Origin of the sequence: Prevotella melaninogenica, from assembly GCF_003609775.1 — a bacterium.
Classification (GTDB): Bacteria; Bacteroidota; Bacteroidia; order Bacteroidales; family Bacteroidaceae; genus Prevotella; species Prevotella melaninogenica_A.
Window position 1 is genome coordinate 403700 of record NZ_AP018049.1, and the last position, 115343, is coordinate 519042.

The window sequence follows — 115343 nt, forward strand, 5'->3', positions numbered from 1 at the left end:
CCAAATCAACTTGATGATAGATAAGGTGAGCGAAGCCGGATATCTGACAGATGCGGAGAAGACTAACTACCTTGCTGGTGCTTATGGTATGCGTGCCTTCTTATATTTCCAGTTGCTTCGTACCTATGGTGATGTAATTGTTTACTTACAGCATACAGAAGGTAAGACTATCAATTTGGATAAGGTTGCCCGTAAGCAGGATGCTGCTGCTGACGTAATGAAACAGATAAAGGCAGATATTTTGGCTTCTGAGACGGCTTATAACAATAACTATAAGTTCACCAACGGACGTACCTATTGGTCGCTTGCTGCAACGAAGATGCTCAAGGGTGAAGTCTATCTGTGGAGTGGAAAGCAGATGGGTGGTGGTACTGCAGACTATCAGACAGCTCTTACTGCTTATCAGGATGTGCAGAACAATGCTGATGTAAGTCTACTTGATAATTTTGAGGACGTCTTCGCTTATGATAATAAGGAGAATAAAGAGATTATCTATGCTCTCCATAATCGTGAGAACGAAACTTCTTTGTGGGGAGGTCTTTATACCTCACTCGTAATGAATAAGCAGAATGTGGGTGCTTATCGTCTACATAACGATGCAGGTCAGGCGATTCAGTTCAGTGAGTCACCGAATCTAAACTTGCGTTTAGGTAGTGGTGTAATGCGTTTCCCACTTGACAAACGTTTGTGGACGAAGCTCTATACAAATGATAATGACAAGCGTAAGAAGGCTTCTTTGGCGGATGTTTATCAGGCTTCAGATGGTTCATACGTTGGTAATATCTGTAATAAGTTCCGCGGAACATTGATAGCTGGTAGCGCAGCTACATCATGGTATGATGACCAGCCTATCTATCGTTTTGCAGAGTGTTTGCTTGGTATTGCTGAGGCTAAGGCTTTCTTAGGTCAGGACCCATCAACAGAAATCAATCAAGTTCGTCGTCGTGCATACGGTGCAACCTACTTCAATGCTCATACAGAGGTGCAATATCCAAATGATGTAAGTACTGGAGGAAGTACCGCACTGACCAACTTCTATACCGATAACCCATTTGTTGGTGGTGATGAGGACCCAATAGAAGCTATCCTTAAAGAGCGTATGCGTGAGTTCTTGTTTGAAGGAAAGCGTTGGCATGATATCCGTTTGGTTGATAAGGCTACAAAGTATTCAACTGCAAGTGCCGACCGCTTGTTATGGCCTATTGATGAAACAACGAAGTCAACCAATGCAGAGTTGAAACAGACTCCAGGCTACGAAGATTAATTCAAAAGACCATTAAGTTTTATTTTCATAGGGGAAAGTACGGGAAAGTGTTCTCGTCTTTCCCCCTTTCTTTTGCAGGTAATTAACAAGACGCTCTGTTTTCGATTTGTAAAATGTGATATTTATCTCTCATACAAGTTATGTGTTTGTGCCTTACTATCCGTTATAATGACTCTTATATGTCATCTTTAAGAGACGTGCTGATGCTTAGCACATGTGGTGCTCATGCTTAACACCAATGGTGCTGAGTACTAAATAATCTGTACACTTGCCTCATTCTTCTAATAGTAGACTTGCTTATTGTCAGTTGGTTTACTAATTTTTAGGTATTGTACCACGCTCTATTATTTTCTACCTTTGTATCGATAATTGAATACATGTTTTTTACTTAAGACTCTATTCGTAATAACACGGAGTCTTTAAACTACAAGTTAGATGAAAAATAACAGAAAAACATTTATCTGCAAAGGGGTGTATAATACTTATTCGTCATATAGAAAGGCGATTTGTCTAACACTTTTTTCATGTTTTCTCATGCTTAGAGGAAACGCACAAGAGATGAATAAGCGTGATACAACTGTTGAGATGAAAGAAGTTATGGTGACAGCACGTAGCGAGATTAGGAAACTGAAGGAATCGGCTATGCCAATATCTGTTATAGGACAGCGTCAGTTACAAGGTACGGCGACAAATATTAATGACGTACTTGCGCGTACAGTTGGAGTTACCGTGCGAAATACAGGAGGTTTAGGTAGTGCCTCTCGCATTTCACTTCGTGGCTTAGAAGGTAAGCGTATGGGAATGTATGTGGATGAAGTTCCGATGTCACAGTTGAGTAACTTTGTTGCCTTAAACGATATTCCAACGAATATGATAGAGCGTATTGAGGTTTATAAAGGTATTGTTCCTTATAAGTTTGGTGGTTCAGCCTTAGGAGGAGCAGTTAATGTAGTAACAAAGGAATACCCACCTGTTTATTTTGACTTCTCATACGAACTGGGTTCGTTTAACACACATCAAGTATCAACGGTGTTTAAACGTACCAATCATAAAACTGGTCTACAATTTGGTATTGGCGGAGCCTTCTCGTTTTCAAAGAACAATTACAAAATGACATTGGCTAATTTGGACAATAGAATTGTGGAAAGAGATCATGATAAGTTCAATAAAGTCATGGCTGGAATGTCTGTAAAGGCTACGAAATGGTGGTTTGATGAAATGAAGTGGGAACTTATTTTCCTTAGGACACGTCAGGAAATACAAGGAATCGACCTCGATGTGCGTGAGGCTTATAACCATTCTGTTAGTGGATTGACGGCATTAACACTAAAGCGTAAGAATTTCTTTTTGGATGGTCTCGATTTTGATTTTGATATAGGGTATATCATTGGTAGGTATGGTTTAAATGATAAGGCATCAAATCGTTATGATTGGGATGGGAACAAGTTGCCTGCGGTCTCTCCATACGGAGGAGAGCAGAATAACTTCCCTTCAGATGGAAGAAACCGGTCGAACGAGTTGACGTCGAAGCTTAATTTGGGATATACCATAGATAAGCATCATGGGATTAATCTGAATGTTTACTTTGATAGAAACTCACTTCATCCAAATGATTCCTTAATGGATAAGGCTTTGGGCTTTCAATCAAATTTCCCCAGTAAGATGAAAACCTTAACAACGGGCTTGTCATACGATTTGACTCTCTTTGATGGTCGTTTTCAGAATGCTTTTACTTTAAAGAACTTTATTTTCTCATCTCATTCCCGTAGCATAGATGTTTATTCGGTACGTTCGCCAGAGCCCGTAAAAGTGTCTAAATCTTATTTTGGTTTTAGTGATGCTTTTCGTTATAAGTTTACAGACGACTTGATGCTAAAGGCCTCTTTTAATTCAGAGGTGCGAATACCTACAAGTGAGGAGTTAATAGGTAATGGATATTCTATCCTCGCATCCCCAGCTTTGAAGCCTGAACGTACATCTGGTGTCAATCTTGGTATGCTTTATCGTCACTTAAAACAAGATGGTGGACTTGTTGAGATAGAGTTGAATGGTTTTTATAATCAGTTGAAAGACATGATAAGGTTTACGCCTGATATGATTCCTACGATGGCTCGCTATCGTAACTTTGGTAGTGTACGTACGAGAGGTATTGAACTTGATGTTAAGGGAGATGTCTGTCCAGTACTTTATCTTTATGCGAATGGTACTTATCAAGACCTTCGTGATGTGAGAAAACTAACTCCAGGTACTACTGTCGAAAATCCTACCTATATGAAACGTATCCCAAACGTACCTTATCTATTAGCAAACTTTGGTGCAGAGTTCCATAAAGAAAACCTCTTTGGAGGAAAGGAACAGAACACACGTTTCCTCTTTGATGCTTCATACGTGCATACATATTACTATGATTTTGAAGTAAGTCGGTATCAAGATAAGAAGATTCCTTCTGCTTTGACGATGGATGCAGCAGTAGAACATAGTTTCAAGAATGACCAATGGGTTTTAACGTTTAAGGTAAAGAATCTTATGGATCGCCATGTTGTATCAGAGTTTAATCGTCCTCTGCCAGGAAGATATATAGGAGTAAAAGTTAGATATCTTCTGAAGTAAGAGGCAATAAGACTTTATTTGCAATATGAAAGAATAAAGTATGATTCATAAAGAAAGGGCATCTTGTGTGTCTATAGTGATAATATTAATATTAAATAAAGAGAACAATGAAAAAGCTTAAATCAATTCTTTCAGCCATTGTTGTGATGGCTATGTTTACCGCTTGTGGAAACAATGGTGACGACCCAACACCGGGTCCTAATCCTACTCCTGGTAATAAGGACTTTCATGGAGTTGTCTTTGCAACGGGAATTACCAATCCAGAGGGTAATAGTGGTAATGTATATTTGCAAGCATTGCCAAGTTTCTTACCAGGAACATACGACAATAAGAACGGTATTCCTTGCGGTTTTGGTTCTACGCCAATTGTAACAGAGTCGGGCAATGTCTACTCATTCCCTGATTATATGGGTAACACGAAGGCGGAGATAAATCGCTATAGAATTATGAACGATGGTACATGGAAGAAAGAAGGTGCATTGTCTATTCCTGCTGGTGCTGCAGCATGTAACATCGTAGAAGCAAGTAGTGAGAAGGCATACGTCAGTTTACAAGGTATTGGTTTTGTGATGGTATTCAACCCAACAACTATGACAAAGATTGCAGATATTGACCTTAATAATCTGAAACAGTCAGATACGAGGGTTGCACCAGCTGCAATGATTATTCGTGATGGTAAACTCTTTGTTGGACTGAACCAAATGAATGCTCAGTATATGCCAACACGTAATAACATTGAACTGGCTATGATTGATGTGAAGACTGATAAGGTTGAAAAGCATATCGTTAACACTACCTTGGGACTGTGCTTTGCCACACGCCCGATAGACCCGGGTTCCATTTTCATGGATGAGAACAAAGACATATATATCAACTGTATCGGTTCATTCGGTTTCATCCCAGGGCTCAATGGTGGTATTGTACGCATAAAGAACGGTTCGACAGACATCGATCCTGACTACTATATCCGGCTTGACAAAACAGAGGTTGTAGGTCTGATGACTAAGTATGCCAACTTCCTGTCAACGATATTCTACGCCGACAACGGGAAGGCTTACGCATATGCTAACTCATTTGGTCTTGATCCTAACGGACTGAAGAATCCTTATGTCAGCCTTACCAATATTCCAGTTGTTATCGACCTAAAGCAGAAGACGGTGGCTGTCATAAAGGGAATGGAAATTTCCAACCCGCAAGGAATAGCCATCGGCAGGCATAAAAACCTGATTGTCTTTGGAAGTGCCAATAAGAAAGCGAATGGATTTTACACATATAACCCTGACACGAAAGAAGTGGCTGGTCCAGTCGTACAGGTGAAAGGAAATCCAAGCTTCTTCCATAGTTTTGCGAAGTAATTTATCTTTGTACAATAGAAAAGAGGGTGTGTCAAAATTGATACATCCTCTTTTTATTTTGCTTTGTAATCAGATAACGGGACAGTAGATATTTAGTGTGGATACACATTTAGTTTGTGGAGCTACTTGGACATTTGTCGAAATTCAATTTGCTGTCACTGCTGTCATTTGTTGTATATGCTTAACTTGTTAGTTTACAGAGGAATAAACAAAGTGTTAAAAGTGACAGGAAATTGAAACAAAAATATTCTTGTAAGATATGTGTATGTACGATGAAGTTAAGAATAGCACTATAATAAAATCTTTCCTGTCCGTTAAACTCCAATCGGTCATTAGACCACAATATGTATCATTCTTATTACTCTGGTATTAGATCCTAAACATAGATAACTTGTTAATTCGTCAACTAACTTAGCCTTGTACAATAAAAAGGCAACCAACAAAAAGTTGATTGCCTTTATATTTTGCTTTGTAATCAGATAACTCGTCAACTTGTCAACTTGTTAACTCGTCAACTATCTTACAAATTCGCGTTGTCGTTCTTCCATTCAGCAACAGCTGGGATGATGTCGAGACCAATGATCTCGTCACGCATCTTGCAGAGGTGCTCGTAAGAAGCCTGAAGAGAAGCCATCTCCTCTGGAGTACCTGTTGGCTCAGTGTAGTGAACACCAGTCGCGTCGATAGTAGTAGGCATAGCCATCATAACGTTCTTGAAACCGAGCTTCTCGTCGTTAACGTAGCAACCTGCTGGCAAGGTGAACTTCTCACCGCCCATAGCAGCCTCAATCATCTTAACAGCATTGTAAGCTGGACTCTGGAAGGAGCTACGGCCACGAAGCTTGATAATGTTTGAACCACCCTGTACTGTGTGGTGCTTAATCTCTTCCCAACGCTCTGCAGAAAGACCCATCTCAGACAATGGCTTGCCATCAATCTTAACCTTAGAAGCGAATACAGCCATCTGCTCACCATGACCACCGTAGGTGTGTGCACCAGTAACCTTATCCTGCTGTACGCCAAACTCGTGAGCCAATGCCTGCTGCAAACGAGTAGAGTCAAGAGCAGCGAGTGATGTGAGCTGGTTAGCCTTCAAACCAGAGTGGATGAGAGCTGTCAATGCTGTAACGTCAGCTGGGTTGAAGATAACAACAACGTGCTTAACGTCTGGGCAGTACTTCTTGATGTTCTCACCGAAGTCAGCTGCAATCTGGCAGTTACCCTTCAACAAGTCCTCACGTGTCATACCTTCCTTACGTGGAGCACCACCAGAAGAGATGATGTACTTAGCACCAGTGAATGCCTCTGCTGCGTCAACGGTGTAAGAGAGGTTAGCACCTGGGAAAGCACACTGCTCCATTTCGTCGAATACACCATGTACACCTGGCTCATAGATATCGTACAGACAGATGTTAGGAGTAAGACCGAGTGTGAGAACGGTCTGAACCATGTTAGAACCAATCATACCGCCTGCACCGACGATAACGAGCTTTTCGTTTGTTAAATAATTCATAATAGATATATAATTAAAAGTTAAATTCCCTTTTTTATCGATACGGCAAAGATACAAAAAAAATGACCATGCGAGAAAGATATTTTAGAATAAATGTGTTATTTATTATAAAAAGTAGAGGCTTTGCAAAGTCTGTCTATCAAATCGATTAATTCTTAGTCGGCTTGTCTTGGCGGTTCTGATTTATTTGTTTAACTTAGCAGCGAAAACGAAGGAACTTTTACAAAGGATAGGAGGTTTTGTAGAAGATAGTCGTAATGTAGATAAACTTTCTTATCATTGAACCTTAAAAACAACGATATGATACATACAATTAATGAGCGTGTTGCAAAATTACGCTCGTGGATGAAAGAGAATGGGTTTACTGCTTTTGTTTTCCCAAGTAGTGATCCCCATAATAGTGAATATGTAGCTGATTATTGGAAGAGTCGTGAATGGATTTCAGGCTTCAGTGGTTCTGCGGGAACAGCAGTTGTTACGTTAGAGCATGCTGCGCTATGGACAGATTCACGTTATTTTATTGCAGCTGAGAAGGAGTTGAACGGTACTGGCTTTCAGCTAATGAAGCTTCGTGTGGAGGGAACTCCGTCTGTGTCAGAATGGCTTGCAAGTGAACTGTCTACTTATGAAAAGGCTGTGGTTGGACTGGATGGGAATGTAAACTCTTTTGCAGAGGTTGCTGCGATGGAACAAGAGTTGGCGACAAAAGGGAACATTACTGTGCGAACAGATGCCGACCCTATGGCTGAACTTTGGACGGACAGACCTGTAATCCCTGATAATGAGGTACAGCTTCATCCGTTAGAATATTCTGGAGAGTTAACGTCAAGTAAGATAAGTAGGGTTCGTAAGTACCTTTCAGAATATGGTGCTGATGGATTATTGGTAACTGCACTCGATGAAATAGCATGGGTTTTAAACTTGCGTGGAAGTGATGTACATTGTAATCCTGTTTTTGTATCTTACCTCTTGATTTCTCCTGAGAAAGTTACCTTATATATAAATAATGTAAAACTTTCGGCAGAGGTTAATGCTTACCTTGCTTCAGAAAAGATAGATGTTGAGGCATACGAAGCAGTCGTGGAGGGACTTCGTTCTTATACGGGTAAATCGCTGTTAGTAGATATGACTTCTACAAACTATTCATTGGCTACAGCGGTACCTTTCGAGAAAGTATGCTCAGGGGTTTCACCAATTGTTAGTATGAAGGCTGTAAAGAATAAAGTAGAACAAGACGGCTTTCGTGCTGCAATGTTGCGTGATGGTGTAGCAGTGGTAAAATTCCTTGCTTGGCTGAAATCTGCTGTTGAGGCTGGGGGACAGACGGAAATCTCACTTGATGAGCGTTTGACGGCTCTACGTGCTGAACAACCAAAGTTTAAGGGTATTTCTTTTGATACAATAGTGGGCTATGAAGCACATGGAGCTATTGTTCATTATGAAGCTACGCCAGAGACGGATATTCCTGTTGAACCTCATGGTTTAGTTCTCATAGATAGTGGTGCGCAATATTTAGACGGTACAACAGATATTACACGAACCATTGCTTTAGGCGAACTGACAGAGGAACAGCGTCGAGTTTATACTTTGGTGTTGAAGGGACATATTCAACTTGATATATGCCGTTTCCCTGCAGGTGCGTGTGGCTCACAGATTGACGCTCTTGCACGTGCACCGATGTGGCGTGAAGGTTATAATTATATGCATGGAACAGGACATGGAGTAGGGAGCTATCTAAATGTACATGAAGGTCCTCATCAGATTCGTATGGAATGGCGTTCTGCGCCACTTCAAGCAGGAATGACAGTTACTAATGAGCCGGGTATTTATTTGGAAGGAAAGTTTGGAGTGCGTATAGAAAATACATTGTTGATAGTTCCTGCTGAAACAACAGCCTTTGGTGATTTTCTCAAGTTTGAAACACTTACGCTTGCTCCGATAGATACAACTCCGATTGTATTTGAAATGTTGAGTGCTGAGGAGCGTGAATGGCTCAATAGATACCATCAACGTGTTTATGAAAGCCTATCGCCTCATTTGACAGAGGGTGAAAAAGAGTGGCTAAGAGTGGAAACGTTACCAATTTAACGCTTGTGTAATATCGCTTAGGGCATGATGTTAAGCAACCTTTGAAAAGAAGCGTGAAGGCTCTAAACAGCATGTTCTGAGCTGTAATAATGTCTTTTCTAAAAGCCTTTTTAATCGATAAGAAAGTAGGAAAAAACCACAAATGTTTGGAAGTTAGGAGAATAAAGTGTAACTTTGCAGGCGCAAAAGTGGTGTCATGCCCTTTCGCATACGTTTAATTAATAAATAATTTAAAACAAAAAGCATGATTATTGTACCAGTAAAGGACGGTGAGAACATCGAGCGCGCGCTCAAGAAGTTCAAGAGAAAGTTTGAGAAGACAGGTGTTGTTAAGGAGCTCCGTGCTCGTCAGCAGTTTGATAAGCCATCTGTTAAGAAGCGCCTGAAGATGGAACGTGCCGTTTACGTACAGCAGCTTCGCGACGCAGAAGAGTAAAATCTTCTTTAAAAATTTGGCGGTTTGGATTAATTTCCGTAAATTCGTTGCCATATAAATGATTTGACAATGTGCCGATGATAGAGAAGTTCTTAGATTACATAAAGTTTGAAAGGAATTATTCCCCGATGACGGTAATCAACTATCGAAAGGACTTGATAGAGTTCGAACGGTTTTATAAAGAACTTGATTGTCAGCTCTCTTGGGAGTCTGTAGACTCTGATGTTGTCAGAAACTGGATGGAGTACATGATGGACAGAGGTAACTCTGCTTCATCAGTCAATAGAAGACTCAGTGCGCTGAGATCTTTTTATAGATTTGCACTCCGCCGTAAACTTATTGAGAAAGACCCTGCTCATGGTCTTCAAGGTCCTAAAAAGCAAAAGCCGCTTCCTCAATTCCTTAAGGAGTCGGAGATGGAAAGTTTGCTGGATTCGAAGATGTGGGGAGATAGTTATAAGGATGTGCTTGAACGTACAATAATTATAACGTTCTACGTAACGGGTATTCGTTTGTCAGAATTGATAGGTCTTGATGATAAAGATATTGACAATATCACTTGTGAAATTAAAGTAACAGGTAAGAGAAATAAGCAACGAATTATTCCCTTTGGTAAGGAACTCGCTAATGTGTTTGCTCAGTACCTGCAGGTACGTAACACAACAGTAAAAGGTGATTCCACACCCTTCTTTCAAACAAAGAAAGGCAAAAGGATGACAACTACACAGGTAAGAAATTTGGTAAAGAAGAATCTGTCAAAAGTGTCAACGTTAAAAAAACGTTCACCGCACGTTCTTCGCCATACGTTTGCCACGGCAATGCTCAATCATGAGGCAGGACTGGAAAGTGTAAAAAAACTGCTTGGTCATGAGAGTCTGTCAACGACAGAGATTTATACTCATACGACCTTTGAACAGTTGAAGAAAGTCTATAAAAATGCCCATCCAAGGGCTTAACCTTTTAAAAACGGAGGTACCTATGGAAATTAAGATCCAGTCGATACATTTCGACACAACCGAGAAGTTACAGGCCTTTATTACCAAGAAGGCTGAAAAATTAGAAAAGTCTTACGAAGACATTCAGAAAGTAGAGGTGCAATTGAAGGTTGAGAAGCCTGCTACAGCATTAAATAAAACCACAAGTTTATCAGTAGTAGTTCCTGGTAATACTTTGTATGTGGAAAAAACATGCGATACTTTTGAAGAAGGTATTGATCAGTGTTTAGATGCAATGAAGGTTCAGCTCACCAAGTTTAAGGAAAAACAAAGAAAGCATTAAAAAATCTCTGAAATATTTTGGAGATTAAAATAAAAGTCTTACCTTTGCAGCCGTTTTACGACAAGTAGCCTTCGGCTGCAAAGTAATGCCTCTTTAGCTCAGTTGGCCAGAGCACGTGATTTGTAATCTCGGGGTCGTTGGTTCGAATCCGACAAGAGGCTCTCCTTGAAAGGGGGATACATTTGCTGACGGGTAGTTTCCAGAGTGGCCAAATGGGGCAGACTGTAAATCTGCTGCTTCTAGCTTCGGTGGTTCGAATCCATCACTACCCACTTCAGAAAATGTAATTTGCGGAAATAGCTCAGTTGATAGAGCACTAGCCTTCCAAGCTGGGGGTCGCGGGTTTGAGCCCCGTTTTCCGCTCTCTATGGTTTTGCTGTAATAGCTCAGTGGTAGAGCACTTCCTTGGTAAGGAAGAGGTCCTGAGTTCAACTCTCAGTTACAGCTCTGCTATTATTGTTATTAATTAGTGTAACTAAAAGCACAGATTATTCATTTAATATTAAATAAGAAAAAGCTATGGCTAAAGAAGAATTCGTGCGCACCAAACCGCATGTAAACATTGGTACTATCGGTCACGTTGACCACGGTAAGACCACTCTTACTGCAGCAATCTCAAAGGTTCTTCATGAGAAGGGCTTCGGTTCAGAGGAAGTTAAGTCTTTCGATCAGATTGATAATGCTCCTGAGGAGAAAGAGCGTGGTATTACCATTAACTCTGCACACATCGAGTACGAAACAGCTAACCGTCACTACGCACACGTAGACTGTCCTGGTCACGCCGACTATGTAAAGAACATGGTAACTGGTGCTGCTCAGATGGATGGTGCTATCTTGGTTGTAGCTGCTACTGATGGTCCTATGCCTCAGACTCGTGAGCACGTTTTGCTCGCTCGTCAGGTAAACGTACCACGCTTGGTTGTATTCTTGAACAAGTGTGATATGGTTGATGATGCTGAGATGCTTGATCTCGTTGAGATGGAGGTTCGTGAGATCCTCGAGCAGTACGGTTATGAGGAGGATACTCCTATCATTCGTGGTTCTGCACTCGGTGCTTTGAACGGTGTTGAGAAGTGGGTAGACTCTGTAATGGAACTCATGGATACTGTTGATACTTGGATTGAAGAGCCAGAGCGTGAGATTGACAAGCCATTCTTGATGCCTGTTGAGGACGTATTCTCTATTACAGGTCGTGGTACTGTAGCTACTGGTCGTATCGAGACTGGTATCTGTAAGGTAGGTGATGAGGTTCAGTTGCTCGGTCTCGGTGAGGACAAGAAGTCTGTTATCACTGGTGTTGAGATGTTCCGTAAGAACCTTCCAACAGGTCAGGCTGGTGACAATGTAGGTCTCCTCCTCCGTGGTATCGATAAGGCTGAGGTTAAGCGTGGTATGGTAGTTGTGCACCCAGGTGCTATTACTCCTCACGATCACTTCAAGGCATCTATCTATGTATTGAAGAAGGAAGAGGGTGGTCGTCATACTCCATTCGGTAACAAGTATCGTCCACAGTTCTACCTCCGTACAATGGACTGTACAGGTGAAATTCACCTCCCAGAGGGCGTTGAGATGGTTATGCCAGGTGACAACGTTGAGATTGAGGTTGAGTTGATTTACAAGGTTGCTCTGAACGAGGGTCTTCGTTTCGCTATCCGTGAGGGTGGTCGTACAGTAGGTTCTGGTCAGATCACAGAGATCCTTGAGGACGTTAAGTAATCGATAATTAAGATTACACTATATTAGTTCCCGATTCTTTCGGGAGTCGGGAACTAACTTACGGGTTTAGCTCAGTTGGTAGAGCACTGGTCTCCAAAACCAGGTGTCGAGGGTTCGAGCCCTTCAACCCGTGCAAAAAGAGAAGATTTTATGTTTAATAAGATAGTTAATTATTGCAAGGCTTGCTACGATGAACTTGCGCATAAAACTACATGGCCATCACGTGCCCAGCTAACACATAGTGCAATGGTAGTTATTTCTGCTTCCGTTATCATTGCGTTGGTAGTGTTTGCTATGGACTCTTTGTTCCAGCGCGTAATGGAATTTGTATATCCAAGATAATTCATTAGGAAATGGCAGATACAGAAAAGAAATGGTATGTTCTTCGTGCTGTCAGCGGTAAAGAGGCAAAGGTAAAAGAATATATCGATGCTCAATTACGTCTGAACGAAAAACTTGCTGAGCGTGTTTTTGAGGTTTTATTACCTATGGAAAAACACGCAACTGTGCGTAAAGATGGGAAGCGTATTGTTAAGGAGAAATTAAGTCTTCCTGGTTATGTGCTTGTCCAGGCCAATATGACGGCTGACGTAGCTTCTACGTTGCGCTTCATGCCTAATGTTTTAGGATTCCTCGGAGGTATGTCTGACCCTTCACCTGTCCGTCAAGCAGATATTAATCGTCTGTTAGGTAATGTGGAAGATACTGAACTTGAAGAAGTTCAGAATATACCATATATGGTTGGTGAAACAGTTCAGGTTACTGATGGTCCTTTCAGCGGTTTCCATGGTATTATCGAAGAGGTGAATGCCGAGAAGCATAAGTTGAAGGTGATGGTAATGATCTTTGGTCGCCAGAATCCATTGGAGCTAAGTTTTATGCAAGTCGCAAAAGAAGAATAGTGTTGTTACGGATACTATTCTACTATAGTTTAATTTTTAATATTAACAAAAGAAATGGCTAAAGAAGTAGCTGGATTAATCAAATTACAGATTAAAGGTGGCGCTGCAAATCCTTCCCCTCCAGTAGGCCCTGCATTGGGTTCTAAGGGTATTAATATTATGGGATTTTGCAAGGAGTTCAACGCCCGTACCCAGGACAAGGCTGGTAAAGTTCTTCCAGTCGTAATTACCTACTACAACGATAAGTCTTTCAGCTTCATCATTAAGACTCCTCCTGCAGCTGTACAGCTCATGGAAGTGGCTAAGGTGAAAGGCGGATCTGGAGAGCCAAACCGCAAGAAGGTTGCATCCGTAACTTGGGAGCAGGTAAGGGCTATCGCAGAAGACAAAATGCCAGACCTCAACTGTTTCACAGTAGAGAGTGCAATGAAGCTTATTGCTGGTACTGCTCGTAGTATAGGTATCACTGTAAAAGGGGACTTCCCTGGTAAATAATTTTAAACTTCAAAAGTAAAAATGAGTAAACTGACAAAAAATCAGAAATCAGTAGCTGAGAAGGTTGAAGCAGGGAAGGCATATACACTGGAAGAGGCAGCACAGTTGGTAAAGGAAATTACCACTACCAAGTTTGATGCTTCTGTAGATGTTGATGTGCGTCTCGGTGTTGACCCACGTAAGGCTAACCAGATGGTTCGTGGCGTTGTGTCACTTCCACATGGTACTGGTAAAGTCACACGTGTGCTCTGTCTCTGTACACCTGATCAGGAGGCTGCCGCTAAGGAAGCTGGTGCTGATTACGTTGGTCTCGACGAATACGTTGAAAAGATCAAGGGCGGATGGACTGATATTGATGTTATCATCACTATGCCATCATGCATGGGTAAGTTAGGTCCTTTGGGTCGTGTACTCGGTCCTCGTGGCTTGATGCCAAACCCAAAGAGCGGTACTGTGACTATGGATGTTGCTAAGGCAGTAAAGGACGTTAAGCAGGGTAAGATTGACTTTAAGGTTGATAAGGCTGGTATTATCCACACTTCAATCGGTAAGGTTAGTATGTCTGCTGAGCAGATTTGTGGTAACGCTAAGGAGTTTATCTCTACTGTTATCAAGCTGAAGCCTGCTGCTGCTAAAGGTACATATATCAAGAGTATCTTTATTTCTAGCACAATGAGTAAGGGTGTCAAGATTGATCCTAAATCAGCTGAATAACTCTAAAAGTTTTGTACAATGAAGAAAGAAGTAAAAGATACAATTATCGCTGAACTCGGTGAGAAGTTAAAGAACTATCCTCATTTCTATTTGGTTGACGTAACTGGATTGAACGCAGAGGCTACAAGTTCTCTTCGCCGTAAGTGTTTCAAGAGCGAAATCAATATGGTTGTTGTGAAGAATAACCTTCTTCATAAGGCTTTTGAAGCTTCAGATGTAGATTTTGAACCACTGTATGGTTCTTTGAAGGGTAATACAGCAGTTATGTTCACTCAGACTGCTAATGTACCAGCAAAGTTGTTGAAGGAGTATAAGAAGGAAGGTATTCCTGCTCTTAAGGCAGCTTATGTAGAGGAATCTCTATTTGTTGGTGCTGACAAACTCGAAGAACTTGCGGCTCTCAAGAGCAAGAACGAACTCATCGCAGATGTTGTGGCATTGCTGCAGTCTCCTGCAAAGAACGTTGTTTCTGCTCTCCAGTCAGGCGCTGGCACTATCCACGGTGTGCTTAAGACTTTAGGCGAGCGTCCTGAGTAAAAAATCTAATAAAGTCAAAAAGGTATATTATTTTTAGAACAAAAAATTAAAAATTTAGAATAAAATGGCAGACGTAAAAGCTATTGCAGAAGAGTTAGTAAATCTTACTGTTAAGGAAGTAAATGAGTTGGCAACTGTCCTCAAGGACGAGTATGGTATTGAGCCTGCAGCTGCAGCTGTTGCTGTTGCTGGTCCTGCTGCAGCTGCTGCAGGTGGCGCAGCTGAGGAGAAGTCAGATTTCGACGTAGTTCTCGTTGACGCTGGTGCTAACAAGCTCAAGGTTGTTAAGGCTGTTAAGGAGGCTTGTGGTCTCGGTTTGAAGGAAGCTAAGGACCTCGTAGACGGTGCACCTTCTACTTTGAAGGAGGGTATGGCTAAGGCTGAGGCTGAGAACCTGAAGGCTGCTATCGAGGCTGAGGGTGCTAAGGTAGAGTTGAAGTAATTTTACTTCTTCCTTACATAAATAAAAAAACATGGTTAGGATTTACCAAGTAGGTGAGTCCTAACCTTTTTGTGTCTTTTGACATATATGGGGAATTTCTCCCTTTTTAGTCCGCCGCTGGACTTTAAACATTTGAATATTTAATTTCAGTTATGGCATTAGAAAATAAACCCAGAGTAAATTTCGCCAGCGTTAAGAATCCGTATCCATATCCGGATTTCCTCGATGTGCAGTTGAAGTCTTTCCGTGACTTCCTACAGCTGGATACTCCGCCTGAGGAACGCAAGAATGACGGTTTGTATAAGGTGTTCGCAGAGAACTTCCCTATCACCGATACGCGTAATAATTTTGTCCTTGAGTTCCTGGATTACTATGTTGACCCACCAAGATATTCTATTGACGAGTGCTTGGAGCGTGGTTTGACATATAGTGTACCTTTGAAGGCTAAAATGAAGCTGTATTGTACTGACCCAGATCATGAGGATTTCGGTACATTTATTCAGGATGTATTCTTGGGAACTATTCCTTACATGACAAGTAATGGTACTTTTGTTATCAATGGTGCTGAGCGTGTTGTAGTTTCTCAGTTGCATCGCTCTCCGGGTGTGTTCTTTGGCCAGGGTGTCCATGCAAATGGTACTGTTCTTTATAGTGCACGTATCATTCCATTCAAGGGTTCATGGATTGAGTTTGCTACTGACATTAACAATGTCATGTATGCTTATATTGACCGTAAGAAGAAGTTGCCTGTAACTACAATGCTTCGTGCTATTGGTTACGAGTCTGATCGTGATATTCTTCAGATCTTTGATCTCTGTGAGGAGGTTAAGGTAAATAAGAAGAATATGAAGGCAGCTATTGGTCGTAAGATTGCTGGTAACGTAATGAAGTCTTGGGCTGAAGATTTCGTTGATGAGGATACAGGCGAGGTTGTATCTATTGAGCGCAATGAGGTTGTTGTTGAGCGTGAGACTATCATCACAGATGAGATTGTAGATGACATTCTTGACAGTTCTGTATCAACAATCTTGTTACATAAGGATGAGGATGCTGCAAGTAAGTATTCTATCATTTTCAATACACTTGCTAAGGATCCGAGCCACTCGGAGATTGAGGCAGTAAACTATATTTATCGTCAGTTGCGTAATGCTGATGCTGCTGATGATGCAAGTGCACGTGAGGTGTTCCAGAACCTTTTCTTCTCTGACAAGCGTTATGACTTGGGAGAGGTAGGTCGTTACCGTATCAACAAGAAGTTGAATTTGGAAACGGATATGGATGTACGTGTACTGACAAAGGATGATATCATTGAGATTATTAAGTATCTTATTAGCTTGATTAACTCAAACGCTACTGTTGATGATATTGACCACTTGTCAAATCGTCGTGTTCGTACCGTAGGTGAGCAGCTGGCTAACCAGTTCTCTATCGGTCTTGCACGTATGAATCGTACTATCCGTGAGCGCATGAACGTTCGTGACAGCGAAGTGTTCCAGCCAACGGATTTGATTAATGCAAAGACTATCTCAAGTGTCATCAACTCATTCTTTGGTACTAACCCATTGAGTCAGTTTATGGACCAGACCAATCCATTGGCAGAGGTAACTCATAAGCGTCGTCTCTCGGCTCTTGGTCCTGGTGGTCTGTCACGTGAGCGTGCAGGTTTCGAGGTACGTGACGTTCACTATACTCACTATGGTCGTCTTTGTCCTATTGAGTCTCCTGAAGGTCCTAACATCGGTTTGATTTCATCACTCTGTATGTATGCAAAGATTAATGATCTTGGCTTTATCGTTACACCATATCGTCGTGTTGAAGATGCTAAGGTGGATATGGATAATAAGGATGTACTCTTCTTGACTGCAGAGGAAGAGGAAGATCAGATTATTGGACAGGGTAATGCACCATTGAATGCTGATGGTACATTTATTCGTGACTTTGTTAAGTGTCGTCAGGATGCTGACTACCCTGTTGTAGATCCAAATTCTGTTGCTCTTATCGACGTGTCTCCACAGCAAATTGCTTCTGTTTCTGCAGGTCTGATTCCATTCTTGGAGCATGATGACGGTCACCGTGCATTGATGGGATGTAACATGATGCGCCAGGCAGTTCCATTGCTTCATAATGATGCACCTATCGTTGGTACAGGTCTTGAGAAGCAGGTTTGTGAGGATTCACGTACAATGGTTACAGCGGAAGGTGATGGTGTTATTGAGTACGTTGATGCTACAACTATCCGTATCCTCTATGATCGTACAGATGATGAGGAGTTTGTAAGCTTTGAGCCAGCTTTGAAGGAGTATCGTATTCCTAAGTTCCGTCGTACTAACCAGAACATGGTTGTAGACCTTCGTCCTATTTGTGATAAGGGTCAGCGTGTGAAGAAGGGTGATATCCTTACTGAGGGTTATGCTACAGAGAACGGAGAGTTGGCATTGGGTCGTAACCTTGTTGTGGCTTACATGCCTTGGAAGGGTTACAACTATGAGGACGCTATCGTTATTTCTGAACGTATGGTTCGTGAAGACGTATTGACCTCTGTTCATGTTGACGAGTATTCTCTTGAAGTTCGTGAAACTAAGCGTGGTGTAGAGGAATTTACAGCTGATATTCCTAACGTAAGTGAGGAAGCTACTAAGGATCTTGACGATAATGGTATTATCCGTATCGGTGCTCGTGTTGAGCCAGGTGATATCATGATTGGTAAGATTTCTCCTAAGGGTGAAAGTGATCCTTCTCCAGAAGAGAAACTTCTCCGTGCTATCTTTGGTGATAAAGCTGGTGATGTAAAGGATTCTTCATTGAAGGCTAACCCATCATTAAGTGGTGTCGTTATTGATAAAAAACTTTTCAGTCGTGCTATTAAGACACGTGAGAGCAAGCGTCAAGATAAGAATATTCTTGCTAAGATTGACGAGGAGCAGGAGGCAAAGATCAATGATTTGAAGGATCTCTTGGTTGATAAGTTGCTTGAACTGACTGAAGATAAGGTTTCAGAGGGTGTTAAGGACTACTCTGATGCTGAGATTATCACTAAGGGAAGCAAGTTCACTGTTGCTGCATTGAAGAACCTTGATTATGAGGGAATCCAATCAAATGGCTGGACTGATGATGAGCATATCAACCTTCTGATCCAAAAGTTGATTATGAACTTCATCCGTAAGTACAAGCAGATGGATGCTGAGATGAAGCGTAAGAAGTTTGCTATCACTATCGGTGATGAACTTCCTTCTGGTGTTCTTCAGATGGCTAAGGTTTACATCGCTAAGAAGCGTAAGATTCAGGTAGGTGATAAGCTTGCTGGTCGTCACGGTAACAAGGGTATCGTATCTAAGGTTGTACGTACAGAAGATATGCCATTCCTCGAGGATGGTAGTCCTGTAGACTTGGTATTGAACCCAATGGGTGTGCCTTCACGTATGAACCTTGGACAGATTTTCGAAGCTATCCTCGGTGCTGCAGGTCGTAAGTTGGGTGTTAAGTTTGCTACTCCTATCTTCGATGGTGCTAAGCTCTCTGATTTGAAGGAGTGGACAGATAAGGCAGGTTTACCAAATCTCTGTTCAACCTATATCTATGATGGTGAGACTGGTGAGAAGTTCGACCAGCCAGCTACAGTGGGTATCACTTACTTCTTGAAGCTGGGTCACATGGTTGAGGATAAGATGCATGCTCGTAGTATCGGTCCATACTCATTGATTACACAGCAGCCACTTGGTGGTAAGGCACAGTTTGGTGGTCAGCGTTTCGGAGAGATGGAGGTCTGGGCTATTGAGGCCTTTGGTGCATCTCATGTTCTCCAGGAAATCTTGACAATCAAGTCTGATGATGTTGTTGGTCGTTCAAAGGCTTACGAGGCTATCGTTAAGGGTGAACCAATGCCAACTCCAGGTATTCCAGAGTCACTGAACGTGTTGTTGCACGAGCTTCGTGGTCTCGGTCTCAGTGTCAAACTTGATTAATACGTACACCCCATAATAGAAGTAAAACATGGCTTTTAAGAAAGATAATAAAGTAAAGAGTAATTTCAGCAAGATTACTATCGGACTGGCTTCACCTGAGGAGATTCTTGAAAACTCTTTTGGTGAGGTAACCAAGCCAGAGACTATCAACTATCGTACCTATAAACCAGAACGCGATGGTTTGTTCTGCGAGCGTATCTTCGGTCCTACCAAGGATTACGAGTGTGCCTGCGGTAAGTACAAGCGCATCCGTTATAAGGGTATTGTCTGCGATCGTTGTGGTGTTGAGGTAACAGAAAAGAAGGTACGTCGTGAACGTGCTGGACATATTGAATTGGTTGTTCCTGTTGCTCATATCTGGTATTTCCGTAGTCTTCCTAACAAGATTGGTTACCTTCTCGGTATGCCAACTAAGAAACTTGATGCTGTTATTTACTATGAGAAATATGTTGTCATCCAGCCGGGTGTCGTAGAGGGTATGAAGAATGCCGATACTGAAGAGGATTTGAATGGTTCTCATAAGTTCGACCTTCTTTCAGAGGACGAGTATCTCGATATCCTTGATAATAAACTCCCTGAGGGTAATGACCGTTTGGATGATTCTGATCCAAGCAAGTTCATTGCTAAGATGGGTGCAGAGGCTATTTATGACCTTCTCACAGGTATTGACTTGGATCGTTTGGCTGGTGAGTTGCGTGACCGCGCAACAACTGACTCAAGTCAACAGCGTAAGACAGATGCTTTGAAGCGTTTGCAGGTTGTTGAGGGCTTCCGTCAGTCTATCGGTGTGAACAACCCAGAGTGGATGATCATGAAGATTATCCCTGTTACTCCACCAGAACTTCGTCCATTGGTTCCATTGGATGGTGGTCGCTTTGCAACATCTGACCTTAATGACCTCTATCGTCGCGTTATCATCCGTAACAACCGTTTGAAGCGTTTGATGGAGATTAAGGCTCCTGAGGTTATTCTCCGAAATGAGAAACGTATGCTTCAGGAAGCTGTAGACTCACTCTTCGATAACAGTCGTAAGTCATCTGCTGTTAAGAGCGAGAGCAACCGTCCTTTGAAGTCACTCTCTGATTCTTTGAAGGGTAAGCAGGGACGTTTCCGTCAGAACCTCCTCGGTAAGCGTGTTGACTATTCTGCGCGTTCAGTTATTGTTGTAGGTCCAGAGTTGAAGATGGGTGAGTGCGGTCTGCCTAAGTTGATGGCAGCAGAGCTTTATAAGCCATTCATTATCCGCAAACTTATCGAGCGCGGTATCGTGAAGACTGTAAAGAGTGCTAAGAAGATTGTAGACCGCCGTGAGCCAGTTATTTGGGATATCCTTGAGAATGTAATGAAGGGTCACCCAGTATTGTTGAACCGTGCTCCGACACTTCACCGTCTTGGTATTCAGGCTTTCCAGCCTAAGCTTATTGAGGGTAAGGCTATTCAGTTGCACCCATTGGCATGTACAGCGTTCAACGCTGACTTCGATGGTGACCAGATGGCTGTTCACCTTCCATTGAGCAATGAAGCTGTATTGGAGACTCAGGTTTTGATGCTCCAGAGCCATAACATTCTTAATCCTGCTAATGGTGCACCTATCACCGTTCCTTCACAGGATATGGTGCTTGGTCTCTATTATATCACAAAGATTCGTCCAGGTGCTAAGGGCGAAGGTCTTACATTCTACGGCTCAGAGGAAGCTATCATTGCTTACAATGAGAAGAAGTGTGACCTCCACGCACAGGTGAAGGTAATCGTTGATGACCTCGTTGATGGTAAACTTCAGAAGCGTATGGTTGAGACATCAGTTGGTCGTGTAATTGTTAATCAGATTATTCCAACTGAGGTTGGTTTCTTCAATGGTATTATCTCAAAGAAGTCACTTCGTGGTCTTATTGCTGACGTTATTAAGGCTGTCGGTATGGCGCGTGCTTGTGAGTTCCTCGATGGTATCAAGAACCTCGGTTATCGTATGGCTTACGTTGCTGGTCTTTCGTTCAACCTCGATGATATCATCGTGCCAGATGAGAAGACTGATCTCGTAGGCAAGGGACAGAATGAAGTTGACCAGGTGAAAGCTAACTACGAAATGGGTTTCATCACTGATAAGGAGCGTTATAATCAGGTAATTGATGCGTGGACACACGTAAATAACAACCTTAAGCAGGCTGTTATGAAGCACATGACAGAGGCTGACCAAGGTTTCAATGCCGTATATATGATGCTTGATTCTGGTGCCCGTGGTTCTGCTGATCAGATTGCACAGCTTGCTGGTATGCGTGGTCTTATGGCTAAGCCACAGAAGGCTGGTGCTGAAGGTGCTCAGATTATTGAGAACCCAATTATCTCTAACTTTAAGGAGGGTATGTCTGTGTTGGAGTACTTTATTGCTTCTCACGGTGCTCGTAAGGGTCTTGCCGATACGGCTATGAAGACTGCCGATGCTGGATACCTGACACGTCGTCTCGTTGACGTTTCTCATGATGTTATTATCAATGAGGAGGATTGTGGTTCGCTCCGTGGTCTTGAGTGTCGTGCCTTGAAGAATGGTGATGAGACTATTGCAAGCCTTTATGAGCGTATCTTGGGTCGTGTGTCTGTTCATGATGTAATTAATCCTACTACAGGTGATATTATCGTTGCTGCAGGTGAGGAAATCACTGAAACAAAGGCACAGGCTATTGAGAACTCACCAATTGAGATGGTTGAAATTCGTTCTGTACTCACTTGTGAGAGTAAGAAGGGTGTATGTAAGAAGTGTTACGGCCGTAACCTCGCTTCTGCACGTATGGTACAGATGGGTGAGGCTGTTGGTGTCATCGCTGCACAGGCTATTGGTGAGCCAGGTACACAGCTTACTCTTCGTACGTTCCACGCTGGTGGTGTAGCTGGTAATGCTGCAGCTAATGCAACAATTACAGCTAAGAATGATGCTAAGATTGAGTTCGATGAGCTTCGTACAGTACCATTCGTTGACGATGAGGAGAAGGAGTGTCAGATGGTTGTAAGCCGTTTGGCTGAAATCCGTTTCGTTGACCCTAACACAGGTATTGTACTCCTTACAGATAACGTTCCTTATGGTAGTTCTCTTTACTTCAAGTCAGGCGACACTGTTAAGAAGGGCGATCTGATTTGTAAGTGGGACCCATTCAACGCCGTTATTGTTAGTGAGTATGCTGGTATTCTCCGTCTGCACGATGTTATAGAGGGTGTTACCTATAAGGCAGAAACCGATGATGCTACAGGTCTTACAGAGCGTATCATTATCGATTCACGTGATAAGACAAAACTTCCTACGGTTGACATCGTTAAGGTAGGTGCTAAGAAGGGTGAAGATGGTCTTTATGCAGCATCTGATATCCTCGGTACATATAACCTTCCTGTAGGTGGTCACTTGGAGCAGATACTTCTTGATGGGGCTGAAATTAAGACGGGTATGACACTCGTTAAGATTCCTCGTTCTGTTGGCGGTGCTGGTGATATCACTGGTGGTCTTCCACGTGTAACTGAGCTCTTCGAGGCTCGTAACCCATCTAATCCAGCTGTCGTATCTGAAATCGATGGTGAGATTACTATGGGTAAGGTGAAGCGTGGTAACCGCGAGATTATTGTGACTTCTAAGACAGGTGAGCAGCGTAAGTATCTTGTAAGTTTGTCTAAGCAGATTCTTGTACAGGAGCATGATGCTGTTCGTGCTGGTACTCCATTGTCTGATGGTATTATTACTCCAGCTGATATCTTGTCTATCATGGGTCCAACAGCCGTTCAGGAGTATATCGTTAATGAGGTTCAGGATGTATATCGTTTGCAGGGTGTGAAGATTAATGACAAGCACTTTGAGATTATCGTTCGCCAGATGATGCGTAAGGTACGTATCGACGACCCAGGAGATACAATATTCCTCGAGCAGGAACTTATTGATAAGCTCGACTTTGCTGAGGAGAACGATCGTATCTGGGGTAAGAAGGTTGTTACCGATCCGGGTGATTCTGAGAACTGCTATAAGGGTCAGATTCTCTCTGTACGCAAGTTGCGTGATGAGAACTCAAGTCTTAAGCGTCGTGACCTCAAACTCGTTCAGGTACGTGATGCCGTTCAGGCAACTGCTACTCAGATTCTCCAGGGTATCACACGTGCTGCCCTCGGTACGAAGAGCTTCATGAGTGCTGCTTCCTTCCAGGAAACAACTAAGGTGCTCAACGAGGCTGCTCTCCGTGGTAAGAGCGATAACCTTGAAGGCATGAAGGAGAATGTTATCTGTGGTCACCTCATTCCTGCTGGTACTGGTCTTCGCCAGTGGCAGAAGCTCGTTGTTGGTTCACAAGAAGAACACGAGCGCATGGAGGCTAACAAGAAGAATGTTCTCGACTTCGCTAAGCAAGAGGCAGAGGCTACACAGGAGTAATCCTAAGTCTCTCATACATAAGATTAAAAGGGACTTGCAGTATTACTGTAAGTCCCTTTTTGTTTGGGTACTGTCTATAAAAAAAAAGTGTGTAAATCCATATTTTCTTATCTTTGTATTTGTAACATTAAAATAAAGAAACTTACACACTTTTAAGGACTGTACCAATATGACTTTATGATAAAGCTTTATACTAAGCATTGTTGTAGATACAATCTCGATTTACCACCCAAGTTAAGCGTTGCTTGTATTAAAACTTAAATATCTGTTATATATTGTTTTTAAATTTGTTGTAATGAAATTATATTTCTATTTTTGTCATTGTTAAAAGACAACAGATTGTGAATCTTCCTCTTCTTTCCAAGAGCAAGACTGTTTAACAGCCGTACAGAGGGGACTTCAAGAAGTTGTTGAGGTTTTCTCTTTTTTATTTCCCTATAATATTAGGAGATAATAAGGGTGCCTTATTAATCATTTTTTTTCTAACAACTTAAAACTTTTCAATTATGAGTTCATTTAGAGCAACTTTGGAATTAGGTGGTAAGGAGTATGATGTACTCTTTTCTAACTACGAGTTCAGCCGTACAACTGACAAGAAGGGTCAGCCTGCATCAAGCATCTCTGGCGGTCGCATCAGTGTAACTATCGAGTCTACTGATGACACTTCTACCATCGAGGCTATGCTTAACAGCCAGTTCAAGCCTGTTGAGGGTAAGATTATCTACAAGAAGAGCGAAGAAGATGCTAAGATGAAGGAGATTTCTTTCAAGAATGCATACATCGTTCACTACAAGGAGACACTCGACGTTAACAACGAGGCTCCTATGACCATCGCTATGACTTTCTCTGCTGAGAATATCACAGTAGGTAATGCAGAGCTCGACAACCGTTGGCCTCGCACATAAGCTTAGGAAACATAAGGACTATGCAGAGCAAACTATGCTCGGCATAGTCCTTTTCGCTTTCCACAATTAAAGGGGATTTAAGTCAACTTTAATCTCCTTAAACTGGAAATATAATACCCTAACACACGCCTATTAGCTTTATTTTATCTCAAAACAAACAACCATGTCAATTCCTTTCAACCCCATTACTATCAGCGTAGGAAAGAAGTCTCTTTCTTCTTTTATTTCTCTACAAATCGAACAAAATATAGGTAAACATCACCGATTCCAAATGTCGGTTGAACTTGAATCTGGTGGCAATAGATATGTGCACAACATCAGCGAGAACAGTAAAAAGTGGCTGGGTGAAAGCATCGTGGTGAAAGCTGCTGGAACACCGATTTTCGTGGGTGTGGTGACAAACATACAGTTACACAGAGAGGGAAGTGACTTTGGGTGTATCATCGTTTCTGGTTATTCTGCTACTTACAGAATGGAGACTGCACATAGCTGCTTTTCATGGAATGACACAACCATTGGGGATGTGGTTAAGAAGCTATGCGAACAAGCTAAGGTGCAATTAGAGTTAAATCCAGAATTCAAAGAGAACAAGGACTATATCTGTCAATATGAAGAGTCCGACTTCGACTTTGTCCGTCGTCTTGCTCATCAGTATCAAGAGTGGATGTATTACGATGGAACTAAACTAATCTTCGGAAAACCAAAGAAATTGGCTGATCCAATTAGGTTGGAATACGGAACGACGCTATCGTCACTTGATATTGGTTTGCAGACTCTCGCACGTTCAGAGCAGGTGTTCTCTTACCACTCTGGTTCGGACCGTGAGATGGAGAGAATGACACCAGACCAAGCTATTGGACATGATAAACTATCGGGCGATGCCTTTCGTGCATCACTCGGGTTATTCTCCAAGCCAGCAAGACAGCGTGCATTGCCACGTATAAGCGATGAGTCAGAACTCATTGGATACATGGGTCGTAAGCAGGCGGCTGAGACGGCTGAGACACATTATATCACAGCAGAGAGTCAGGTGCCAACCCTACGTGTAGGTTCTGTTGTAAGTCTTTACAGCTCATTCTTAGAGCGTATAGGAAACATATCAAAAGAGAGTTTGGGTAACTTTATCATTATCGAGATAACCCATGAGGTAAGTCAAGGCAGCTACTACAAGAACCGCTTCAAGGCTATCCCTGCAACAATAAAAGCACTGCCAAGTCCAAAGGTGCGTATGCCATTGGCAGAGACACAGATGGCAACCGTGCTTAGCAATGCTGACCCACAGGGCAAGGGTCGTGTTCGTGTGCGTATGAATTGGCAGACGAATGGTATGCAGACAGGTTGGGTGCGTGTGATGACACCAGATGGTGGTAGCAGTGACGATGTAAAGAGCAACCGCGGTTTTGTATTCATCCCAGAGGTAGGCGACCAAGTCCTCCTCGGTTTCCGCCATGGAGATCCAGCAAGACCATACGTTTTGGGTAGCCTCTTTAATGGAACAACTGGTGGTGGTGGTGGCCAGGGCAATAACTGCAAGAGCCTCACCACACGAAGCGGTAGCTCCCTTAAGCTTGATGACTCTGCAGGTAGCGTAACACTGCACGACAAAGGCGGTGTAAGCATGAACTTTGATGGTGGAGGTAATGCGACGACGAATGCGAAATCATCTAATTTTGTCAATGCAGGAACTAATAACGTTATCAATGTTGGTAATGGCAGTTCCGTTATATCTTCAGACTCAGATGGTAATATAACGTTAAAAGGAAACACTGCAATTACTTTGGTTGTAGGAGAAAATCAAATAAAGGTTTGCACGAGCGGTATCTTTATTAATGGTAAACAGCAGATTACCATCGGAACGGATGAAATGATGTCGTTACAAGCCAAGCAGGATATGACGATGTCAAGCCAAACCAATCTAAATATGTCTGGTAAAACAACTGCCACTCTTGGTAGCAAAGATATTTCAATTACAGGTGGAAGTAAGGTTGTTGTAGATGGTCCAGATGTCAATGTTAACAGCTAAAGGATAACAGATTTTTATGGAAATCAACGAAGAAGAGTATTTCAGAAGATATAAAGAAGGAGAGACATTTGTCTATGACCTTACCGCAGAAGGACATTCCAAGGCTATGGTTATAGACAGTGATTTCAAGATGGTGAGCCGCCATGAACTTACGTTTCTTGAAGTAGACAAGGAACAGCAATGTTGGCGTTTCCGCCTGCGTGAGTTATCAAATAAATTAGTAAAATATGATGACGCTACAGTTGCTCAGATTATTGAAGCAACTAATGAGATTAGTGCCATATATGACGAATTGGACTTCTGGGTCAGCGACCACGGAATTCTCCGCAAGATTAATAATAGGGAGCAAGTATATTCCAAATGGGAGAAAGTTCGTGAGTATCTTACCTACAAGTACCCCATGAGTTCGTATGAGATTATCCTTGCAAAGGAGAAGGAACTTGCCAATGAGTCACTGTTTGTGAACAATATTCGCTATATGCACTTCATGTATGCTTATTTCCTTCAGTTTGGAAAATATATGCGTGAAGAACGCTTTAAGTATCGTGACATTGACCGCTTCGGTTCATGCGTTCCTATAGAACTTGCTTGTACGTACAAAACAAGTAAAGGTGTCATGTTTGATGGCAAGACCGATCGACATTTTAAGGGCGACATGATCTACGATGGAGAGTCTGTTGATAAGATTCTTAAGAACGTTGATGCAAAAGGCTCGAATATGGAGTATCAGATGCGTGCAGACTTTCATAATGACGGCGAGATATTGGAAGAAGCTAATCTCAGCCTGAGTGAGACAGTCGGCAAGGATTATTCGTTGTACACCCACCTACATCTAAAACTTCACGAAGATGGCGAATGAACAATATCTTACAGAAGCTCATTATCTGACTTGCTCCAAGGGGGCAAAGCCTGTACGTGTGAGTGTAGACAGCCAGAAGAGTATTAAGTTCAGCGGCTCCCTGGCAGCAACAAGTAAGGATCTTCAGACGAAGTCTAACTTTATCTGTGCTGGTAGCGTAGCTTTTGCAGCTGGTGCCATTGCAGGTGTTGCAACCTTTGCCGTTGGAGCCTGTATGTGTGTTCCTGGTCCCGGGTGGCTTATGGCGGCCATCATTGCAGCCGTTGTCGTAGCAGCCTTAGTTTTTGCAGGTTGTAAATGTGCCAGTGCAGCAGCAACACGTTCATGGCTTCCTGCCACGACATCACAGCATTCCAAACTGAATGGGGCACCATTGCTGACACTTTCTTCACAGATGACCTGCCCAGCAGAAGGTGGAATCATCACGGCACAAGAAACATTCTGGGAGGCATGGGGTACACAGGCTCTGACTAACCTCGGTCATATTGCAAACTTTGCCTTTGGTTTCCTTGTCGGTCGAGGTGGAGCCTCAATGGTGGCAGAAGCTGGTACTGCTGCAGCAGGTGCTTCATCAGCAGGACAGGCTGCAACAACGTTTGCTCGCACGTTTGGTAAGACTTTCCTTAATACAGCCAAGGAGAACTTCGTTCAGCAGTTCACTGGATGGAATCAGGGAGGACTTTTCTGCCGATTTATGAAAGGCTTCGGTCTTTATGGTCAAGCCAAAGAACACTATGACATCTGGACAGATGATGAAAAGAGCACTTGGGAGAAAATCAAGGCAAGTGGTATGTCACTCATCCTTGACGTCTTTGCAGCTAAAGGTGCTACAACAGTCTGTTTCCCTGCAGGCACGAAGGTGCATACGCAGTGGGGACTGGCGGATATAGAGAAGCTGGAAGTCGGCGTACCTATTTTAACTTACAATGAGGAAACAGGTGAGCAAGAGTACAAGAAGGTAAAGAAGGTTATGCGTCGTATGACACGCCGTATGTGCGCCTTGGAGCTTTCCAATGGTACGACAATTGAAGTAACACCCGAACACCGCTTCTTCAGCAATGGCGAATGGACACCAATAGAGGAACTAAATGTTAATGACACTCTTCAACTGAAAGATAATTCTATCGTTGTCATTGACAATAAGATAATTTTCCCTACCTTTGTAGAGGTCTATAATCTGGAGATTGAGGACAATGAAAACTATTATGTCACAGAAGAGGGTGTGCTGGTGCATAATGGGTATATAAGTGATAGGAAAGGAAAAACCATCAATAGGGACGAATTAAACAAGCCAACTAAAAGAGGTAATGCGCCAACCTTTAAAAGTGATGGAACGTCCGTAGAAATCCATCATCGAGGACAAAACCCAGAAGGACCATTTGATGAAATGCATTGGAAGGAGCATAGGGGTGCAGGAAATGATGCTATAAACCATCCAAACAAGGGTAGTGCTAGCAAGATAGATAGAAAAGCTTTTAAAGCTCAAAAGCTAGAATATTGGAAAGAAGTCTTCGATGATTGGGATTAATTAACAATTAAATATTATAGTTATGACTGTTAAAGAGTTGATAAAAAGGATTCAAACATTTAAAGAAGAGTATGTAAGTTATTTTAAACCTCTAGAAGAAGCTGATATCCATCTTTATAAAAATCAATTGCCATTTAGATTGCCAGAAGATTATTTAAGTTTTTTAAAATTTTCTAATGGTATAATAATATCAGGAGATGAATTGTTTGGAATAAGCAATAAACAATTTGATATTATTAAGGCATATGATATAGAACATAATGAGGTGAAATACCCAATGCCTAAGTTTATTGTTCCTTTCGCACCAGATGGAGGGGGAAGTTACTATTGCTTTGATACTTCTGATAACAATAAAATAGTTTTTTGGACTTCTAATTATAAATACTCAGACACTGATAGGCCAGAAATAGTAAACCAAGACTTTTGTGAATGGTTTAATGAAGTTATGTTGGACTGGAGCATAGATATTATTGGCGACAGTATTTTCAAACCTTAAAATTGCAGATATACTTGTATTTTATTCTTAATGGGGTAGATATAAAATTTATGATTTAGAAGGAAATATCTGAGGAAAGGCTAAATGGGGCATATTGTGCTATAGAAAGGTTATAAAGATATTGATATATATTCTTTATAATGACTTGTCTTGCATTGGAACAGGAACATTATTACCAAGTCCACATTTTGGTCTTTTTATGACACATATACCCTGACGAATCTTGGTCATGTATCGAACTTTGCTTTTGGATTCCTTGTTGGTAAAGGCTGTGCAAATATGGCTATCGGAGCTGGTAGTGCTGCAGCAGGTGCATCAACAGCAGGAGAGGCTGTGACGACATTTGGAAAGACTTTTGCCAAGGACTTCGCTATGACAGCCAAGGATAACTTCCTTCAGCAGTTTACTAGCTGGAATCAGGGAGGACTTTTCTGCCGTTTCATGAAAGACTTCGGTCTTTATGGTCAAGCCAAAGAACACTATGACATTTGGACAGATGATGAAAAGAGCACTTGGGAGAAAATCAAGGCAAGTGGTATGTCACTCATCCTTGACGTCTTTGCAGCTAAAGGTGCTACAACAGTCTGTTTTCCTGCAGGCACAAAAGTTCACACGCAGTGGGGACTGGCAGATATAGAGAAACTGGAAGTTGGCGTGCCTGTGCTCACATACAATGAGGAAACGGGTGAACAGGAGTACAAGAAGGTAAAGAAGGTCATGCGTCGTATGACACGCCGTATGTGTGTTTTGGAACTTTCTAATGGTTCAACAATTGAAGTAACACCAGAGCACCGTTTCTTCAGCAATGGCGAATGGACACCGATTGAGGAACTAAATGTTAATGACACCCTACAACTGAAAGATAATTCTATCGTTGTCATTGAGAATAAGATTATTTTCCCTACCTTTGTCGAGGTCTATAATCTGGAGATTGAGGACAATGAGAACTATTATGTCACAGAAGAAGGAGTGCTGGTGCATAATGGGTATGCTGATGCAAATGAATTAAAGAAAATAGAGGAAAGAGGCTTTCATGACGTTAAAGCTACGAAAAATGGAGGACTTGATTATGCCGATAGTGATGCTTTATATCCTATAAAGGAAGGACAAAAAAATATTATATCAATAGAGTACTCTGGGGTATATAGTACAGATTTTGAAAATGCAAGTCTATCAGCACTTGGCCAGAAAAGTACACCTAAGGGATATGTATGGCATCATTTGGATGATTATGATCCTAAAACAAATAGAGGAACTATGCAGTTAGTCAAACAAGAAGCACATTCTGGCATTTCTCATATTGGTGGTTGCAGCCAATACAAACAAGCAACAGGAAAATCTTATATTTTTAAAACTTGGTAATATGGAATTTGAACAATCAGAACAACAGTTGATAATCACAGAGTTAATTACTTTTGAAAAGTCTTTTAGTAGAAATATCCCGATAGATTTCAAAGAGCATTATCTTAAATATAACGGAGGATATCCTCCATACGAAAATGTGAAAGGGTTACAGAATATTTTCACAATAAACGGATTCTATCCTATTAAATATGGTCGTCTTCCCATTGAGAAAATAATTAAAGATTATAAAAACAGTGGTATTGATTTTATCGATAAGATACCCTTTGCTTATGACAATGGTGGGAATATCTACCTTATATCAATAGAAACAAATACATACGGATATATATACATTTTAGAGGTGGACTTCTTAGAAGAAAAGAATTACATATTAGTGTCAAAGTCTTTTTCGGATTTTCTTAATTCATTTTATTAATTTTCCATATCAGAGTTTACATTCGATTAGATATTTATTTTTATATCTATTATAATATATTACTGTTTGGTAAAACATAATTCACATAGAAATCCTTGTGGGATTGCCTTTATATAGGTAATCCTACATTGTTTTTAAACCATGCTTTCTGAGCAAATATGACAAAAAACTCTTACCATCAAATAACAAAGATTATCAGAGGGACAACCATTCAAAAACAATTTGATCGAATGCAATTTTACAACTGAAAGATAATTCTATTGTTGTCATTGAGAATAAGATTATTTTTCCTACCTTTGTCGAAGTCTATAATTTGGAGATTGAGGACAATGAGAACTATTATGTCACGGAAGAGGGAGTGCTGGTGCATAATGGGTACAAAAAGGGAAGTACTCCTATAAAAGAGAATGAGGTTACTACGTATCAAGATTTTTTTGACCGTTCTGTTGTCGGTGATGGATTGGAGGGTCATGAAGTATTACAAAATTCTTGGTTAAAAAAACATGGAGTTATTTCAGGTCCAAGATTGGCTGAAGAAGCTTCTAAGAAAAATCCAGTTATTGCCTTACCACATGATGTTCATGTCTCTGTAAACCAGGCACAACGTAGTTTAGACGTCACAAGTCAAACCGCCCTAGAAAATGTCAATAGTAATATAAAAATATTAAAGGAACAAGGAATTCCACAAGGTACATTAGACACCTTAAAAGAGCAAGCTATAAAACATATACAAGATTTAGGAATATAAAAACAAATACCAATGGACAAAATTTTAGAATTAAAAAAAGAATTAGAGCTTATTGAAACTGTCGATGACTCTAATTGTATTCGTTTAGATTCGTTATGCGAAGATATAATTAAAATAAATAAGGAAGGTTTAGATACATCTATACTTATAGAATCATTATTTAGAATTCTCGAAAACAATTCGGAATATGATTTTGGTATGCCTGGTGAAATAGTACATGCACTAGAAACATATTATAAAAAAGGGCTTGAACAAGAATTATTAAAGTCTCTTGATAGAAAGCCTACATTTTATACTGTATGGATGTTAAATAGGATACTAAATGGAACTTCTGAACTTAAAGAACAAGAACACTATTTGGAAACACTAAGAAAAATTCATAATATGGAAATTCCTGTTTATCTTAAAAAACAGGTACAGCATTTAATAGAGTTACATTCTTAATTTTATAGTTGTAGCTTTAATAACTTATTATTACTACAAGATGATCTTTTTTATATAATATAATAAGAGAAAGGTTAAAATCTTCGCATGGATTTTAGTTTTTTGATTGAGGCTGAAGAGGCTAAATAAACTTCATCCGTGCTGTTAGTGTGGCTTTTGCCGCTAGAGCCGCAGCAGGAGTAGCCACAGCCGTGTGTGCATTCATTCCTGGTCCAGGCTGGATAGTAGCGGCAATCATCGCAGCTGCAGTAATAGCGGGGCTGATAATAGCGGGAGGGAAGTGCGCAGCTGCTGCAGCCACTCGCTATTGGGATAGCAGTACGGTCTCTCAGCGTTCCAAGCTGAATGGAGCCCATCTACTGACACTTTCCTCACGGATGATCTGTCCTGCTTAGGGAGGAGTGATTACTGCCGAGCCTACATTCTGGTCTGCTTGGGGTACACAGACCCTGACGAATCTGGGGCATGTATCGAACTTTGCTTTTGGATTCCTGGTTGGTAAAGGCTGTGCAAATATGGCTATCGGAGCTGGTAGTGCTGCAGCAGGTGCATCAACTGCAGGAGAGGCTGTGACAACATTTGGAAAGACTTTTGCCAAGGACTTTGCTATGACAGCCAAGGATAACTTCCTTCAGCAGTTTACTGGCTGGAATCAGGGAGGACTTTTCTGCCGTTTCATGAAAGGCTTCGGTCTTTATGGTCAAGCCAAAGAACACTATGACATTTGGACAGATGATGAAAAGAGCACTTGGGAGAAAATCAAGGCAAGTGGTATGTCGCTTATCCTTGATGTCTTTGCAGCCAAGGGTGCGACAACAGTCTGTTTCCCTACTGGCACGAAGGTGCATACGCAGTGGGGACTGGCAGATATAGAAAAACTGGAGATTGGTGTACCTGTGCTCACATACAATGAGGAAACAGGTGAGCAGGAGTACAAGAAGGTAAAGAAGGTCATGCGCCGTATGACACGCCGTATGTGCGCCTTGGAACTTTCTAATGGTTCAACAATTGAAGTAACACCCGAACACCGCTTCTTCAGCAACGGCGAATGGACTCCAATTGAGGAACTAAATGTTAATGACACTCTTCAACTGAAAGATAATTCTATCGTTGTCATTGAGAATAAGATAATTTTCCCTACCTTTGTCGAGGTTTATAATCTGGAGATTGAGGACAATGAGAACTATTATGTCACAGAAGAAGGAGTGCTGGTGCATAATGGGTACAAAGACAAACCAAAAAATTCTCCTGATCCTAAGAAATGGAAGGAAAAAGGTGGAACGATAAAAGTTTCTGATGATGGAAAAGTTTGGGAGTATACTGATTGGGAGGGGAATACTGTAAAGTACAAAGATGGCTACCCTGACTTCAGTCCATATGAGAGACAACGCGTAGACATCGATATGAAAGGAAATCGTACATCTGATTTCACAGAAGCTAATAATAAGGCTCCAAAAGGCAAAAAACTTCCAGAGAATACTTGGCATCACAATGAAAATGGAACTACTATGCAAGAGGTTCCGACAGATATACATCGGAGATTTACGCATCGTGGTGGAGTTTCTATTAAAAAAAAATAATTAATATATAAATCTATGATTTTTAGTACTTTATCAAAAAATAGAGCTACCTTCAAAGAAATAGAAGGTAATTTTTCTTTCACTTTCCCTGAAGATTACAAGTCATTCTTGACTAAATATAATGGGGTCAATATGGAAGATTATTATGTCAAAGTGAAGGATTTAGACGAAGAAGTTCTTATAAACAACCTCTTTAGTACTGATAACGAGTTGAATAGATCACTGACACTTACGTTTTGGAATCATGAGTATGAAGAAGATATACCAGAGCGTTCTTTGCTTATAGGAGACTTTCAAGATGGAGCTTTCTTACTCTTAATTTCTGAAGGAGAAAATAAAGGAGTATATTATTATGACCATGCGTATTCCTTTGAACAGTCCGATGATGATTGTAATACATATTTCTTGGCAGAAACATTCAGCGACTTCTTGGACTGTATAAAACAGAATGTGTAGTCATCATCTATAGGCATTTCGTCCTCGATTTATAATTATATATTTACTATACTTACCAGAAGTTTAGGTACATAGATTCAAGTTTATTAGGTAAGATATATGTGTAAAATTATTTTGCAACTAAGAGGATGCGGTCAATAGATTAAGAAGTTATGTGAAAATAAGGTGTTTGATTGAACCTAAGTAAGATTTTATTTGTGCTTCAATTAAGCACCTTTTTCCCGTTTATGTAAATGGTAATTAACGTAATCAGACAGCTGAGACACATTATATCACAGCAGAGAGTCAGGTGCCAACCCTACGTGTCGGTTCTGTGGTAAGCCTTTACAGTTCTTTCTTGGAGCGTGTAGGAAACATATCTAAGGAGAGTTTGGGTAACTTCATCATTACCGAAATAACCCACGAGGTGAGCCAAGGAAGCTACTACAAGAACCGCTTCAAGGCTATCCCTGCAACGATAAAGGCACTGCCAAGTCCAAAGGTGCGTATGCCGCTTGCAGAGACACAGATGGCAACAGTGCTCAGTAATGCTGACCCACAGGGTAAGGGCCGTGTGCGTGTGCGTATGAACTGGCAAACGAATGGTATGCAGACAGGTTGGGTGCGTGTGATGACACCAGATGGCGGTAGCAGTGACGATGTAAAGAGCAACCGTGGTTTTGTATTCATCCCAGAGGTAGGCGACCAAGTCCTCCTCGGCTTCCGCCATGGAGATCCAGCAAGACCATACGTTTTGGGTAGCCTCTTTAATGGAACAACAGGTGGTGGCGGTGGCCAGGGCAACAACTGCAAGAGCCTCACCACACGAAGCGGCAGCTCCTTGAAACTTGATGACTCTGCAGGTAGCGTAACACTACACGATAAAGGTGGCGTAAAAATGAATTTTGATGGTGCAGGAAATCAAACTTTAGCCACCAAAGCATCTGCAACAACAACTGTTGGTAAAGATGCAAGTCTTTTACAAATGGACAAGGATGGTAACATAGAATTGAAAGCTAACACGAAAATAACATTAACAATAGAGGGTAGTAAGATAATTATAACCAAGGATAAGATTACTCTTGAAAGTCCAGAGATAGAGGTGAATGGTACTACATCTGCAACAGTAAATAGTTCCGCTATAAATATGCAAGGTGGGACAACAAATATTACAACTACGACAATTAATTTAAAGCCTAAACCAGCAGAAATCCCAAATGATGGTGGAACATATTTAGTAGCAACAAGATCCGTAAATATTGAAAGCCAAAATGTAGATATAGTTGGTGGTACTGTAGAGATTAACTAATAATAATTTAGTAAGAAAATGACTGGTTTACATAATAAATGGGAGGTCAAAGATCATCATTCCACTTTGGAGAAGAAGAATGCATTGGATCTTTTATCTGAGAATCATATAGAGTCCTTGGATAGTTCTGCACACTATCGTTTTAAACAGATTAATGTTATCCGTTATGAAGATATTCCTATAAGTAATTCTACAATACGCGCTCAATATCTTTTTGAACGTGCAAATCATAATGTCCATACAAAATGTGAAGAAAGTTATTATACTTTTACACCACAGCAGAACAAAATTGGTGATTTTCTGAGCCTTTCTGATCAAATTAGAAAAGAGGTATATTGGCGTATAGATAAAAATGGAGAACCTCTACGTATTTTGAATGAGGGAGAGTTGAAGGAAAGTTGGGAAAATGCTAAGAGAGAAACTCTTCCTAACAATGAGTTTATGAACTCTTTGGATAAAGAACAGTATCAAAAGATTATTCAAGCTGGAGATACGGAGTTCCAAGATATGAGTTTATTTATACGTAATTATAGAACAAATCTTTTTTTTAGAGAGCTATTTGGACAATACTTAATGAAATCACCAGAGAATTTTGAATTTGAGAAATTACAAACAATGTCTAACTTTTTCAAAGATATTGTTATAGAAGCAAATTTCACATATTCAAAGTTGAAAGAGGACGAGAAATTTATATTTATAGTGAAAGAAAGCGAACTTGACCGTAATAAGCTTGATGAGATAGAGATGGTAAAACAATACAATAAATTATATAAACCAAAAATTAAATATGACTTTACAGAATATGATTATAAATATAGGGCAACTATGAAGTTAAACAAAGAGGACGGATTGATTGAAAATCTAACTCTAAGTCTTACAGAAAAAATTAAAAATAATCTAATTTGTGATATCAGTTTTGATTTAAAGCGTATAGAGTCATGAAAGGTTATATAGAAGAGGGAGGCTGGGTTTCTTGCACAATGGATAGTTTCGGAACTCCCAGACAGTTAGTAGCACGGCGTGATGCTCAGGTTAAACGGCATAATGGTAAAATCTTATTAACAAAAATAGATACAGCAATTGATAAACAATTTGTTTGTAACTCCCCTGTTAAATTCTGGACGGGTTTGGCTGCACTTGCTGTAGGTATAGCAATTGCTTTATCTGGTCCTGTAGGCTGGATAGCTTTGGGAGCGTGTGCTGTGGCTGCTGTTGCGATTACTATCCAATCTGTAACGTCTCATGCTTGTAATGGGTGTTTAGAAGGGGCTGAATGGGATAACTCTCATAAAAGGGTTTCTTGGGGTGCCCAGAATGCCATATTATACAATTATTCTCAGTTAGAATGCAGTAATGGAGGACTTCTTATTGCGAGTGAGACATTCGATGAAGCAAATAGTATTTCTAATCAGATGGCTCTAAATAACTGGAAAGCAAATGCAATAAATATTGGACAACATCTTGCGAATGGAATTATTGATGGTCTTATGGGCTTTTCTTTCACAGCAGTAGATGTTACATTTGAGTTGGCTGGAGAGTACCTTGGAGAAAATAATATCGTAAGTGGAGAAACATGGTTTGGAGTTGGATTAGGCAAAGATGCAACTACTACGATATTAAAAGCTGCACCTGCTGAGCGAGCTCTATCAAAAGAGATAGTAAGTAGCATATTTACTGCAGAATTTTGGGCTGTCTTAAAAAAAAAGCCCAAGACTAACCCTTCAATTAATTAGCCCTACTTCGCTTATTAAAGATGTAGGCAAGGGACTACTAAAAGGTTCAGCCGTCGGCATTCCACAATTAATAGTAAACAATATGATAGATGCGGAAGAAGAAAAATTGAAGGATAAAAATGAAACAGCTATTATGCATCAAATAAATTCAAATAGTGATATTATAGCTAAGAAAATATAGTTAAATAAAAATGAGTATTTTATAAGAACGTCAAAAAGCTTAACTTTGTTGTAAGTTTGTTATTAATATAACGCTTTTTAAATATTTTTGCTTAGATAATAATATAACAACCATTAAATAATAAAAGATGAAGAGTTTCAAAATTAATGCACAAGGAATAGGTGCAGCTATAGGCTTATTGTTGGTAAACGGGATAGTCTATCTGATTTTTCATCGTACACCAGCAAGCGAGGAAGAGATTAACGCATATATTCAGAACTCGGAAGTTGTAGAACTAACCGATTTCACTTTTTTTGATGTGGAAAGAATGGTAAGGTATGCAAGACAGCCTTTGAGACGCAACCATAGTACACTGTATAAGAATATAGCAAAAGTTTATTCGCCAGATAGTAAGAAAAATTTTGTTTTAGAGACTTACGATGTCCCTGGCAGAATATCAGTAAATGCAGAACTTTTGCGAAGGAGTCCCAAAATCTATCTTGTTGTTAATAAGGATGATTTGCATAATCCAAAATTAGGAAGTAAGGAAAAGCCTGTTCCTGCATTATTGTGGTACACAAGTCCAGATAGTAAGTTTAATCAACTTCCTGAAGACGATTACAAAAATAATGTAAAGGAATACCTTACCTATTGCCGAACTGAATAAAGAAAGAGTATAATAATTGGTTAATGGGAAAACTGAAAGGTTAGATAATATAGAAAAGCAAAGATAGATTTAAGCAAAAGAGTTCTATCAAAAATATGAAGAGTTTCAAAATTAATGCACAAGGAATAGGGTCAGCCATAGGCTTATTGTTGGTAAATGGGATAGTCTATCTCATTTTCCATCGTACACCAGCAAGCGAAGAAGAAATTAACGCATTTATTCAGAACTCGGAAGTTGTGGAACTGACAGATTTTACTTTTTTCGATGTGGAAGACATGGTAGTATATGCAAGACAACCTTTGAGACGCAACCATAGTACACTGTATAAAGATATAGCAAAAGTTTATTCGCCAGACAGTAAGAAAAATTTTGTTTTAGAGACTTATGGTGTCCCCGGTAGAATATCAGTAAATGCAGAACTTCTGCGAAGGAGCCCCAAAATCTATCTTGTTGTTAATAAGGATGATTTACATAATCCAAAATTAGGAAGTAAGGAAAAGCCTGTTCCTGCATTATTATGGTATACGGACCCAAATTATAAAAATTATGAAGTTTCTGAAAGAAATTATATACATAGTGTAAAGGAATACCTTACCTATTGCCGAACTGAATAAAGAAAGAGTATAATAATTGGTTAATGGGAAAACTGAAAGGTTAGATAATATAGAAAAGCAAAGATATATTAAAGTAAAAGAGTTCTATCAAAAATATGAAGACTTCCAAAATTAATGCACAAGGAATAGGTGCAGCCATAGGCTTATTGTTGGTAAATGGGATAGTCTATCTCATTTACCATCGTACACCAGCAAGCGAAGAAGAAATTAACGCATATATTCAGAACTCGGAAGTTGTGGAACTGACAGATTTTACTTTTGAAAAATGATTACATAATTTCAAATAAAACATCTACAAATAACGGCAAAAACACATATAAAAGATAAGTTTGTAACAAACGGTAAATCAGTCAGTTATAAGTTTGTGTAAGAAAAGATGCTTAATTGGACTTCAAAAGGGCGTTAGTAAGACCTCTAAAGGGCATCTTTTGTAAGTCAATTAGGCGTCTTTTAGAAACCAAAAGAGCATGTGTTATTTTTGAGTTGCATGAAAATAGTTTACAAGTATTAGTTGGTATGGGAATAAGTAACTTGTAGAAGACGGAAAGATATTAATAATATGAGATTTCTTGAGAAGATATTTAATGTGATATAACGTTTAGATTTTATTTTTTGGTTACATTTGTTGCCAAATATGAATTACGCAAAGGTAACAAGTGTTACCTAATAAAGAGTTTTCTCTTTCTTTGATTATGTTTACAAACTTATGGCATATCTATTGTTGTTCATTGCAGTAAGAGGAGGGCATGGTATGCCCTAATTTAATATAAGCTCTTAAAATATAAATAAACATTAATCAGAATAAAAAAAAATGACACCAAAGAAATTATGGTTGACTTTGGCAGCGGTCATTATAGGATCGTTTGCCGTTTTATGCTTCTATGGCGTTGAGATTTTCAGAGAGATGCCACCTTTTCCTAACAAGGTGGTAACAGAGAGTGGTGAAACGTTGTTTGAAGGACAAGATATAAAAGATGGACAGAACGTTTGGCAGTCTATTGGAGGTCAGACAGTAGGTAGTGTTTGGGGACATGGCGCATACGTAGCTCCTGATTGGACAGCCGACTATTTGCATCGTGAGTCAGAATTGATGTTAGCCGAATTAGCTAAGAAATATGGTAAGGTATATAACCAGTTGGACGAGGCAGACAAGGCTAAGTATAAGGTATTGTTGCAAAAAGAGCTCCGTAAGAATACATATGACGCACAGACAGGCATTATCACCTTTAGTAAGATGCGTGCTAAAGTGGCAAAGCAATTGCATAATTATTATGCCAAACTATTCTTAAATGACCCATCTATGGCTAAATTGCGCAATGCGTATGCTATGCGCGATAAATCTGTAGAAGCAGTAGACGGACTTTCTGCTGAGAAGCGTTTTGATAAGATGGACGCTTTCTTCGCATGGTCAAGCTGGGTATGTGTGACCAACAGACCTAATAGCGACGTTAGTTATACCAATAACTGGCCACACGACCCTGTCATAGGCAATGTTGCCCCTACTTCGTTACATCTCTGGTCAGGCTTTAGTGTGTTATTGTTACTCTTCTGTGTAGGAATTTTAGTTTACTATTATGCACAGCATAAAGAAGAACATGTATCAAAGGTGCCAGAATCAGATCCGATGAGAGATCTTAAACCTACAGCATCGATGCGTGCCGCGCTGAAATACATTTGGGTAGTAGGTGCATTGATGCTGGTTCAGATGCTTTCTGGTGTGATTACAGCTCATTACGGTGTAGAGGGAGATGCTTTCTTTGGGTTACCCATACAAAACATTTTCCCTTATGCCGTATCGCGTAGTTGGCATGTCCAGTTGGCTATTCTTTGGATTGCAACCTCGTGGTTGGCTACAGGTTTATATATAGCTCCAGCAGTTTCGGGAGTTGAACCAAAATATCAAGCCTTAGGTGTAAACATTCTCTTTGGAGCATTGGTTTTCGTAGTTGCAGGTTCATTAGCTGGTCAATGGTTCGGAGTAATGCAAAAGCTTGGTTTGGTAGAGAACTTCTGGTTTGGTCATCAAGGATATGAGTATGTTGAGCTGGGACGTCTATGGCAGATACTATTGCTTACAGGTTTAGTTCTTTGGCTATTCTTGATGATTCGCGCACTTATTCCTGCACTCAAACGAAAGGACGAAAATCGTCATTTACTTACGCTTTTTGTTATTGCCTCATTAGCTATCGCATTCTTTTATGCAGCAGGTTTGATGTATGGACGCCAAACCCATATGGCTGTTGCTGAATACTGGCGTTGGTGGGTTGTTCACCTTTGGGTTGAAGGCTTCTTCGAGGTATTTGCTACGGTGGTTGCATCGTTCTTATTCTGTCGTTTAGGACTACTTAAGATTAAGAGTGCCACAGTTTCTGTGTTATTCTCTACTATCGTCTTCCTTGCAGGTGGTATTTTAGGAACATTCCATCACTTGTATTTCAGTGCGACTCCAACTGCAGTATTAGCACTTGGAGCTACATTCAGTGCTATGGAACTTGTTCCGCTCGTACTGATAGGAATAGAAGCATATCATAATTATCAACTGAGCCGTTCTGCCGATTGGATAAAATCCTATAAGTGGCCGATATATTGCTTCATTGCAATGTGTTTCTGGAACTTCTTGGGTGCTGGTATCTTTGGTTTCTCAATTAATCCGCCAATCGCCTTGTATTATTTGCAAGGACTGAATACTACTGCCGTTCACGGACATGCAGCTCTTTTCGGAGTCTATGGTATCTTAGGAATAGGCTTAATGCTATTTGTTTTGCGCGGTCTTTATCCAAATAATGAGTGGAACGATAAGCTTATAGGATCTGCTTTCTGGTGTATGAACGTTGGTTTACTGCTAATGACGGTGGTAAGTATTTTACCTATTGGTATCCTACAAGCCAACGAAAGCATCACCAACGCTTACTGGTCGGCAAGGTCGGCTGAATTTATGCAACAAGATTTCATGCAAACATTAAGATGGCTACGTGTACCTGGAGATATATTTGTAGCTTTGGGTGAAGTTCTATTTGTCTTGTTTGTCATCGGTTTACAGTTTGGCTGGTCGAAGAAAGGTAAACGCTAAAAGGCAGATTTATCTGCTTGCGTTATAGATGTTGATTTCGTGTGTTTCAAGGGCTTCAACTGTGTGCTTTAGCCCTTGAAACTATTTTGAAGGATGTATAACCTATTAGCCCCTATCTCAACTGATTCTTTTTTTATAAAATAATACTTCTTCCTTCCATATCTATCTCTTTTGTTATTCTATTGGTTAGAGGTAAAAACTTTTGTAGTTAGATTTGGGCAAATGACTTTAATGTATTATCTTTGCATAAAAGAAATAAAGTATTATCTAAATCATATTAACAAAATGGACAATAACAATCAGAATCAAGAGGGACAGCAGTTGCAGATTGATCTCTCACCAGAAATTGCTAAAGGTGTTTATACAAACTTTCAGATAATCTCTCATTCAAGCTCAGAGTTTGTACTTGATTTTGCTACACTTCTTCCAGGTGTACCAAAGGCAACAGTAACAAGCCGTGTTATTATTGCTCCTGAGCACGCATTACGTCTCCTTGCAGCTTTGCAGGACAATGTAGTTCGCTATGAGAAAGAGTTTGGTAAAATTGATCGCCACGAGCCAGAGCAGGAGCCACGTACGATTGCTCCATTTGGTCCTGGTAAGGTTGATGCATAAGCAGACTTCTTACTGATAAATAATAAAGCCGTTCGAGTAATCGGGCGGCTTTGTTGTTTTTGATAATCTCGGTTGATATAGAATGTGCTGTTCTCGAATTACTTGCGTTTCAAACAATGGTAGGAAATATGTTTGTCGACTATTTGGGCGTAATGGATTTAACCTCGAAAGGCAAATTTATAAATAAAGATGCCAACAAGAGGTGTGAAAACAAGGCTTAGTCCTATAAGTATGAAGCACGATAGCCAGCCCCAATCTCTCCACTTGATGACAAAGGGCATAAGTATAAGTGTAATGATGAATTCTATAAATGTCCACTTAATAAGAATTATTTTGAAAGACAAAGATAAATAAAAGCAATGTAATTACAAAGTGATTATATCTTATTTTTATTCAATCGTGTCTGATAGGCTGTTCTAAAACGGAGAGCACACCTTGTCGGTAATCCCATTATGAAGTTCTGGAAAAGACAACGGACGCACAAATAGTGCGTCCGTTATAGATAATATAGTTAAATGATATGCTTATAGTCCTTGGCTTTGTAACTCTTTCTCAGGCATTGGTAGCCATTTGATTTTACGGCTTGCCCAAGTTGTTGCGGCAGAACCTTGCTCCAGTCCACGACGGATATCCGCTGAACGTTCACCACGGAACGCAAGGAAGATACGGCGCAGTTCGGCTATTTGTGCAAGGGTAGGGGTTGTTGAAAGTTGACTTGCAGCGTCATACTTGCTAATGACCTTATTAACTTCTGTCATTGCATTACCAACCATAATACCTCTCACAATGAGTTCAGCTTTGATAAGATGGATGTCATCATCGTTTGAGAGTATCATTGAACCCTTTCTCGTTAAGGCAGACGCATAAATATTATAGCGGTTAGGGTTCTTCTTGTCTACACCAGCGTGAGCCAGTGGTAAAGCTTTCTTCTCAGCATCTGTTATTCTTGCAGCTTCAAGAGAAGGGCTTACCTGTACGTCACGGCTGTTAGGACCAATAGCACTATATAATGGATTATCAGCACCATCATTGTTGTAGATTACTTCTACACTCTCACCATCTTTCAGTGCTTCTTCAATTAATGCCTTAGCGTCTGCATACTGGCCACGATGCAATGCAAGTTTCAGGTTATAGGTTTTTACCTGTCGGATAGCAGCATCTTGATCAAAACCTTTAAAGGTCTTCAAAGCGTCAGATTGTGCAGCTTTTAGTGCCGCCTCATATTGCTCCTTAGCTTGATTTAGTATGGCTTCGTGTGATACGACAGCTTTGTTGAGAATTACAGAACCTCCTTCTGCTGCTGGAGTTGTTGAGAATGATTCTGCAAGCAATTGAAGAGCATAACCTGCATGAAGATGTCCTACATAATTACCATATTCTTTCGCTATCTTGGTTTGCTCTGCATTCGTCCCTGTTATCTGTCCAGCTATCTCTGTCAGTTCAATACTGCGTGCATAATAGTTGTGGATTTTATTCCAGAGATTATTCTGAGTTCCAGAGGTTGGGGTGAGATTGTCTGTTGCTATCTGACGATAGAGGAGTGCATTAGGAATTGTTCCTTCTGTCAATTCATCAACAGTCGTTCCCAGTGCAAGGAAAGCCGCTGCAGCAGCATCACCTTGAAGTGTTTTTACATAAGCAACCAATGGACCATCACTGATAGTGTTGGACTGAATGTTTGCTATCATCGTAGACTTACTTAATTGGTCTTTTGTAAGAGTATTACTTGGTGTCTCAGCATTTTCTACCCACGAGTCACAACTTGCGAACAGCATAGATAGGGCGAGAATGGCATATATTGATTTTTTCATTGTAGCGTCTTCTTTTATAATGTGAAACTTAATGTTGCTGTATATGTACGTGGATGTGGTGTATTGGTGATGTCACGTGATAGACTTCCAATACCTCTCTGCTTACGGTTTCCGCCGTTACCTTCTACTTGTGGGTCAGCACCAGAGTAGTTGGTAATGACGAATACATTTTGTACTGCAAACGAGAAACGCATACCATTGACAACGTTTCGTGTCCACTTACGTGAGAGTGACGATAAGTCATAACCCAAATAGAGAGTTGAAAGGCGCAAGAAGTTAGCTTTCTCAATGTAGTTAGCTCTGAATCGTGCGCTGTGAGCCAGTTCTTCTGCAATCTGGTTATATTCTGCAGTACCAACAGTTGTATTAGCAAGTGCCTGCAGTTGGTCGTTGCGTTTCTTGAGGTTGTCGCCTAATCCTGCTACGTTATAGAAACTTTGGTTATAGACAGATGCACCCAAAGCATAATTCCACTTCGTACCAAAAGTAAAGTGGCTGAATAACTTTAAGTCGAAACCAAACGAACCATTGACAGATGGGAATGGCTTACCAAGATACTGATAGTCATTACTCTCTATTGCACCTATTTTCTGGTTGTATGTTCCGTCTGCATTGAAGGCTGGCTTCTCAACAGTGTGATAATAGAAGGCATAGACAGGTTGCCCCTCTTTTACAACGTTTGGATAGTTGTTAATATCCTTTCCACCTGTGTCAGTCACTTTATTTGCCTGATAGTTAAGATTGGCATATACATCAAGAGAATGGCGATTTGCCTGCTTCCAAAGATTACCATTATAGCTGATTTCAAGACCATGTCCCTTTACTTTTCCTACGTTACGTGGAACACTTCCAATCCATCCATCACTTGAAAGGAGGTCGTCGTAGATGATGGCATCAGAGGTGTATTGTGCATATAGCGTAAGTGCCAATGTATGTCTGTTATGGATAGTCCAGTCTGTACCCAATTCAATCTCTCGCATACGCTCTGGCTTGATGTCAGGGTTACCTTTGTATTGAGGTTTAACAATTGGACCATAAGCACTGATTCCGTCCATGACGTAAGATGTACGGGCGTCTGTAGGGTAGGGAAGGCGTCCGCTCTCACCGTATGCAATACGGAACTTCTGATTCTTGAGGTTGTATGATGCGCTCAAAGATGGATAATAAATGCTTGCTACATTGCTACCGATGAGATTTGATGCATCACGTCTTAGTCCAGCATTGATGAATAATCGATTGTCATAGTTAAGGAAAGCCTCACCATAGAGACCCCATGTGCGCTGTTCGAAGGTAGACTCCGAAACTGTACGCTCTGTAGCAGCTGAGATATTGTCGATGTCACTTCTAAAGCGAGAAGCTGATATGCTGTTTAGAGTTTCATACTGGCGTGCAATTTGTGAGAGAAGCGTCGCTGTGAGATCCCATTTGTCTGCAAGATGGAACTTACGAGTAGCTTTAATGTCCCAATTGAAGTTAGAGTTTCTACGATTGCTAATATTTTTAGCACCTTCAGTATTGTTTCCTAACTTGTAACCGAAAGGTAGACGATAGGTTCCTTCTGTATGGTTAACGTCTGCACCAATGATAGTTTCAAGCTTTATGTCTGCTGGAAGCATATAGCTAAGACGAAGATTACCGATGAAGCGGTCATTTCCATAGGTCCAACTCTGTGCTCGCCATGTACTCTCGTCAACGTATGGCCAAGGTGTCTGATTAATCATTAGGTTCCAAATTGCGTCATATCTACCCATTGCAGTCTGAGGAAGACTGATGTTGCCATGTATGTATGAAGCAGTAGCACCGAGAGAAAATCGGCCTGAGCGAAGGTCGTAAGCAAGTTTTGTACTATGGCGCTTGTCTTTGTTGCCTGGTACGACACCTGCTATGTCATTCATGTTATAGGAGAAGAAGATATTCTGATTCCCCTTGAATGCTTTTGAAACAGAGGTGTAGAGTGTTTTCTGCCAACCAGTTTGGAAGAAGTTGTTGATAGGATCGTTATTTACAAACTGATCATATTTTCTTGCAAGTGTAGCAGCACCTAACGACATCTTTACTTGTATGTCAGCCTTTCCGTTTTCAGGGTTGTTATTCTTTCCTCTTTTGGTTGTGATAACGATAACACCGTTAGCAGCTTCTGCGCCATAGCTGGCTGCAGCAGAAGGACCCTTTATGACATCGATAGTTGCGATGTCATCAATAGTTAAGTCGTTGAGTGCGCTGAGTGCATCTTGTGAACTATTGATATCAGAGATGTGAGAACTATTGTATTTCACGCCATCAACATAGATAATAGGGTCACGCTCCATGCTCATTGTGGCACCACTACGCATATTAAAACGAATTGGCATACCAACTTTACCATTGCTTTGGTACATTTGAACACCACCAATCTTACCATCAAGCATATCGCTGAGTGAATTGGTATGGGCATTCTTACTTAGGTTGGCAATGTCGATATGATCAACCTTACTTCCAAGTGCTTTCTGACTACGTGCACTGGAAATACTGGCAGTGACCTGCACCTCCTGAAGGTCGATACCAGGAATAAGACTGATAGTAGGTTGTCCTTTTAGTGATTGTGCTTTTATGTTCTGTTCTTTAAAGCCGATATAGCTGATGTGGAGCATTTGGTCGTCATTAGTGTTCAGTGAAAAGAAACCGTCCTCATTGGTTACAGTTTCAACACCTTTGTTACCTCTTACTACAGCACCAATAATAGGTTCTCCTGTATCTTGGTTAATTACACGCGCCTTGTAAGTTGTCTGTGCGCTTAGGTTGACGGCAGAGGCTATCGACAGCATGGCGATACCTCTTTTAATGTTATGTATCATAAAAGTTTTTTTGTTATCCCCTCTAAGGATTATTTTTGCGACTACATTTATACTAAGGTGTAATCTTTATTTTATGGCGCAAAGTTACCTTATTAATAATAATAATACAATACCTAAAAATCGTGATTTTGTGCGACTGGTAGTTTGTTTGTCCTAATGAAAAGAGAATTTTGTTGGGTGAATGATGTGCAAAACCTTTTAAAAGAAGATTCATTTAATGCTAACTTGTATTTTGTCTTTCAGTTTTCTATAGATGTGTTGATGGTTAGCACAAGTGGTGCTGATGGTTAGCACCAATGGTGTTGATGGTTATTTACTTTATTGTATTTTATTAGAGAGGAGGCTCCTTGTTGTTAGGGAAGTGTTGTTCTACTAATATTAAGCGACAAGCTATTAGTAAGAATGTATGCACTTTTGGTTCTGGTGAGTTATCATTGTCTGTAAGAGGTTTAGTATGAGTGATAAAGATATAGTGGGCTTCTTGGAAAGTAATAGTTTTAATAGTGTTATGCATGCAGAAAATTAATCATACCGCAGATAGATTATAATAGCTTTTGGGACAGTTTTCAGAGTGTTTTATCGTTTTTTTTAGTCTTATTTTTTAGAAGGGGCACTTCATTTTTTTATTGTTTTTAGGCTTGAACGGATGCCAAAACAGCTTTTTAAAGTGTTAAATAATAAATAAAAAGTTATTTATTGTTAACATGGGCGGTTTAAAAGATTATTCTTTTTCTTATTATTAGGTCATTTAAGGGAATTTTTGTACCTTTGCAACCCGAAACGACAGAGTGAATTATAGCGTTTTTAGTGTGTATCGCTTGTGTTCGTAATGGATTGAAAATAAACAAAATAAATATATAACAATAAAAAGTAAAATTATGCCTACTATTTCACAATTAGTAAGAAAAGGCAGAAAGGACATCGTAGACAAGAGCAAGTCTCCGGCTTTGGACAACTGTCCACAGCGTCGTGGCGTATGTGTTCGTGTTTACACTACAACTCCTAAGAAGCCTAATTCGGCAATGCGTAAGGTTGCCCGTGTTCGTTTGACCAACCAGAAGGAAGTTAACTCTTACATCCCAGGAGAGGGTCATAACTTGCAGGAGCACAGTATTGTTCTCGTTCGTGGTGGTCGTGTTAAGGACCTTCCTGGTGTGCGTTATCACATCGTTCGTGGTACTCTTGATACCGCAGGTGTTGCCAATCGTACACAGCGTCGTTCAAAGTACGGTGCTAAGCGTCCAAAGGCAGCTAAGAAGTAATATTTGCGTTGCCTAAAGGCAGCAAAAGAAACTTCAATCCATAAAGCCGAGGTGCAACGGCCGGTGATGGTCGATGCTCCAAGGCTCTTTAAAAGAAGAAACTAAAAACAAACAGTTTTGCTGGAGATTTGTAATCACAAAGGTTGAGTAAATGCCCAAGAGAGGGTGTTGAAGAACGTAAGACGACAGCCTCCGCAGAATTAAAGTTTAAAATTAAAATGAGAAAAGCAAAACCAAAGAAGCGTGTAATCCTTCCAGATCCAAAGTTCAATGATCAGAAGGTATCAAAGTTCGTAAATCACTTGATGTATGATGGTAAGAAGAATACCTCATACGAAATCTTCTACGCAGCCCTCGATATCGTAGGCGGTAAGTTGAAGGGTGAAGAGAAGTCTCCACTTGAGGTGTGGAAGCAGGCTCTCGATAACATCACTCCACAGGTAGAGGTAAAGAGCCGCCGTATCGGTGGTGCTACTTTCCAGGTACCAACAGAGATTCGCCCAGATCGTAAGGAGAGTGTTTCTATGAAGAATATGATTGCTTTTGCACGTAAGCGTGGTGGTAAGAGTATGGCTGATAAGCTTGCTTCTGAGATCATGGATGCTTTCAATAACCAGGGTGGTGCTTACAAGCGTAAGGAAGATATGCACCGTATGGCTGAGGCTAACCGTGCATTTGCTCACTTCAGATTCTAATCAAGTTATTATAATAAGGTAAAAGGAAATGGCAAATCACGATTTACATTTGACTCGTAATATCGGTATTATGGCACACATTGATGCCGGTAAGACGACAACATCTGAACGTATTCTTTTTTATACAGGTAAGACTCACAAGATTGGTGAGGTTCATGACGGTGCTGCTACCATGGACTGGATGGCACAGGAGCAGGAGCGTGGTATCACTATCACATCTGCTGCTACAACATGTAACTGGAACTATCTCGGCAAGTCTTATAAGATTAACTTGATTGATACTCCGGGACACGTTGACTTTACTGCTGAGGTAGAGCGTTCACTCCGTGTCCTTGATGGTGCAGTTGCTACTTATTCTGCAGCTGATGGTGTACAGCCACAGTCTGAGACTGTATGGCGTCAGGCTGACAAATATAATGTACCACGTGTTGGTTATGTTAACAAGATGGACCGTTCTGGTGCTGACTTCTATGAGACAGTACAGCAGATGAGAGACATTCTTGGTGCTAATCCTATCGCTGTTCAGATTCCTATCGGTGCAGAGGAGAACTTCAAGGGTGTTGTTGACCTCATCAAGATGAAGGCTATCTTGTGGCATGATGAGACAATGGGCGCTAAGTATGACATCGAGGATATCCCAGCAGATCTCGCTGATGAGGCTGCCGAGTGGCGCGAGAAGTTGCTCGAGGGTGCAGCTAACTATGACGATGAGTTGATGGAGATGTACCTTGAGGGTCAGGATATTCCTGAGGATAAGATTATTGCAGCACTCCGTAAGGGTTGTATCGCAATGGAATGTTGTCCAATGCTCCTTGGTTCTTCTTACAAGAACAAGGGTGTTCAGACTCTTCTCGATTATGTTTGTGCTTTCTTGCCTTCTCCACTGGATACACCAGCTATCGTTGGTATAAACCCAGACACAGAGGAGGAAGAGGATCGTAAGCCAAGCGAGTCTGAGCCTACATCTGCTTTGGCATTTAAGATTGCTACTGACCCATTCATGGGCCGTTTGGTATTCTTCCGTGTCTACTCAGGTAAGATCGTTGCTGGTTCTTACGTATTCAATACACGTTCTGGTAAGAAGGAGCGTATCAGCCGTCTGTTCCAGATGAACTCTAATAAGGAAATTCCTATGGAGTCAATCGATGCAGGTGATATCGGTGCTGGTGTAGGTTTCAAGGATATTCGTACTGGTGATACTCTCTGTGATGAGAACGCTCCAATTATCCTCGAGTCTATTACCTTCCCTGATACTGTGATTTCTATCGCAGTTGAGCCAAAGAGCCAGGCTGACGTTGCTAAGCTTGATAACGGCCTTTCTAAGCTTGCTGAGGAGGATCCTACATTCACCGTTCGTACTGATGAGCAGAGTGGTCAGACCATTATCTCTGGTATGGGTGAGCTTCACCTCGATATTATTATCGACCGTTTGAAGCGTGAGTTCAAGGTTGAGTGTAACCAAGGTAAGCCTCAGGTTAACTACAAAGAGGCTATTACTAAGGCAGCTCAGAGCCGTGAGACTTATAAGAAGCAGTCTGGTGGTCGTGGTAAGTTCGCATGTATCGACGTAACTATCGAGCCAAAGGACGAGGATTACGAGGAGGGCGACTTGCAGTTTGTAAACGTTGTTAAGGGTGGTAACGTACCTAAGGAGTTCATCCCTGCAGTAGAGAAGGGCTTCAAGGATTGTCTTGGCAACGGTGTGCTCGGTGGCTTCCCATTGACAGGTCTTAAGGTTACTTTGACTGATGGCTCTTTCCACCCAGTTGACTCTGACCAGTTGTCATTTGAGCTTGTAGCTCACCAGGCGTTCAAGGTTCTTTGTCCTAAGGCAGGTCCTGTTCTTATGGAGCCTATCATGAAGGTAGAGGTTGTTACTCCAGAGGAGAATATGGGTGATGTTATCGGTGACTTGAACAAGCGTCGTGGTCTTGTACAGGGTATGGATGAGGCTCGTAGCGGTGCTCGCATCGTTAAGGCTATGGTTCCATTGTCAGAGATGTTCGGTTACGTAACAGCTCTCCGTACAATTACTTCTGGTCGTGCTACTTCTTCTATGGAGTATGATCACCACTCACCAGTATCAAGTACTCTCGCTAAGGAGATTCTTGATGAGTTGAAGGGTAATTCAGATCTCGTTAAGTAAATAATATAAGGTACTGCTCTCTCATAGCGAATGACTCTTATGAGAGAGCAACCTTTACGTATATTCAATAATAAATAATAAATTAAACATGAGTCAGAAGATTCGTATTAAGCTGAAGTCTTACGACCACCAGTTGGTTGACAAGTCAGCAGAGAAGATTGTGAAGGCTGTTAAGGCTACTGGCGCTATCGTTAGCGGTCCAATTCCATTGCCAACACACAAGCGTATTTACACAGTAAACCGCTCTACATTCGTTAACAAGAAGTCACGTGAGCAGTTCCAGCTCTCAGATTTCAAGCGTCTCATCGATATCTATAGCTCTACAGCAAAGACTGTTGACGCTTTGATGAAGCTTGAGTTGCCTTCAGGTGTAGAGGTTGAAATCAAGGTGTAGTCATCTGTTGATAAATAAGAAACAAATTAATACAAAAAGCATTTACATTCATTTTTAAATCATTAATTGAAATGCCAGGATTATTAGGAAAGAAAATCGGAATGACATCCGTTTTCAGTGCCGACGGTAAGAATGTACCGTGCACTGTTATCGAAGCTGGTCCTTGTGTTGTAACCCAGGTTAAAACCGTAGAGAAGGATGGTTACAAGGCTGTTCAGTTAGGTTTCGGCGAGGCTAAGGAGAAGAGAACTTCTAAGCCACAGCAGGGACACTTCAAGAAAGCCGGCACAACACCAAAGAAGCACTTGGCCGAGTTCAAGTTTGACGAGGAGTATAACCTCGGTGACACTATTACTGTTGAATTGTTCAGCAATGAGAAGTTCGTTGACGTTGTAGGTACATCTAAGGGTAAAGGTTTCCAGGGTGTTGTTAAGCGTCACGGATTCGGTGGTGTAGGTCAGTCTACTCACGGTCAGGATGACCGCGCACGTAAACCGGGTTCTATTGGTGCTTGTTCTTACCCAGCTAAGGTCTTCAAGGGCATGCGCATGGGTGGCCAGATGGGAGGCGATAGAGTTACAACTCAGAACCTTCAGGTGTTAAAGGTTATTCCAGAGCACAATCTTATTCTTGTTAAGGGTAGTGTTGCTGGATGTAATGGTTCAACCGTAATAATTAAGAAGTAATGGATATTAACGTATTAGATATCAAAGGTCAGGAGACCGGCCGTAAGGTAACTCTTAACGAGAATATCTTCGGAATTGAGCCTAACGATCACGTCCTCTATCTCGCAGTTAAGCAGTATCTTGCTGATCAGCGTCAGGGTACAGCTAAGTCTAAGGAAAGAAGTGAGCACGCTGGTTCTACTCGCAAGTTGGGTCGTCAGAAGGGCGGCGGCGGTGCTCGTCGTGGTGATATCAATTCTCCACTCCTTAAAGGTGGTGGTCGCGTATTCGGTCCTAAGCCACGTGATTACAGCTTCAAGTTGAATAAGAAGGTTAAGGTTCTTGCTCGTAAGTCTGCATTGGCTTATAAGGCACAAGATAATGCTATCGTTGTAGTTGAAGATTTCAATCTCGACGCACCTAAGACTAAAGATTTCGTAAATATTGCAAAAAATCTTAAAGTTGATAGCAAGAAGGTCCTTCTCGTTTTGCCAGAAGTAGAGAAAAACGTATATTTGTCGGCTCGTAATCTACAGAAAGCTGAGGTTATGACTGCTGCTCAGGTGAATTCATACAAAGTTTTGAACGCTGACGTAGTGGTTATTACAGAGAACTCTCTGAAGGTTATCGACGAAATCTTAACCAAGTAATAATTAGGAGACAAGAAGAATTATGGGATTTATCATTAAACCAGTGGTCACTGAGAAGATGACCAAGTTGACTGACAAGTCTTCTGAGGATAAGGTTGTAAAGCACAAGGGTGAGAAGAGAACTATTTTGGCTCAGCCAAAGTATGGTTTTATCGTTAAGCCTGAGGCCAACAAGCTTGAGATTAAGAAAGAAGTTGAGGCTTTGTACAACGTTACAGTAGTAGATGTGAATACGATTCGTTACGCAGGTAAGCGTCAGGCACGTTATACCAAGGCGGGTCTCGTTAAGGGGCAGAAGAACGCATTCAAGAAGGCTATCGTCACTTTGAAGAATGGCGATTCAATCGATTTTTATAGCAATATTTAAATAAAAAATGGCAGTACGTAAATTAAACCCGGTTACACCGGGACAAAGACACAAGGTTATTGGCACGTTCGAGGATATTACTGCATCCGTGCCAGAGAAGTCTCTCGTTTACGGTAAACGTTCTACCGGTGGTCGAAACAACACTGGTAAGATGACTGTCCGCTATATGGGCGGTGGTCACAAGAAGAAGTATCGTCTTATCGACTTCAAGCGAGAGAAAGATGGTGTTCCAGCTGTAGTGAAGACAATCGAGTATGATCCTAACAGATCAGCTCGCATTGCACTGTTATACTATGCTGATGGTGAAAAACGTTACATTATTGCTCCTAACGGACTGCAGGTTGGTGCAACACTGATGTCTGGTGCTGAGGCAGCACCTGAGGTTGGTAACGCACTTCCTTTGGCTAACATTCCTGTTGGTACTGTAATTCATAACATTGAGTTACGTCCAGGTCAGGGTGCATTGCTCGTTCGTTCGGCTGGTAACTTTGCTCAGCTTACTTCTCGTGAAGGCAGTTATTGTGTTATCAAGCTTCCTTCTGGTGAAACACGCCAGATTTTGTCAGCTTGTAAGGCAACTGTAGGTAGTGTAGGTAACTCTGACCACGCTCTTGAGCAGTCTGGTAAGGCTGGTCGCTCTCGTTGGTTGGGTCGTCGCCCTCGCAACCGTGGTGTTGTTATGAACCCTGTTGATCACCCAATGGGTGGTGGTGAAGGCCGTCAGTCTGGTGGTCACCCACGTTCACGTAAGGGCTTGTACGCTAAGGGTCTTAAGACTCGTGCACCTAAGAAGCTTTCAAACAAGTACATTATTGAGAGAGCTAAAAAGAAGTAATCAAAGTAATTAAGAGTAAATTATGAGTCGTTCATTAAAAAAAGGTCCATACATCAACGTATCACTCGAGAAGAAGATTCTTGCTATGAATGAGAGTGGTAAGCAGAATGTAGTAAAGACATGGGCCAGAGCATCAATGATTTCCCCTGATTTTGTGGGTCACACTGTTGCAGTTCATAACGGAAATAAATTTATCCCTGTTTACATTACTGAGAATATGGTAGGTCACAAGCTCGGAGAGTTCAGCCCTACACGCCGTTTCGGTGGTCACTCTGGTAATAATAAGAGGTAAGCAGGTCATAATCCATTTAGAAAATAGAAAAATATAATGGGAGCAAGAAAACATATAAAGGCTGAAGCTCGTAAAGAAGCTTTGAAAAGCCAGTATTTTGCAAAGCTCAAGGACTGTCCTTCTTCTCCACGTAAGATGCGCTATGTAGTAGACATGGTTCGTGGTATGGAGGTCAATCGTGCCCTTGGCGTGCTGAGATTCTCCAAGAAGGCAGCTGCCCAGAACGTTGAGAAACTTCTGCGTTCAGCTATCAACAATTGGGAGATAAAGAATGACCGCAAGGCTGAAGACGGTGAACTTTATATCTCTAAGATCTTCGTTGATGAAGGCGTTACAATGAAGCGCATGCGTCCTGCACCTCAGGGCCGTGGCTACAGAATCCGCAAACGTTCTAACCACGTCACTCTCTTCGTTGATTCGAAGGCTGACGCTAATAATGATGATAAATAAATAGTAGAATGGGACAGAAAGTTAATCCAATTAGCAACCGTCTTGGTATCATCCGCGGTTGGGAGTCAAATTGGTTCGGTGGCAAGAATTTCGGGGATAATCTCGTAGAGGATCGCAAGATTCGTACTTACCTGAACAAGCGTTTGGAAAAAGCAAGCGTTTCCCGTATTGTCATTGAGCGCACATTGAAGCTCGTCACCATTACTATTTGCACCGCTCGTCCGGGTATCGTTATCGGTAAAGGTGGTCAGGATGTTGATAAGCTTAAAGAAGAGTTGAAGAACCTTTTCAAGAAGGAGATTCAGATTAATATCTTCGAGGTTAAGAAACCTGAACTCGATGCAAACATCGTTGGTAACAATATCGCTCGCCAGGTAGAAGGTAAGATTGCTTACCGTCGTGCTATCAAGATGGCAGTAGCTAACACTATGCGTGCTGGCGCTGAGGGTATCAAAGTTCAAATTACAGGTCGTCTGAACGGTGCCGAAATGGCTCGTAAGGAAATGTTTAAGGAGGGTCGTACTCCTCTGCATACATTCCGTGCAGACATCGATTATTGTCAGACAGAAGCCCTTACAAAGGTAGGTCTGCTGGGTATTAAGGTATGGATTTGCCGTGGTGAAGTTTACAACAAGGTAGATCTTACTCCTAACTTTACTCAGGAGAAGAGCAATGGCCGTTCTAACAATGGTGGCCGTTCTGGAAGAGGTAATCGTAGAAGAAACAATAACCGTTAAAAGAAGAAGCTATCATGTTACAGCCAAAAAGAGTAAAATATAGAAGACCTCAAGACGGACGTGGCAATAAAGGCAACGCCCACAGAGGTACACAGCTGGCTTTCGGCTCATTCGGCATCAAGACACTTGAGGCTAAGTGGATCGACAGCCGTCAGATTGAGGCCGCTCGTATAGCAGTAAACCGCTATATGAACCGTCAGGGCCAGGTCTGGATTCGCATCTTCCCTGATAAGCCAATCACTCGCAAGCCTGCCGATGTTCGTATGGGTAAGGGTAAGGGTGATCCAGCAGGATGGGTAGCACCAGTTACTCCAGGTCGTGTTCTCTTTGAAGTAGAGGGCGTAAGCTTTGATATTGCAAAGGAGGCTCTCCGCCTCGCTGCACAGAAGCTGCCTGTTAAGACAAAGTTTATTGTTAGACGTGATTTCGATAAAAACGCTTAAGAAAGATGAAGATTAAAGAAGTAAAAGAACTCGAGACCAAGGACTTGGTTGAGAAAATTGAGAACGCTGAGACAGCTCTCGCAAAGATGAAGCTGAATCATCAGATTACTCCGCTTGAGAATCCATCTCAGATTAAGGCCGCTCGTCGTGATATTGCACGTATGAAAACAGAACTTTCTCAGAGAGAACTTAATAAATAACAATGGTCCAGATGGAAACAAGAAATTTAAGAAAAGTAAGACAGGGTGTCGTTATCAGCAACAAAATGGATAAAACCATCGTTATTGCAGCTAAGTTCAAGGAGAAGCACCCTATTTATGGTAAGTTTGTCCAGAAGACAAAGAAGTACCATGCTCATGACGAGAAGAATGAGGCTAATGTAGGTGATACAGTACTCATTATGGAGACTCGTCCTCTTTCTAAGACAAAGAGATGGAGATTAGTTCAAATTGTAGAAAAAGCTAAGTAATTATGATACAGACAGAATCAAAACTTACAGTATGTGATAACAGCGGTGCTCGTGAAGCTAAGTGCATTCGTGTGCTCGGTGGTACTCGCCGTCGTTACGCAAGTGTTGGTGACGTTATCGTAGTTGCTGTACAGAACGTCATCCCATCAAGTGAATTGAAAAAGGGTGCAGTATCAAAGGCTTTGATCGTTCGCACAAAGAAGGAAATTCGTCGTGCTGATGGTTCATACATCCGCTTCGATGATAACGCATGTGTATTGCTGAACAATGCTGGCGAAATTCGTGGTAGCCGTATCTTCGGCCCTGTTGCTCGTGAGCTGCGTGCAGTGAACATGAAGGTCGTTTCTTTGGCACCTGAGGTTCTTTAATTATTAAATTGAATAATAAAATGGCAAAATTCCATATAAAGAAAGACGATCAGGTCATTGTTCTTGCTGGTTCAGACAAGGGCAAGACAGGAAAGGTGCTTAAGGTCATCGCAGATAAGGAGCGTGCTATCGTTGAGGGTGTGAATATGGTCTCTAAGAGCACAAAACCTTCTGCTGCTAACCCTCAGGGTGGTATCGTTAAGCAGGAGGCTGCAATTCATATCTCAAATTTAAGTCTCATCGATCCGAAGAGCGGTAAGGCTACACGTATCAAGATTGAGCGTGAAGGCAAGACTGTTAAGCGTATCGCTAAAAAGTCAGGGGAGGAAATTAAGTAATGAACACAGCTCAGTTAAAGAAACAGTATAAGGAGCAGATTGCTCCTGCTTTGCAGAAGCAGTTCAATTATTCTTCAGCTATGCAGGTACCTGTTTTGAAGAAGATTGTTATCAATCAGGGTCTTGGTGACGCAACTCAGGATAAGAAGCTTATCGAGGTTGCTGTTAATGAGATTTCTTCTATTACAGGTCAGAAGGCTGTTGCAACTTATTCAAGAAAGGATATTGCAAACTTCAAACTGCGTAAGAAGATGCCTATCGGCGTTATGGTAACTCTGCGTCGTGAGCGTATGTATGAGTTCCTCGAGAAACTCGTTCGCGTATCTTTGCCACGTATCCGTGACTTCAAGGGTATCGAGAGCAAGTTTGATGGTCGTGGAAATTATACTCTCGGTATTACCGAGCAGATCATCTTCCCAGAGATTAATATCGATCAGGTTGACCGCATCCAGGGTATGAACATTACCTTCGTTACTTCAGCTAAGACTGATGAAGAGGGTTATGCTTTGCTGAAGGGCTTCGGACTTCCATTCAAGAATGCTAAAAACGATTAATTGATATGGCAAAAGAATCAATGAAAGCTCGCGAAGTAAAGCGTGCAAAGCTTGTTGCTCGCTATGCTGAGAAACGTGCAGCTCTGAAGAAGATTATCGCTACTTCAAATGATCCTGAAGAGGCTTATAAGGCAGCTCGCAAGTTGCAGTCTATTCCTAAGAATGCTAATCCTATCCGTTTGCACAACCGTTGCAAGATTACAGGACGTCCAAAGGGTTACATTCGTCACTTCGGTCTCTCTCGTATTCAGTTCCGCGAGATGGCATCTCAGGGACTCATTCCAGGAGTAAAGAAGGCAAGCTGGTAATCAAATATATCGACGCGGATAGTGAATTGTGAAATTAATTTTGTATCTTTGCAGTTCATTATCCGCTTTCAAGCGATTTTTAATATTGTCGGGGTAGTCCCGATTAATTAAACATTTATATTTTATGACAGATCCAATAGCAGATTATCTGACAAGACTCAGAAACGCAATCATGGCTCATCACCGTGTCGTTGAGGTTCCTGCGTCTAACTTGAAGAAGTCTATTACAAAGATTCTCTTCGAGAAGGGTTACATCTTGAACTACAAGTTCATTGAGGATGGTCCCCAAGGTTCAATCAAGGTCGCACTTAAGTACGATCCTGTAACAAAGCAGAGCGCTATCAAGAAGTTGAAGCGTGTTTCTACCCCAGGTCTTCGCCAGTATACTGGTTACAAAGACATGCCGAGAGTAATTAACGGACTTGGAATTGCTATCCTTTCCACGTCTAAAGGTGTAATGACAGACAAGGAAGCTGCTGCTGAGAAAATTGGTGGTGAGGTTCTTTGCTATGTTTATTAATTGGAGGATTGAATATGTCAAGAATAGGAAAATTGCCAATTAGTGTTCCAGCTGGCGTTACAATTGCTCTTAACAATGGTGTTGTTACAGTAAAGGGTCCTAAAGGTGAGCTCTCTCAGAAGGTAGATTCTTCTATCAAGACTATCATTGAGGACGGTCAGGTAACATTCGAAATTGATGAGAATAGCCCAGTAAACTACAAGCAGAAGCAGGCCTTCCATGGTCTTTATCGTTCACTCGTTAACAATATGGTTGTTGGTGTAAGTGAGGGTTATACAAAGACATTGGAACTTGTTGGTGTAGGTTATCGTGTTTCTAACCAGGGCAACTTGGTAGAGTTCTCTCTTGGTTATACTCACCCAATCTTTATTCAGCTTCCTTCAGAAGTTAAGGTTGAGACAAAGAGTGAGCGTAACCAGAATCCAATCATCACTCTTGAATCAGCTGACAAGCAGCTGCTTGGTCTCATCTGTGCAAAGATTCGTTCTTTCCGTAAGCCTGAGCCTTACAAGGGTAAGGGTGTCCTGTTCCGGGGTGAGGTTATTCGCAGAAAGTCTGGTAAGACAGCTGCAGCTAAGTAACTTTAATACATCATTACGATTATGACAACAAAGAAAGAACAAAGAAGAATTAAGATAAAGTTCCGCATTCGTAAGAGTGTGAACGGTACTGCTGAGCGCCCACGTTTGAGCGTTTTCCGCAGTAATAAGCAGATTTATGCACAGGTTATTAACGATCTGACCGGAACAACCCTCGCTTCAGCTTCTTCACTTGGCCTTGAGAAAATGGCTAAGATTGAACAGGCTAAGAAGGTAGGTGCGCTCGTTGCTGAGCATGCTAAGGCTGCTGGCGTAGAGCAGGTTGTTTTCGACCGTAACGGTTATCTCTATCACGGACGTGTACAGGCTTTGGCTGATGCTGCACGTGAGGGAGGACTTAAATTCTAAACGATTATGGCAATGAATAGAGTAAAAGTAAATAGTGACGTAGAACTGAAAGATCGCTTGGTTGCTATCAACCGTGTAACTAAGGTTACTAAGGGTGGTCGTACTTTCACATTCGCAGCTATCGTCGTTGTAGGTGACGGTAAGGGCGTTATTGGCTGGGGTCTTGGTAAGGCTGGTGAGGTTACAGCTGCTATCCAGAAGGGTACAGATTCAGCAAAGAAGAATCTTGTAAAGGTTCCTGTTTTGAAGGGTACTGTTCCTCATGAGGCAGAGGCTCGCTTTAGCGGTGCTCATGTTCTTCTTAAGCCAGCTGCAGCTGGTACTGGTTTGAAGGCCGGTGGTGCTATGCGTGCTGTTCTTGAGAGCGCAGGTGTTACTGACGTGATTGCAAAGTCAAAGGGTTCTTCTAACCCACATAACCTTGTGAAGGCTACTATCGCTGCCCTCGCTGTTATGCGTGATGCATATACTGTAGCAGGCGAGCGTGGTATCAGTATGGATAAAGTATTTAACGGTTAATTTTTGGAGGTATTATATTATGGCAACAATTAAGATTAAGCAGATTAAGAGCCGTATTGGTGCTCCTAAAGACCAGAAGGATACTTTGCATGCATTGGGACTTCGTAAGATTTCTCAGGTTGTTGAGGTAGAGGATACTCCAAGCTGCCGCGGTATGATCCGTAAGGTGCATCACCTGGTATCAGTAATTGATTAATTAATCTTTTAAAGAAAACAGTAATTATGAAATTAAATAATTTGAAACCAGCTGTTGGCTCTACACATTCACGTCGTCGTATTGGTCGTGGACCAGGTTCTGGACTCGGTGGTACCTCTACTCGTGGTCACAAGGGTGCAAAGTCACGTTCTGGTTATAAGAAGAAGATTGGCTTTGAGGGTGGTCAGATGCCTCTCCAGCGTCGTGTACCGAAGGCTGGTTTTAAGAACATCAACCACAAGGAATATTTCGCTGTAAATCTTTCTACTCTTCAGGCCCTTGCTGAGAAGAACAACCTTACTAAGATTGGTGTTGAGGAGCTCAAGGCTGCTGGACTTACCAATGGTAAGGAACTTGTTAAGGTTCTTGGTAATGGCGAGTTGAAGGCTAAGTTGGAAGTTTCAGCAAATGCTTTCTCTAAGACTGCTGAAGAGGCTATTAAGGCAGTAGGTGGTAACACAACTATAATCTAAGTTAATGAAAAAGTTTATTGAGACACTGAAGAACTGTTGGAAAATTGAGGATTTGCGTCAGCGACTTCTCATTACTATTCTGTTCACAGCTATTTACCGTTTTGGGTCGTTTGTGGTGCTTCCTGGCATCGATCCTGCCCAGTTGGAAAAATTGCAGGCACAGACCAAGGGCGGTCTTATGTCACTTTTGGACATGTTCTCCGGTGGTGCATTTTCTCATGCGTCAATTTTCGCATTGGGAATTATGCCATACATCTCAGCTTCTATCGTTATGCAGCTCCTTGCTGTCGCTGTTCCTTATTTTCAGAAGATGCAGCGTGAAGGCGAGAGTGGCCATAAGAAGATAAACTGGTATACGCGTGTCCTGACAGTAGTAATCCTACTGTTTCAGGCACCGTCTTACCTGATGAACTTAAAAATGCAGGCTGCTGGTGCATTAGCATCAGGTATTGACTGGACTACATTTATGATTCCTGCTACAATTATTCTTGCTGCGGGATCTATGTTCATTCTTTGGCTCGGTGAGCGTATTACGGATAAAGGTGTCGGAAACGGTATCTCTATTATCATTATGATTGGTATCATTGCTCGACTACCACAAGCTATTATTTTGGAATTCGGTAATCGTGTTTCAGAGGCTATTGGTGGTGGTATTGTAATGCTTATTATAGAGATTATCATCCTTTATGCTGTTGTATGTGCGGCTATACTTCTCACACAGGGTACTCGTAAGATTCCTGTGCAGTATGCTAAGCGTGTTGTTGGAAATAAACAATATGGTGGTGCACGTCAGTATATTCCATTGAAACTTTTTGCTGCTAATGTAATGCCTATCATCTTTGCGCAAGCTTTGATGTTTATTCCATTGGCAATTGTTCAGTATTCATCTGATAGTACCAGTTCTGTACTTCAGTCTTTGATGAACACAAAGAGTTTGGCATATAACTGTATCTATGTGCTTCTTATCGTAGTGTTTACTTATTTCTATACAGCGATTACACTTAATCCAACTCAGATGGCTGAGGATATGAAGCGTAACAACGGATTTATCCCTGGCGTTAAACCTGGAAAGGATACTGCAGATTACATTGATACTGTTATGTCTCGTCTTACGGGACCAGGAGCTTTGTTTATCGCTTTTATTGCTATTATGCCAGCATTAGCAGGATATTTAAATGTTGCTGATGCTTTTGGTCAGTTCTTTGGTGGTACTTCATTGTTGATTCTGGTTGGTGTTGTTATTGATACACTTCAGCAGATTGAGTCACATTTAATGATGCGTCACTATGATGGACTTCTCAATTCTGGACATACACGTGGCAATGGCGGCGTTGCAGCCTATTAAATCTTTATCTTAAGAAATGAGTATATTTCTAAAGACTGAAGATGAAATTGAACTCATGCGTGAGGCCAACCTGCTGGTCGGTAAAACACTAGCAGAAGTTGGTCGTCATGTTAAGCCTGGTGTCACAACTCTCCAGTTAGATAAAATAGCTGAAGAGTTTATTCGTGATAATGGTGCTATACCTACTTTCAAAGGTTTTCCTAGTTCTTATGGCCCCCCCTTTCCTGGTAGTATCTGTGCGTCTGTAAATGACGTTGTAGTACATGGTGTGCCAAGTGAGGATGTTGTTTTGGAGGATGGAGACATTATTTCTATTGATTGTGGGACTTTACTAAATGGTTTCAACGGAGATAGTTGTTATACTTTTTGCGTTGGAGAGGTTAGTGAAGATGTCAAGAAATTACTTCGCACAACGAAGGAGTCCCTTTATAAGGGTATTGAAGTAGCACAAGCAGGTCATCACGTAGGTGATATTGGTCAGGTTATTCAGGATTATTGCCAAGCAGAAGGTTATGGTATTGTCCGTGAATTAACAGGACATGGTATTGGACGTGAGATGCATGAGGAACCATCAGTTCCCAATTATGGTAAGCGGGGAAGTGGAGTGTTACTCAAGGCAGGAATGTGTATTGCTATAGAGCCAATGGTTACTATGGGTAAGCGAGAAATCGGACTACTACCTGATCGTTGGAGTATTGTTACACGTGATCGTCGCCCAGCAGCTCATTTTGAGCACACAATTGCGATTAGAGCTGGTAAGGCTGATATTTTATCTTCTTTTGAGGAAGTTGAACATTTAGAAGGACAAAATTTTTAATTAGTATATGGCAAAGCAAACTGCAATAGAGCAGGACGGAACAATTCTTGAAGCACTTTCAAATGCAATGTTCCGTGTGGAATTAGAGAATGGTGTTGATATCACCGCTCATATTTCCGGTAAGATGAGAATGCACTACATCAAGATTCTTCCTGGTGATAAGGTGAAGGTTGAGATGAGTCCATACGACCTGACTAAGGGTCGAATCGTTTTCAGATACAAATAAACAACATAGAGATATGAAGACAAGAGCATCATTAAAGAAGCGTACAGCCGATTGTAAGATCGTTCGTCGTAAGGGTCGTCTGTTCGTTATCAACAAGAAAAACCCTAAGTTCAAAATGCGTCAGGGTTAAGTTAAAAAAGCGTAAAGAGGTATGTTTCTCGTAAATTATGCTTACTTTTGCATGCTTTTTAGCGCTAAATGACATTTATTTATTTAATTATCAAACAATGGCAATAAGAATTGTTGGAGTAGATTTGCCCCAGAATAAGCGTGGCGAAATCGCATTGACCTATATCTATGGTATTGGTCGAAGTAGTTCAGCAAAGATATTGGATAAGGCTGGTATTAGCCGTGACCTGAAGGTCAGCGAGTGGTCTGATGACCAGGCAGCCAAGATCCGTGAAATTATCGGTGCTGAATTCAAAGTTGAAGGTGATCTCCGTTCTGAGATCCAGATGAACATCAAGCGCCTCATGGATATAGGTTGCTATCGTGGTGTTAGACATCGTAATGGTCTTCCTGTTCGCGGTCAGAGTACTAAGAACAATGCTCGTACCCGTAAGGGAAAGAAGAAGACTGTTGCTAATAAGAAGAAGGCTACTAAGTAATTCTAAGGAGGAAATTAATTATGGCAAAGAAATCAGCAACATCTAAGAAAAGAAATGTAAGAGTTGACGCACTTGGACAGCTCCACGTGCACAGCTCATTCAATAACATCATTGTATCTTTGGCTAACAACGAGGGTCAGGTTATCTCTTGGTCTTCAGCTGGTAAGATGGGATTCCGTGGATCAAAGAAGAACACTCCTTACGCTGCTCAGATGGCAGCAGAGGATTGCTCAAAGGTAGCTTTCGATCTCGGTCTTCGTAAGGTTAAGGCATTTGTTAAGGGCCCAGGTAACGGTCGTGAGAGCGCTATCCGTGCGGTGAATGCGGCAGGTATTCAGGTAACTGAAATCGTTGACGTTACTCCGTTGCCACACAACGGCTGCCGTCCTCCAAAGCGTCGTCGTGTATAATCACATCTTATAACAATTAAAAGAATTCATATTAATTATGGCAAGATACATAGGTCCAAAATCACGAATCGCACGCCGTTTCGGTGAGCCAATTTTCGGCGCAGATAAGGTATTAGCTAAGAGAAACTTCCCTCCAGGACAGCACGGTAATAACCGTCGTCGCAAGGTATCTGAGTATGGTGCTCAGCTTGCAGAGAAGCAGAAGGCTAAATACACTTATGGCGTTTTGGAGCGTCAGTTCCGTAATCTGTTCGACAAGGCTGCTAAGGCAGAGGGTATTACTGGTGAGGTTCTTCTTCAGAGCCTCGAGAGCCGTCTGGATAATGTAGTGTTCCGTCTCGGTATCGCTCCTACTCGCGCAGCTGCTCGTCAGCTCGTTAGCCACAAGCACATTGTTGTTAACGGTAATGTCGTAAATATTGCTTCATATCAGGTAAAGGCTGGTGACGTTGTTGGCGTTCGCGAGAAGGCTAAGTCACTTGAGGTTATTGAGGCAGCTTTGGCTGGCTTCAACCACAGCAAGTATCCTTGGCTTGAGTGGGATGATAACGCTAAGTGCGGTAAGTTCCTTCATCGTCCAGACCGTGCTGACATCCCTGAGAACATTAAGGAGCAGTTAATCGTTGAGTTGTACTCTAAACAATAAAATTCATTAAATTAATGGCGATATTAGCATTTCAAAAACCTGATAAAGTAGTGATGCTGGAGGCCAATGACCATTTCGGCAAGTTCGAATTCCGTCCTCTTGAGCCTGGCTTTGGTGTTACCATTGGTAACGCTCTTCGCCGCATCCTCCTTTCATCGCTGGAAGGTTTCGCAATCAACACTATCCGTATAGCTGGTGTTGAGCACGAATTCTCTTCAGTTCCAGGTGTAAAGGAAGATGTTACCAACATCATCTTGAATCTCAAACAAGTTCGATTCAAGCAAGTAGTAGAAGAATTCGAGAATGAGAAAGTTAGTATCACCGTAGAGAATTCCACCGAATTCAAAGCAGGTGATATCGGTAAGTATCTGACTGGATTTGAAGTGTTAAACCCTGATTTGGTGATTTGTCATTTAGACTCCAAGGCTTCTATGCAGATTGATTTGACCATCAACAAGGGACGTGGTTACGTTCCTGCTGAGGAAAATCGTGAATACTGCACTGATGTAAACGTACTCCCAATCGATTCCATCTACACCCCAATTCGTAACGTAAAATATGCCGTTGAGCCATATCGTGTTGAACAGAAGACCGACTATGACAAATTGGTTGTTGAAGTTACGACTGATGGTTCCATTCACCCAAAGGATGCACTGAAAGAGGCTGCAAAGATTCTTATTTATCACTTCATGTTGTTCTCTGATGAGAAGATTACTCTTGAGAATCCAGACCAGGAGGGCAACCAGGAGTTTGATGAGGAGGTTCTGCACATGCGACAGCTCTTGAAGACCAAGTTGACCGACGCAAGTCTCAACTTGAGTGTTCGTGCACTCAACTGCTTGAAGGCAGCTGATGTAGAGACGTTAGGCGACCTCGTACAGTACAACAAGACGGATCTCCTTAAGTTCCGTAACTTTGGTAAGAAATCGCTTTCTGAGCTTGATGATTTGCTCGAGAGTCTGAATCTGTCGTTTGGAACCGACATTACAAAGTATAAATTGGATAAAGAATAGTTGACGAGTTGTCTAAACGACAAGTTGACGGGTTTATCCACAACAAGTTAAAAACAAAATGAGACATAATAAGAAATTCAACCATTTGGGTCGTACTGCTGACCACCGCGCTGCGTTGCTTTCAAACTTGGCAGTTGCTTTGATTCAGCACAAAAGAATCACTACGACTCTTGCTAAGGCAAAGGCTCTTAAGAAGTATGTTGAGCCGCTGATTACACGTTCTAAGAATGATACAACTAACTCACGTCGCGTTGTATTCCGTTATCTTCAGAACAAAGAGGCTGTTACTGAGCTCTTCAAGGAGATTTCAGTAAAGGTAGCTGATCGTCCAGGCGGTTATACACGTGTTATCAAGCTCGGTACCCGTCAGGGTGACGCTGCTCAGATTGCATTTATTGAGCTGGTTGACTACAATGAGAATATGGCTAAGTCTCCAAAGGCTGATGCTAAGAAGACTCGTCGTAGCCGTCGTTCTACAAAGAAGGCTGATGCTCCTGCAGAGGCTGTTGAGAACGTTGCAGAAGAGGCAAAGGCTGAATAATCCGAATAGAATTTATCTCTATAATAGAAAACTCCCGGTACTTAATGTATCGGGAGTTTTTATTTTATAAATAGTTGCCACGTTGCCAATGTATTTACTTTGGATTTAATAACGTCTTGATTGTTACTTCTTGTTTTTTCTTGAAGTTTCTTGGTGCATCTACGAAAAAAATCTTTTTAAAGTTGCTTTTTATAACGATTTTTTTTATTTTTGCGATGTAAACCTGATATATGTTACGATGTAAAAGCACACTCGTAATAATATTCACGATTTATTAGGAAAGTATACTATTGCTTTTCCTTCATTTAATCTTTAATCTCAGTGCTGATAATTGAAAGCTTATGAAGAATCTATTACTAATTATTTCTTTGTTTGTGACTTTAACTACTTTTGCACAAACTGGTGGTGAAATGAGGATTGCAACATCTACATCCGTAGGGCAAGACTTTGAATTCCGTGTTACTCGAACCAATGATGCCAGTAAAGTTTATGTTGACTGGGGAGATGGTAATAAACAAGAGGCAACGTTAGAAGGATGGAGTAATAATAAGAAGGTAACAGGAAAGTTACTGAAAGACACAATTATTGTTTATGGTGATTTTTCTGCTGTTGAGGTCTCTGAGGCAAAAGCAACATATCTTGCTTTTAAGAATCAGCCTAATTTAAAGCAAGTTGAAGCTAAGAGAAATGAATTAACCTACGAAGGTATTGATTTCTTAGGTGCCCCTAATCTCGTTACACTTGACCTTAGCTATAATAAAATTACGCGTTTAGACCTGCGTAATTTTAAGAAGTTAACTAACTTTACAGCTAATCATAATACAATTTTGGCAACTGTTTTATTTCCAGATGGCAGTACAGAACTGCGTAATATCGACTTGTCAGATGGAGATATTACACACTTTTATCCTGTTAGTCTTCCTAACCTACGTTATCTTAATCTTGCGAACGGTAGTTTGTTAGAATTAGAATTGGGTAATAATTATCCAGAGTTACGTGATGTTGATATCACAGGGAATGTTGGAATAACATCTATTGATGTTACGCAACAAACTAAACTTGAAAAGCTTCTTATAAAGGGAACGAAGATAACTGAGCTAAACCTTATTAATAACCCAGAGCTTATTATGCTTGATGCGTCTAATACCGACATTGCAAAGCTTGACTTAAGTGGTAATAAGAATGTAACAACGCTTGAACTCGGTGATTCTAAATTGTCTCGTTTAGATGTGTCTAACCTTGCAAATCTTTATACAATTAATATTGATAATACCAAGATACAACGTATTGATTTATCTCACCAACGCTTTTTACGTAGTGTGAGCGTACGGAATACTGGAATACAATTCCTTGATATGCATGGTGCTATCGGTACTAATCGACTTAATTACCTTGATATGCGTGACTGTAAGAATACTACTCCTCAGTCACTTAACTTCACCTTCAAAGCAATGCCGTCACATACAGGCAATTCTTATCGTACGAATGTTTTCCTATCAGGGACTAACTACGAACACGCCAATACTGGGATTTTAGATGATGATGCCGACAATTCCTATAAACTCGATGTTCATGGTGATGCTACTGCTTCTATGGATTCTGTTTCTATAACTATGCTAACATCCGAAAATGGAGGTAGTTATACATTAAGTCAAATCCCTGATGATGGGTATTTTGCAACTTATGAACCTGTTACTGGGAAAGTTTTGCCTGGTTTCCCAATTAAGATAGATGTTACAGCACCTACTGGTTCAAAGTTTGTTGGTGTAGAGGTGAATGGCAAATTAATAGCTGATAGTATCTTTGTCGTGTCAGAAGCGGCAGTTGTAAAACCTGTTTTTAGTGTTTCTGGTGATGATGATTATATCAAACTAACAGTTCCTACAGGTATAGACCAACAGTATTTTCTTTCTGTTAATGGTGAGGATAAAGATGTTTCAATTGACTGGGGAGATGGTGAACTTGTAAAAGTGAAGGTTAAATCGACTCCAACAACAGTAGAGGGGCAAACATCTGGAGCGACTGTAACGATATATGGTGCTGTTACAGGAGCTGATTTCTCAAGTTATCCAGGTGTAGGTGTTGATAATAAGATAACTGCTGTCGATTTGAGTCATAATATTCATTTGCGTTCTCTTTCTACGTATATGAATCCTATTACGTCCATAGATGTTTCTAAACTATCGAATCTTGAATCTCTTGATTGTTCTTATTCAGACCTTAGTTCCTTGGATGTTAGCAAGAATAGTAAACTTATTAATTTACGTGCTTATGGTAATCAATTAGATAAAATAGATGTTAGAGGTGCTGTCGATTTAGCTTATCTTGATGTCAAAAATAACTGGTTAGAAAGCTTAGATTTAAGTCATAACAAGAAACTTGTTTATTTGAATATGAGTAGTAATGAGATAGAGGCGCTTGACGTGAAGGATATGCCAGAACTTGTAGAACTTTATGTTTCAAATAACAAGATTACGACTCTTGATGTTAGCAAGAATCCTGCATTGAAGACATTGCAGCTTTCTAATAATTCAGTCTCAAATTTAGACTTAAAGAATAATCTTCAACTTGTGACACTTACTGTTGATGGCAATAGATTAGAGGGGCTGGACCTTACGGGGCATGAACAATTGACCTATCTGAATGTAGGTGGTAATAGATGGGATGCATGTACTTTAAATGATCTTTATTATAGCCTTTCACGTTATCCTAAACTTCAGAGTGGAAAGAAGCCACGTGGTAACACGCTTTTCGTTCATGGTGAAAAAGCAGGAGAGTATAATGACGCTGAGCATGCAGAATCATCTATCGCTAAGTCGAAGGGTTGGACAATTGATTATGAGGGCGATGGAACTGGTTGTAACATGGCATATATTACAATACAGGAGCCTGAAAATGGAACGTTAAAGGTGTTTACAGCAGAGGGTGTTGAGGTTCTGACAGGTACAAAGGGGGCAAAGAATACAGATCTTGTTATTAAAGCAATTCCTCTATCTGGATATAAGCTTGAAACTTTGACACTTAATGATGAAGAAGTAGATTCTCCTAATTTTAAGCTTACTTCTTCTGTGAAAATTGGAGCAATTTTCACGGTTTCATCACAAATAGAAGCTCCTACTACTGATGCACTTAAAGTGTTTGGGGGTAAGAATTATCTAAGTTTTATGACAGGAACGCCTACACACTTGCAAGTCTATACCTTAAGTGGCAAATTGATGTTCTCTACTATTGTAAGAGAGCATAAGACGGTTAGTCTACCATCAGGTATCTATATCGTTAAAACGAAGGGCTATTCAAAAGTTGTAGCAGTCGAATAGAATGAAATCAAACTTGTCTGCATGAGAAAACGGAAAGGTTAGAATTATCAATCCCGAAGGTTATTATAAAACTTTCGGGATTGTTTTTTGGCATAAGTGTTTTTATTTTAACATCCTTGGCACATAGCCATTGTGGCGGAACCATTTATGCGCCCAGTTAGGTACCATAAAGATATAGCCAGAGATGTCTTCGTGCGGCGCGCAATCAAGTTGGTTACCTATGATGTCTGCTGCTTCTTGTACAGATGTTCCGTATAAACGTGCTAATTCTTCGCGTATGAGCGTATATGTGATGTTACGGATAGTAGCAGCGTTGATGGGTTGATTTCCTAATAGAGCCAATAATTCTTCTTTAGAAGGGATTTTCACCTTTGGCCCTACACGTAGCCCTTCAAAGCAGTATTCCCCATCTACTTTATACATCGTAAACCCATCTCTGCTGTTACGTTCGTTACATTCCTCTGCCATTTGTCGTGCAATAGGGTGGGTGATACGTTGTATTATCTCTGTGATAATGGGTTGATGGCGTAATTGCCCGTATGTATACCCTTCACCATTGATACCACCAGAACCTGATGGGATGTCTGAGTCGGAGATTATGCATAACTCTTTTCTTTCCATTTATTCTTGTTTAAGTATTCTGATTAAATTTTAGTTCAAACTTTGTGTAGAAGTCCCTAACATAAATGAAGTCGAAGATGCTGAAGTTTGTATGGTCATATAGATTGTGAAAATGCTGATTAAGGTGTAGGTCGTAACTCCATTCTCGGTCTAACCCTTCATTCCAACAATCATCAGCATCTTGCATTCCCATGAGTTCCATTTCAGTCTTGTCATCTTCCTCTCCATGATATCCGTCGAAGCTCATACAGCAACCATATTTGCAATAGATGTCGTTATAACTTTCATCATTGAGAATCTCCCATATCATTTCTGATTCTTCTCCTTGAAAAGGATTACTTTTCGAGTATTGTCTGTCTTTTCCTAAGAAGATTTTACACTCTACACCCTCAAACAGCAAACTACTTCCACAATCTGCCAACATTTTCTTTGTATTGTAATACAACTCTCTGCTTTGTTGATAGTTTTTAATTACTACTTCTTTAAGTCTTTCATTGAATTCCTTTAACAACTGATAGTTTTCATCTGTTGGCTTGAATAGTTGGTTAAGGAGCATTCGACGATTAAAGATGAGTGCTTCCATCTTCTCGTCACATGTTATTAATTGTGGGTTCTCGTAATAGGTCAGAAGTAAAGACTCAGTCTTATTGATTTCGCGTTTTACTGTTTTATTCATTCTCAATATTAAATCTGTTTATGTGTGTAATAGATATTATTTAATATCGTTTTCTGAAAACATCTACACAAAAAATTTTAAAGACTTAATTATGCCCTTTTGTAACAAAAGAGTACGACAGAAGATTACTGACGTACTCTTTTGATGAATTATTCTTGGTTTCAAAGTCTTTATAATTTACGAAAGTTCTATTTGCAATGCTTGAATATCTTCTATTTGCTTTGCTATATCCCTTTTTGTTTCTTCTAAGACTTTACATTCTTCTTTTGCATTATGTAGTTCTTGTTCTTTGTTATTAATTTTTGAACGTACACTTGTTAATTGCTCTTGAAGTGGCTCAATCAGTTTATTAATAAACCTATTACGAACATACTCGATAATCTTATCTTTGCTCTTGAAAGCCTGATTTAAGTATGGTTCAGGGTTGAATTCCCGACTTATAGAGTTAATATTGTCTGATACTTCTTTTACCTTTGCACTGTGGTTTATTAAATTCATAGTTCCCAATGTGTATACATTAAGGAACGTTTGGAATATCGAGCCAATAATATCACTCCAAGTAATCTGTTCTTCATCATCATTTGCAAAAGAAAATAAATCATTTTCCTCCATTTCCATATTTATTTCCCTCTGAGTGGATTTTACGAAATCTCGATTGTCAAAATCAGGTATATATTTTAAAAGTATATCTTCTGTGTCAGAGAAAAACTCTTCGATGCTACGTTTTATTTTTCTTTCGCAGTCGACAGAAATATTTTCTGTTGCACGTTTCAGTTTTCTTGTTTTTAAATCTTGAAATTCCGTATCAAGTCTTGGACTTATACTATCAAAGCTCTTAAAAATTCCCCATTCGTTTTGTACCATATTAAGCATTCTACGGCAGCTTGCATCAACAATGTCTTCTAACTCGTATCTTCCTTTTCTTACAAGATTACGAATCTCTGCGTCAATATCTTTTTCTAAAGAATCAATTTTCCTTGATAACCTTCTATTTGCTTTTGAAAGATTTTCCGCTCTTTCTTCTATATCAGAATCTGGAGCTAAAAGAAGAGTAATCTTGTTAGAAAGTAGACTGAGTGCGTCTTCATTTTCAACTCTTAGTTTCTCTCCTGCTGCAAGTATTGCATTCATTGGCTTTTTGAAGAGGATTTTTCCTTTCTCATTGTCAATCAAATTCTGTACAGCTTTGCTAAACTGATCTATGTGGCTCCACTTGTACATCTCAGGCTGTGTACTAATCCCAAAGTTAGTGCAATGACGTTTCCATGCAAATTCAAAGCTATCAGAAGAGGTGATTTTACACATTGGTAATTCAGAGAGTAACGCCATCTCTGCGGATAGTGGTATGGGCTCAACATCATTTAATATCTCAACAAGTGTATTATCATTACATTCACGACAGGCTTTCTTTATTTCCTGTTTTACATAATCCTTAATTTGGTTTTCATCCTCAGGGTTAGTTTCGCTGCAATATGGTATATCGTATTTATTAATACCTACAAGGACTTTACCAATTCCGCATTGGCGTACATTCTTGAAGATAATGTCTCTGTCTGTTGCATCAAATGGTCGACCTGCATAAAGCATCATGATGACAACATCTGCTTTTGCAAGAAATGCTTTGGTTCGTTCTTCGCGAGAAACAATTGGATCGTTGAATCCAGGAGTATCAACGACTTCAACTCCCTTTAAACATTCATTAGGATAATAGATAGTGACAGACTTTGTTATAGAGACATATTTACCCTCAGCTCCAACGTATTCTATGAGTTGATCAAAACTATCTTCTTTTGTCTTACCAAGGTAACTATCCAGTGATGTCCCTAATTTGTTAGCTTTAGAAACCAACTCTTTTGCTGCTTTTATTTTTGAGGCATCAAGTGTGTCAGTCGCTTCACTCTCTTCTCTTAAGGCTTGCATCTTTTGTTCAGCCCATTCGTCAGCAGTATAAAATTCAGCTACGATATGTTCTTTCTCTCCATACGTAATAACTGAAAGTGCAGCAGTCATAGGTGTAGTTGCTGCAGGAAGAACATCATCTTTAAAAACAAATGAATTTAAGAAGGTAGATTTTCCACATTTCATCTGTCCAATGACACCAATAGTTAGAGTGTCCTTTTCTATTTTTTCTTTTATCTCTTCTAAGGAGATTATCCCTTTGTGCGTTGCTTCTTCTTTTGTTGCAGGAATCCATCCATATTTTTCAGCTTTTGTTGCGAATGCAATGAGTTGCTGTTTTTTTGCTTGTAACTTTTCAAACATGTTGTGTTCCATATCTTATAGTTCTTTAGTTATTTTTTTGTATTGTTCTAAACATTTACTGATACTCTGCTGTGCTAATCTCATATTGTATAACTTAGAATATGTTTTTTGAGTTTTTTCCGAATTATCTCTAAGATTATCTATTTTAGGGGCAATTGCTTTAGGTCTTTCTACAGCAATGTTATCAAGAAGTTGGATTAATTGACCATATTCTTCTTCAGACATTTCATAACGATCGCTACTGAAGAAATGGGTTTCCCATCGAGGAATTTGAAGAACAGCCTCACAATCCTTGTATAGCAAATTGAAGTCTTCAGCTAAATCATCAATAATCTTATTACCTTCTTCTCTCTCTTCTTCAGATGATTTTTTTAGTTTACCTACTTTCTCTTCGCGTTCTTTGAGTAGATATTCTAAGTCTTCTTTTATTTCAGAAATAAAATTCTCACGAGATTCTATCTTTTTGACACTATGAATAGGTGTCATAATATCTTCGATTGATGCTTTAGATGAGAATCTAATGAACTGCTCAATTTTAAGTCCTTCTTTTTTCAAGGTTTTTTGAATAAGTTCTTCAACTTTTTGAATTTCGGTTTCAGACTTCGTGTCAACTTTGTTAATGACAATATATAATGGTTTATTAAGTTTCTCCTTGATAATAGAGATTGAACTTCGATTTACGGTTCCATCATTTACATCAAATACCCAAAAAAGTGCATCGCACTCATTAATGACATCAATGGTGCGGTCACGGTCTTCGCTGTCATTAGAATTGAATCCTGGTGTATCAAGAATACTTAATCCATTGAGATTAGGATTTTTATACGTCATTACAAAGTATTTTATAAGTGAAGATACACCTTTTATTTGGTCAAGAACTTCTTTTGAAACTTTTTTAAATGTGTCTTCAAGAATTTCTTTACGCCTTCCGTCACCTGATATAAAACTATAGGATACAACAGAACCTCCTGCAATATATGTAGGAATAGCGGTTGTAGCCTTTGTACTAACAGGAAGTTCTGGTATGTCAGGATTATCTTGAGTCAGAATTCTATTGACGATAGAAGTTTTACCAGCTGAGAACTCTCCTACAAATGCTATTGTTCTTTTCCCATCCAACCAGCTTTTACGCTTAGTAGCAGTCCATTGGTCACAATGGTCTATGACGTATTGCTTCTTAGGAACAATAGCTTGCTTTCCTATAAACTCTTTCCAAGGTATATCATAACGATTGTATAAATAAGAGTTTAAATCAAGATATGATCCTTTTACAAAAGATTCAAAAGTGTTAATTCTTTTGTATAACTTCTGTGTATCTTCTGTACTGATTTCTTTTGCGGAAAGAATCTCCTGAATGAAATCCAAAGATCCCATCTTGATTTTTAGTTCTTTAACTTTCTCTTCAAGTGCTTGACGAGCAGAAGAAAGCTCCTCTCTAAGATTTGTTGTTTGCTTTTTTTCTTTTCTTAGATTTTCTTGAAGTTCCTCATTTTCTTTCTTCTTAGAGTCGATTTTATTTTTCAAGTCAGAGATATCATCTTCATTCTCCTCAAGTTCTTCTTCAAGGTCCTCTATCTTTTTTTTCAATTCCTTTGTTTGCGCTAATTGTTCTTTGATAGAGTTGTCTGATTTTCCATCTATAGCATTCTTTAGCTGTTCATCAAGCTGTGCACATTGTTCATTTGCTTCTTTCAGCAAAGCCTTGTATTTTGACTCAATTTTGTCCAACTCGTTCTCAAGGTCAACGCTGTTAGTAAGTTTCTTTTCTGTTTCAGCTAATTTGGTCTTCAACCTCTCATTCTCTACTGAAAGTTGAGAAGCCAAGGTTTTACTATTTGATGTCTGACCTGAACAATAAAGCCAAATGAAAACCGCTATAATAATATCTACAATTATGTATATGATTATTGTTGAATCCATACTATCCTATTTTTTCTTTCAAAAGAGAAATTTGAGCCGCTTGTGCTTCACATGCATCTTTATATTCTTTTACTTTACGTGCAAGTTCGTCATTCTGTTGACGAAGGGACTTTAACTCGAATTTAGCTTTATCGAGTTCGTCTTCTAAGTCTTCTTGTTCTTCATTGTTCTCTTTTGCCTTTTTTCGGATTCTTTCCAATTCAGCCATCAGATCCTCTACTTGACGTTCAGCCTCTTTGTTACGCTGACGGAATTTTTCATTTTCAGCATAAAGTGTTTCTAACTCTCTTTGTTTATTATCATACTGTGAAGAATTCCCTAAGATTTTGTCTTTAAGAGCTACTCCAGCAACGCCACCGACAACAAGTCCACCAATTAGTTCTATCATTTTCATTTGCTTTATATAGTTAATAATAATGTTTTATATTCTCGTAATTGACTTATTCTTTGTTCAAATTGTTCTTTTTGTTCTTTACGTTCTGTTTTCAATTGATTAAGAGAATTTGTTTTCTGGTTAATAATTTCAGTAGCTTCTTCATTCAAAGAAACCCTAACTATATTAACTAATTCTTGCGAAATCTCCTTTAATCTGTTATTGAAATCGGGTGATAAAGATGAGTCTATATAATTATGTACTGCGCGAACACGTTGTGGCTTGGAAAGGAGTTTATCTGTAACGAAACCAACCATGCTGTCTATTAGCCCCTTGTCGCTTCCAACTTTTCCCGATAGAGTTTGTGCTCCATTTTCAATAGTTTCATATTTTTGAGTAACTTTTGTTGTAAACGTAACTATCTCCCCTATTCTGTCAGCAGCTTTCTGGTTAGAAACAATACTAACTATATCAGAAGCAGCGTCAATAGCATCAATAGCTTTTCCACTTGCTAATGCTCCACCTGCTGCGGCTGCTCCTCCTGCAGTTGCTGCAACAGCAGCAACAGTTCCAACAGCGGCTGCAGCAATTACACCCACCTTTATCCATTGGTCATATTCATGTCCCATTCCATTCAAATCCATATTATAAGTTAAGCCTGTCATTTGGATGTTTGAGAGGTTCATACTTTTTAGAGATTCTAATGAAATGCCATCTTCTTTTTCACGCTCACTCTGAGTTCTTGCTTTCTCACAGATAGCAGCTTGTATACCATTTTTGTAGCTATTCATTAATAATGAAGCTGTATTATTAATAGTTGTCATTGCTTCATTGTCGAAATCTGAACTTTTTCCTGTTACAAGCGTGTTAAGTTTATCGAATATTATATCTTCAAATTTACGTGTGGTTGTGCGTTCCTGTTCATCAATATCATCGGCAACAGAATCAACTAAACGTTCTATTTGTCGTTTGACTCTGTCAAGTTCTTGCTGACACATTCTGATAGCTTCGTCAGTGTTTTCGTCGGATAAAGAGGCAGACATTAGTTCTTCAACCTGCTTGAGCATCATTTTTGATATATTTTTCAGGCGTTGATCATCAACACGTTTCAGAATATCTTTCTTTTCCTTCTGAATAGAATCAAGTAAGGTGTATAACTCTTCGAGTGAGTCTTTTGTTGCAGATACAACAGCTACTTGCTTTAATGGAATTTTACAGTTTTTGCAGATATATTCTTTAGCAGACTCAATATCTTCCTTTGACTTAGTGTCACTTTTGGTAAGTATCAAATAAATCGGGCGTTGAGATAATTTTATCATCTCAATAAAGTCTGTCAGTGAACGTGTTATCTGCTGGTTTATATCGGTAACAAGTAATATCCCATCAGCCTTAGGTAGAAAATTGACAAGTGTTTGTTTGTGTTGAGGATCGGGAGATGAAAGTCCAGGGGTATCAACAATTATAGTAGAAGCAGGAATGCGTTTAGAAGTGTCAAATACTGTCACAACTTTTGCATCTGCTAATTCTTTGTTTTTTAAGTCATTTATATTTTCTACTTCTATACAGTTACCATTGGCATCAATTACTTCTGCGTGACAAGAATCACTGCCAAAATGCACTTCGTAAATTGTTGCTGTTGTAGGTTTAGTAGCACTTTCCAAACCCTTACTATCAGTCAGTGCATTGATAAGCGTTGTTTTACCCGAGCTAAATTCGCCGACTAAAGGAAGGATAATGTTTGCATTTTCCTGCTTAGACCGCAATTCTATTAATGTTAACTCTTCAACTATGCTGGTTAGTCCTATGGACTCTGCAATAGAACGTAAGTCTTCAATCTTATTCATAATAATTTAAGTTGTATTGTATTCTTATTATATCTTTTCTACATTTAAATACGCAGGGGTCAAAGCATTCATCTTCTTTAAGTCTACACCAAAGTGGTTAAAGAAGAGACTGTTTATTTTCTCTCGTTCTTGATTGTTTGAAAGAATGTTTGAAAACATCGAAGCATACTGGATGCTCATGCCTGGTTCTATAACCATACCATCACAGTGCTTTGACATCTTCACGGTAATTTTGAAAAGTACCATATTTTGTTTTTAAGGTTTACTAATACTCGAGTGGCTGACTCGTGTTATTCTATAATATCTGTTGCAAACGTAAAGGCTTTGTTATGAATAGCAAAATAATTATAAAATAAAAGGAGTGTGCAGGGGCGTTTTGTTGTGCGGAGAGAGCGTTCACCCTTCTGTGCTGTTATGCTCGTTAGAAGTACGTGATGCCTTTCGCTCTTTCTTTTAGCAGCCCCTTGGATAGTTATCTGTCAGGTATTATGCTTTTTACCCTCGTCTATACTTTCCCATATTTCTTTATATAGTTTTGCCTTTCCTGTCCCCAAGCCTAATATTCCAACAGGGTATGTGTGGAAACTTTTGCATTGGGGACATTGTAATGGTGCGGTGAGTGCGGTAGCTCTCCATTCAACATCAAGTCCCCAAAACTTTTTAGAACACTCGTTGCACTTAAATCTTGTAAATCCTCTAATCATAATGTGACTTTTATCTGTTTGAAATTAGTTAGTGAGTTTTAAATAAAATATAAAGTATAAATGCTATGATAGGTGTTGCGCACCCACATCCAGCAGACTGTCTTGTTTCATCTTGATTGTACATCCAAATGATATTAATAGCCCACAGGATGAAGATGATGAGCCAATGTTCATCAAAAAGTTGAACATAGCGATGTGCGAAGTCTTCCATTGCCGTTATATTGTTTTTAGTTATGTTTGTATTAGACGAGGATAAAAGAAGAAAGGGGACACGGCCCGCTTTATCTTTATTTATCCGGTTCGGTTCTGGAAAACACCTTGGAGTCAAAATAAAGTAAAGACAGTCCATGCCCCCATATAGGATAGGGGCACAGAACCTGCCTAAACTCGATTAGTGACGACTCCTTAGTTGAATTTTCCAGATTTAACCGGGTCGAATAACCTCGTTTGCAAGTTTTGTGCAGTGAATGGCGAGTGATTTCTAGGTCATCCGCCAAATATGGCACAAATATAAGGAAATTGTTAGACATAACAAAATAATATCGAAATAAAGTAAAGAAAAACAAAAATGCCATCTCCGAAGAGAGTGGAGTTATAATCTTGCTTGATATAGGTTGAATCATTTGAAGAGTATGGAGATCTGTCCTGTATTCAACAGAATGAGATATACTTGTTAGACTTCGTTAAGTTTATTTTTGTCCATTTCTTCCCAAATCTTTTTATAGATGTCACGGTCGTTGCCGAAAGGGTAAAAGCCGAATATACTTAGACTTGGGATATAAGTGTGTCGACTGTTACACTTTGGACAAGGCATTGGGACAGAGAATGCACTTGCATTGTACTCAATGTCGAATGCGCGAAAGGTGTTGTTGCAGTTGTCGCATGTGAAAGTGATATGACCTCTAATCATAAGTGATATGATTTTAAAGTATAAATATTTTATTATGATATAATGACCTTAAAGCGTCATTCTTTGCTTCTATTGCTGATGTCTTGTTGCTCATCACACGTGGTGCTGTTGGTTAGCACGAGTAGTGCTGTTGGTTAGCACCAATGGTGCGGAGGCTTAGCACGTCGTAAGATGTTGTGGAGTTAGGGTGCAACGAGTTGTTAGGAGTTGTTTTGCAGCATTCAGAATACGTCTTAACTGATTGATAGCTTTTGTCTGTCAAGATATATTTGCTTACGAATAATGCTTGGTTTTTGTTCATTTTCTTTAACTATTTTGTTTCTGTTTGCAAAATAAATGCTTAATTGTGAGAGGCACAAAGGATTTAATTTGTATTTTTGTGACAGAGTAGCTTTATTGTTGCAATTAGTAATATATGAAGAAAGGAAGTTTAGATCTGTATGAATTGTCTTTTTGGGACATTCTTTAAGGATTGAACTTTGTAGCTGTAAAAACTATTGAAGATGAAAAGGAGGTGATCTGTCAGATAGTTTATTACTTTCAGATAAGATGATAGTGTAAAGGATGAAAGATATGAATAGAGATGATAAGACTGTTAAGATGATAGATAAGCGGGATGAAACTCAGACAATAATGTCTAAGGCTACTGCTGAAGACGAGGCAATAAAGGCAAAGCTGAATGCAGTGTATCGCCTTAGACTATTATATAATAGTGGTGAAGAGCTGTGGAAACATATAGGAAAATCGGGTAGTGGAAACAATTCCTTTGGTCGTGTTGGTGGAAAAGATGCTTTTTTACGCAGAGCCGTATTTCACGAGTTGGAGCGTGAATGGTATGACGAAACGGGCATTATTCTTAATGGGTTGTTAGATGCTTATGCACAAGCAGCAAAGTTTATGGAGAGGTATAATCCTTTGCATGAGGATGAAGAAGAGGGTGTGAGGATTGAATATTGTGAGCAAATCATCAATGTTTGTGTTTTTGATGATGAGATAACAGATAAGCATGGTGCGAAGATGAGGGAACTTCTTTTGCGTTTGCAGGAAGAAGATACTTATTGCCTTGCGGTTTTGTTGTTGATGTTGCTTGGCGTATTGCCTTTGTCTTTTGATACTCGACAAGGGGATGCGAAGCAGATGAAGGGGAAATACGAGCAGGTTTATAACTTCTTTCTGCGCGTATGTCATCGTAATATTCTTTTTGTGCAAACGCCAAGGATGACACTCTTTCATAAAGCTTTAAAGGAGTCGGAAGAGAAACTGACACGTATTCGATTGGTTAAGTTTACGGCTGATGTACTTTGCAATCTGTCAATTCTTGCAAGTGCAGAGCAGATAGCAGAGAATGGACGGCGTGTTCAGTGGGACCAGTTGTATCCTAATCTCGATGGTTATTGGTTGAGTGAGCAGCATAGTGAGCAATGTCCAGACTATTGGCAAGTAGAAGAATTAGCAACAAGCTACCAGTTCTGTCATTATTTTCAGAAGGAAGGTGAGGCTGGTAAACTGCATCAGCAAGAGTTCACTGTAAGCTTCTATAGTAATGGTGAGGATTATGCTTGTGTGCAGCACCCCCGTTCAGTATTGCAATGGTTGAACAATGAAAAGCTGTCAAAGGATGATATCACTTATCCACACTTTGTTTTTTGGGGAGGAGAAAAACCAACGAAGATAGCTTTTGAGTCGTTTATGATGGATGTGTCGTGGTTTCGTCCGATGCAATTGACACGTGCAAAAGATGATTGGAATCCTCCAATAGAAAAAGGAATGAAGGTGACAAATGACTTTGAAGCTTATTCCTATACTTTCTATCTTGGTCTGGAAGCTATTACACCAGATTTTATCTCTGTAAAAGATGAGAATGGAAAGTCGTATAGAGTTTCTGTTTCTGAGCATGAAGAATTAAGAAACTGTACGTTGAATGATGCAATCGGTATTATCACTTGGGCTGATAAACGTTATATAGCATTTGATCATCTGATGTTGTATCTTCCGATAGAGGAATAATATTTTTTATTGCTTTTTACTTCTGGAAATCAGAGTAGTGGAAGATATGTTTAGGTATTTTAGGGTTTTCCCCTCGTTGAGTAGGGAAATATCTTTGTAAGTGTGAAAATATGTAGCTAATTTTGCCAACGTTAAGAATTTGAAAGTTATGAAGAAGGTTTTAGTTCTCTCCCTTTCCGCAGCCGTGGTGCTTAGTAGTTGCAGCACATACGCAGGCTCAGGTGCAATCACAGGTGGCTCATTAGGAAGTATCCTTGGAAGTGCTATTGGTGGCATTGCAGGTGGAGCACGAGGCTCAGATATCGGTTCGATAGTCGGCATGGCTGGTGGTGCTATTATTGGTGCCTCTACCGGTGCAAAGGCTGACAGACGTGCGAAAGAGGATGTACACGACCATTATGAGAAGGTGCAACAGCGTAAGGCACGTGAGAAGAGAAACCGAACAGAATACGACTATTATAATCAGACAGACGACTATGGACGGTCAGGCAGTGTAGACGGCAGCGGCTTTGATAATACAAACTCTGGCGACGACCGTATTTATGATTTCCAAAGCAGTGATTATACTGGTAGTTACAGCGCTGCACAGCCAAACACAAAGGCTCCAGCTGAGTCAAGTGTTGATAAATTGGCTGGTAATTACCAATATACTCCAAGTATCGAGATTGTTAATGCTCGCTTTGTTGATAACAACCAAGATGGTGTATTATCACGTAATGAGGTAGGTAAGATTATCTTTGAGGTGATGAATCGTGGAGACAAGGTTATCAGCGATGTACAGCCTTCAGTGTTGGAAACAACCGGTAATGCTCATATTTATGTCAGCCCTTCTATCCACATTGAGAGTATTGCACCCGGTAAGGGCGTTCGCTATACAGCTCTTGTGAAGGCTGATAAGAAATTAAAGAATGGTATGGCACGATTTGCTTTAACTGTTCTGCAAGGTCAGAAGAGTATAAGTAAGGTGACAGAATTTAATATAAAGACCAGCAAGTAAGATTGTTGAGCTACTATAAGGAGGATATTCAACCGTTATCTTATTGCTCGGGATTAAAAAGAATAGTAATTGATAGAGATTATAAAGATATTATTGTGTAAGTACTAACTACTGATAACTAAGGCTTTAAATGACGGAATGGGGCTGTATCATTAAACTGGTGCAGCCTCTATTTCTTTTTGTATAGTCTGGTAGTTTTCTTCATCTTCGTTAGCTATTAGCGTGTTATTATTGTTCTATCATATTCTTTCTTCCCATCTTCAAGCGACGTGTTGATGCTTAGCACATGTCGTGCTGTTGGTAAACACCAATGGTGCTAAGCACTAAACACCTTGGCATAGGTTATTAATATGGGTGCAACTTGTTATAAGAAACGAGTTATAACATAGATAATACTTGTACAGAGATACTAAAGAATTAAAGGGATATGGTAGGGAGTATAAAAATATGAAAGCAATATAGCTTTTAAAGGTAAAGTATCAAATATTATTTGTGTGGGGATATACACGGTATTTACGCCCCTCCCCTATAGAAGGAGGGAACGGGGGAGGGGGGCTGTTGTTTTTATACTTTTCTATTCAAAGAGTCCAGTCACACTTTCCTTGACACGTTTGAAAAAGTTGGTCCAGCTACTACTTGATTCGTTCTTTGGAGTAGTTGGTTGTGTGGTTGGCTTATTCTGTTGCACAGTCTGCTGTCGGTTGGTCGTAGCAGGAGTAGTGCGGACTGGTGTTGTCTGAGTCTTAGCCTTAGCTGCCTGCTGATTGGTAGGAGTAGAGGGCTGCACCTGCTTATGTGGGTCGGTGTTATTCTCCTTGTTATCTTTTTCTGTCTTAGCCTGCTGTGGAGCTTTGTTATTATTTAAGCGTGTATCCACTTTGCGTTCAATCTCCTTAGGTTTGTCCTCTTCAACCTTTTCCCATTCAGGGATAAACTCATAGCATACGCCTGCAGTACCATATTCGATTTCAGGCATTTCAATTGTTCCAGTTGACTCAGAAGGGAATGGAATCTCTGTTTCTTTACGTACAAGCTCAACCTTTACGTAGGCCACGCCGCTGGCAAGTGTACCCAATTCACGTGCAGCAGCGTATGACAAGTCAACGACACGACCACGAACAAAGGGGCCACGGTCCGTTACACGGACGATGACAGACTTGCCATTGCGAGGGTTTGTAATCCTCAGACGAGTACCAAAGGGAAGTGTACGGTGTGCACAAGTAAAGGCATTACGATCGTAACGTTCGCCATTGCTCATTCGGCGACCGTGTAATCCGTTACTATAATAAGAAGCTTTACCATCTGACTGTGCTTGTATTGTCAGTGTAAAGATGTTGCATAGCGTAAATAACGCTATAAGGAGAAGTTTGGTTCTATACATATTTATTATTTAATATCGCCAGCCTTCTCTTATAAAAGCTAAGGTTAGTTCTATAAATTGCCTAAATGGATAAAACCATCAAAGCTAATTTATAGAACAAACCTTTATCCCCTTCCTGCTTTGTAGAGCAGGAGAGGGAATAGAAAGACTGGTCTATTTATACGACACCCTGGGCAAGCATAGCCTTCGCTACCTTCATGAAGCCCGCAATATTGGCGCCCTTAATATAATCAATGTAACCATCAGCCTGCTTGCCATACTTCACGCACTGCTCATGGATAGAACTCATGATGTAATGGAGCTTCTGATCAACCTCTTCCGGACTCCATGAGAGGCGGAGAGAGTTCTGTGACATTTCGAGACCTGATGTAGCCACACCACCTGCGTTAACAGCCTTACCTGGAGCAAAGAGCTGCTTCGCTGCAGTGAACTTATCAGCAGCCTCTGCTGTACAACCCATATTTGAAACCTCAGCTACGCACAATGGCTTGTAAGCAAGAATCTTGTCTGCATCCTCACCATTAAGCTCGTTCTGAGTAGCACATGGCAAATAGATGTCTGCCTGCTGCTCCCAAGGTTTACGACCCTTGAAGAACTGTGAACCTGGATATTTCTCTGCGTATGGCTCACAAACGTCATTACCACTGTTGCGGAGTTCGAGCATGTACTCAATCTTCTCACCGCTGATGCCTTCTGGGTCATAGATATAACCATCAGGACCACTTAATGTGATAACCTTTGCACCAAGTTCGGTAGCCTTCTTAGCAGCACCCCATGCAACGTTACCGAAACCTGAGATAGCAACAGTCTTACCCTTAATGTCAAGACCATGAGTCTCCATCATCTGGTGAACGAAGTAGAGTGCACCATAACCAGTAGCCTCTGGACGGAGGATTGAGCCACCCCATTCTCTACCCTTACCTGTGAGCATACCCTGGAACTGGTGAGTCAGCTTGCGATACTGACCGAAGAGATAACCAATTTCACGACCACCAACACCGATGTCACCTGCAGGAACATCCTCGTCAGGACCGATGTGGCGATACAACTCGTTCATGAAAGCCTGGCAGAAACGCATGATTTCAGCATCACTCTTACCACGTGGAGAGAAGTCTGAACCACCCTTACCACCACCCATAGGCAATGTGGTGAGTGCATTCTTGAATGTTTGCTCGAAACCGAGGAACTTCAGAATGCTGAGGTTTACTGATGCGTGGAAACGCAGACCACCCTTGTAAGGGCCAATAGCACCATTAAACTGTACGCGGTAACCAATGTTTACCTGAACCTTGCCCTGATCATCAACCCAAGGTACACGGAATGTGATGATGCGCTCAGGCTCTACGATACGCTCAATAATACTTGCGCGCTCAAACTCTGGGTGCTGATTGTAAACATCCTTTACAGACATAAGTACTTCATGTACAGCCTGCAAATACTCTGATTCACCTGGATGCTTCTGCTCCAGTGCTTGCATGATTTTTTCGACTTCCATAGTAAATTGACTTTTATTTGTTTATGTTAGATAGTATCATTCAGTTCAGAATGGTACGGCAAATATATCCAAATTCTATCAAAGGTCCAAATGAAAATCAAAAATTTTTTATTTTTTTCTTTCTTTTTGAAAGTAGCTTTGGTCGCAAAAGATGGTAACCAGTATGCAAAGTAATAAAAAATATATTATTTAACTTGCGAAAAGATAGGTTGACTTGTATTTATTTTGTATTTTTGTCCAATATTAAGTTTTGGAGTATGAGTGAGCAAGTTCCTGCACAATGGGGTAATTTTTACCTAAAAGACGTCAGTTTCGTCAATTTGATGATGCGACGAATTTATAATGTTCTGATTGTAGCTAATCCATACGACGCCTTCATGTTGGAAGACGATGGACGTGTCGAAGAGAAGATCTACAATGAGTATATGGAATTAGGTCTGCGCTATCCGCCAACCTTTACACAGGTGTCTACAACCGAAGAAGCCTCTAAGGTGCTCAATACTGTAGATATCGACCTTGTTATCTGTATGCCGGGTAATGCTGATAATGATGCTTTTGATGTGGCAAGAGCTGTAAAAGCAGAGTTCCCAGACATCCACTGTGTGGTACTAACTCCCTTCTCTCATGGTATCACAAAGCGTATACAAAATGAAGACCTCAGTATCTTTGACTATGTCTTCTGTTGGTTGGGAAATACCAATCTCATCCTCTCTATCATTAAGTTGATGGAGGATAAGATGAATATAGAGAATGATATCCATGAGGTGGGAGTACAGATGATTTTGCTTGTAGAAGATTCTATCCGTTTTTACTCATCTATTCTACCTAACTTATATAGCTATATCCTTACGCAGAGTCAGAACTTTGCCACAGAAGCCTTGACCCGACACGATGCCTCTTTGCGCCAGCGTGGACGTCCAAAGGTAGTCTTAGCACGTACATACGACGAAGCATGGGATATCTATCAACGCTATAAGGATAACTGCTTGGGTGTTATCTCTGATGTAAGATTCCCTATTAATGATGTAGAGGGGAAGGGTTCTTCTGCGACAGAAGGGAATATTTCTGTAACGGAGAAAGATCCAGAGGCAGGCTTAAAACTACTTCGTGCCATTAGGGAAGAAGATGAATACCTCCCTTTGATAATTGAAAGTTCAGAGAGTGAGAACCGTGAGAAGGCTGAGGCAGAAGGTTTCCACTTTGTAGATAAGAACTCGAAGAAGATGAGTGTAGACCTTCGCCACCTACTCGAAGAACACATGGGCTTTGGCGATTTCATCTTCCGTAATCCAGAAACACGTGAGGAGGTGATGCGCATTCGAAGTTTGAAAGAGTTGCAGGATAATATCTTTACGATTCCACGTGACTCTATGCTCTATCATATTTCCCGCAATCACATGAGTCGTTGGCTCTCTGCACGTGCCATTTTCCCAGTTTCTTCCTTCCTAAAAGGGATTACATGGCATAAACTGCAGGATGTAGATATGCACCGACAGATTATCTTTGATGCCATTGTTGCTTATCGAAGGATGCGCAATGTGGGTGTTGTAGCCCTATTTGATAGACGAAAATTCGACCGATATGCCCATTTTGCTCGTATTGGAGACGGTTCGTTAGGAGGTAAGGGACGTGGTTTGGCTTTCCTTGATAACGTTATTAAACTCCGACCAGACTTCAATCGCTTCCTCAATGCAAAGGTACAGATTCCGAAGACAGTCGTTCTTTGTACGGATGTCTTTGATAGCTTTATGGAACAGAACAATCTTTACCAGATTGCTTTGAGTGATGCAAGCGATGAAGAGATACTCCAAGCCTTCCTTCGTGCCCAGTTGCCAGATGAATTCATAGGCGACTTCTTTACCTTCTTTGAAGCTACTCGCTCACCAATAGCCGTTCGTTCCAGTTCGTTATTGGAAGATAGTCACTACCAACCCTTCGCTGGCATCTATTCTACCTATATGATTCCTTATCTTGAGGATAAGTATGAAATGCTCCGAATGTTGGCTTGTGCGATCAAGGCTGTCTATGCTTCGGTTTATTATCGTGACTCCAAAGCCTATATGACTGCCACAAGTAATGTCATTGATCAGGAGAAGATGGCTGTTATCTTACAGCAGGTAGTTGGCAAGGAGTATGGCGATCATTTCTATCCGAACATCTCTGGCGTTCTTCGTTCTCTCAACTATTATCCGATAGGAGAAGAGAAAGCAGAGGAAGGTATAGCCTCTTTGGCATTGGGTTTAGGTAAGTATATCGTCGATGGTGGGCAGACGCTGCGTGTATGTCCGTTCCATCCGCATCAAGTCTTACAGATGAGTGAAATGGAAATAGCCCTACGCGAAACCCAAACTCAGTTCTATGCACTTGATATGAAGCATATCAGTGAGGACTTTAAGGTGGATGATGGTTTTAATATCCTCAAACTACGTGTGAAAGATGCTGAGGCTGATGGCAGTCTACAATATATCACCTCCACTTACTCTCCCGAAGATCATGCTATTTACGATGGACTCTACGAGGGTGGAAGAAAGGTTATCTCTTTCTGTGGCGTACTCCAACAGAACGTCTTTCCACTACCAGAGTTGTTGCAAATGGCAATGACATACGGTGCTGAGGCTATGCGTCGCCCTGTGGAGATAGAGTTCGCTGTTAATCTGAATGATAACCGAACGGGTGAATTATATCTCTTACAGATTCGTCCAATCGTTGATTCTAAGCAGATGTTAGATGAAGACCTTACTGCAATACATGACGAAGAATGTCTCTTGCGGAGCCATAACTCTTTGGGACATGGGGTTTCTGATGATGTGCAAGATGTTGTATATGTAAAGACCGACAGTTCTTTTACAGCATCTAACAACCCAACTATTGCGGATGATATAGAACGGATAAATCGCAAATTCCTTGATACTGACAAGAATTATGTGCTCATTGGGCCTGGCCGTTGGGGGTCAAGTGACCCTTGGTTGGGTGTTCCTGTGAAGTGGCCACATATCTCGGCAGCCCGTGTTATCGTTGAGGAGGGACTGGAACACTATCGTGTAGACCCAAGTCAGGGAACACATTTCTTCCAAAACCTCACCTCTTTCGGTGTGGGCTACTTTACTATCAATCCTTATAAGGAAGATGGATTCTATCAGCGCAGCGTTCTTGATGCCCTTCCAGCTGTGGAAGAAACTCAGTGGGTACGCCACGTCCGTTTCCCGAAACCATTGAAGATAATGATGGATGGTAAGAAACAAGAAGCCCTTATCATGCTTCCTCAAGAAAAAAAGGAATAGACATCCTCTCTAAGAAAGGGTATGATTCTATAAAAGTAAAGCCATCATCTACGGCAATAGACTGTGGATGATGGCTTTATTGTTAGTGTATGAAAGAGACAGCAAGGATCTTTTCCACTCTCTTGGTCCTCCTATATTGATTTTATCTTTTGATTGTTCTCAAATTATTTTCATGAAAAGAAATATTTATTGTCGTGAAGAAAAATGTTTTCTTTCATGAAAATAATTCTTTTTTATCATGAAAAGAACTCAGAACTGTTTGTATTTGGAGTTAAGACGGAGCACTTTTAATGCAACTTCTGCTTGCCAGTAGAGAGCATTTCAATGGTTTTGAAGCGGATGCTATGTGGCATTTCAGCACGTGACAGTTGTGGGCGGAGCCAGTCGAGGAGTGTTACCTCTGTTAGTGTTGCCTTTGGCGTACACTCTATTTCCGTGTGGATGACATTACCAAAGTTAGGGTCGGGAACGTTAAAGGCACGTGCAGCCATAATCATAGGGTGGGAGAGAAGAACCTGTTCAATGTGTTCTGGCTGAACGTTCTCACCTCCACAGACTACCATTCGATCGGCTCTTCCATGATGAAAGAAGTAACCTTCGCTATTCTGAGAAACTAAATCGCCAGTATTTTGCCATTGATTCTGTTTTCCATGCATAGCCCAACGAGAACGTACCCAAAGTGTTCCTATTCCTTCTTCATTGAGATTTTTTATTTTACAGTCAACTCCTTGGATAGGCTTACCTAAGGTGGTCTCTTCAAAGGAAGCTAATTCTTTGGGTGTTGCCAGCATAAAAAATCCTGCTTCAGACGTACCATAAAGGTTAAAGAGTACCTCACCAATTTGTTGATGAGTCATGTCGATGAGGCATTTAGGAAGTTTATCACCACCGCTTATAAGACAACGTAGACTCTTCATCTTCTCCTTTGCATTTTCAATCTGCCAAAAACGTGAGAGCATAGCAGGAACAATTGGCATGACCTCAATCTGTTCACGCTGAATAATCTCTAAGGTTTTGATAGCATCGAAGCGTTTTTGTAGGCATACCTTCTTACCCATAAGTAAGGAGATAATAAGCGTTGAAAGTCCGAAACCATGATAAAATGGCAGTGAAATCAGTACACTCTTATATTCGTAGATTCTGATGTTGTGTAGTAACGCAAGTAATGGAGGGAGAAAAGAGGTAACAGAAGGACGACGGGCAATACTCTTAAAGTTGCCACTTGTTCCCCCTGAGTGAATGGTTATTTCTCCTCCTCGCCAGATTTTAGGGAGTTTTGTATCTCTTGTTTGCGCCTCCTTAGATAAAAGGATGTCGCTTAGTGTCTCTGTTGTAACAGCCGTACAAGGAGTTTCTATGGGAATCTGTTTGAGGTCTTCGTCATATATAAAGAGTTGATAATGATGCTTTTGTAAGGCTGCTGTTATCTGTTCTGTGCCTAAGTCTGTGCTAAGCAAGGTGGTGTGTATGCCTAATCGTGAGAGTGCATGAAGAAGGATAGTTAAGGTAAGACTGTTACGTCCTATCAAAGCCACTCTCGTTTTGGGTTGGAGGTGGTATTTTGTGTGGAGAATTTGTGCGAGTTGACGAGTACGAGTGTAGAGTTCTCGATAGGTCAAAGATTGGCAGTCATCAATGATTGCACAGCGTTGTGGATAGAAATAAGCAACAAAGCGAAGTAGCGCCATTAGGCTAATACCTTCCAAGATGAGGCTTTTTGCCCACACAAATAAGCCCTTTGGGGAGATTATGTGTAAGCGATAGAGGATTGAAAGGATAGCTTCATTCTTTCTTCTCATGGCAATCGCTTATAATATAGGTGAATAATCGGAGCAAAGAGATAGGCTATTGGGGCTGATAACTTTGCCCACCAAGGTTTATAAGTTCTAATCTTTCGTATGGCAAGTTTCAACAGAATATGGGCTGCATCAGTTGGAGTGTAAGCTGGTAAGTGCTTGTATTGTTCGTTAACATCTGACATTGCTGTGTGAACCAAGGGTAAATAGGCTATCTGTACACGGACACCTAATGGGGCAAACTCGCTGTTCGCTGTCTCACACCATGTGTTCGCAGCACTTTTTGAAGCATGATAAGCCGACCAGCCCGGTGCCATTGGATAGAGCGTACTCACTGATGAAGAATAGATGATTTGTCCTTTGCTCGCCTTCAAAGCAGGTAAGATAGCTAATGAAAGTGCAACCAAGGAACGATAGTTGAGGTCCATCGTACGGTCATAGTCGTGTAGACGATCCTGCGCATCATTGATTTTGCGATGGATAGATTTACCCGCATTGCAGAAAAAGTAATCCAACTGTGGTAGTGTTTCTTTTAGTTTTTGGCAAAGCTGTACCAGTTTTTCTCTGTCTCTTAGGTCTATTGCGCAGTAGTCTGCACTACTTCTCGTTTGCTTAGCCTTGGCACATAAGAGGCGTAAGTCCGCTTCACTTCGAGCAATGAGGAAGACATTTGCACCTGCATTGATTAGTTTTTCGGTTAATGCTCGCCCTATCCCATGCGATGCACCCGTCACAAGTACCCACTTCCCATAGAAGTGTTCTCTTGTAATATTAGGTGTTAACCTTATGGATGGGTAAGCCAATGCAGCCCCAATAGCGATTATCTTTTTTCTGAGAGACGTCATCATAACTCTTTTCTAACGATCAGTAGTGCTTGTTTTGATTACCAATTGCGATGTGATTAATGCTCCGCACATCATGTGCTTATCGTCAGCACCATGCGTGTTGGGCATCCGCACATCATGTGCTAAGCAATAATACGTTGGATGAAAATGGGTAGAACGCTTTATAGTTGTCGTTATGACATGGCATCGTAAGGCACTAATACCAAAGTTATACAGCGCAGTTCTCTTAGATATTCATGCTGTTTTATACTTTCCTATTCCCTATTTCTTTATATTATTTCCAACGTGAAATGCTGGTAATCACGTACGATTGTATAAAGGAACTTCTCATCAGCTGTGTTCGTGTCAGATATTTTGAGATGTTCTCGTACCTTAGTTGCAAGGGAAGCAATACGACGTTCGCGCTCGTATCCGTATTCAGAGTTGAGGGTACGTTGGATGACATCAAGTTGGTTAAGAGAGAGGTCTTCAGCTTGTGGATAGACAGGTTTATACTTTCTATCAAGGTAATAGAACTCGTCGAGTGATACTTGAATCTTGCGATAGTCATTAAGTTGGATGATCATTGTTCCTGCTGCGAGGTCACCGAGACGTTGTGAATTCTTAGAAATGAGAATGACAAGTGCGCCAACACCAGAGAAGCCAAGGTCGACAAGTTGCAGAAGCCAACGCATAAAAAAGTCACCAATGCCCGGTGTTGTTCCGTCTTTCTTCACAACACGAATACGCATCACCATCTTACCAACACTTTGTCCATGGTTGAAAAGTTCCATAAGGAAGTGGTAAAAGATGGCAGGAAGGTAGATACCTAATAGAAAGAACAATTCATTTGAGACAAAAGAAAGGTTCGATTCAGCTATTAGGAGCGTTACACCAACCAGATAGCAGATAATTAGGAAATTATCAATTATTTGTGCAACGATACGCTCTCCTAAACTTGCCGGCGACTGACTTATCTGGACGTACTGTCCTGTTATGATATTGGCTTCGGGCATTTTCTTGATAATTAAATGTTGTTTCTGTTGCAAATGTAAGAAAAAAACTCTACTTTTGTTGCGTAAATGATAATTAATGTGTAAAATACGTGCGAAGTTTGCATGAAAGAGATTCTTTTCATACGAAATAATATTGAGAAATGGCGGGCAATGGAAGGCATGATAGATAATGTCAAGTTTGAGATGCCTGACCAGTTGGCTGATGCTTATACAGAGCTTACAGCCGATCTCGCTTTTGCACAGACACATTATCCTCGTTCACGTATTACCATCTATCTCAACAAACTTGCTTCTGCACTTCATAATGAAATCTACCGTAATAAGCGGGAGAAGTGGTCGCGTTTGTTAACTTTCTGGACGCAGGAGGTTCCTGACGTGATGTGGAAAGAGCGTAAGTTGTTGCTTCTCTCATTCATCATTTTTATGGTGAGTGTGCTGATTGGCGTTGTTTCAACCTTAGGAGACGAGTCCTTCCCACGCTTGATACTTGGCGATGGCTATATGGATATGACCCTTGATAATATTGCGAAGGGAAAGCCGATGGGCGTGTATGGCAATGAAGAAGAGGGAAGTATGTTTATTAGTATTACGCTGAACAATATCATGGTATCGTTTAACGTGTTTGTTTCGGGCGTATTGACGAGTTTTATGTCGGGCTTCCTTTTATTCAGAAATGGTATCATGGTTGGTTGTTTTGATACTTTCTTTTATCAGCATGGATTATTAGGTGAAAGCCTTTTAGCGACGATGTTGCACGGTACGTTGGAACTTTCAGCGATCATTGTGGCTGGTGCTGCAGGCTTGGCAATCGGTAATGGTTGGTTATTCCCTGGTACCTACTCGCGCTTGGTTAGCTTTCAGCGAGGTGCAAAGAGGGGAATGAAGATAGTTGTTGGAACTGTACCTATCTTTATCTTGGCAGGTTTTATTGAAGGATTTATAACTCGTCATACCGAGTTGAATGACTTTATCCGCATTGGTATTATACTTGTATCATTGGCGTTTGTCGTGTATTATTTTATTTACTTACCTTATAAGCGTAATTATCATTTAGAAAATGCAAATAGAAAGACCAAAGATTGAACTTTATCAAGTTCGTAGTTTCGGCGAGAAGTTCTCAGCGATTTTTGAGTTTATTCGTGAGAACTTTAAGTTTTTGTTGCGTGCATGTACCTATCTACTCTTGCCGCTTTGTTTGATACAAGGCTTCGCAATGGAGATGATGATGAAGGTCTTAGCACCTTATTATAACAATACTTTCGATATGGGAGGTGGTGCAGACATGGCGCAGAGTATGATGCTTAGATTAGGTGCTTCGTACTTGGGTTATGGTATTTGTCTGCTGATAGGTTCTACCTTGTTGGCTGGAATCTGCTATAGTATGGTGAAATACTACCATAAGAGTCCAAATAGGCTTCGTAATACGAAACTGAGCGACTTAAAACCTTTAATCATTCAGGTGATTAAACGCTCGTTATTAATGACCGTGGTTCTTGTAGCTCTGTTTATCGTAGTTTTGGTTCTTGTCTTCTCTTTTGCTGCAATCGTAAGTGCACCGGTATTAGCCGTTATACCAATTCTTGCATTACTTGTGTGCTGCTTGCCGGTTTCTATGGCATTACCTGTCTATATTTTTGAAGATAAGGAAACGTTGTTTAGTTCTATATTACGTGGCTTAAAACTTGGTTTCCACTCTTTTTGGTCGTTGTTTGGTTTGATGTTTGTGATAGGATTCTTGACTAATATCCTGTCTTCATTCACATCAATTCCTTGGTATATCTTGACTGTTGTGAAGTCTGTTTTGCTGGCTACTGATACCACTCAGAGCTCTTTTGCAACAAGTCCGGTATATAGCTTCTTCGTTTATTTGTCATCTGTATTCATGAATTTTGGTATGTATCTTACGATGACAATCTCTACCTTTGCCTTAGCTTTTCACTATGGAAGCATCGCAGAGGAGGAAGATGGCTTCTCTGTAGAGGACGACATACAGCACTTTGAGGAGTTAGCAGAGAAAGATACAGATATTGATAACTTCGGTAAACTCTGATAATTCAGTCCTATGTTACAGCCATTAAGTGATACTTTGTCGTGTGATTCAGCGTTACTTCATCAGTACCGTTCTGATGATGCGTACAACTATGCGCGAGAGTTACAGGCACCTGAACTTGGTTGGTGGGATTGGCTGATGTCAAAGATAGGCGAATTCCTGTCTGAGATATTCAATATTCAAGGCAAAGGGGATTTCCGTATAGTGATCTACATCATTCTTGCGCTTGCTATTATTGCCCTAATCGCTTTCATTTTGTACCGTTATCAATTCAAACTCTTTGGTAAAGCGGGCAAGGTGGCAAATGAAAATGATGAAGAAGACAATATCTACGGCGTAGACTTTGAGGCTGTCTATGCCAAAGCAATGGCACAGAAAGATTATTACAAGGCTGTTCGAATTGTCTATCTGCGTACACTTCGTTGGTTGTCAGATGGTAATAAGATTAGTTGGCAGCTCTATAAGACCCCAACTCAATACACTCGTGAGTTCCTATCTGTAGACTTTGAAAGAATGACTACTGCTTTTATGCGTGTAAGATATGGTAATTATCAAGCTTCGGAGGAGTTGGTAAAGCTGATGACAGACTTGGAAAGCAAGATAAAGGAAGGAGGTAAGGAATGAACAAAAGGTTTTGGTTCTTTGTAGCTGGGTTCCTTGTCTTCGTTTTCCTATTAGAGTGGAATGCGCCTTCAAAGTTTGTTTGGGATCCAACCTTCAATCATTACGATAAGCAGCCATTTGGTTGTGCGGTGTTCGACTCACTGATGGAGAAGTCAACTCCTGCTGGCTATGAGGTGACACGGAAGACTTTCTCACAATTGGAACGTGAGGGTTACGGTAAGAAACCGCATGCTTTCTTGGTTCTGTCAAACGGAGTTGAACTAACAGAAACAGATATTCGGGCTTTAGACAAGCTTTTGAAGAATGGTAATAAGGTCTTTATTGCAACGTCTTATTTGATGTTTGACTCTTTAAATCCAGACTTTAATGTAAGTGTATATGGGAAAGGTGTATTCTCTCCTTTGCAGGTTCAGAATTCAATAAAGAATCAGTCTATTCCCTACGACACCTTAGTTTTCCCTCGACAGTTGCCTTATCAGGAAAAAGAATACCATGTCTATTCTGCTATGACGGGTAGTTATGTAGTAGTAGAAGGGAAAGTTACGTGTGATACTTTGGTTAAAAGTTGGGTTTCAGAGGAGGAATCTGATTCTACAGAAGGCTATTGGGAGCCACGTATAGTTAGCATTAAACGAGGAAAGGGAGAACTCTTCCTTTCTTGTGAACCATTATTGATGACCAATTATGGCATCCTCGATACTGAGACAAACGAACTCGTTTTCCGTTTGATGTCACAGTTTAGAGGCTTACCTATTATCCGCTCTGAAGCATACGGTCCTGAGACGGAATTTGAAACGAATACTCCACTACGCTTCTGGTTGCAAAATGAGCCGCTACGATGGGCAATCTATCTCACCTTAGGTGGACTATTGCTCTTCTGTATATTCTACGCACGTAGACGACAGCGTGTTATCCCTGTGGTAGAAGAGCCTGCTAATCGTTCGTTGGAGTTTGTGAAGTTGATAGGAACCCTTTATCATCAGAAGCATATTAATAGTGACTTGCTGCAGAAAAAGTATAGTTACTTTGCAGAGACGTTGCGTCGTATGACGATGATAGATGTCGAGGATGTTGAGTCAAGGAAGGAGAATATAGCACAGATAGCCATTCGAACAGGAATGCCAGAGGCTGAAGTGCGAATGATACTTGACCGTGTCGAACGTTATTTGCAGGGTAATGATGAACTGAAAGATACTGCTCTGCGAAAGGTAATAGATGGTATGGATATGATAATCAATAAGCTATAAACGCTATGGATGAGCAAAATAAAAATGTAATTGAAGAGCAAACAATAAATAAGATGGAAGAGAATAAAGAAGTAAGAACCGACCTTGCTGCATTCAGTGAAAAGGTGATGCAGTTGCGGGGAGAGATAAGTAAGGTTATTGTTGGGCAGCAGGAGGCAGTTGCTCTGTTGTTAACAGCGATTCTTGCAGATGGTCATGTGCTGATAGAAGGTGTGCCAGGAGTTGCAAAAACCTTGTTGGCACGTCTGATGTCACGTCTGATTGATGCACGTTTCAGTCGTATTCAATTCACGCCAGACCTCATGCCAAGTGATGTACTTGGTACGACTGTTTTCAATATGAAGACCTCTGAGTTCGACTTCCATGAAGGTCCTGTGTTCTCAGATCTCGTCCTTGTAGATGAAATCAATCGTGCCCCTGCAAAGACACAGGCAGCTCTTTTCGAGGTAATGGAGGAACGTCAGGTGACGATTGATGGTACAACTCGTCGTATGAGCGATGTCTATTCTATTATTGCGACACAGAATCCAGTAGAACAAGAAGGTACTTATCGTCTACCAGAGGCTCAGCTCGACCGTTTCCTCTTTAAGATAAGCATGGGTTATCCTTCTGTTGATGAGGAAATGAACATCCTTAAGCGTCATCAGGAGAAGCGAAACCTCATAAAGTTGGAAGATGTTAAGCCAGTACTTACTATTGACGAACTTCTGCAGATGCGCAAGAAGCTTGATACTGTATTCGTAGAGGAGAGCCTTTTAGGCTATATTGCAAACATCGTACAGCAGACTCGTACCTCAAAGGCTGTCTATCTCGGTGCCAGTCCACGTGCTTCTGTGGCCATGCTCAATGCTGCTAAGGCTTCAGCTTTGTTGGGTGGTCGTGACTTTGTAACACCTGAAGACATCAAGTTTGTTACTCCAAGTATTCTTCAACATCGTCTTATCCTCACTGCTGAGGCAGAAATGGAGGGATACACTCCATTCAAGGTTGCACAGAAGTTGATTGACAAGGTGGAAGTTCCTAAGTAATGAGGTTAGCCGAGAAGCACTCAAATAAATAAAGAAGAAATGTTCCTTACTAAAAGGTTTTATTTTATATTAGTAAGCCTTACCCTGCTCGCAGGATTTGGTTATGTATATCCACAGCTTTTCATGGGGGCAAAGATACTTTTGTTTATCTTTGCTGCTATGGTTGTGGTGGATGCTGTTATGCTCTATCATCGCCGTGGAATAACAGCGAAGCGAACCTGCTCAGAACGTTTCTCTAATGGTGATAAGAATATTGTCAAGATAAGTCTGGAAAGTAAGTACTCCTTCCCTGTATGGTTGACAGTTATAGATGAGGCTCCAGAGGTGTTCCAACGGAGAGATATTAGCTATAAGAGTCAGCTAACAGCGATGGGAAAGAATACTATTCGTTATACGCTCAGACCAATGAAGCGTGGCGTCTACTCCTTTGGTAAGATTCGTTGTTTCACACGTACTGTCTTGGGACTTGTCGAACGTCGTTATACTTTGGGCAACGCAGAAGACGTAAAGGTCTATCCTTCTTATATGATGCTCAATCGCTATGAGCTTCTTGCGATAAGCAATAATCTCACGGAGATGGGTATAAAGCGTATTCGTCGAGCAGGTAACAACACTGAGTTTGAACAGATAAAAGACTATGTGAAAGGCGATGAATACCGAAGTATAAACTGGAAGGCAAGTGCACGTCGCAATCAGCTGATGGTGAATGTCTATCGTGACGAACGTTCTCAGCAGATATTTTCGGTTATTGATAAGGGGCGTGTTATGCAGCAATCGTTCCAAGGAATGACGCTTCTGGACTATAGTATCAATGCTTCTTTGGTGTTGTCCTACGTTGCTATGCACCGTGATGATAAGGCAGGCTTGATAACCTTTGCTGATAAAATGGACACGTTCGTTGCTCCTTCGAAGCAAACAGGTCAGATGCAACTTCTTTTAGAGTCACTTTATGCACAGGAAACAAAGTTTGGTGAAAGTGATTTTAGTGGTTTGTGTGCTAATGTACATAAACAAGTTAGCAAGCGTAGTTTATTTGTTATTTACACAAACTTCTCTGGTATGACAGCTCTCAATCGTCAGTTGGCTTACTTGAAGTTGCTTAGTCAATGGCATCGTGTACTCGTTGTCTTTTTTGAAGATGCAGAAATGAATGATTATATTCGTTCTCCAAAGCACTCAACAGAGGAATATTACCAGCATGTTATTGCTGAGAAGTTTGCTAATGAAAAGCGTTTGATAGTATCAACACTGCGTCAGCATGGTATCTATAGTGTTTTGACAACGCCAGACAAACTCAGTATTGATGTTATCAATAAATACCTGGAAATGAAGCAAAGACAAATCTTAACATAGTAAGTCTTACTTATTTCCTAACAAATAATGTAAGGTTCACTCCTGCAATACCTAAAACTAATGGGCTGATATCCGATTGTGGATTTCAGCCTTTATTGTTGTTATACATAGATGAGGTGCGATATGTGCTTGATATTTGGCTCATGTTTGATAGATTATAGTGGGCTCTTCTGTTAAAGTGTAGATGCTTTTCGTATAGCTTTAACGAAAGAACCGAACGTACTCATTAAACAAAAATAGACCTAAGACCCTCAATGCTCTATTCTATTATCATCCCCTGACATAAAAACTTTTCATTTTAATACTTCGAAAATCCGTAAACAAGGTTGTGAAAAATAATTACATAATTTCAAATAGAATACCTACAAACAAGGATAAAAATACGTATTAAAAGTAGGTTTGTAACCATCAATGAATCAATTAGTTATAAAGTGGCAATGTAAAAGGTGCCTAATTGGACTTCAAAAGGGCGTTAGTTAGACTCTAAAAGGGCATCTATTGCAAGTCAATTAGGCGTCTTTTAGAAGCCTAAAGAGCATATACTGGTTTTGAGTCGCATGAAAATAGTTTACAATAGTCAATGTTATGGGAATAATTTGTTTGTATAAGACGCATACTTCTTATACCAACTTACATTTGTCTTGTATTTTATCTTTCTTTGTTAGGTTAACTAATTTGGGTTAAAATCACTATTAATGGGTATTGTGTTATAATGGTGTTTTTTATAATTTTGCACTCAATTAGAAATTAATATAAACAGAATCAGTAATATGAGAATTAAAACTTTATTTCTTTCGCTTGCTGTTACACTGTTAGCTTCCATGAGCGCACTCTCTGCCTCTGCTGCTGACTATGTGAAAGTAAGTGACAAAGATGGCAAAGACACTTATTTTGCTCTGTCTGAGAAACCTACTGTTACTTTCACTTCCACCGCTATGATTTTGACTGCTGGAAGCCAAACAGTAGAGTATCCTCTGACAGATTTTCGTGCTTTTGCCTTTGCCGACCAACCAACAGGTATTGGAACGCTGGATGTAGAAAGCAACAATGCTGTCTTTTCTTTTGGTAACTCCTTGAAGGGAGAAGGGCTGAAAGCAGGTAGTCAAGTAGCTGTTTACACAATCAACGGACAGTTGGTAGGTCGTGCCACCGTAAGCCAGAACGGTTCTGTTGAGATTCCTCTCGACGGACAGACAGGCGTTTTTGTAGTTAAATCATTATCTAAGACATTTAAATTCATACGTAAATGAAAAAGTTCTTTACTTTAGTAATCGTATCTTTATTGAGTGCACTCGCAGTACAAGCACAGTCATTAAAGGTAACCAAGACAGATGGTAGCGTTGTAACTTATAACGCATCTGATATTTCAAAGATTGAGTTCTTACCAAGTGAGTCGGCCTCACAACCAAAGTTGATACACGAGTTTACAGGCTATCTGACTGTAAAGAATAGAGTACTCGACAATGTTCGTTTTGACACTGGAACTAAGATTAAGGTGTTGCAGGACGGTACTAAGTTCCTTGCTGAATTCTCTGACGCTCAGTGGGGTACTGGTTCTTTCGTGATAACAATGAATAAGCACGCAATTAACGGTACTGGTAAGATAAAGATTGCTAACCCAAGAGCTGGCGGTGCAGTGGAGGAATATGATGCAACAATGAGTGGTTCGATGAAAGAACTCAAGATTAGTGTTCCATCACTTATGGGTGGTACTGATATTACTTGGCATTATAATGAGGCGTCAGCAGCGTCAAAGGTGGCAGGAAATTATTCTGGTACGACATCATTGAAGGTTGGTCCAACTATGGGTCCTTTCGTTTCAGCCACTGTTGGTTATACGATTACTGCTAATAATGATGGTACTATCAATGTGACAGCATCTGAAGAGAAGTACACAGGTGTTACAATGATGCAGAACTTGACATTAGGAACATATACCGTAAAGAATCTTGCTTACGACAAGGCAACCAATAGTTTTAGTCGTGACTATAGTAAAGACGGTATCAAAGTACACTTTAAAGCGACTGGTGGTATGATGGAAAGGGATGAAAATTACGAGTTTGGAGAAACAAGTAAGATGACCGTTACACTTGCTGAGGATGGTACATTGACCATAACTAATAATTATAAGGTAGGCAGAATGCCATTCCCAATCTCTGCAACATATACTGGCAAGAAGGCTAAGTAAAACGTTATACGCTCATGCACAGAGTATTTCGCCCTATTTCTATCCTTGCAGGCTGTGCCATCATGATGTTGGTAACAGCCTGCAACGGCATTTTTGAAGATATATATGATGAGGCACCAGCCACTGCAAGTGTGACAACGGAAGGTCAACTCCTTGTTAATGCCGCCAGTTGGAAGGATTGGTATTATGTTGACTTTGATTCTTTGCAGATGTATATCGAGCGCAAGGATACTGCTGGTTTGCTAAAGGCACAGACTAACTTCACGCATTATGCCATTCCAACGAGTCTGACATCGGGTAGTAATGATGGAAAGACAGGTTTATATACTTACTGGTTTGATGTTTTCGGGAAAGGTATTTCGGTAAATGAAAAGCGTGGCTTTACAGCTACTGATGCACAGCCTGAACCTCAGTCATGGAGCTTAGCCTTCCATCGTAACAATGTAAGAACAAACGGTGGGGCAGTACTTGAAACAAAGTACACTTCCATGAATGACATCCCGAAGAATAGTTCTTCCTTCTTGGGAGCAACATTTCAAGAAGATGAATGGACAGAGAACGAGGTTTGGGAAGACCAGTCGCAGATGCTCTCGAGCCTAATAGGGTGTCAAGGGATAAAAATTAATAAGGTCCTTTCTTCTTGGTTGAAGATCGAAATTCCCCCAATGCCTCCGGCTTTTACCATGAACAATCATGTCTTTATTCTTCGTCTGAAGAATGGTAAGTATGCTGCTTTGCAGTTGGAGAACTATATTGGTGCCGATGGAACCAAATGTTGGTTGAGAATCAATTATAAATATCCATATTAAACAGAACACAAAACCTTTTTGCAATCGGTTCTTTTGAAGAATAGAGATAAGGTTATGAGATTTTTTGATTGGTTATGAAAGGAAAAACCATTATACTGTCAGCATTTGTCTGTCTACTTCCTACAACGATGTTGGCGGATGAGTTGCCTGATTCTATTTATAAATCCTTAGAGTTAGAACAGGTTGTAGTGACGGGAACACGCACACCGAAACTGCTTGCCAAAACTCCTGTGTTGACGAAACTCATCACAGCTGATGATATCATGAAGACTGATGCCACCAATCTGCGTGATGTTTTGCAGCAGGTAATACCAGGTATTGAGTTCTCATACGCTATGAATCAGCAGGTACACATGAACTTCTCTGGCTTTGGTGGACAGAGTATGTTGATTCTTGTAGATGGTGAACGCCTTGCTGGTGAGACGATGGACGATGTCGATTTTACTCGTATCGGTATGGATAATGTTGACCATATCGAGATTGTGAAAGGTGCTGCTTCAGCTCTTTATGGCTCTAATGCTGCTGGTGGAGTTATCAATATCATCACCAAAAAAAAGCCAAATCCATGTGCACTTAACCTTAACATGCGCTTTGGTCGCCACAACGAGCAACGTTATGGTATGTCATGGCAATACGCAAGAGGTAAGTGGAACAATCTGTTTACAGTTAATAGGAATAGTTCTGACAACTTTAATGTACACAATGGACCCAATCCAATTACGCGAGTAGTTTCAACTATCTATGGTGATGCTGTTTGGAACTTTAAGGAACAACTTACTTTTAGGTTGAATGAAAAGTTTCGTTTGACAGGGCGTGCAGGCTATTTCTATCGCCAGTTGGTACGTACATCAGAGGTCCCAGAACGCTATCGTGACTTTTCGGGTGGTCTTCGTGGAATGTGGACACCAGACCTTGTCAATAGTGTTGACTTCTCCTATGCTTTTGATCAGTATGATAAGTCAGACTATCAGCGTATCACTCGCCTTGATATACGCGATTATTCAAATGTACAGAATAGTATTCGCTTACTTTATAATCACACTTTTGAGGGAGATAACGTCCTTTCTGTAGGTGCAGATTATATGCATGATTATCTCTTTAACACCAACTTAGAGGGACGAATCCGTAAGCAGGACTCTTTCGATGCCTTTGCACAATACGACTGGAATATCAGTCCAAAGTGGGAGGTTGTGGGTGCCTTGCGTTACGACTACTTCTCAGATGGACGCATCTCACGCTTGACTCCGAAGGTAAGCGCACGTTATCAGCCAATTCATAACTTGAATGTTCGTTTCAGTTATGGTATGGGTTTCCGTGCTCCTACATTGAAAGAGAAGTACTATAACTTTGATATGTCGGGTATATGGATTGTCGAAGGCAACCCTTCTTTGAAGCCAGAGGTAAGCCAAAACTTTAATGCTTCGGTTGATTATACTAAGGGACGCTATAACTTTACAGTAAGTGCTTATTGCAACAGAATTGAAAACAAGATTGCAACTGGTGCACCTTACTATAAGAATCCATCAGACATTATCCCACGTCTTCCTTATCTTAACTTGGATAACTATATAGTTAGTGGTGGAGAAGCTACGGCACAAGCACGTTGGACAAATGGTCTTACAGCTCGTTTAAGCTATGCTTATACCCATGAACGCCTACCAAAAGACAAGAATAGTAACTCTGTAAACAATCAGTATATACCTGCGCGTAAACACTCTATGACAGGTCATATAGATTGGGACCATCAGTGGACGAAGAACTATGGAACGAACATCGGACTTGATGGACGTTTCCTCTCTGCTGTTGACAATGAAGAGTTTGTTGATTACTATGACATCTCTAAGGGTATAAAAACGATTCATTACCCAGCATACGCACTCTTTAAGCTCTCCTTGGTGCAGCGCATTGCAAAGGGCGTGAAGGTAAGTGTAATTCTTGATAACATTTTTAATTATAAACCAGAATATTATTATTTGAATTGTCCATTGACTGACGGAACAAATCTTATGATTGGAATGTCTGTTGATGTTGATAAACTATTTTAAAGCTCTCAATACCTTTTTAATTTATGGGAAATAGTAAAATCTATTTATGGCGAACACTCGCCTCGTTTATCCTTGTGTTGTTCACGATGCCTTTGGGTCATGCTCTTATGATTATGATGGAAAAGACCATGACTACAGAAGCTGTGCATTATGCTGGCTTTGCTATGGGATTCGTAGGATTGGTAATGGTAATTATCGGTGTGTTTGTCAAAGGTGATACTCGTCAGACACTCTGGGGACTTATAGGTGGTCTGCTTTTCTGGACCGGCTGGGTGGAGTTTCTCTTTCAATATTACGCTCACCGCTTTGGTGTACAACCAGAGATTGAAAACGGAGAGATTGTAACGAAGCCAGAGTATTTGATTCTACCAGCTTCTTTTGGTTTCTGGATGATGATGATGACAATGTATATTTTTAGTACACGAAACGGTTGTAACTTTATCACATGGATTCAGAAACGACTTTTTGGAAAGCGTAAGAATGAGATTGCTTTTCAGCCAATGACTCGCCATACATCTATTGTTACCTTTATGGAGGTGAACATGATTCTTTGGGCTTCTTATCTTTTGCTGATGTTCTGCTATGATAAGAACTTCCTTGGCGACCATCATCCAGTGACCTTCTTAGTGGGTATAGGCTGTTTTATCGGTGCACTTTATATGTTTAAGAAGCAGCTTTACATTGCTTCATGGGGTGCAAATATCCGTATGGCAATCGCTACTGTAATCGTATTCTGGACTCCAGTAGAGATTCTCGGACGTATTAATTTCTTTAAGGAGTTCTGGGTTCACCCACAAGAATATGCTGTACAGCTACTTTGTATCTTGGCTGCTTTCATCTTATTGATGGGTTATATGTGGCTGAAAGGTTCTAAGAAAAAGCATAGTGCTAAGTAAATATAATGGCTTTGATAGGAGAAATGCTATAATGTAGCCTATTTGTAGAAAGAGCTACGTATAAATTTAAGATTACTTGTCAGCAACTTTAAGGTTGTCAGCAAGTAATCTTTTTTTATTTATATAAGTGCTTCTTAGTAGCAGGTAAAGGTCTGTAAAACGGTGTTTTATATGAGCTATGTATGGGAAAGAAGTCTTTGTAAGGTTGGAAGGTAGTATTTATTATCTCTAATAAGGTTCTAATAGATTAGTTCTTACTGCTTTAAATCAATGTGCTGATGGTTCGCACATGTGGTGCTAAGGCTTCGCACATGTGGTGCGGAGTACTAACACCAATTGTGCTAAGCGTCAAATATAGGGTAGTAGCTCATAGAGTAGAGTTGTGTTTACCATATTTTAGAAGCGAGTTGTATATCTGAAAGCAGTTAATACTTATTTGATTAAAAGGCTGTTTGCCTTTCAAAGATGATAGAATTAGATAGAATGATGAGGGTATGTAATTACTTAAAATCGGTTAAGATATATGCTTGTGACTTTCTTCGACTGTTTGTTCTTTGTTTTATCGTATTTTTTTCGTATTTTTGTAGCAGCAATATAATTAAAAACTATGAATAAATTATTTTTATCCCTTTGTTTGTTGTTGGTCAGCTTTGCAGCGTCTGCACAAGAACGTCTGCCTAAAGTGATTCTTAAAGACATAGAAGGAAGAACCGTACAAACCGACACTATTTCTAACAATGGCAAGCCTATTATCATAGCTTTCTTTGCTACTTGGTGTAAGCCTTGCAACCGTGAACTCACAAGCATTGATGAAGTTTATGACGATTGGCAGCAAGAAACGGGTGTTCGACTCATTGCTGTGTCTATCGATCAGGCGCAGAATGTCAATAAGGTGAAGCCGATGGTTGACCAGAATGGCTGGCGTTATGATGTTTTACTTGATCCTAACGGCGAGTTACGTCGTTCGTTGGGTATTCAGTCTGTACCTTATACCGTGTTGCTTGACGGACAGGGCAAGATAGTTTACAAGCACAATGGCTATACCGATGGTGCTGAAGTAGAGCTATATAAAAAAGTGAAAGAAGTAGCAGGCAAGTAATTCTATGAAAAGATGGATGATGATAGGACTGCTCATCGGTATGGGTAGTACTTCTCTTTGTGCACAAGAGGAATCCGATAAACTACGCCTTTCTGGAAGCATTCAGAGCGATATGCTGTTGGCTCAAAAGGACAGTACGACAGGTGCTGAGGCTACAGATGGTCGTTTCTTGACAAATACTTATGTCGACTTGAAGCTATCGAGTCGTTATGTTGAGGCTGGTGCACGACTGGAGTATTTGAAGCATCCGCTTCCAGGATTCGAGAACGATTTCAAAGGTTGGGGTGTCCCATACGCTTATTTGAAAGGTCGTTACAAGAATGCGGAGCTTACCTTGGGTAGCTTCTATGAGCAGTTCGGCTCTGGATTCATCCTACGTTCTTACGAAGAGCGTAGCTTGGGTATTGATAATTCTCTACAAGGTGCACGATTAAACTATCGTCCTTGGGCTGGAGTTGCGGTGAAGATGTTGACTGGTCGTCAACGTCGATATTGGAATCACAATAAGAGTTGGATGACAGGAGCTGATGTTGAATGGAATATTGACGAGTTGTTTAAAACTCTTCAACAGAATAATACGTATATAACCTTAGGTGCTTCCTATCTTAATAAACATGAGAGAGACGAGGTGATAATGGTTGATCCAACTCATCGTTTGCGTCTTCCGCTTAATGTTAATGCCTTTGATGTTCGCTTACGAGTGCAGCATCGTGCTTTTAATGTATTGGCAGAGATGGCAATGAAGTCGCAAGATCCCTCTCATGATAATGGTTACATCTATCGTAATGGTTACGTTGCAATGCTTTCGGGTTCCTATTCAAAGCGCGGAATGAGTCTGCTTTTGCAGGCAAAACGCAGTACGAATATGGGCTTCCGCAGTCGTAGAGGAATGGAGGGAATCTCTTCTTTTGTCAATCATCTGCCCCCATTTACGATGGAACATACCTATACATTGGCTGCTCTCTATCCTTACGCGACCCGTCCTGATGGTGAGTGGGCTTATCAAGCAGCAGCTGCCTATACCTTCCCTAAGGGTTCAACGATAGGTGGTAAGTATGGTACGACAGCGAAAGTGAACTTCTCACATGTACACTCTGTACGTAAGAATGGTGCAGGAGAAATTGGAACAGATGGCTATGGTAGTCCGTTCTGGGCGTGGGGAGATGATACCTACTATCAAGATATAGACTTTCAGGTAGAGAAGCGAATTGCTAAAGACACGAAACTCAATCTTATGTATATGTATCAGCGTTACAATCAGACGCTACTTGAAGGACATGGAGGAATGCTTAATTCGCATATCTTTGTGGCAGATGTCAAACAAAAGCTTGCGTCTAACACAACATTGCGTGTGGAAGGGCAGTATCTTGCTTCGAAAGACGGCGACAAGGACTGGTTGTTTGGACTGGCTGAGCTGTCGCTTGCACCGCATTGGATGTTTACATTGAGTGACCTTTATAATGTTGGTAATACTCGGGTGCATTACTACCAAGGCTATGTAACCTATAGCGGTGGTGCCCATCGCTTGCAATTAGGCTATGGTCGTACCCGTGCAGGCTTTAACTGTTCGGGTGGTGTATGTCGTTATATCCCTGCAACAAAGGGTTTGACACTCTCTTATAATTATAACTTCTGATAGAAATGAAAAGTTTTTATATATGTCTTTTGGCTGCAGTCGCCTTTCTGACAGGCTGCGATTCGGTTGGATCTGACGAGCGACTGATAGAGATTCCGGCTGCTACTGTTCAGCGTAATGTGCTGATAGAGGACTTTACAGGACAGCGTTGCATCTTCTGTCCAGCTGCTTCTGATGCTATAACAGAGCTGCAAAAGCTTTATGGTGCAGACAAACTGATTGCCGTTGCCTTTCATGCTGGTCCGCTCTCAGTCAAGAGTGGAAGTGGGTTTGTGGGTCTACGCACTGATGTCGGAGATACTTATTACAAGTATTGGGCAGTTCCAAATGTACCAAAAGCCATTATCAATCGTCGTGGAGGTGTACTTGCTAAAGATGCTTGGGCAGGACGTATCTATGATGAGTTCGCTCAGACAACAACAGTCTATATAGATCTTAAATGTCAGTATGAGGCTGCTACACGGCAGGTTGAGATTGAAAGTGACTTGAAGACCTTAGCAGAAGATGTGAAAGGGAAGCTACAGCTATGGTTAGTTGAGGATAGCATCGTTGCTCCACAGATGTTCCCAAACAATAAAGTGGAGAAAGAATATGTGCATAATCACGTGTTCCGTGCAGCTATTAATGGGGAATGGGGCACAGAGTTAACGCTCTCTACAAAGAGTGTTCATAAGGAGAAGACAACATACACACTTCCTGAAGGAATCCAACCAAGCAAGGCATGGATCGTAGGTTTCTTCTATAACGAAAGCGGAGTACTGCAAGCTGTGCGCCAAAAGGTTACGCTTTGATAAACGAATGAAAATCAATTAAGAATATTAATATTAAAAATAAGAATATGAAATTACGTTTACTCGTTTTTGTTGGTCTATTGACCAGTCTTTTTGTTAGTGCACAAGCACAGACAAGTTCTAATGATGTTGCTTTCCTCGATGAGCAGGGCAGGGTTATTCCTAACGGTACAGTAGTTGTCTTGAATAAGGCTGTTCCATCCGAATTTCCTTTTGAAGGGAATAAAATAGTAGGAAAAGTGCATCTTCAAAACAAGTCGGATAAGCCTTTAAATGTTTCCCTTTCCTATATCATTAACAATATAGATGAAGGCGAAGTGCAGGTTTGTGCGTTTGAAAAGTGTACTAATAATTCAGAAATAGGTAGTTACGAGGTAGGTGATAAGCTTTTTTCTGTAGGTTCAGACAAGGAAGCTATTGACATAGAACACTTTTATGGAGAAATTGAGAACTGCTCAATAACGCTTAAACTTAAAGTAAAAGAATTTGGTTCTGAGCAAGAGAAGGACGGCCCATCGATTATAGTTAAGTTTGATACTAACGCTACAAGCATTGCTTCGGTAGCATCACAGAAGGGCGTTTCGTTTGATGTTTACAATACTCAGGGTGTGTTGTTGCACAAGCAGCTCACGTCTTTGTCAAATCTTCCTAAGGGTATTTACATTGTGAAGCAGAAGGGTATTGCTTCTACAAAGAAGTACGTTGTTCGCTAAACAAACACCTTTAATAACCATAATCTGATATGTTAAGTAAGTTTTATATACAGTTTCTTACGTTCATCGCAGTCATCTGTTATGCGGTAAACGTTAATGCACAAGGCCATAGTCTTATTGCTGCTGCAGGGCAGAAGGTATATGTACCTCTCTCGGCAAAGACAGTAAAGGGGAGAATGACAGTTTCTAATTATGGTAGAACTGTTGTACGAAACTTTGACTATACACTTTCTTTTAATGGGCAGGAAATAGATTCAAAGCACTATGTTCTGCCCCAAGCGTTGAATCGTTATGATGATACTACGATAGAAGTTGATGTCCCACCATATACAGAAATAGGTGAAGATGATCTGATATTTACGATTACGAAAGTAAATGGAGAGCGGAATAATGCTACGATCAACTATGCAACGCTTCCGCGAGTAACTGTTACTAAGGTTCCTCACAGGAAAGTTGTTGTTGAAGAGTACACTGGAATGTGGTGCCAATACTGTCCACGTGGTATAGCATTAATGGAGAATCTTGCACATAAGTATGGTGATGATTTCATTGGTATTGCTATCCATACGGGACGTGGTTATGAGCCATTAAACTGTGAGGACTATGCCTGGAAGGCGGCAGAATATAAGAGTCGCCCTTCATTGACCATGAATAGAGACCTAACGCTTGGTTCTTATATGGCACAGACTGAGTTTGAAACAGAACGTTCAAAAGGTGCTTATATGGATATAGAGGTGTCAGCAATGTGGGACAAGGAGAAGAATAATATCACAGTGACTCCCAGTGTAACCTTCCGACTGGACCGAGAAGAAGCTCCTTATGGCTTCGCTTATGTTCTGACAGAGGATGGAATGTCAAGCCGCTACTGGAAACAAGCTAACTATTATACTGGACGCACGGAGTATCGTGGCATATCAAAAGAACTCGATTATTTTGTCAATGCCCCTGGAACTATTTATAATCTTGAGAACAACTTTGTTGCTATTGCAGCAGATGGGGTGTCGTCTGCTCGAACAGGTCACCTTAAAGCACCGATTAAGGCTGATGAAACACAGAGTCACACGTATGTTTTTAAGAATATTAAAAGTAAGAATGTCATACAGAAGAAGGAAAATCTACGTGTCTGTGTCTTGCTGATTAATACAATTACAGGTAAAATAGAGAACGCTGCTAAGTGTAGTATTTCAGAATTTGGCACCACTGGAATATCTTCTGTTTCAGAAGGAACTCACACCGTTGATGAGGCAGAACGCTACACACTTGATGGTCGACGTATCACGACTCCACAAAAGGGAATCAACATAGTGAAGTACAGCGATGGTCGTGTGAGCAAAGAGGTGGTGACGGATTAGTACCCCTTGAATATTATATTTGTTTACGTATGAATAAAGATTTGACTGATTTGTATCAGCGTAAGGCAGAAGAGACGGGCAATATGCTCGTCTCTCTCCGTAGCCGTAGTCGGTTTTTCATCCTGACAGAAATCGGTTCTTTTTTAGTTGCCATTGGTTTTGTAGTCCTCTACACCTTATTGGCAGATTCAGCTTGGACACTTTTCTGTGCCTTAGCTGCATTATTGTTTTATCTTTACATTCGTCGTCGTGACGTGCTGAACGACCGAAAGATAAAGACGGCAGAGGCTCTGCAGCGAGTTTATCAGAATGAGATAGACTATCTAAATGGCAACTTCTCGGGCTTTGAAACTGGCGAACAATATGTTAATCCGCAACATCCTTATACCTTTGATATGGATGTTTTTGGAACTGGTTCACTGTTTCAAAGAATGAATCGCACTATCTCAACGGGTGGTAGTGACCAGTTGGCAGCTTGTCTATCTACGGAGTGGGGAAGTGCAAAGAGAGAGGAACTTGTTGGGCAAATACGTCAACGAATGGCTTCTGTTGACGAATTGGGGAAGGCTGAACTATTCTTGTCAGAATTCAAATCTTTAGGTGTAAAGGAACGAATCAATACGAAAGAAGTGTTGAAAGCATTAACGGATGTTCACCGCCAAAGCTTTCCAAAGTTTTTTCATAGCTCTCTTTTACGTTATTTCTGTTATGCTGATTTACTCGGTTTCTATGTGAGTATTGTGCTTTCCATTGTGGGATTGGTTCCTTTCCTATTGCCTGTATGGTGGGGAATATTTAACTTTATGTTCTCTTTTCTTTGTGGGCATAAGCACATGCCTGTCATTTCTGAGCTGATAGCAAAGGTACATACGCAGGTAGATGGCTACTTACGTGTATTGAAATTGGTCAATAAGACTGAGTTTAAGTCTGCCGAACTACAAGCTTTGAAAAAGAAACTTGCGGGTGCAGAGGAGTCTTTCGAACAGTTAGAACTTATCTTACAAAAGATAGATAACAGAAGTAATGAGGTGGGTGTCTTTGTCTTTAATAGCTTTGCTTTGATTGATATTGCAATCGTAAGACTCTTCCTTCGTTGGCAACATACGTATGAGCAGCGTACGAACGAGTGGATAGATAGTCTGAATCTCTTTGACGCTTTGGTGTCAATGGGTAATTATCGACTGAATGAAGATAGGGCAGTACAGGCAGAAATCAGCGAGGAGAATAAGGTAGTTTACGAGGCGAAAAATCTTTATCATCCGTTCCTCGGTGAGAAGGCTGTTGCAAACGACTTCACAATCCACAACCATGAGTATTATATTGTTACGGGTGCGAATATGGCAGGTAAGAGTACCTTCCTACGCTCGTTGGGTATTAATTACCTCTTAGCGATGAATGGTTTGCCTGTTTTTGCTGAACACTTGAAGGTTTCAGTGTTCCATTTATTTACGAGTATGCGCACGACGGACGACCTTACCCATGGTATTTCTTATTTCAATGCAGAGCTACTTCGCTTGAAGAAGTTGTTAGGCTCGCTGCGTGATGACGTACCAAGTCTGATTATTTTGGACGAGATTTTGAAGGGAACAAACTCACTCGATAAGTTGAATGGCTCTCGTCTTTTCTTACAATATATCGCTGAACGCAATGTAACAGGCGTTATTGCTACTCACGACCTTGAACTTTCAAAGATGGAAGAGGAATACGCAGGGCGTTTTCATAATTATTGTTTTGAGATAGAGTTAGGCGAGGATATCACTTATTCGTATAAGATTACAAAGGGAGTAGCACGTAATCAGAATGCTACATTCTTGTTGAAAGGAATCTTAAACCCCAATCGTATTTGAGTGATAACCCTTTCAGATCGTAGTTTAAACGCTTTTTTACTTAGAAATTTATTTACAATCCAATAGCCGTTTTTACCTTATTTTTAAGGTAAAAACGGCTGTTTTTGTTTCCTTTATAAGTATCATGTATTCAGATAGTTACAAAGTAGTAAGGTAAAAGGTGCTTAATTGGACTTCAAAAGGGCGTTACTTAGACTCCAAAAGGGCATCTTTTGCAAGTCAATTAGGCGTCTTTTAGGAGCCAAAAGAGCATGTATTAGTTTTGAGTTGTGTGAAAATAGTTTACAATACCGACTAATAAGCAGATAAGTTGTTTGTAGAAGATACCATCTTAGTTCATGTTCTCTGGTGAGAGGATAAAGCGTTCAATGACGTGTGCAACACCATCTTCTTCATTCGATAAGGTAACGAAGTCTGCCTCACGCTGAATGTCTTCTGCTGCATTGGCCATAGCAACACCAAGTCCGGCAAAGCGAATCATGCTAAGGTCGTTATAACCATCACCACAGGCAATAACCTCTTCACGGCTGATACCGAGCGATGAGATAAGACGGTCGAGAGAGCGCGCCTTGTCGATACCGAGTGGTACACATTCAAGGAAGAAGTCGGCAGAACGATAGACATCCATCTTTCCTTCCAACTCTTTGGCTAATCTCAACTCCAGTTCGTGGAGTGGAGTTGGGTCACCAACAATCAGGCATTTGTTGATAGGATAGACTAACTGATTGAGGAAATCATCATATTGCATGACAGGCATCTTATTGATAAAAGCCTCGTGTTGTACGTATTTGTCATCTTTGTTAGTAGCAGCAATGCCCTCACCTTGATAGGTTAGGATTTCCATTCCAGCTTTCTTTGCCTCTTGATAGAGGATAGGTACAAGCTGTTCGTCCAACTTCTGTTCAAAAAGAACTTCGTTGTTGGTGCAGTCGATAATTTTTCCTCCATTAAAGGCAAGGATATAACCACCACTTTCTTTCAGTTTCAATTCCTCAGCTAAAGGGACGATACCGTATGTAGGTCGTCCAGATGCCAAAACTACGTGTACTCCTGCAGCCTGTGCTTGCATGAGAGCTTGTTTTGTACGTGGGGTTATTTCCTTTTTATTATTGGTCAGTGTGCCGTCCAAATCGAGCACAATCATCTTATACTTCATATCGTTTTAATAATTTTTCCATTGTAATCTCCCTTGTGGGTGACGACTCATCATTATCAAGTAATATTAATCTATTTGCAAAGGTAAGGCTTTTTATGGATTAAAGACAGCGTTTTGATTGATATAAAACACTAACTTATAAAAGTGCACGGAGAATACAATAAATCGTGAACGTTTACGTTTGTATGGGAAATTAACCGTTTCAAAGGCGTTTTAAACTAAAAAAATAATATTAATTTAATTGTAGAGAGTTATGAAGAAGTATTTAGCCGAAATGATCGGTACAATGGTATTAGTCCTCATGGGCTGTGGTGCAGCAGTATCTTTGGGTTGTGATCCAGTTAACAATCAGGCAGCAGTAGTTGGTACAGCAATGGCATTTGGTCTTTCTGTAGTTTCAATGGCGTATGCTATTGGTGGTATCTCAGGTTGTCATATCAACCCAGCAATTACACTCGGTGTGTTCTTGAGCGGTCGTATGAGTGCAAAGGATTGTGCTATGTACATGCTTTTCCAGTTTATTGGTGGCTTAATTGGTGCAGCTTTGTTGTTCCTTCTTGTTACCAACGCAGGTAGTGGTTTTGCAGCAGCAGGAGCTGGTTTGGGTGCTAATGGCTTGCAAGATGGTATTAGCGTAGCAAGTGGTTTGCTTGCAGAGATTATCTTTACTTGTGTGTTTGTACTCGTTGTGTTGGGTGCTACCTCAAAGACTAATGGTGCAACTGGTAAGTTTGCAGGTTTGGCAATTGGTTTGTCACTTATCCTTGTTCACCTTGTATGTATTCGTTATACAGGTACATCTGTGAACCCAGCACGTTCATTTGGTCCTGCTATCTTCGCACAGCTTGCAGGTGGTCCTGCAACAGCATTGAGCAATCTTTGGATCTTTATCGTAGGTCCATTCGCTGGTGGTGCACTTGCATCAGTAATCTGGCGCGTTATTGAACCATCTGAGAAGTAATTAACTTATCAGATAAATGTTTAGTTAGGCTTATTAGGCTGTCAAGTCTAATAAGCCTAATTATCTTTTAGTTCGAACACTATTGTCTTTTATTACGGATTTTAACATTTGAGGTTTATTAAATATGTACGATGTTTTGGCTATCAGAAAATAAAACCGTACTTTTGCATGTGTAAATAGGTATAGACTTATTAATTTTAAAAGATTATAAAAATTATGGCAGTAGATTACAAGAAATTAGGTCTCGTGAACACACGTGATATGTTCAAGAGAGCAATTGACGGCGGTTACGCTATCCCAGCATTCAACTTCAATAACCTCGAGCAGCTTCAGGCTATCATCAAGGCTTCTTCTGATTTGAAGTCACCAGTTATCCTTCAGGTATCTAAGGGTGCCCGCAAGTATGCTAATGAGACTCTTCTCCGCTACCTCGCTGAGGGTGCAGTAGAGTACGCTAAGGAGTTGGGTTGCCACCATCCAGAGATTGCACTTCACCTTGATCACGGTGATAGCTTCGAGACTTGCAAGAGCTGTGTAGACTCAGGTTTCTCTTCTGTAATGATCGACGGTTCACATCTTCCATACGAGGAGAACGTTGCTCTTACTAAGAAGGTTGTTGAGTATGCTCACCAGTTCGACGTAACTGTTGAGGCTGAGCTCGGTGTTCTCGCTGGTGTTGAGGACGATGTAGTAGCTGAGGTTTCTCACTATACAAAGCCAGAGGAGGTTGTTGATTTCGCTACTCGTACAGGTTGCGACTCTTTGGCTATCTCTATCGGTACTTCTCACGGTGCTTACAAGTTCACTCCAGAGCAGTGTACACGTGACCCAAAGACTGGTCGTCTTGTTCCTCCTCCATTGGCATTTGATGTTCTCGCAGCTATCGAGAAGCAGCTTCCAGGTTTCCCAATCGTTCTCCACGGTTCTTCTTCAGTTCCTCAGGAGTATGTTGATATCATCAACGAGCATGGTGGTAAGATGCCAAACGCTGTTGGTATCCCAGAGGAGCAGCTCCGTCAGGCAGCTAAGAGTGCTGTTTGTAAGATTAACATCGACTCTGACTCTCGTCTCGCATTCACCGCTGGTGTTCGCCAGACATTTGATGAGCACCCAGAGTACTTTGATCCACGTCAGTACTGTGGTAAGGCTCGTGAGTACATGGAGGATCTTTACAAGCATAAGATTACAGACGTTCTTGGTTCTGAGAACAAGCTCGCTAACCTCGACTAATCATTTGTTGAGGTCGGCTTGATTAGATAAAACATTAGCGGCAGCTTTCCTTTGTGAAGTTGCCGTTTTTCTTTTGTTTTGCTTTCTACGAGGCAGTGCCTCGTAGGTTGGGATAGAGAACAAGCAACAGCCCCGCATGGAAAGAACCATGCGGGGCTGTTGCTTATACTTGGAAGGCTTATTACCTATCAACAATAGCCATAGAATGAGAAGACTTCGTCAATCGTCCAAAAGCTTGAAGGCTTTAGGGAGGTAATTGATGATGTCTCCTGCAACAAGGCTTTCCTTACCTAACTCTTTTACAGCTAAATCGCCAGCAAGACCATGGAGGTACATTC

110 protein-coding genes, 5 tRNA genes and 1 pseudogene (2 of these 116 running past the window's edge) are annotated in these 115343 nt (G+C 40.7%); 97 read left to right on the top strand and 19 right to left on the bottom strand.

The features are described 5' to 3' along the window. From nanU to PMEL_RS01495, 3 genes are all read left to right on the top strand, one after another. Window positions 1-1264, top strand: partial view of a SusD family outer membrane lipoprotein NanU gene (gene nanU, locus PMEL_RS01485; protein WP_120174606.1) — the 3' portion only. 326 nt of this gene lie to the left of the window's left edge; 1264 of the gene's 1590 nt are visible here — the last part of the coding sequence; the start codon falls outside the window, past its left edge; its stop codon occupies window positions 1262-1264. A 435-nt stretch (window positions 1265-1699) separates the two neighbouring features. Continuing rightward, window positions 1700-3874 (top strand): TonB-dependent receptor plug domain-containing protein, encoded by a 2175-nt coding sequence (locus PMEL_RS01490; RefSeq protein ID WP_120173656.1) that lies wholly within the window; start codon window positions 1700-1702, stop codon window positions 3872-3874. Window positions 3875-3981: 107 nt separating this feature from the next. After that, window positions 3982-5229 carry a hypothetical protein gene (locus PMEL_RS01495; protein WP_120173657.1) on the top strand — a complete coding sequence of 416 codons (1248 nt, stop codon included), beginning with the start codon at window positions 3982-3984 and terminating at the stop codon, window positions 5227-5229. A gap of 520 nt (window positions 5230-5749) precedes the next feature. Here PMEL_RS01495 and PMEL_RS01500 read toward each other — a convergent pair. After that, window positions 5750-6742: a malate dehydrogenase gene (locus PMEL_RS01500; protein WP_120173658.1), complete on the bottom strand. Its 993-nt coding sequence runs from the start codon at window positions 6740-6742 to the stop codon at window positions 5750-5752. Window positions 6743-7042: 300 nt separating this feature from the next. Here PMEL_RS01500 and PMEL_RS01505 point away from each other — a divergent pair, with 300 nt between their 5' ends. The 38 genes and pseudogenes from PMEL_RS01505 (at window position 7043) to PMEL_RS01685 (ending at window position 42677) form a co-directional block, all read left to right on the top strand. Beyond that, window positions 7043-8830 (top strand): aminopeptidase P family protein, encoded by a 1788-nt coding sequence (locus PMEL_RS01505; protein ID WP_120173659.1) that lies wholly within the window; start codon window positions 7043-7045, stop codon window positions 8828-8830. A 244-nt stretch (window positions 8831-9074) separates the two neighbouring features. Beyond that, window positions 9075-9266: a 30S ribosomal protein S21 gene (gene rpsU, locus PMEL_RS01510; RefSeq protein ID WP_004361446.1), complete on the top strand. Its 192-nt coding sequence runs from the start codon at window positions 9075-9077 to the stop codon at window positions 9264-9266. 71 nt (window positions 9267-9337) lie between these two features. Beyond that, complete coding sequence (gene xerC / locus PMEL_RS01515; RefSeq protein WP_120173660.1) at window positions 9338-10222, top strand: tyrosine recombinase XerC; 885 nt, start codon at window positions 9338-9340, stop codon at window positions 10220-10222. A gap of 22 nt (window positions 10223-10244) precedes the next feature. Further along, entirely contained in the window at window positions 10245-10544 is a 300-nt protein-coding gene (hpf, locus tag PMEL_RS01520) for a ribosome hibernation-promoting factor, HPF/YfiA family (protein WP_120174607.1), read from the top strand. 87 nt (window positions 10545-10631) lie between these two features. Beyond that, window positions 10632-10705, top strand: a tRNA-Thr gene (locus PMEL_RS01525). A gap of 29 nt (window positions 10706-10734) precedes the next feature. Beyond that, window positions 10735-10816: transfer RNA gene (locus tag PMEL_RS01530), tRNA-Tyr, on the top strand. 18 nt (window positions 10817-10834) lie between these two features. Further along, window positions 10835-10907, top strand: a tRNA-Gly gene (locus tag PMEL_RS01535). A 12-nt stretch (window positions 10908-10919) separates the two neighbouring features. Beyond that, window positions 10920-10991 (top strand) — tRNA-Thr (locus tag PMEL_RS01540). 72 nt (window positions 10992-11063) lie between these two features. Continuing rightward, on the top strand, window positions 11064-12260 hold the full coding sequence (gene tuf, locus PMEL_RS01545) for an elongation factor Tu (RefSeq protein ID WP_120173661.1): 1197 nt from the start codon (window positions 11064-11066) through the stop codon (window positions 12258-12260). A 60-nt stretch (window positions 12261-12320) separates the two neighbouring features. Beyond that, a tRNA-Trp gene (locus tag PMEL_RS01550) sits at window positions 12321-12393 on the top strand. Between the two features lie 17 nt (window positions 12394-12410). After that, window positions 12411-12602 (top strand): preprotein translocase subunit SecE, encoded by a 192-nt coding sequence (gene secE, locus PMEL_RS01555; RefSeq protein WP_120173662.1) that lies wholly within the window; start codon window positions 12411-12413, stop codon window positions 12600-12602. 11 nt (window positions 12603-12613) lie between these two features. Then, window positions 12614-13162 carry a transcription termination/antitermination protein NusG gene (gene nusG / locus PMEL_RS01560; RefSeq protein ID WP_120173663.1) on the top strand — a complete coding sequence of 183 codons (549 nt, stop codon included), beginning with the start codon at window positions 12614-12616 and terminating at the stop codon, window positions 13160-13162. Window positions 13163-13216: 54 nt separating this feature from the next. Beyond that, window positions 13217-13657, top strand: coding sequence for a 50S ribosomal protein L11 (rplK, locus tag PMEL_RS01565; RefSeq protein ID WP_120173664.1), 441 nt, complete (start codon window positions 13217-13219; stop codon window positions 13655-13657). A 21-nt stretch (window positions 13658-13678) separates the two neighbouring features. Then, window positions 13679-14371: a 50S ribosomal protein L1 gene (gene rplA, locus PMEL_RS01570; RefSeq protein ID WP_120173665.1), complete on the top strand. Its 693-nt coding sequence runs from the start codon at window positions 13679-13681 to the stop codon at window positions 14369-14371. An 18-nt stretch (window positions 14372-14389) separates the two neighbouring features. Continuing rightward, window positions 14390-14908 (top strand): 50S ribosomal protein L10, encoded by a 519-nt coding sequence (gene rplJ, locus PMEL_RS01575; RefSeq protein ID WP_120173666.1) that lies wholly within the window; start codon window positions 14390-14392, stop codon window positions 14906-14908. Window positions 14909-14972: 64 nt separating this feature from the next. Further along, on the top strand, window positions 14973-15350 hold the full coding sequence (gene rplL / locus PMEL_RS01580; protein WP_004361437.1) for a 50S ribosomal protein L7/L12: 378 nt from the start codon (window positions 14973-14975) through the stop codon (window positions 15348-15350). A 152-nt stretch (window positions 15351-15502) separates the two neighbouring features. Continuing rightward, complete coding sequence (gene rpoB / locus PMEL_RS01585; RefSeq protein WP_120173667.1) at window positions 15503-19312, top strand: DNA-directed RNA polymerase subunit beta; 3810 nt, start codon at window positions 15503-15505, stop codon at window positions 19310-19312. Window positions 19313-19340: 28 nt separating this feature from the next. Then, window positions 19341-23711, top strand: a complete 4371-nt coding sequence (rpoC, locus tag PMEL_RS01590; protein WP_120173668.1) for a DNA-directed RNA polymerase subunit beta' — start codon at window positions 19341-19343, stop codon at window positions 23709-23711. A gap of 506 nt (window positions 23712-24217) precedes the next feature. Next, window positions 24218-24616, top strand: coding sequence for a type VI secretion system tube protein TssD (gene tssD, locus PMEL_RS01595; RefSeq protein ID WP_120173669.1), 399 nt, complete (start codon window positions 24218-24220; stop codon window positions 24614-24616). Between the two features lie 163 nt (window positions 24617-24779). Further along, entirely contained in the window at window positions 24780-26639 is a 1860-nt protein-coding gene (locus PMEL_RS01600) for a type VI secretion system Vgr family protein (RefSeq protein WP_120173670.1), read from the top strand. Window positions 26640-26655: 16 nt separating this feature from the next. Beyond that, the gene (locus tag PMEL_RS01605) at window positions 26656-27498 is read left to right on the top strand and encodes a hypothetical protein (protein ID WP_120173671.1); all 843 of its coding nucleotides are present in this window, start codon (window positions 26656-26658) and stop codon (window positions 27496-27498) included. Continuing rightward, entirely contained in the window at window positions 27488-29026 is a 1539-nt protein-coding gene (locus PMEL_RS01610; protein ID WP_120173672.1) for a Hint domain-containing protein, read from the top strand. Before PMEL_RS01605 ends, PMEL_RS01610 begins: the two co-directional genes overlap by 11 nt. 22 nt (window positions 29027-29048) lie before the next feature. Next, window positions 29049-29522: an SMI1/KNR4 family protein gene (locus PMEL_RS01615; RefSeq protein ID WP_120173673.1), complete on the top strand. Its 474-nt coding sequence runs from the start codon at window positions 29049-29051 to the stop codon at window positions 29520-29522. A 279-nt stretch (window positions 29523-29801) separates the two neighbouring features. Further along, on the top strand, window positions 29802-30884 hold the full coding sequence (locus tag PMEL_RS12270; protein ID WP_120173674.1) for an HNH endonuclease: 1083 nt from the start codon (window positions 29802-29804) through the stop codon (window positions 30882-30884). A gap of 1 nt (window position 30885) precedes the next feature. Continuing rightward, on the top strand, window positions 30886-31302 hold the full coding sequence (locus PMEL_RS01625) for an SMI1/KNR4 family protein (RefSeq protein WP_120173675.1): 417 nt from the start codon (window positions 30886-30888) through the stop codon (window positions 31300-31302). 283 nt (window positions 31303-31585) lie between these two features. Then, the gene (locus PMEL_RS01630; RefSeq protein WP_262697062.1) at window positions 31586-32050 is read left to right on the top strand and encodes a hypothetical protein; all 465 of its coding nucleotides are present in this window, start codon (window positions 31586-31588) and stop codon (window positions 32048-32050) included. A gap of 12 nt (window positions 32051-32062) precedes the next feature. Then, window positions 32063-32494, top strand: coding sequence for a hypothetical protein (locus tag PMEL_RS01635; RefSeq protein WP_120173677.1), 432 nt, complete (start codon window positions 32063-32065; stop codon window positions 32492-32494). 149 nt (window positions 32495-32643) lie between these two features. After that, window positions 32644-32889 (top strand): hypothetical protein, encoded by a 246-nt coding sequence (locus PMEL_RS12125; protein WP_145985340.1) that lies wholly within the window; start codon window positions 32644-32646, stop codon window positions 32887-32889. Window positions 32890-32895: 6 nt separating this feature from the next. Next, window positions 32896-34074, top strand: coding sequence for a polymorphic toxin-type HINT domain-containing protein (locus PMEL_RS01645; RefSeq protein ID WP_120173679.1), 1179 nt, complete (start codon window positions 32896-32898; stop codon window positions 34072-34074). Between the two features lie 15 nt (window positions 34075-34089). Continuing rightward, window positions 34090-34530, top strand: coding sequence for an SMI1/KNR4 family protein (locus PMEL_RS01650; protein WP_120173680.1), 441 nt, complete (start codon window positions 34090-34092; stop codon window positions 34528-34530). Window positions 34531-34780: 250 nt separating this feature from the next. Next, window positions 34781-35818, top strand: a pseudogene (locus PMEL_RS01655) (phage baseplate assembly protein V); the annotation flags it as partial. A gap of 18 nt (window positions 35819-35836) precedes the next feature. Beyond that, entirely contained in the window at window positions 35837-36760 is a 924-nt protein-coding gene (locus tag PMEL_RS01660) for a hypothetical protein (RefSeq protein WP_120173681.1), read from the top strand. Between the two features lie 38 nt (window positions 36761-36798). Continuing rightward, the gene (locus PMEL_RS01665; RefSeq protein WP_145985341.1) at window positions 36799-37551 is read left to right on the top strand and encodes a hypothetical protein; all 753 of its coding nucleotides are present in this window, start codon (window positions 36799-36801) and stop codon (window positions 37549-37551) included. Between the two features lie 308 nt (window positions 37552-37859). Continuing rightward, window positions 37860-38378, top strand: a complete 519-nt coding sequence (locus tag PMEL_RS01670) for a hypothetical protein (RefSeq protein ID WP_120173683.1) — start codon at window positions 37860-37862, stop codon at window positions 38376-38378. Between the two features lie 95 nt (window positions 38379-38473). Beyond that, window positions 38474-38992 carry a hypothetical protein gene (locus PMEL_RS01675; protein WP_120173684.1) on the top strand — a complete coding sequence of 173 codons (519 nt, stop codon included), beginning with the start codon at window positions 38474-38476 and terminating at the stop codon, window positions 38990-38992. A gap of 95 nt (window positions 38993-39087) precedes the next feature. Next, a complete protein-coding gene (locus PMEL_RS12170; protein WP_172586723.1) occupies window positions 39088-39261 on the top strand; it encodes a hypothetical protein in 174 nt (57 codons plus the stop codon). Between the two features lie 542 nt (window positions 39262-39803). Further along, window positions 39804-42062, top strand: a complete 2259-nt coding sequence (locus PMEL_RS01680) for a nitric-oxide reductase large subunit (RefSeq protein WP_120173685.1) — start codon at window positions 39804-39806, stop codon at window positions 42060-42062. A gap of 285 nt (window positions 42063-42347) precedes the next feature. Beyond that, window positions 42348-42677, top strand: coding sequence for a DUF3467 domain-containing protein (locus tag PMEL_RS01685; RefSeq protein WP_004361672.1), 330 nt, complete (start codon window positions 42348-42350; stop codon window positions 42675-42677). A gap of 524 nt (window positions 42678-43201) precedes the next feature. On the opposite strand, the gene PMEL_RS01695 is transcribed toward PMEL_RS01685, so the two are convergent. Together PMEL_RS01695 and PMEL_RS01700 are read right to left on the bottom strand one after the other, a co-directional pair. Then, on the bottom strand, window positions 43202-44488 hold the full coding sequence (locus PMEL_RS01695; RefSeq protein WP_120173687.1) for a hypothetical protein: 1287 nt from the start codon (window positions 44486-44488) through the stop codon (window positions 43202-43204). Between the two features lie 14 nt (window positions 44489-44502). Beyond that, on the bottom strand, window positions 44503-47322 hold the full coding sequence (locus tag PMEL_RS01700) for a TonB-dependent receptor domain-containing protein (protein ID WP_120173688.1): 2820 nt from the start codon (window positions 47320-47322) through the stop codon (window positions 44503-44505). 878 nt (window positions 47323-48200) lie between these two features. On the opposite strand from PMEL_RS01700, the gene rpsL reads away from it, so the two are divergent. The 34 genes from rpsL to PMEL_RS01870 all read left to right on the top strand — a co-directional run bounded on the left by rpsL (window position 48201) and on the right by PMEL_RS01870 (window position 69873). Beyond that, a complete protein-coding gene (gene rpsL / locus PMEL_RS01705; RefSeq protein ID WP_004335835.1) occupies window positions 48201-48584 on the top strand; it encodes a 30S ribosomal protein S12 in 384 nt (127 codons plus the stop codon). Window positions 48585-48802: 218 nt separating this feature from the next. Then, the gene (rpsG, locus tag PMEL_RS01710; RefSeq protein WP_120174609.1) at window positions 48803-49279 is read left to right on the top strand and encodes a 30S ribosomal protein S7; all 477 of its coding nucleotides are present in this window, start codon (window positions 48803-48805) and stop codon (window positions 49277-49279) included. A gap of 28 nt (window positions 49280-49307) precedes the next feature. Next, complete coding sequence (gene fusA / locus PMEL_RS01715) at window positions 49308-51425, top strand: elongation factor G (RefSeq protein WP_120173689.1); 2118 nt, start codon at window positions 49308-49310, stop codon at window positions 51423-51425. Between the two features lie 88 nt (window positions 51426-51513). Then, window positions 51514-51819 (top strand): 30S ribosomal protein S10, encoded by a 306-nt coding sequence (rpsJ, locus tag PMEL_RS01720; RefSeq protein WP_004352787.1) that lies wholly within the window; start codon window positions 51514-51516, stop codon window positions 51817-51819. 71 nt (window positions 51820-51890) lie between these two features. Beyond that, entirely contained in the window at window positions 51891-52505 is a 615-nt protein-coding gene (gene rplC, locus PMEL_RS01725) for a 50S ribosomal protein L3 (RefSeq protein WP_120173690.1), read from the top strand. Next, window positions 52505-53134: a 50S ribosomal protein L4 gene (gene rplD / locus PMEL_RS01730; RefSeq protein ID WP_120173691.1), complete on the top strand. Its 630-nt coding sequence runs from the start codon at window positions 52505-52507 to the stop codon at window positions 53132-53134. Before rplC ends, rplD begins: the two co-directional genes overlap by 1 nt. A 22-nt stretch (window positions 53135-53156) precedes the next feature. Further along, window positions 53157-53501, top strand: a complete 345-nt coding sequence (rplW, locus tag PMEL_RS01735; protein ID WP_004361609.1) for a 50S ribosomal protein L23 — start codon at window positions 53157-53159, stop codon at window positions 53499-53501. A 7-nt stretch (window positions 53502-53508) separates the two neighbouring features. Continuing rightward, a complete protein-coding gene (rplB, locus tag PMEL_RS01740) occupies window positions 53509-54336 on the top strand; it encodes a 50S ribosomal protein L2 (RefSeq protein WP_120173692.1) in 828 nt (275 codons plus the stop codon). Window positions 54337-54358: 22 nt separating this feature from the next. Continuing rightward, entirely contained in the window at window positions 54359-54628 is a 270-nt protein-coding gene (gene rpsS / locus PMEL_RS01745) for a 30S ribosomal protein S19 (RefSeq protein WP_004361611.1), read from the top strand. A 36-nt stretch (window positions 54629-54664) separates the two neighbouring features. After that, a complete protein-coding gene (rplV, locus tag PMEL_RS01750) occupies window positions 54665-55078 on the top strand; it encodes a 50S ribosomal protein L22 (RefSeq protein WP_120173693.1) in 414 nt (137 codons plus the stop codon). Between the two features lie 8 nt (window positions 55079-55086). Beyond that, on the top strand, window positions 55087-55815 hold the full coding sequence (gene rpsC, locus PMEL_RS01755; RefSeq protein WP_004352815.1) for a 30S ribosomal protein S3: 729 nt from the start codon (window positions 55087-55089) through the stop codon (window positions 55813-55815). Between the two features lie 14 nt (window positions 55816-55829). Further along, window positions 55830-56258 carry a 50S ribosomal protein L16 gene (gene rplP, locus PMEL_RS01760; RefSeq protein ID WP_004361613.1) on the top strand — a complete coding sequence of 143 codons (429 nt, stop codon included), beginning with the start codon at window positions 55830-55832 and terminating at the stop codon, window positions 56256-56258. A gap of 5 nt (window positions 56259-56263) precedes the next feature. Beyond that, window positions 56264-56458, top strand: coding sequence for a 50S ribosomal protein L29 (gene rpmC / locus PMEL_RS01765; RefSeq protein WP_004361614.1), 195 nt, complete (start codon window positions 56264-56266; stop codon window positions 56456-56458). A gap of 2 nt (window positions 56459-56460) precedes the next feature. Then, window positions 56461-56727: a 30S ribosomal protein S17 gene (rpsQ, locus tag PMEL_RS01770; protein ID WP_004361615.1), complete on the top strand. Its 267-nt coding sequence runs from the start codon at window positions 56461-56463 to the stop codon at window positions 56725-56727. A 2-nt stretch (window positions 56728-56729) separates the two neighbouring features. After that, window positions 56730-57095: a 50S ribosomal protein L14 gene (rplN, locus tag PMEL_RS01775; protein ID WP_004361616.1), complete on the top strand. Its 366-nt coding sequence runs from the start codon at window positions 56730-56732 to the stop codon at window positions 57093-57095. 20 nt (window positions 57096-57115) lie between these two features. Then, window positions 57116-57433 carry a 50S ribosomal protein L24 gene (gene rplX, locus PMEL_RS01780; protein ID WP_120173694.1) on the top strand — a complete coding sequence of 106 codons (318 nt, stop codon included), beginning with the start codon at window positions 57116-57118 and terminating at the stop codon, window positions 57431-57433. Then, complete coding sequence (gene rplE, locus PMEL_RS01785) at window positions 57433-57987, top strand: 50S ribosomal protein L5 (protein ID WP_120173695.1); 555 nt, start codon at window positions 57433-57435, stop codon at window positions 57985-57987. Before rplX ends, rplE begins: the two co-directional genes overlap by 1 nt. A 5-nt stretch (window positions 57988-57992) precedes the next feature. Further along, complete coding sequence (gene rpsN / locus PMEL_RS01790) at window positions 57993-58295, top strand: 30S ribosomal protein S14 (protein ID WP_120173696.1); 303 nt, start codon at window positions 57993-57995, stop codon at window positions 58293-58295. 124 nt (window positions 58296-58419) lie between these two features. Then, a complete protein-coding gene (rpsH, locus tag PMEL_RS01795) occupies window positions 58420-58815 on the top strand; it encodes a 30S ribosomal protein S8 (RefSeq protein WP_004361620.1) in 396 nt (131 codons plus the stop codon). Between the two features lie 14 nt (window positions 58816-58829). After that, window positions 58830-59396: a 50S ribosomal protein L6 gene (rplF, locus tag PMEL_RS01800; RefSeq protein WP_120173697.1), complete on the top strand. Its 567-nt coding sequence runs from the start codon at window positions 58830-58832 to the stop codon at window positions 59394-59396. A 21-nt stretch (window positions 59397-59417) separates the two neighbouring features. Continuing rightward, window positions 59418-59762: a 50S ribosomal protein L18 gene (gene rplR, locus PMEL_RS01805; protein WP_025837513.1), complete on the top strand. Its 345-nt coding sequence runs from the start codon at window positions 59418-59420 to the stop codon at window positions 59760-59762. Between the two features lie 6 nt (window positions 59763-59768). Then, window positions 59769-60281 (top strand): 30S ribosomal protein S5, encoded by a 513-nt coding sequence (gene rpsE, locus PMEL_RS01810; protein ID WP_120173698.1) that lies wholly within the window; start codon window positions 59769-59771, stop codon window positions 60279-60281. Window positions 60282-60300: 19 nt separating this feature from the next. After that, complete coding sequence (rpmD, locus tag PMEL_RS01815) at window positions 60301-60477, top strand: 50S ribosomal protein L30 (protein WP_120173699.1); 177 nt, start codon at window positions 60301-60303, stop codon at window positions 60475-60477. 26 nt (window positions 60478-60503) lie between these two features. Beyond that, entirely contained in the window at window positions 60504-60950 is a 447-nt protein-coding gene (rplO, locus tag PMEL_RS01820; protein WP_004361624.1) for a 50S ribosomal protein L15, read from the top strand. 4 nt (window positions 60951-60954) lie between these two features. Beyond that, the gene (gene secY, locus PMEL_RS01825) at window positions 60955-62295 is read left to right on the top strand and encodes a preprotein translocase subunit SecY (RefSeq protein ID WP_120173700.1); all 1341 of its coding nucleotides are present in this window, start codon (window positions 60955-60957) and stop codon (window positions 62293-62295) included. A 16-nt stretch (window positions 62296-62311) separates the two neighbouring features. Then, window positions 62312-63112, top strand: coding sequence for a type I methionyl aminopeptidase (gene map, locus PMEL_RS01830; RefSeq protein WP_120173701.1), 801 nt, complete (start codon window positions 62312-62314; stop codon window positions 63110-63112). A 7-nt stretch (window positions 63113-63119) separates the two neighbouring features. After that, the gene (infA, locus tag PMEL_RS01835) at window positions 63120-63338 is read left to right on the top strand and encodes a translation initiation factor IF-1 (protein ID WP_004352768.1); all 219 of its coding nucleotides are present in this window, start codon (window positions 63120-63122) and stop codon (window positions 63336-63338) included. A gap of 13 nt (window positions 63339-63351) precedes the next feature. Then, entirely contained in the window at window positions 63352-63468 is a 117-nt protein-coding gene (gene rpmJ, locus PMEL_RS01840) for a 50S ribosomal protein L36 (protein WP_004352823.1), read from the top strand. Between the two features lie 97 nt (window positions 63469-63565). Further along, the gene (rpsM, locus tag PMEL_RS01845) at window positions 63566-63946 is read left to right on the top strand and encodes a 30S ribosomal protein S13 (RefSeq protein ID WP_004361628.1); all 381 of its coding nucleotides are present in this window, start codon (window positions 63566-63568) and stop codon (window positions 63944-63946) included. A gap of 20 nt (window positions 63947-63966) precedes the next feature. Beyond that, window positions 63967-64356, top strand: coding sequence for a 30S ribosomal protein S11 (rpsK, locus tag PMEL_RS01850; RefSeq protein ID WP_004383890.1), 390 nt, complete (start codon window positions 63967-63969; stop codon window positions 64354-64356). A gap of 37 nt (window positions 64357-64393) precedes the next feature. Next, window positions 64394-65002: a 30S ribosomal protein S4 gene (rpsD, locus tag PMEL_RS01855; RefSeq protein ID WP_004361630.1), complete on the top strand. Its 609-nt coding sequence runs from the start codon at window positions 64394-64396 to the stop codon at window positions 65000-65002. Between the two features lie 14 nt (window positions 65003-65016). Beyond that, the gene (locus PMEL_RS01860) at window positions 65017-66015 is read left to right on the top strand and encodes a DNA-directed RNA polymerase subunit alpha (protein ID WP_004361631.1); all 999 of its coding nucleotides are present in this window, start codon (window positions 65017-65019) and stop codon (window positions 66013-66015) included. Window positions 66016-66073: 58 nt separating this feature from the next. Beyond that, complete coding sequence (gene rplQ, locus PMEL_RS01865) at window positions 66074-66556, top strand: 50S ribosomal protein L17 (protein WP_120173702.1); 483 nt, start codon at window positions 66074-66076, stop codon at window positions 66554-66556. Between the two features lie 341 nt (window positions 66557-66897). After that, window positions 66898-69873, top strand: a complete 2976-nt coding sequence (locus PMEL_RS01870) for a leucine-rich repeat domain-containing protein (protein ID WP_231999397.1) — start codon at window positions 66898-66900, stop codon at window positions 69871-69873. A 102-nt stretch (window positions 69874-69975) separates the two neighbouring features. On the opposite strand, the gene PMEL_RS01875 is transcribed toward PMEL_RS01870, so the two are convergent. The 9 genes from PMEL_RS01875 to PMEL_RS12130 form a co-directional block, all read right to left on the bottom strand. Continuing rightward, entirely contained in the window at window positions 69976-70494 is a 519-nt protein-coding gene (locus PMEL_RS01875) for a hypothetical protein (protein ID WP_120173703.1), read from the bottom strand. Between the two features lie 10 nt (window positions 70495-70504). Continuing rightward, window positions 70505-71170, bottom strand: coding sequence for a hypothetical protein (locus tag PMEL_RS01880; protein WP_120173704.1), 666 nt, complete (start codon window positions 71168-71170; stop codon window positions 70505-70507). 177 nt (window positions 71171-71347) lie between these two features. Further along, complete coding sequence (locus PMEL_RS01885; RefSeq protein WP_120173705.1) at window positions 71348-73444, bottom strand: dynamin family protein; 2097 nt, start codon at window positions 73442-73444, stop codon at window positions 71348-71350. A gap of 3 nt (window positions 73445-73447) precedes the next feature. Then, entirely contained in the window at window positions 73448-75352 is a 1905-nt protein-coding gene (locus tag PMEL_RS01890; protein ID WP_120173706.1) for a dynamin family protein, read from the bottom strand. 1 nt (window position 75353) lies between these two features. After that, window positions 75354-75746 carry a hypothetical protein gene (locus tag PMEL_RS01895; RefSeq protein ID WP_120173707.1) on the bottom strand — a complete coding sequence of 131 codons (393 nt, stop codon included), beginning with the start codon at window positions 75744-75746 and terminating at the stop codon, window positions 75354-75356. Between the two features lie 5 nt (window positions 75747-75751). Next, window positions 75752-77569, bottom strand: coding sequence for a dynamin family protein (locus PMEL_RS01900; RefSeq protein ID WP_120173708.1), 1818 nt, complete (start codon window positions 77567-77569; stop codon window positions 75752-75754). Between the two features lie 27 nt (window positions 77570-77596). Beyond that, window positions 77597-77815: a DUF6140 family protein gene (locus tag PMEL_RS01905; protein ID WP_145985342.1), complete on the bottom strand. Its 219-nt coding sequence runs from the start codon at window positions 77813-77815 to the stop codon at window positions 77597-77599. 1131 nt (window positions 77816-78946) lie between these two features. Further along, a complete protein-coding gene (locus tag PMEL_RS01920) occupies window positions 78947-79183 on the bottom strand; it encodes a hypothetical protein (RefSeq protein WP_025837541.1) in 237 nt (78 codons plus the stop codon). 112 nt (window positions 79184-79295) lie between these two features. Next, window positions 79296-79484, bottom strand: a complete 189-nt coding sequence (locus PMEL_RS12130) for a hypothetical protein (protein WP_145985343.1) — start codon at window positions 79482-79484, stop codon at window positions 79296-79298. Window positions 79485-79756: 272 nt separating this feature from the next. Between PMEL_RS12130 and PMEL_RS01925 the strand changes: the two genes are divergently transcribed. Together PMEL_RS01925 and PMEL_RS01930 are read left to right on the top strand one after the other, a co-directional pair. Beyond that, the gene (locus PMEL_RS01925; RefSeq protein ID WP_231999398.1) at window positions 79757-81190 is read left to right on the top strand and encodes a hypothetical protein; all 1434 of its coding nucleotides are present in this window, start codon (window positions 79757-79759) and stop codon (window positions 81188-81190) included. 148 nt (window positions 81191-81338) lie between these two features. Then, window positions 81339-82187, top strand: a complete 849-nt coding sequence (locus PMEL_RS01930; protein WP_120173713.1) for a hypothetical protein — start codon at window positions 81339-81341, stop codon at window positions 82185-82187. 574 nt (window positions 82188-82761) lie between these two features. Here the strand turns inward: PMEL_RS01930 and PMEL_RS01935 are convergent. Next, window positions 82762-83568 carry a septal ring lytic transglycosylase RlpA family protein gene (locus tag PMEL_RS01935; RefSeq protein ID WP_120173714.1) on the bottom strand — a complete coding sequence of 269 codons (807 nt, stop codon included), beginning with the start codon at window positions 83566-83568 and terminating at the stop codon, window positions 82762-82764. A 157-nt stretch (window positions 83569-83725) separates the two neighbouring features. Beyond that, complete coding sequence (gdhA, locus tag PMEL_RS01940; protein WP_120173715.1) at window positions 83726-85063, bottom strand: NADP-specific glutamate dehydrogenase; 1338 nt, start codon at window positions 85061-85063, stop codon at window positions 83726-83728. Between the two features lie 257 nt (window positions 85064-85320). Here gdhA and PMEL_RS01945 point away from each other — a divergent pair, with 257 nt between their 5' ends. Then, on the top strand, window positions 85321-88344 hold the full coding sequence (locus tag PMEL_RS01945; RefSeq protein WP_120173716.1) for a PEP/pyruvate-binding domain-containing protein: 3024 nt from the start codon (window positions 85321-85323) through the stop codon (window positions 88342-88344). A gap of 287 nt (window positions 88345-88631) precedes the next feature. Here the strand turns inward: PMEL_RS01945 and PMEL_RS01950 are convergent, their stop codons facing one another. From PMEL_RS01950 to PMEL_RS01960, 3 genes are all read right to left on the bottom strand, one after another. Next, window positions 88632-90143 carry a class I adenylate-forming enzyme family protein gene (locus tag PMEL_RS01950; RefSeq protein ID WP_120173717.1) on the bottom strand — a complete coding sequence of 504 codons (1512 nt, stop codon included), beginning with the start codon at window positions 90141-90143 and terminating at the stop codon, window positions 88632-88634. Continuing rightward, entirely contained in the window at window positions 90140-90988 is an 849-nt protein-coding gene (locus tag PMEL_RS01955) for an SDR family NAD(P)-dependent oxidoreductase (RefSeq protein ID WP_120173718.1), read from the bottom strand. Before PMEL_RS01955 ends, PMEL_RS01950 begins: the two co-directional genes overlap by 4 nt. A gap of 266 nt (window positions 90989-91254) precedes the next feature. Further along, on the bottom strand, window positions 91255-91980 hold the full coding sequence (locus PMEL_RS01960; RefSeq protein WP_120173719.1) for an RDD family protein: 726 nt from the start codon (window positions 91978-91980) through the stop codon (window positions 91255-91257). A 102-nt stretch (window positions 91981-92082) separates the two neighbouring features. Between PMEL_RS01960 and PMEL_RS01965 the strand changes: the two genes are divergently transcribed. The 17 genes from PMEL_RS01965 to PMEL_RS02045 all read left to right on the top strand — a co-directional run bounded on the left by PMEL_RS01965 (window position 92083) and on the right by PMEL_RS02045 (window position 111658). Beyond that, on the top strand, window positions 92083-93063 hold the full coding sequence (locus PMEL_RS01965) for a stage II sporulation protein M (RefSeq protein ID WP_120173720.1): 981 nt from the start codon (window positions 92083-92085) through the stop codon (window positions 93061-93063). Continuing rightward, on the top strand, window positions 93038-94030 hold the full coding sequence (locus PMEL_RS01970; protein ID WP_120173721.1) for a hypothetical protein: 993 nt from the start codon (window positions 93038-93040) through the stop codon (window positions 94028-94030). The genes PMEL_RS01965 and PMEL_RS01970 overlap by 26 nt, the downstream gene beginning before the upstream one ends. Before the next feature lie 12 nt (window positions 94031-94042). Continuing rightward, window positions 94043-94654: a DUF4129 domain-containing protein gene (locus PMEL_RS01975; protein WP_120173722.1), complete on the top strand. Its 612-nt coding sequence runs from the start codon at window positions 94043-94045 to the stop codon at window positions 94652-94654. Beyond that, window positions 94651-95901, top strand: coding sequence for a DUF4350 domain-containing protein (locus tag PMEL_RS01980; RefSeq protein WP_120173723.1), 1251 nt, complete (start codon window positions 94651-94653; stop codon window positions 95899-95901). Before PMEL_RS01975 ends, PMEL_RS01980 begins: the two co-directional genes overlap by 4 nt. Before the next feature lie 53 nt (window positions 95902-95954). Further along, window positions 95955-96929: an AAA family ATPase gene (locus PMEL_RS01985; protein WP_120174611.1), complete on the top strand. Its 975-nt coding sequence runs from the start codon at window positions 95955-95957 to the stop codon at window positions 96927-96929. A 39-nt stretch (window positions 96930-96968) separates the two neighbouring features. After that, on the top strand, window positions 96969-98282 hold the full coding sequence (locus PMEL_RS01990; RefSeq protein ID WP_120173724.1) for a DUF58 domain-containing protein: 1314 nt from the start codon (window positions 96969-96971) through the stop codon (window positions 98280-98282). 770 nt (window positions 98283-99052) lie between these two features. Further along, complete coding sequence (locus PMEL_RS01995; RefSeq protein WP_120173725.1) at window positions 99053-99532, top strand: T9SS C-terminal target domain-containing protein; 480 nt, start codon at window positions 99053-99055, stop codon at window positions 99530-99532. Then, window positions 99529-100470: a calycin-like domain-containing protein gene (locus PMEL_RS02000; protein WP_120173726.1), complete on the top strand. Its 942-nt coding sequence runs from the start codon at window positions 99529-99531 to the stop codon at window positions 100468-100470. Before PMEL_RS01995 ends, PMEL_RS02000 begins: the two co-directional genes overlap by 4 nt. Window positions 100471-100484: 14 nt before the next feature. Further along, window positions 100485-101279, top strand: a complete 795-nt coding sequence (locus tag PMEL_RS02005) for an HmuY family protein (RefSeq protein ID WP_120173727.1) — start codon at window positions 100485-100487, stop codon at window positions 101277-101279. A gap of 74 nt (window positions 101280-101353) precedes the next feature. Continuing rightward, the gene (locus PMEL_RS02010) at window positions 101354-103324 is read left to right on the top strand and encodes a TonB-dependent receptor plug domain-containing protein (protein ID WP_120173728.1); all 1971 of its coding nucleotides are present in this window, start codon (window positions 101354-101356) and stop codon (window positions 103322-103324) included. Window positions 103325-103347: 23 nt separating this feature from the next. Further along, window positions 103348-104220 (top strand): hypothetical protein, encoded by an 873-nt coding sequence (locus PMEL_RS02015; protein WP_120173729.1) that lies wholly within the window; start codon window positions 103348-103350, stop codon window positions 104218-104220. A 607-nt stretch (window positions 104221-104827) separates the two neighbouring features. Next, on the top strand, window positions 104828-105319 hold the full coding sequence (locus tag PMEL_RS02020; RefSeq protein WP_120173730.1) for a TlpA family protein disulfide reductase: 492 nt from the start codon (window positions 104828-104830) through the stop codon (window positions 105317-105319). A gap of 4 nt (window positions 105320-105323) precedes the next feature. After that, a complete protein-coding gene (locus tag PMEL_RS02025) occupies window positions 105324-106955 on the top strand; it encodes a DUF6029 family protein (protein ID WP_120173731.1) in 1632 nt (543 codons plus the stop codon). Between the two features lie 5 nt (window positions 106956-106960). Then, window positions 106961-107746, top strand: coding sequence for an Omp28 family outer membrane lipoprotein (locus PMEL_RS02030; protein ID WP_120173732.1), 786 nt, complete (start codon window positions 106961-106963; stop codon window positions 107744-107746). Window positions 107747-107793: 47 nt separating this feature from the next. Continuing rightward, window positions 107794-108459: a T9SS type A sorting domain-containing protein gene (locus PMEL_RS02035; protein WP_120173733.1), complete on the top strand. Its 666-nt coding sequence runs from the start codon at window positions 107794-107796 to the stop codon at window positions 108457-108459. Between the two features lie 29 nt (window positions 108460-108488). Next, window positions 108489-109811 carry a thioredoxin family protein gene (locus PMEL_RS02040; protein ID WP_120173734.1) on the top strand — a complete coding sequence of 441 codons (1323 nt, stop codon included), beginning with the start codon at window positions 108489-108491 and terminating at the stop codon, window positions 109809-109811. Window positions 109812-109840: 29 nt separating this feature from the next. Then, the gene (locus tag PMEL_RS02045; RefSeq protein ID WP_120173735.1) at window positions 109841-111658 is read left to right on the top strand and encodes a MutS-related protein; all 1818 of its coding nucleotides are present in this window, start codon (window positions 109841-109843) and stop codon (window positions 111656-111658) included. A gap of 331 nt (window positions 111659-111989) precedes the next feature. Here PMEL_RS02045 and PMEL_RS02050 read toward each other — a convergent pair whose 3' ends face one another. After that, window positions 111990-112814 (bottom strand): Cof-type HAD-IIB family hydrolase, encoded by an 825-nt coding sequence (locus PMEL_RS02050; protein ID WP_120173736.1) that lies wholly within the window; start codon window positions 112812-112814, stop codon window positions 111990-111992. Window positions 112815-113067: 253 nt separating this feature from the next. On the opposite strand from PMEL_RS02050, the gene PMEL_RS02055 reads away from it, so the two are divergent. Together PMEL_RS02055 and PMEL_RS02060 are read left to right on the top strand one after the other, a co-directional pair. Beyond that, complete coding sequence (locus PMEL_RS02055; protein WP_120173737.1) at window positions 113068-113775, top strand: MIP/aquaporin family protein; 708 nt, start codon at window positions 113068-113070, stop codon at window positions 113773-113775. A 216-nt stretch (window positions 113776-113991) separates the two neighbouring features. Continuing rightward, window positions 113992-115005: a class II fructose-bisphosphate aldolase gene (locus PMEL_RS02060; protein ID WP_120173738.1), complete on the top strand. Its 1014-nt coding sequence runs from the start codon at window positions 113992-113994 to the stop codon at window positions 115003-115005. Window positions 115006-115224: 219 nt separating this feature from the next. Here the strand turns inward: PMEL_RS02060 and PMEL_RS02065 are convergent, their stop codons facing one another. After that, a protein-coding gene (locus tag PMEL_RS02065) for an NAD(P)H-hydrate dehydratase (protein ID WP_120173739.1) crosses the window boundary here: on the bottom strand, window positions 115225-115343 show its final stretch. Its footprint extends 1399 nt past the window's final position; only the last 119 of its 1518 coding nucleotides appear in the window; its start codon lies beyond the right edge, outside the window — the gene reads right to left on this strand; its stop codon occupies window positions 115225-115227.

Coding starts and splice junctions, on each gene's coding strand:
- PMEL_RS01490 (WP_120173656.1), top strand. CDS start 1,700: ATGAAAAATAACAGAAAAACATTTATCTGCAAAGGGGTGTATAATACT.
- PMEL_RS01495 (WP_120173657.1), top strand. CDS start 3,982: ATGAAAAAGCTTAAATCAATTCTTTCAGCCATTGTTGTGATGGCTATG.
- PMEL_RS01500 (WP_120173658.1), bottom strand. CDS start 6,742: ATGAATTATTTAACAAACGAAAAGCTCGTTATCGTCGGTGCAGGCGGT.
- PMEL_RS01505 (WP_120173659.1), top strand. CDS start 7,043: ATGATACATACAATTAATGAGCGTGTTGCAAAATTACGCTCGTGGATG.
- rpsU (WP_004361446.1), top strand. CDS start 9,075: ATGATTATTGTACCAGTAAAGGACGGTGAGAACATCGAGCGCGCGCTC.
- hpf (WP_120174607.1), top strand. CDS start 10,245: ATGGAAATTAAGATCCAGTCGATACATTTCGACACAACCGAGAAGTTA.
- tuf (WP_120173661.1), top strand. CDS start 11,064: ATGGCTAAAGAAGAATTCGTGCGCACCAAACCGCATGTAAACATTGGT.
- secE (WP_120173662.1), top strand. CDS start 12,411: ATGTTTAATAAGATAGTTAATTATTGCAAGGCTTGCTACGATGAACTT.
- nusG (WP_120173663.1), top strand. CDS start 12,614: ATGGCAGATACAGAAAAGAAATGGTATGTTCTTCGTGCTGTCAGCGGT.
- rplK (WP_120173664.1), top strand. CDS start 13,217: ATGGCTAAAGAAGTAGCTGGATTAATCAAATTACAGATTAAAGGTGGC.
- rplA (WP_120173665.1), top strand. CDS start 13,679: ATGAGTAAACTGACAAAAAATCAGAAATCAGTAGCTGAGAAGGTTGAA.
- rplJ (WP_120173666.1), top strand. CDS start 14,390: ATGAAGAAAGAAGTAAAAGATACAATTATCGCTGAACTCGGTGAGAAG.
- rplL (WP_004361437.1), top strand. CDS start 14,973: ATGGCAGACGTAAAAGCTATTGCAGAAGAGTTAGTAAATCTTACTGTT.
- rpoB (WP_120173667.1), top strand. CDS start 15,503: ATGGCATTAGAAAATAAACCCAGAGTAAATTTCGCCAGCGTTAAGAAT.
- rpoC (WP_120173668.1), top strand. CDS start 19,341: ATGGCTTTTAAGAAAGATAATAAAGTAAAGAGTAATTTCAGCAAGATT.
- tssD (WP_120173669.1), top strand. CDS start 24,218: ATGAGTTCATTTAGAGCAACTTTGGAATTAGGTGGTAAGGAGTATGAT.
- PMEL_RS01600 (WP_120173670.1), top strand. CDS start 24,780: ATGTCAATTCCTTTCAACCCCATTACTATCAGCGTAGGAAAGAAGTCT.
- PMEL_RS01605 (WP_120173671.1), top strand. CDS start 26,656: ATGGAAATCAACGAAGAAGAGTATTTCAGAAGATATAAAGAAGGAGAG.
- PMEL_RS01610 (WP_120173672.1), top strand. CDS start 27,488: ATGGCGAATGAACAATATCTTACAGAAGCTCATTATCTGACTTGCTCC.
- PMEL_RS01615 (WP_120173673.1), top strand. CDS start 29,049: ATGACTGTTAAAGAGTTGATAAAAAGGATTCAAACATTTAAAGAAGAG.
- PMEL_RS12270 (WP_120173674.1), top strand. CDS start 29,802: ATGGCTATCGGAGCTGGTAGTGCTGCAGCAGGTGCATCAACAGCAGGA.
- PMEL_RS01625 (WP_120173675.1), top strand. CDS start 30,886: ATGGAATTTGAACAATCAGAACAACAGTTGATAATCACAGAGTTAATT.
- PMEL_RS01635 (WP_120173677.1), top strand. CDS start 32,063: ATGGACAAAATTTTAGAATTAAAAAAAGAATTAGAGCTTATTGAAACT.
- PMEL_RS01650 (WP_120173680.1), top strand. CDS start 34,090: ATGATTTTTAGTACTTTATCAAAAAATAGAGCTACCTTCAAAGAAATA.
- PMEL_RS01660 (WP_120173681.1), top strand. CDS start 35,837: ATGACTGGTTTACATAATAAATGGGAGGTCAAAGATCATCATTCCACT.
- PMEL_RS01665 (WP_145985341.1), top strand. CDS start 36,799: ATGGATAGTTTCGGAACTCCCAGACAGTTAGTAGCACGGCGTGATGCT.
- PMEL_RS01670 (WP_120173683.1), top strand. CDS start 37,860: ATGAAGAGTTTCAAAATTAATGCACAAGGAATAGGTGCAGCTATAGGC.
- PMEL_RS01675 (WP_120173684.1), top strand. CDS start 38,474: ATGAAGAGTTTCAAAATTAATGCACAAGGAATAGGGTCAGCCATAGGC.
- PMEL_RS12170 (WP_172586723.1), top strand. CDS start 39,088: ATGAAGACTTCCAAAATTAATGCACAAGGAATAGGTGCAGCCATAGGC.
- PMEL_RS01680 (WP_120173685.1), top strand. CDS start 39,804: ATGACACCAAAGAAATTATGGTTGACTTTGGCAGCGGTCATTATAGGA.
- PMEL_RS01685 (WP_004361672.1), top strand. CDS start 42,348: ATGGACAATAACAATCAGAATCAAGAGGGACAGCAGTTGCAGATTGAT.
- PMEL_RS01695 (WP_120173687.1), bottom strand. CDS start 44,488: ATGAAAAAATCAATATATGCCATTCTCGCCCTATCTATGCTGTTCGCA.
- PMEL_RS01700 (WP_120173688.1), bottom strand. CDS start 47,322: ATGATACATAACATTAAAAGAGGTATCGCCATGCTGTCGATAGCCTCT.
- rpsL (WP_004335835.1), top strand. CDS start 48,201: ATGCCTACTATTTCACAATTAGTAAGAAAAGGCAGAAAGGACATCGTA.
- rpsG (WP_120174609.1), top strand. CDS start 48,803: ATGAGAAAAGCAAAACCAAAGAAGCGTGTAATCCTTCCAGATCCAAAG.
- fusA (WP_120173689.1), top strand. CDS start 49,308: ATGGCAAATCACGATTTACATTTGACTCGTAATATCGGTATTATGGCA.
- rpsJ (WP_004352787.1), top strand. CDS start 51,514: ATGAGTCAGAAGATTCGTATTAAGCTGAAGTCTTACGACCACCAGTTG.
- rplC (WP_120173690.1), top strand. CDS start 51,891: ATGCCAGGATTATTAGGAAAGAAAATCGGAATGACATCCGTTTTCAGT.
- rplD (WP_120173691.1), top strand. CDS start 52,505: ATGGATATTAACGTATTAGATATCAAAGGTCAGGAGACCGGCCGTAAG.
- rplW (WP_004361609.1), top strand. CDS start 53,157: ATGGGATTTATCATTAAACCAGTGGTCACTGAGAAGATGACCAAGTTG.
- rplB (WP_120173692.1), top strand. CDS start 53,509: ATGGCAGTACGTAAATTAAACCCGGTTACACCGGGACAAAGACACAAG.
- rpsS (WP_004361611.1), top strand. CDS start 54,359: ATGAGTCGTTCATTAAAAAAAGGTCCATACATCAACGTATCACTCGAG.
- rplV (WP_120173693.1), top strand. CDS start 54,665: ATGGGAGCAAGAAAACATATAAAGGCTGAAGCTCGTAAAGAAGCTTTG.
- rpsC (WP_004352815.1), top strand. CDS start 55,087: ATGGGACAGAAAGTTAATCCAATTAGCAACCGTCTTGGTATCATCCGC.
- rplP (WP_004361613.1), top strand. CDS start 55,830: ATGTTACAGCCAAAAAGAGTAAAATATAGAAGACCTCAAGACGGACGT.
- rpmC (WP_004361614.1), top strand. CDS start 56,264: ATGAAGATTAAAGAAGTAAAAGAACTCGAGACCAAGGACTTGGTTGAG.
- rpsQ (WP_004361615.1), top strand. CDS start 56,461: ATGGTCCAGATGGAAACAAGAAATTTAAGAAAAGTAAGACAGGGTGTC.
- rplN (WP_004361616.1), top strand. CDS start 56,730: ATGATACAGACAGAATCAAAACTTACAGTATGTGATAACAGCGGTGCT.
- rplX (WP_120173694.1), top strand. CDS start 57,116: ATGGCAAAATTCCATATAAAGAAAGACGATCAGGTCATTGTTCTTGCT.
- rplE (WP_120173695.1), top strand. CDS start 57,433: ATGAACACAGCTCAGTTAAAGAAACAGTATAAGGAGCAGATTGCTCCT.
- rpsN (WP_120173696.1), top strand. CDS start 57,993: ATGGCAAAAGAATCAATGAAAGCTCGCGAAGTAAAGCGTGCAAAGCTT.
- rpsH (WP_004361620.1), top strand. CDS start 58,420: ATGACAGATCCAATAGCAGATTATCTGACAAGACTCAGAAACGCAATC.
- rplF (WP_120173697.1), top strand. CDS start 58,830: ATGTCAAGAATAGGAAAATTGCCAATTAGTGTTCCAGCTGGCGTTACA.
- rplR (WP_025837513.1), top strand. CDS start 59,418: ATGACAACAAAGAAAGAACAAAGAAGAATTAAGATAAAGTTCCGCATT.
- rpsE (WP_120173698.1), top strand. CDS start 59,769: ATGGCAATGAATAGAGTAAAAGTAAATAGTGACGTAGAACTGAAAGAT.
- rpmD (WP_120173699.1), top strand. CDS start 60,301: ATGGCAACAATTAAGATTAAGCAGATTAAGAGCCGTATTGGTGCTCCT.
- rplO (WP_004361624.1), top strand. CDS start 60,504: ATGAAATTAAATAATTTGAAACCAGCTGTTGGCTCTACACATTCACGT.
- secY (WP_120173700.1), top strand. CDS start 60,955: ATGAAAAAGTTTATTGAGACACTGAAGAACTGTTGGAAAATTGAGGAT.
- map (WP_120173701.1), top strand. CDS start 62,312: ATGAGTATATTTCTAAAGACTGAAGATGAAATTGAACTCATGCGTGAG.
- infA (WP_004352768.1), top strand. CDS start 63,120: ATGGCAAAGCAAACTGCAATAGAGCAGGACGGAACAATTCTTGAAGCA.
- rpmJ (WP_004352823.1), top strand. CDS start 63,352: ATGAAGACAAGAGCATCATTAAAGAAGCGTACAGCCGATTGTAAGATC.
- rpsM (WP_004361628.1), top strand. CDS start 63,566: ATGGCAATAAGAATTGTTGGAGTAGATTTGCCCCAGAATAAGCGTGGC.
- rpsK (WP_004383890.1), top strand. CDS start 63,967: ATGGCAAAGAAATCAGCAACATCTAAGAAAAGAAATGTAAGAGTTGAC.
- rpsD (WP_004361630.1), top strand. CDS start 64,394: ATGGCAAGATACATAGGTCCAAAATCACGAATCGCACGCCGTTTCGGT.
- PMEL_RS01860 (WP_004361631.1), top strand. CDS start 65,017: ATGGCGATATTAGCATTTCAAAAACCTGATAAAGTAGTGATGCTGGAG.
- rplQ (WP_120173702.1), top strand. CDS start 66,074: ATGAGACATAATAAGAAATTCAACCATTTGGGTCGTACTGCTGACCAC.
- PMEL_RS01870 (WP_231999397.1), top strand. CDS start 66,898: ATGAAGAATCTATTACTAATTATTTCTTTGTTTGTGACTTTAACTACT.
- PMEL_RS01875 (WP_120173703.1), bottom strand. CDS start 70,494: ATGGAAAGAAAAGAGTTATGCATAATCTCCGACTCAGACATCCCATCA.
- PMEL_RS01880 (WP_120173704.1), bottom strand. CDS start 71,170: ATGAATAAAACAGTAAAACGCGAAATCAATAAGACTGAGTCTTTACTT.
- PMEL_RS01885 (WP_120173705.1), bottom strand. CDS start 73,444: ATGGAACACAACATGTTTGAAAAGTTACAAGCAAAAAAACAGCAACTC.
- PMEL_RS01890 (WP_120173706.1), bottom strand. CDS start 75,352: ATGGATTCAACAATAATCATATACATAATTGTAGATATTATTATAGCG.
- PMEL_RS01895 (WP_120173707.1), bottom strand. CDS start 75,746: ATGAAAATGATAGAACTAATTGGTGGACTTGTTGTCGGTGGCGTTGCT.
- PMEL_RS01900 (WP_120173708.1), bottom strand. CDS start 77,569: ATGAATAAGATTGAAGACTTACGTTCTATTGCAGAGTCCATAGGACTA.
- PMEL_RS01905 (WP_145985342.1), bottom strand. CDS start 77,815: ATGGTACTTTTCAAAATTACCGTGAAGATGTCAAAGCACTGTGATGGT.
- PMEL_RS01920 (WP_025837541.1), bottom strand. CDS start 79,183: ATGATTAGAGGTCATATCACTTTCACATGCGACAACTGCAACAACACC.
- PMEL_RS12130 (WP_145985343.1), bottom strand. CDS start 79,484: ATGAACAAAAACCAAGCATTATTCGTAAGCAAATATATCTTGACAGAC.
- PMEL_RS01925 (WP_231999398.1), top strand. CDS start 79,757: ATGAATAGAGATGATAAGACTGTTAAGATGATAGATAAGCGGGATGAA.
- PMEL_RS01930 (WP_120173713.1), top strand. CDS start 81,339: ATGAAGAAGGTTTTAGTTCTCTCCCTTTCCGCAGCCGTGGTGCTTAGT.
- PMEL_RS01935 (WP_120173714.1), bottom strand. CDS start 83,568: ATGTATAGAACCAAACTTCTCCTTATAGCGTTATTTACGCTATGCAAC.
- gdhA (WP_120173715.1), bottom strand. CDS start 85,063: ATGGAAGTCGAAAAAATCATGCAAGCACTGGAGCAGAAGCATCCAGGT.
- PMEL_RS01945 (WP_120173716.1), top strand. CDS start 85,321: ATGAGTGAGCAAGTTCCTGCACAATGGGGTAATTTTTACCTAAAAGAC.
- PMEL_RS01950 (WP_120173717.1), bottom strand. CDS start 90,143: ATGAGAAGAAAGAATGAAGCTATCCTTTCAATCCTCTATCGCTTACAC.
- PMEL_RS01955 (WP_120173718.1), bottom strand. CDS start 90,988: ATGATGACGTCTCTCAGAAAAAAGATAATCGCTATTGGGGCTGCATTG.
- PMEL_RS01960 (WP_120173719.1), bottom strand. CDS start 91,980: ATGCCCGAAGCCAATATCATAACAGGACAGTACGTCCAGATAAGTCAG.
- PMEL_RS01965 (WP_120173720.1), top strand. CDS start 92,083: ATGAAAGAGATTCTTTTCATACGAAATAATATTGAGAAATGGCGGGCA.
- PMEL_RS01970 (WP_120173721.1), top strand. CDS start 93,038: ATGCAAATAGAAAGACCAAAGATTGAACTTTATCAAGTTCGTAGTTTC.
- PMEL_RS01975 (WP_120173722.1), top strand. CDS start 94,043: ATGTTACAGCCATTAAGTGATACTTTGTCGTGTGATTCAGCGTTACTT.
- PMEL_RS01980 (WP_120173723.1), top strand. CDS start 94,651: ATGAACAAAAGGTTTTGGTTCTTTGTAGCTGGGTTCCTTGTCTTCGTT.
- PMEL_RS01985 (WP_120174611.1), top strand. CDS start 95,955: ATGGAAGAGAATAAAGAAGTAAGAACCGACCTTGCTGCATTCAGTGAA.
- PMEL_RS01990 (WP_120173724.1), top strand. CDS start 96,969: ATGTTCCTTACTAAAAGGTTTTATTTTATATTAGTAAGCCTTACCCTG.
- PMEL_RS01995 (WP_120173725.1), top strand. CDS start 99,053: ATGAGAATTAAAACTTTATTTCTTTCGCTTGCTGTTACACTGTTAGCT.
- PMEL_RS02000 (WP_120173726.1), top strand. CDS start 99,529: ATGAAAAAGTTCTTTACTTTAGTAATCGTATCTTTATTGAGTGCACTC.
- PMEL_RS02005 (WP_120173727.1), top strand. CDS start 100,485: ATGCACAGAGTATTTCGCCCTATTTCTATCCTTGCAGGCTGTGCCATC.
- PMEL_RS02010 (WP_120173728.1), top strand. CDS start 101,354: ATGAAAGGAAAAACCATTATACTGTCAGCATTTGTCTGTCTACTTCCT.
- PMEL_RS02015 (WP_120173729.1), top strand. CDS start 103,348: ATGGGAAATAGTAAAATCTATTTATGGCGAACACTCGCCTCGTTTATC.
- PMEL_RS02020 (WP_120173730.1), top strand. CDS start 104,828: ATGAATAAATTATTTTTATCCCTTTGTTTGTTGTTGGTCAGCTTTGCA.
- PMEL_RS02025 (WP_120173731.1), top strand. CDS start 105,324: ATGAAAAGATGGATGATGATAGGACTGCTCATCGGTATGGGTAGTACT.
- PMEL_RS02030 (WP_120173732.1), top strand. CDS start 106,961: ATGAAAAGTTTTTATATATGTCTTTTGGCTGCAGTCGCCTTTCTGACA.
- PMEL_RS02035 (WP_120173733.1), top strand. CDS start 107,794: ATGAAATTACGTTTACTCGTTTTTGTTGGTCTATTGACCAGTCTTTTT.
- PMEL_RS02040 (WP_120173734.1), top strand. CDS start 108,489: ATGTTAAGTAAGTTTTATATACAGTTTCTTACGTTCATCGCAGTCATC.
- PMEL_RS02045 (WP_120173735.1), top strand. CDS start 109,841: ATGAATAAAGATTTGACTGATTTGTATCAGCGTAAGGCAGAAGAGACG.
- PMEL_RS02050 (WP_120173736.1), bottom strand. CDS start 112,814: ATGAAGTATAAGATGATTGTGCTCGATTTGGACGGCACACTGACCAAT.
- PMEL_RS02055 (WP_120173737.1), top strand. CDS start 113,068: ATGAAGAAGTATTTAGCCGAAATGATCGGTACAATGGTATTAGTCCTC.
- PMEL_RS02060 (WP_120173738.1), top strand. CDS start 113,992: ATGGCAGTAGATTACAAGAAATTAGGTCTCGTGAACACACGTGATATG.